Source organism: Desulfospira joergensenii DSM 10085 (assembly GCF_000420085.1).
Taxonomy (GTDB): Bacteria; Desulfobacterota; Desulfobacteria; order Desulfobacterales; family Desulfobacteraceae; genus Desulfospira; species Desulfospira joergensenii.
The window spans coordinates 288,357-403,699 of record NZ_ATUG01000003.1 but is presented as its reverse complement, the minus strand read 5'-3'; the positions used below and the strand labels follow the sequence as shown (position 1 = coordinate 403,699).

Genomic DNA, 115,343 nt, shown 5'->3' with positions numbered 1-115,343 from the left:
GGGCAGAGACGAAACAGACTCGGTCGGCCCGGCCGGTTCCTGCCCGAGACCGGGTGGAAAAGGAAAGAGGAGTTCTTCCGGGATATGCACTCGGGGTGATGTTAAAGGGCTGAACTCAATTTCATCTTGGGTATGAATTCCAGGGAGTTGAATGCCAATATTGGAGCTTAATATGATAAAGAACCGTCAATAATAATTTTTTTATTGTTTATTTTACTAAAAACACATATAGACTGTCTCGGTACCAATATAGCTGAATCGCACTTCAGTTGTATTGAAACGGGTTTTCTGGTAAGATACGAACTCGGTTTTAGCCAAAAAAACATGTTGAAGCTGGATGTGAACGGGTTGGATGGATAAATCTTTAAGACAGGAAAGGACGTGTATATGAGTTTTCAGTCAAAACTTTCCTCGGGAGAATTTGCCGTACTCGCCGAAGTAGACACTCCCAAGGGAATCGATATATCTGATCTGGTAAGCAATGCAAGACATCTCAAGTCAAGGGTGGACGCTGTTGTCATTCCGGACATGGACAACGGTGTCATGCATATGAGTGCGCTGGCAAGCGGTTCCCTGATGCATCAGCAGGGGATCGAACCTCTGATCCACGTTTACGGCAGGGACCGTAACAGGATGGTACTCCAGGGTGACCTTCTCTCGGCCCATGTGCTTGGAATTCACAATCTTCTCGTTGTCAAGGGTGAGGATATGATCAACGGTGATCATCCCGATGCCAAGATTGTCGACGACCTGGACGAAATCGGGATTCTTGAAATGATCCGTTCCCTGAACTCCGGCAAGGATATGGCCGGATTTGATCTTCGAGGGAAACCCGAACTGAAAGCCGGGTATGCTGTGCCGCCCATCGCGGATGAAAATCAGCTCAGCCTGGAAGTCGCCTCCGCAGAAAAGAAAGTTCAGGCAGGGGCCGGGTATATCATCCTGCCGCCCGTATTTGATCTGAACTTTTACTCCCGGATTATCAATGCGTTTAAATCGTTAAATGTACCGGTTATTGCCTCTGTTTTTCTCCTCAAAAACGTGGGCATGGCCCGGTATATTTCCATAAATGACCCCAATTCCCGACTCTCCGAGGATCTGATCCGCAGAATACGAAAGTCAAAGGATCGTGAAGGTGAATGCATCCGCATTGCCGGCGAGATGGCCGGTTCTCTCAAGGAAGTCGCACAGGGAATTAAGATCTCCGCTCTGGGCTGGGAAGACCGCTTGCCGGCCATCCTGGACAGCGCTGGTCTGTAACCCATTAGATTAACCCATTATCCGATTTTTTCCTGTATGGGGCCATGCAGGTGTCGGATACCCATAAATTTATAGGTTAGACATGCAAAAGCTTAACTATTCGGAAGACAAGCCGTCAGCGGATTCCCGCGTGCTTGTAATCGGTGGTGGTGTAGGCGGAATCCGTGCGGCACTCGACCTGGCAGAATCCAGGCGGGATGTCGTACTCATAGATAGATCCTATTCCATCGGGGGACTTATGACCCAGCTGGATCGGACCTTCCCGACCAACAACTGCGATTTGTGTACGGTTTCCCCGTACCTGTCCCAGGGATCAAGGGAAGCCCGCCTGGATTTGAAACCCATGACAAGACTTGACCGCCTGGAGGGGGAGGCCGGGAAATTTACCGCCACCCTGGTCACTGAACCCAGGTACATTGACATAGACAAATGTACGGCCTGCGGGGAATGCGCCAAGAAATTCCCGGACGCGGTCCGTTTTACACCGGGGCTTGACCCCCGGGCTCCCACCTGTATGAGATATCCCCAGGCGACCCCCTTTGCCTATTCCATTGACATGGACAAGGTCGCGGATATAAAGGAAATCCAGAAGGTCTGCAAGGTGGACGCCATACTGGCCGAGGACACGGTCACAGAGACCCGGGTGGAAGTGGCTTCCATTGTGCTCTCCATGGGGGCGGACCTCTTTGATCCCAAAATTCTGGACAATTTCGGCTCCGGCCAGTTCGACAATGTAGTGACCGGTCTCGAGTACGAGAGAATCATGTCGGCTTCAGGACCTTTCCAGGGAAATCTGGTCCGGCGCTCGGACCGCCAGCGTCCCAAACGGGTGGCCTGGATCCAATGTGTGGGCTCCAGGGGGATCAACAAGGCCGATGTTCCCTATTGCTCTGGGGTATGCTGCATGTACGCCCTTAAGGAGGCCATGGTCACCAAGGAAAGATTCGGGGAAGACATTGAGACCACGATCTTTTTCATGGACATGAGAACCCATGGCAAAAATTACGAACAGTACTACAACCGGGCCAGGGATGAGTACAAGGTAAGAATGATCCGGTGCAAACCCCATTCCGTTGTCCAGGATGACGAAACCAAAAATCTTCAGATCACCTATGCCCTTGAGGAAAAAGCCAGCCAGGAGACCGAAGAGTTTGACATGGTCGTTCTGTCAACGGGCTTCAGAATAGGCCAGGAAAGTATTGAACTGGCAGATAAACTGGGTATTGATCTCAATGAACACAAATTCGCTGCCACAGCTCCTTTTAACCCGGCTGTTACCTCAAAACCTGGGATTTACGTCTGCGGCGTTTACGAGAGCCCCAAAGATATCCCTGAAACCATGGTACAGGGCAGTGCGGCCGCCTCCATGGCCGCCACCAATCTGCCTGCTTTTCTCCCGGAAGAAGAGGTTGAAGACCTGTTTCCGCCGGAGAGAAATGTAGCCGATGATGATCCCAAAATCGGGGTCTTTGTCTGTGACTGCGGCTATGAGATCGGCGGCCTGGTCGATGTAAAGAAAATCATAGAATTTGCAGAAACCATTCCGGACGTGGCCGTTGCCAAAGCGGTCGGCTATGGGTGTTCCAGTGAATCCATGGCTGAAATCGAAACCATGATTCAGGAAAACGGATTAAACCGGATCGTCATCGGCGGATGTTCCCCCAGAACCCATGAGACCAAGTTTCAGGACCTGCTCAGAAGAACGGGCCTGAACAAATACCTGGTGGAAATCGTCAATTTAAGGGACCAGAACACCTGGGCCCATATGGGACAGCCAGAGCAGGCCTTTGACAAGGCAATCAAGCTGCTCCAGGTCGGCATCAGCGGGGTGCGGAAAAACCATCCCCTTACCGATCATACCCTGCCCATGAGCCAGAACGCTCTCGTTGTGGGCGGCGGCGTCACCGGTATGACATCAGCCCTTCAGCTGGCGGACCAGGGCATAAAAGTGTATCTGATAGAGCGAGCCCCGGCCCTGGGAGGACTGGCCCAGTCCATCTCAAGAACCATCGAAGGCGAGGATGTGGGTGCATTTGTCCGGGATCTTGTGGAAAAGGTTACGGCCCACGACAATATCCAGGTCCTGACCCGGTCGGTCATCGTTGACCACAGCGGCATGCCCGGACTCTTCAAGACCGGGATCCAGACCGGCCTGCGCATGAACTACATGCAGATCGACCATGGGGTGACCATTCTTGCCACGGGCGCACTGCCCAACCGGCCCCAGGAATACGGCCTGAACCAATACGAGAAAGTGGTCACCCAGCTGGAACTGGATGACATCCTTGAAAATGATCCTGAACAGATCAAAACCATGGATCAGATCGTCATGATCCAGTGCGTGGGATCCAGGGAAGAATCCAATCCCAACTGCTCCAGGATCTGCTGTCAGGCGGCCATGAAAAACGCGCTTCGCTTAAAACAGATCAATCCGGAAATCGAGGTATTTGTCCTGTACAGGGACATTCGAACCTATGGATTCCAGGAAGATTATTACCGGGAAGCCCGGAACCAGGGTGTGAAGTTCATACGCTTCAGCCTGGACAACCGGCCTGTGGTGGAGGAAGAAAACAAAGAGCTCTATGTCCGGGTTCATGATTTTATCCTGGGCTCGGAGATCAAGATCGCCGCAGACCGCGTGGCCCTGAGCACCGGGCTTATTGCCGATGATGAAACCACCGAGGACCTGGCTCTCATGTTCCATCTTCCCCGGACCGAGGACAATTACTTTTTGGAAGACCATGTAAAACTCAGGCCCGTGGACATGTCCCTGAGGGGATTTTTCATTGCCGGTACGGCCCATTCTCCCAAGATCATCCGGGAGTCCATCACCCAGGCCCAGGCCGCAGCAGGACGGGCCCAGACCATGCTGGCCAAAAAGGAGATCAACCTCGGTGCCAGCGTGGCCAAGGTAGACGGAACCAAATGTGCGGCCTGCCTGGTCTGTGTAAGGGCCTGCCCCTTTGGTATTCCCATGATCAACGCAGAAGGCTACTCCCAGATCGATCCTGCCAAGTGCCAGGGATGCGGAGTCTGTGCCGCAGACTGTCCGGCCAAAGCCATTCAGCTCATGGCCTTTGAAGACGACCAGATTTTGGCGAAATTAGACGGTTTATTTGAGAGGTATAATTAATGGAAAATTTTGAACCGGAAATAGTGGCCTTCTGTTGCCACTACTGTGCATATACGGCGGCTGATATGGCCGGCAGCAAAAGGATATCCTATCCGCCCAATGTCAAGATCATCCGGGTGCCCTGCACCGGAAAAGTGGATGCCATCCACATCATGAAGGCCCTTGAAAAAGGAGCCGACGGTGTATACGTGGCCGGCTGCCTGGAAGGGGACTGCCATTTTAAAAACGGCAATATCCGGGCCGCGGCAAGGGTGGAAAACGTCAAGCGCATCCTGGAAGGACTTGGATGGGAACCCGGACGGGTGGAGATGATCAACATGTCCGCCGGCATGGGAGAACGATTTGCCCAGACAGCCTTTGAATTTACCGAAACCATAAAGAAACTGGGTCCCAGCCCCGGCAATCCCTCAAAACTTGCCGTTGGGGCCGCCAGTTAACCCAATACTTTGGAGATAAAAACATGATAACTGCAGAACAAAAACCCATACAGGAAATCACAAAATATATTGAGCCCTGCGGCAAAATCCTTCTCGTGGGATGCAACGAATGTGTCACTGTATGCGCGGCAGGCGGCCGAAAAGAAGTGGGACTTCTGGCATCCGCCCTTCACCTGAACAGTCTCAAACAGGGCAAGACCCTGGAGATCAAGGAAATTACCCTGGAAAGACAATGCGATCCGGAATACGTCGAAGAACTGGCTCCCTATATCGACGGCGCGGACGCGGTTCTGTCCATGGCCTGCGGATGCGGGGTTCAGACCGTTGCAGCACGGTATAAAACCACCCCGGTTTTCCCGGCGGTGAATACCAAGTTCATGGGCGCCTCTGAAAGCCAGGGAATCTGGGCGGAACGCTGCCAGGGCTGCGGTGACTGCATGCTGGGCATTACCGGCGGAATCTGTCCCGTGGCCCGGTGTTCCAAAAGTCTGCTCAACGGCCCCTGCGGCGGTACCTCCAACGGCCAGTGTGAAATCAGCCCGGATGTGGACTGTGCCTGGCGCTTGATCTGGGAACGCTTGGTGGCCCTGGGTATCCAGGACCGGTATGAGGAACTGAATGCAGCAAAAGACTGGCGGCCTGCGGGCGGCGGCGGACCCAGAAAAATCATCAGGGAGGACTTGGTATAATGAAAACAGAAAGCAGATTGGAAAAAGTACTGGCGTCCGGTGCCCTGGCAGTGACCTCTGAAGTCGGTCCTCCCAGGGGATGCAATGTGGAGATCGTCAAAGAAAAAGCCAACATGATCAAGGATTATGTGGACGGGATCAATATTACGGACAATCAGACCGCCATGGTCAGGATGTCCTCCATTGCCGGCGGCGTGATTATCAAACAGATGGGGCTGGATCCCATCATCCAAATGGTGTCCAGGGACAGAAACCGTCTGGCCATGCAGGCCGATATCATCGGAGCCTATTCCCTGGGGATCAACACCATGCTCTGCCTTTCCGGAGACCACCCCAAGTTCGGCGACCATCCCATGGCCAAATCCGTATATGATTTAGATTCCATAAACATGATCAAAATGGTTAAGGACATGAGGGATGAAAGCATGTTCCAGGGCGGGGCCGATATCAAGAATCCCCCCAAGATGTTCATCGGTGCCGCAGCCAATCCTTTTGCCGACCCCTTTGAACTTCGGGTAATGCGTCTGGCCAAAAAAGTTGCCGCAGGTGTTGATTTTATCCAGACGCAGTGTATATTCAACTTGGATAAATTCGAAAAATGGATGGAAGGAGTCTGTGACAGAGGCCTTCATGAAAAGGTCTATATTCTCGCAGGCATCACACCCATGAAATCCCTCGGCATGGCCCGGTATATGAGAAACAAGGTGCCGGGAATGGATGTGCCCGACGAGGTGATCAAGCGCCTGGAAGGGGTGACCAAGGAAAAACAGCCCGAAGAGGGGATTAAAATGGCCATTGAGCAGATGGAACGTCTCAAGGAGTGCAAAGGCGTTGCCGGTTTCCACATCATGGCCATTGAGTGGGAAGAACGGGTACATGAACTGGTAGAAGGGGCAGGGTTATCTCCCCGACCCAAGGTTTAGTTTAGGCAAATGAAGGCATAGACTGGACAACACTAATCAGTCAGGACAATAATAATAAGGAGACCTTAACATGAGCGAAGACAAACTCATTTTAGTCGTAGATGATGATCCGGATCTGGTAGAGGCGGTATCCATGAAGCTGGAAGCAAAATCCTACAAGGTTGCCAAGGCCTATGACGGTGTGGAAGCCATGGACAAGATCAAGGAAGCAAAACCCGATGTGGTTATCCTTGACGTCATGATGCCCCGGAAAAACGGATGGGAGGTCTGCGAAGATATAAAAAATGACAACGCTTTGAAAGATATTGCAGTGGTTCTTCTGACCGCGGTAGCCGATTCCGTGAAAACAACCAGCTATACCCACCACGACGGCAAAACCACCCTGGCTGACGATTATATCCCCAAACCCATCGATCTGGATGAACTCATGGAGATCGTCAACGATCATTGCAGTTGATGGGCTTTTTTATCAATATACCCTGCCGAATCCCATAAAAAAGAAGACAGCGGGAGAGCGCAAGCGCAATCCCGCTATTCTTTTATGGAAATTGACAGGTGAATATTGCCGGAAACCTGTAAGAACATGATCCACATCAACGGCATACGCCTGAGCCGAAAAATGATCCAGGCGAGCCAGGATTATCCGCCGGGAAATCCCGGAAAATCAGAACCGTTCTATAAAAGGCTTTCCCAGGACCGGATCAATATGATCTGCGTGGGAATGCATTTTACTCCCTCCCTGACACGGTTTTCCTGCTGTCTGGAAAAGAAAAATTTCGAAAAACCGGTCCAGGCCCTGCCGGGCAGGGCAGGGGAGTCCTCTTTCCCAAACCCTGAACCGGGCCGGAAAAACAATCCCCTGTCCGAAGTCTGTATGATTTCGATTTATCCCCACCATTCCGATCTTCAGATACTGGCGACCCTGCTTGAAATTTTCGACCGGACCGATATCTATTTCCGCCATATGGTATCTTCCAATTCCATGATCTCCTTTGTCATTGAGACCCAATACCAGGACAGAATTATTTCCCTTTTTCAGGAAGGATTTCTTCTGCCCGAATCCCACACTCCTTTTATGCAGGAACTTGACGAAGACATCAGTCAGTTTTTAAAGAAATATCCGGAAACCCGGGCCACATACGTGGAAGAAAAAATCAAAACATACGGGATCTCTCTTTATCCCGATCTGGAACTCTTTCACCTCTCCCTTGGCCCCGGTAATCTTTCTTTATGCGGCCGGACCCTCAAAACCCTGGAAAAAACAGGTGTGAAATTCTCTTTTTCATCGGCCCTGCTAAAAAAAGAGTCTTTTGAATCAGACCAACCCATTTCCTATGATCTGGCTTTTCTGACATCCCCCCTGGCCGGAGATGATAAGAACCTGTTTTTAAAAGAGATTGAACCTATGAGTACCGGTGAAGCCGTTTCACCTGAAAGGGGGGATCTGATCAGTTTCCACGGCCCCCATTTCGGGGACAGGTACCGCATTCTTGATACGGCCATATCCTGCCTGGACCTGGCGGGCATTCCCGTGCTGCTCATCGGCTGCACCGGGGCCAGTATCAGCATGGTACTCCCTTCCGGCCAGGGAGAAGGGGGGAGACAGGCATTGGGAAAAGGGTTTGAGGCACCATGAACTCTGAAAACAAAAAAGACCGGAGTATGGAAAAAACCGGAACCGGATATGAACCGGATGAAATGGCCTGGCGGCTCCGTATATTTGATGCCCTGTCCTACCCCAGTGTGGTGATTTCAACCCAGAAAAACATCCTGGGCGCCAATAAGAAATTTTTCGAGACCTACGGCCTGACCAAAGAGGATATCCTTGGGAAGCATTGTTTCCAGGTTTTTTTGTACAAAGACACCCCCTGCAATTCCCAGGAGTGTACCCTGGCAAGGGTGATAAAAGATAAAAAAGCCCTGTCCTATACCCTGAAGCATCATTACAAATGGGAGGACCGGGTCTTTTCCCCCATTCTCAACGACCAGGGGGAAGTTGACTTTGTCATCTTCAGCATCCGGGACATTACCCGGACAAAGTCCCTTGAAAATCAACTCATCGGTGTCAAGGAATTCATGACCCAGGTGATTTATTCTTCTGCCAGTGCCATTGTTGCGGCGGACCGCAAGGGAAATATCACTCTGATGAACTCTGTTGCCAAGGAATTGTTCGGGGATTACAACGGAGTAGAGGGCAGCATCCGCCACACGGAACAGCTCTATCCTCCGGGCAAGGCCAAGGAGATCATGAACATGCTCAGGGATGAGAAAATCGGCGGAAAGGGAAAGCTGATCATCCCGAGGACCAACATCGTCAACGCAAACGGAAAAGAACTCCAGGTGGAGATGTCTGCGGCCATAATCTATGACGATAAGGGCAATGAAACGGCAACCATGGCCATTTACAACAGCCTGGAAGATAAGCTTAAAGTAGAAAAAAAACTCAAGGATACCCAGAAGCAGCTTGCCCAGTCTGAAAAAATGGCCTCCCTGGGACAGCTGGCTGCCGGGGTGGCCCATGAGATCAACAATCCCCTGACCGGGGTCCTCTTCTATGCCGGTCTTCTCCTGGAAAGGGAAGATCTTGCCGAGGACGTCCGGGAAGACCTGGGATATATCCTTGAAGACGCCAATCGATGCAAAAACATCGTGAAAAGCCTTCTGGTTTATTCCAGGAGCACGGATTCCAATAAACGGGTGGTTCAGTTCAACGAAGTAATCGAACAGAGTCTTCGGCTGATCCGGGACCAGAAAAAGTTCAGAAATATCAAGATCAAACGCCATCTGGCAGATGAGATGATGCTCATCAATGCAGACACCAGTAAACTCAACCAGGTGATCATCAACCTGGTGATCAATGCGGCAGATGCCATGAAGGGATACGGAAAGATCAGTCTCTACTCCTACAAGAATAAAATTCAAAAAAAGGTATATATGGAGATCAAGGATACCGGAGAGGGGATTCCCAGGGAAAACCTGTCCAAAATTTTTGACCCTTTTTTTACCACAAAAGAGATCGGCAAGAGCACGGGGCTGGGTCTGAGCATCGTCTACGGAATCATCGAGGAACACGGCGGGAGAATCAACGTAAAGAAAACCGGGGCCAAGGGAACCACTTTTATTGTACAGCTTCCCTTATATGTACCCCGGGAGGAACTAGGGCCCTTGTGCAGGCCCGCTGACTGAGCTGAGAAACTTTAATCTGAATGAAACAGCACGGGTAATATTATTTTGGAAAATCAAGCAAACCATACGGACAACGATAGAGCAGAAAACCATTCCACCCCCCCGGCAAAAAAGAGCATGAAAGAGGTGTTTTTCCAGCCGAGGGTACTGGTCATCGATGATGAAGAAAGGATCCAGAAGGCCTGCGAGCGTCTTCTTACCCAGGAAGGATGCCAGGTCGACCTGGCAGACAACGGGATCCAGGGACTGAAAATGATAGAGGAAAAGCATTTTGATATCGTGCTTCTCGACCTGATGATGCCGGGCATATCCGGAATGGAGGTTCTGTCCGACGTCAAATCCCGCCATCCAGACACGGTGATCATCGTTATCACCGGTTACGCCACCCTGGAGCATTCCATTGAAACCATGAAAAAAGGGGCCTTTGATTTTTTATCCAAACCCTTTTCCCCCCAGGAACTCCGGGTGGTCATTGCCAAAGCCATTGAATTTATCGAGACTCTCCAGGATATCGCCAGTGAAAAATCCCGCATGAGGGTGATGATCAATATCCTCAGGGACGGGGTATTGACCACGGATCATCAGAAGCGGATAGCCCTTGCCAATCCGGCCTTTTTAAAGATGCTCGGCTGCCGCAAAAAATCCGTGATCGGAAGCCTGATCAGCGACGTGATCCAGGAACCGGTTATTCTCGAAATGATTGATCAGGCGGTTGGACAGCACCGGGATAAATTTTCCGAAATCACCAATGAACTCTCCATCCCCGGAAAAAAAGGGGGAGAAGATATGGTCATCGGCATCCGGTGTATCCCGTTCAGGGACCGGCTGAACCGTAACCTGGGTGCGGTAACGGTCTGTCACGATATCACCGCCCTGAAACGGATGGATCAGCTCAAATCCGATTTTGTGTCCATGGTGGCCCACGAGATCAAAAGCCCCTTAAATTCCGTTCTCATGCAGCTGAAAGTTGTTCTGGACGGTCTGGCCGGGGATCTGACCGAGAAACAGGAAGAGATTTTGACCCGGAGTTCCGACAAGATCCGTTCCCTTACCGATCTGGCCACTGAATTATTGGACCTGTCCAAGATCGAGTCCGGCCTCATCAACCAGGAAAGGGAAGAACTTTCCGTGGAAGAGATCATTAAAGAACAGGTCCGGTTTTACAGGGAGCAGGCAGATGCCAAATCCATCCGGCTGACCTATATTCCCTCACCCGGGGACGTCTCCATCATGGGCAACCGGACCAATATCGAAGAGGTCCTGTCCAACCTGATCTCCAATGCCATCCGGTATACACCCGGTGAAGGGGAGATCAAGGTCTGGGCCTCGGAAGAGACAGATTCTTCCCTGATCCATGTGGAGGACAACGGGTTCGGCATTCCTTCCGAATCCCTGGACCAGATCTTTGAGCGGTTTTTCCGGGTAAAGAATGAGCAGACAAGGTATATCAACGGTACCGGCCTGGGCCTGGCCATCGTTAAAAGCATTGTTGAATCCCACAACGGCAATATCCATGTGGAATCCAAACTCAATGAAGGAACCCGGTTCACCGTCACCCTTCCCAAAATTCAATATAAAATCTGACTTTTTTTAATAAATCTTCTGTTGAAAAATGTGCAGATAGAGATTATTTTTAAAAGAACCTTTGCAAACCAATTGGTCAAGTATTTACAATCCGACGCTGCAATCGCTCTACCGGAAAGGGTCATAACTTGCGGTTCCGGATTCAGAAGAGCTTTTTTGTTTCTTGCTCAATTTGTTATCTTCCACAAAGGAGGGGATTAATGGCAAAGTGGATGACAATAAAAGACGCGCTGGAGGAGTTTGATCTCCTTGATCTTTTCAATGATATTCTCGAGTCGTATGGTGAAGAAAAGGAGGATCCGGTATTTATAGAATCTGAATTGCGCGATCTTTTGGAGGAACATGAAGAAGAGTACGAATTTGTGCCGGACCCGGATGACGACTACTCTGAAAGCTTTGAACGGAATCTAAAAGAGGCCCTTGTCGTTATCTCAGAGGAAGAGGGACTCAGGGACCAGGATGATTTTTCCGAGGATGCACTGGACGACGTGGACATTGAAGATATCTATGAAAACGGGATAGATGATGAGCGGGTGAAAGACCCAAGAGGGCACGGGGCCGATGCCGATGAATTTGACGAATTCGACGGAGAGGAAGATTTTTATTGATATGACCCTGTTATGCTTAAATGGAGAGAGGTAAAATGGAAATCAAACAATTTAAATATTCCCGGGATAATTTCGGATACCTGGTCTTTTCGGGTCAGGAAGCCCTGGCCATTGATGCCGGGGCTGTGGGTCCCATGAATCAATTTGCCCGGGAAAACCAACTGAAAATAAAATTTGTCACCAATACCCATCTTCACCAGGACCATACCTGCGGCAACCCGGCCATGCTGGAAAAAACAAATGCCCAGTTTCTGGACTGCAAAACACTGAAAGCCGGTCAGGTTATTGAACTGGCCGGCGAATCCGTGGAAGTAATTCCCACCCCCGGACATACCCTTGATTGTATCTCTTTTGCAGCAGGAGATTTTCTTGTGACCGGGGATACCCTGTTCAACGGTACCGTGGGCAATTGTTTTTCAGGAGATCTGGATGCCTTTTTTCATTCCATAAAAAGACTGACCGCCTATCCGGCAAAGACAAAGATCTATTCCGGCCATGACTATGTGGAGGATTCCATGAAATATGCCCGGATCATTGAAAAGGAAAATCCGCATATCGATGCTTATCTAAAGTCCTATGATCCTGAAAAGGTGGTTTCAACCCTGGACGACGAATTCAAGGTCAATCCCTATATCCGGTTTAATGCCCCGGAAATCCAGGATCTGCTCAAGCAAAAAAACCTCCCGTCCTCCACTGAACAGGAACGGTTCAAGGCCATGATGGAAGTCTATTAAAACCAGATCCCTGAAAATTTTTTCTCTATTTCAGACGGGTTCATTTATCTCTATAATTCCATAAAGAAATTTGACACCTGCCTGTTTGTCTTTATGTTTATAGAAAAAGTAAGAAGTACCGGTACGGAAAAGGCTAAGGAAAAACAGATTTATTTTTCAAGGACATGGCCGGACAGACTGATATGCTCGAAAGGAGAAGTTTGCCTCAGATTACCCCCAGGAATCATTCATGCGCCCTAGGCAGGCAGGTTACCGTTGAATACCACGATTGCAACAGAAAAGTCCTATTCAGCCGGGATAAAGTAGAACAGGCCATGCTGACGGCGGCCAGGGAGAGCGGGGCAACCATCATATCCTCTTCTTTTCATGAGTTTACGCCCCAGGGCGTCAGCGGAGTGGTCATCATTGCCGAATCCCATCTCACCGTTCATGCATGGCCGGAACACGATTACGCTGCTGTGGATATCTTCACCTGCGGAGACCACCAGATATTTGACCGGGCCGTGGACTCCCTTACAAAGGCCTTTGAATCCAAACGAGTCATCGTCTCCTCGGACCAGGCCAGGGGAATTCTGGAAACAACGGAACCCGGGAAAGAAAACCCGGTAATGAGGGAAAAGGAATCTGTAAAGGATATTGAAATTCGATTCCTGCAGACCGCCCCCAAGGAGATTCTCATCCGCCTCTACAAGGGAGCTGGATGGTGGGAGGAGGATCCGGCAGATCCGGATTTTTTTCACGACCTGGTAAAGGGCTCAGCCCTTTTTGCCGGTGCCTTTGTGAAGGGCCAAATGGTGGGCATGGGACGGGCCCTTTCCGACCAGACCAGCGATGCCTATATTCAGGATGTTACCGTATTAAAATCTCACAGGGGCAGGGGGATCGGGAAAAAAATAATCCTCTCCCTGATCCGGGGCCTGCAGGACAGGGGCGTGGACTGGATCGGACTGGTTGGCGAACCGGGAACCTTTGAATTTTATGAACCACTGGGGTTCCGGAAACTGGAGGGATACATCCCTCTGAAATTAGACTTGGGCCTATTTGCCCAGAAGGAAGCGTAATATGCATACCAGGTGCAGCAAAATAGCCTGTGATTCAGAACAGACCATTGATTATCCCTTTAGAAAAGGGTTTGATCTCTCAGACAAGGCCTTGATTCAATCCTATGTGGATCAATACTCTCCCATGTCCTGCGAGTATAATTTTTCCAACCTCTTTTCCTGGAACGACACCTATGAGCACCTGTGGTGTCTTTACAAGGACAGGGTTCTTATATTTGATCCAGATCACAACCAGGCATTTATGCCCATGGGAGAAGACCTGGCTCCCGACGAACTGGCTGCCCTGTCCACCTATCTGCTCAGAATGGGACTGAGTCCGGACATCGGCCTGGTCTGCAGGGATTATATCGAATTTTATCCTGAAGTGGATAAGTACTATTCCATCCAGGAAAACAGAGACCATGCCGAGTACATTTACCTGACCCATAAACTATACAGCCTGAAAGGGGAAAAGCTTCATAAAAAAAAGAATCTGATCTCCCAGTTTAAAAAGAGATACCCCGATTATCAGATCCGTCCCATAACTGCCGATAATGTTGATCAGATCGCCCGTTTTGCCCGAACCCTTCTGGACCGTCTGGACCCGCCGTCAACGGAACTTGAAAATGAATACAGGGCCGTTAAAAGGTGTCTGGATCATTTCGAGGAACTCGACATGGAAGGTCTGGTAATATTTGTTCAAGATAAAATCGCCGCCTTCAGCATGTTCAGCCGGCTGAATCCCTTTACCTATGATATCCAATTTGAAAAATCAGACCATGGTTTCAAGGGAGCGGGTCAGGTCATCAACTGGGAAACCGCCAGGTTTTTAAAGGACAAATGCCGGTATATCAACAGAGAACAGGATCTGGGCATACAGGGGCTCCGTCAGGCCAAACTCTCCTATGATCCTGAAGTCCTCTTTATCCCCCATTTTCTGAAATTCAAAGGATCCCGGTAAAGACCGGCGGCATCTTTTCCGCCAAGAGAAAAGTATTTGTTTTCCATAGGGTTTTACCTTCAATTTTAAAATTTTTCTGAGTCTATAATCTTGGAATCTTTTGACCTGATTCAGGATCCTCAATCGGGTTTTACATGGGTTTTAATCTCATTTAATTAAAACTTGTATAATGATAAATTCTTATATATGGTATCCTTATAACTAGGGCCAAACCTGTCGCAAGGCAGGGACGGAAAGCCACGGGTCTTCTATCAGACAGCCGGGTTGCAGTCACTCAGACACCAGAAAGAAAGCAACCGGGTTCCCTGACTCAGGAACCTGGTTTTTCATTCACGAAAATACCATGATTGTTAAATTTATCGGACTCTTGCAATGGGCATTCAAGCCGGTGGAATTTTAGTTGTGGACGACGAACGCCCCATCCTAAATATGATGGAGATGGTATTGGACCGATTCGGCTATACCGTTGATACTGCGGAAAACGGGGAAAAGGCCATGGAAAAGATCAACCGGATCTCCTATGACCTGATCATTACAGACATGAAAATGCCGCGAAAATCCGGCCAGGAAGTACTTGAGTATGTGAAGATCCAGAAAAATCTTAAAACCCCGGTGGTGGGCATGTCCGGTACCCCTTGGCTTCTGGAACATGTCGGGTTTGATGCCGTTCTGGCCAAACCCTTTTTACTGCCGGAACTCAAACACCTCATCGAAGGGATCATTAAACTATGACCCTCAAACGAGGGTGAGCTCTTGCTCTGCCTATCCCCATCGGTTATATTATTAATGCCAAACCCATGATGAATAGATGAAAGTTACAAGTGAATTTTATACTTTAAAACCCTATGCCAACCTTCTTTACGTGAAATCATTTTTATCCTGGGATGAAAGGGTTTCAAAAAGGTTTGCCAGGGATACCTTGGGCATTGTCCAAAAATGTTACCGGGAAAAGCCCTGGGCCGTTCTCCATGATATGGAAGAATGGCAGCTGGGCACACCGGAAATCGAGGAAATCCTCTCCGAACTGCTCAATACTGAACTGACAAATACCCACACCCACCATGCCCTTGCGGTCGGAACCTCCCAGATCAAAAAATGGCAGATAGAAAATATAGTCAAGGATATCAGCCGTTACAAAATTAGACTTTTTAAAACATCGGAAGATGCTGAAAAATGGCTGATTTCCCTGGGCTATGACAGGTCTTCTCCTCAGTTTTAATCCCCCTTCATCGACCTTTTTTGAGATAAAATACCGCAACCGGACGCAAAAGATAGAAAATTTTTTGCCGGGGTTTGTCCGGAATTGACCTTGCCAGAAAAGATTAAATTTGGTAAGAGTACGTGTTTATAATACGCGAATGAAAAATTCAAATCTGGCTGGCTGTTTTAAATCTTTAAAGAGCCGGCCTTAATAGTATTTATAAACAATTTTCCCTTCTGGAGGCTTTTTTATGACCAATATATTACCCGATGACGGACTCTCTTTTGATGATGTCCTTCTGGTGCCGGATTATTCGGCAATCCTTCCCGACGAAGTCAGTACAAAAACCCGTTTGACAAAGGAACTGGAGCTGAATATCCCCATTGTCAGTGCAGCAATGGATACGGTTACCGAGGCTCGTACCGCCATCAGCATGGCCAGGGCAGGGGGGCTGGGATTTATTCACAGAAACCTGAGCATCGAAGAGCAGACCATTGAAGTGGACCGGGTTAAGAAATCAGAATCCGGGATGATCGTTGATCCGGTTACGGTCCGTCCGGATGTATCCATCTCCGAAGTTCTCAATATCATGGCCAAGTACAGGATTTCGGGAATCCCGGTAACCGAGGGCGAAAAACTGGTGGGCATTGTAACCAACCGGGATCTTCGGTTTGAGACTCAATTAGATAAGCCTACCCGGGAGGTCATGACCAGTGAAAACCTGGTGACGGTCCCGGAAAAATGCACTCTTGAAGAGTCCAAGATCATGCTCCACAAACACAGGATCGAGAAACTTCTGGTGGTGGACAAGGAGGGCAAACTCAAGGGGCTGATTACCATCAAAGATATTGAAAAGATCAAAAAATATCCCAATGCCTGCAAAGACAACCTGGGACGCCTTCGGGCCGGGGCCGCCATTGGTGTGGGTTCGGATATGATGGAACGGGTCGAATCTCTTTTGCGGGCCGGGGCGGACGCCCTGGTCATTGACACCTCCCACGGTCATTCCAAGAATGTCATCGATGCGGTGGAAAGGATAAAATCAGCCTTTCCGAATTGCCAGATCATTGCCGGAAACGTAGCCACGGAAAAGGGAGCCAAGGATTTGATCGATGCCGGCAGTGATGCCGTCAAAATCGGGATCGGGCCGGGATCCATCTGCACCACCCGGATCGTGGCCGGAGTCGGTGTCCCCCAGCTGACTGCTGTCCGGAACTGTAAAAAGATATCCCAGGCCACAGGCGTCCCCATCATTGCAGACGGAGGAATCAAGTTCTCAGGAGATATCTCCAAGGCCCTGGGAGCCGGTGCAGATTCCGTCATGCTGGGAAGCCTTCTGGCCGGAACCCGTGAGAGCCCCGGAGAGATCGTGATTTACCAGGGCAGATCCTATAAGGCCTATCGGGGCATGGGATCTGTTGAGGCTATGAAAAAGGGAAGTTCCGACCGGTACTACCAGAAAGACACGGAGGAGAATGAAGAACTGGTTCCCGAAGGTATTGTGGGCCGGATTCCCTACCGGGGAACCATCCGTGAAAACATCACCCAGATGATCGGGGGACTCAAGGCCGGTATGGGATATCTGGGGGCAGCCAATATTGAGGAACTCCATGAGAAGGCCAGGTTTGTGAGAATCAGCGCGGCCGGCCTCAAGGAAAGCCATGTTCATGACGTGGTGATCACCAAGGAGGCACCCAACTACCGGGTCGAAAGCAGTTAAGCGCAGATTATGAACCAATTATCTTCCCCATTTTACCACCTCCACGTCCACACGGAGTTCTCCCTGCTGGACGGTGCCATCCGCCTGGATTCCCTGATCAAAAGGTGCCGGGAATACGGCATGGATGCCGTGTCCATGACCGACCACGGCACCATGTTCGGGGCGGCCGCCTTTTACGAAAAGGCCAGAAAGGAAGGGGTCAAGCCCGTGCTGGGCTGTGAAGTCTATGTGGCCCCCAGGACCCTTAATGACCGGACCCAGATGGACAACAAGGGTCTGAGCCATCTGGTGCTCCTGGCAAAGAACCGGGAAGGGTACGCCAACCTGTGTAAACTGGTCTCCATTGCCCAGCTCAAGGGATTCTACTACAAACCCAGGATCGACCGGGAGCTTTTGGCAGCCCATTCCAAGGGACTCATCGGGCTGTCTGCCTGCCTTAAGGGGGACATTCCCAAGGCCATTATCGCCAATGACACGGAACGGACGGATCAGGCGGCTCAATTCTACCTGGATACCCTTGGGGAAGATAATTTTTTTCTGGAGATCCAGGAAAACGGGATGGAGATCCAGCATAGGGTGAACCAGGGGATTCTGGATCTGAGCCAGAGACTCTCCATCCCCATGGTGGCCACCAATGACTGCCATTACCTGTCCAAGGGAGATCACAAGGCCCACGAGATCCTGCTCTGCATCCAGACCGGAGATACCTTTACCAACCAGAACCGTTTCAAATTCGACTCAGATCAGCTTTATTTTAAATCCGCCCAGGAGATGATTGATTCCCTGGGCCAGTTCCCAGGTGCCATTGAAAACACCCGGGAGGTCATTTCAAGATGTAATGTGGAATTTGATGATAAGACCTATCATTTCCCGCGATATGCCCAGACCCAGGACGAATCCGAGGCCGAGCTCTTCAAGGAAAAGGCCATGGCCGGATTTGAAGAAAAGCTGGCCAGGATAAAGAAGAAAAATCCGGACATCGATGAGAAAGAGTACAGGGACCGGATCGAGTATGAGATAAAAATTATTCTCGATATGGGGTTTCCCGGGTATTTTCTCATCGTGGCCGACTTCATTGCAAAATCCAGAGAAATCGGTGTGCCCGTCGGTCCGGGCAGGGGGTCTGCCGCCGGTTCCATGGTTGCCTATGCCATGGATATCACTGCCCTGGATCCCATTGAACACGGACTGATCTTTGAGCGGTTTCTCAACCCTTCCCGGATATCCATGCCCGATATTGACGTGGATTTCTGCATTGAGGGACGGGACAGGGTATATAAGTATACCATTGAGCGGTACGGGGGACCTGAATACGTCTGCCAGATCATTACCTTTGGAAAGCTTAAGGCCAAGGCCGTAATCCGGGATGTGGGCCGGGCCCTGGGGGTTCTCCTCTCGGAAGTGGACGAGATCGCCAAGATGATCCCGGACAATGCCAAAAACCTGACCAAGGCCATTGAGGAAGTCCCGGCCATCCGGGAAAAATGTGGTGAATCCCCGGAAAAGACCCAGATGCTGGAGATTGCCCTGCTTCTGGAGGGACTGCCCAGGCACGCTTCCACCCACGCCGCCGGCGTAGTGGTGGCAGACAAACCCTTGAACGAATATCTGCCTTTGTTCAGGGGAAAAGAAGGGGAGACCATTACCCAGTTCGACATGAATTACGTGGAAAAACTGGGGCTGGTAAAGTTTGATTTCCTGGGACTTCGGAACCTTACCGTCATCAAGAACTGCATTGAGCTCATTGAGAAACAGGGCAAAGAGGCCCCGGATCTCCTGAATCTGGATTACGAAGACGAAAAGGCTTTTGCGCTTCTTCAGAACGCCGATACCACCGGAGTGTTCCAGCTTGAAAGTTCGGGAATGAAAGACCTGATATCCAGGCTCAAGCCGGCAGCATTCTCCGATATCGTTGCCCTGGTGGCCCTGTACCGGCCCGGCCCCCTTGACTCTGGCATGGCCGATTCCTACGTGGAAAGAAAGCATGGCCGGGAAGAGGTGGTTTATCTCTTTGAGGAATTGGAACCGGTTCTGAATGAGACCTACGGAGTCATCCTCTACCAGGAACAGGTCATGAAGATTGCCGGGGTTCTGGCAAGCTACTCCATGGCCGATGCAGACGGCCTCAGGAAAGCCATGGGAAAGAAAAAGCTGGATCTCATGGAAAAACACCGGAGGCTTTTCCTTGAAGGGGCTGAAAAAAACGGCCACGATCCCCAAAAGGCAGAAGAGCTTTTCAACCTCATGGAGAAATTCGGCGGGTACGGATTTAACAAGTCCCATTCCGCTGCCTATGCCCTCATCGCCTATCAGACCGCTTATCTTAAGGCCAATTTTACTCTGGAGTTTATTGCGGCCCTCATGACCAGTGAGCGGGGCAACTCCGATGCGGTCATGAAGTACATGGATGAGTGCCGGTCCCACGATATCAAAGTCCTGCCCCCGGACGTCAATAAAAGCGATGCCCATTTCACGGTTTCCCAGGGATCTATCCGGTTCGGCCTGGCCGCGGTCAAAGGGATCGGGGAAGCGGCCATTGAGTGTATTGTGGAAGCCAGACAGAAGGAAGGTCCCTTTGAAAGCATCTATGATTTCTGTGAACGGGTCAATGTCTCCAAGGTCAACAAGAAGGTCTTGGAGGCCCTGATCAAATGCGGGGCCTTTGATTCCACCGAAGCCAGGCGAAGTCAGATGATGGCCGTACTGGAAGAAGTATTGGAGCATGGAAACAGGATTCAACGGGAAAAAGCAGACGCCCAGCTCGATCTGTTTGGGGATTCAGACCTGGGCGTGGCCGTTCCGGTCAGCATTCCCAAACTCCCGGATATCGAAGAATGGGAGGACAACCAGCTTCTCGAACTGGAAAAAGAGGCCCTTGGGTTCTACATCACCGGCCATCCCATGGATAAGTACATGGACATTATCCGGAAATTTGCCAGTGTGAACTCTGTCTCCCTCCAGGATAGCCGAGATGAAAAGATGGTCCGCATGGGCGGAACCATGAAGGTATCCAAGCTCCATAAGACCAAAAAAGGGGATATGATGGCCTTCTGCGCCATTGAGGACCAGTACGCCAGCACCGAGGTGGTGGTATTTCCCAAAGTCTACGCCAAAACCCATACCCTGCTGGCAGAAGAGGCCATCGTTATCCTGGAAGCCGAAGTTCAGAAAACCGAAAACATGGTCAAGCTGCTGGCCGAAAAAATCGTTCCAGTGGAACTGGCAGACCAGGAGTGGACCAGCCGGGTCTTGATCCGTTTGGACGCGGCCCGGGACGAATCCAATGCCCTGGAAAAACTCAAACCCATCATTGAAAGATATCCGGGAGAGTGTTCCTCCTGTCTGAAAATTCATACAGATGAAGACCAGCCTCCGGTACTGGTGCAACTCTCGGAGGAGTATATGACCCGGTCCGAGCCCTCTTTTTTCAGGGAAGTGGAAGAGCTTCTGGGCGAAGGAAGCATTGAAAGCCTCTGTGCACCGGTCCAGGAAAAAATAAAGAAGAAAAAACCCTGGATGAGAAAAAACTGAAAATCAGTCGAAATCGTCCAGGTTCAGGTCATCCAGGTCGGACAAATCCATGTCCTTGAGAAGGTCGTCATCCTCGGGAATATCCTCTTCTATGATCAGGGGCTTTTTTCCCTTGGGATCTTCCGGCAATGAGAGCTCTTCGGAATTTTCAGTGGGAGAGAATCGTTCGACCAGGACCATACAGGTCATGTAGACCACGAATCCCAGTCCGGCTGTGTTCAGAATGAGAAGAATCGTACCAATAATTTTTTTTGCTGCCATGGATCCGCCCCTAACCAGTTTAAGTTTGACCTGTGATCGTTTTTAAGTTTATATATACCCCATTGTGGGTTAAAAATGCAAACAAACGGATGAAACGGCGAAACGCCAATTCAAAAGAAAAGAATAAAGGAACTTCATGAGCTGGTTTGGAAAAATGATCGGCGGAACCATCGGGTTTGCCCTGGGCGGTCCCATTGGGGCTGTGGCAGGAGCGGCCTTCGGCCATACCTTTGTAGACAAAAAAGAGGATGAATACCTGGCCTCCATTCCCGGGGGCGGCCGGAGAACCTCCCTTTCTTCCAATGAAGAGGCTCAGCTTGTCTTTTTCACGGCAGCCTTTTCCATGCTTGCCAAGGTGTGCAAGGCAGACGGGGCAGTAACCCCAAAGGAGATTCAGGCCGTGGAGACCTTCATGAGACAGGATCTTCAGCTGGATCCGGAAAGCCAGGAAACGGCCAAGAACATATTCAGGCAGGCGGTAAATTCTCCGGAACCCTTTGACGCCTTTGCCCGCCAGTTCTATTCGGTTTTCAGCTCCCAGCCCAACATTATTGAACTCATGCTGGATGTATTGTTCAGGGTGTCTGCGGCGGACGGAAACATATCCCCCCAGGAAGATGCCATGATTCAGGCGGCCTTCAGGATCTTTAACTATGCGGATTCAGATGCCCGGCGGTTCCGGTCAAAATACGTGAAAAAGACCAACCAGGACTACGCCGCCCTGAAGATCGATGAATCCGCATCCGATGAAGAGGTCAAAAAACAGTACAGGACCCTGGCAAACGAGTATCATCCGGACAAGATCGAGGCCAAGGGACTGCCTGAGGAGTTCATCAAATTTGCCAATGACAAATTTGTGGAAATCCAAGAAGCCTATGAGAGAATCCGGAAGGAACGCGGATTCTAAAGCAGGCCCTTTTCCCCGGCAATTTTCATGTAGGTGTCCACAATGGTCTGGGGAGGTTCCCACCTTTCCGTATCTTCCCTGTCCCTGAGGGCCACAGCATCAAACTCGCAGACGGTCACGCACAGACCGCACCCGATACACCTGTCGCTGTCCACGGCGGCCGAGACATCGATGGAGATCGCATCCATGGGACAGATATCCTCGCAGGCAGAGCATGCCGTACAATTGTCCGGATCTACCTGGGCCTGGAAATTGGTGTTTACAATTTTGGCCGGGGCTTCGGTCTTTTTGATATTGCTTAGGATCTGGCAGCAGCAGTCGCAGCAGAGGCAGATATTGATGGGATCCTTGGTATTGGAGGGTTGGGGCACCAGGCCCTGTTTGACCCCTTTGTGGAGGATTTCCAGGGCCTCCTCCTGGGAAATGGTTCTGCCGATGCCCCGGCTTTCATAAAGATAGGCCCCGCCGCCGAAAATCAGACAGGCCTCCTCCATCTTGCCGCAGTCCTTGCCTACCATCTTATGTTCCCTTCTGCAGATGCAGGGGGCCACCAGGATTTTGGACTGGGTCCGGATCAGGTTCCCCACCCGCTCATGGTCCATGACGTTGAGTTCCGTGTTGATGGATTTTTCCACCGGGATCACTCTCAGCTGCTGGGTTTTCTGTTTTTCAATATCCTTCATGAGATAGGGAACATACTCGTTGAAATCATCCACAAGTTCCCGGGTCAGGCGGTTCACCTGATACTCCCAGATTCCCACCACAAACTGGGCCAGCATATACAGATCATTGCCGCCCCGGCTCATATGAATGATCAGCCCCTTTTCCCCCATCTCCTTGAGCATGGGTTCGATAAGGTCTATATCTTTACCGGCCCGGTCCGCAATGGATGCGGCAGGTTCCGGCATCATGATCAGGGAGAGGTCGAGTTCAGCCTCCTGGGGGGTGAAGAGCCGTTTCAGGATTCTGAGTTCCACACCGGATTCGGTTTCGGGAAACCCGCCGGGGGTATTGTCCAGATGACGTGCCAGTCTTTTGTATACATCTTCCATAATCAGATCTCTCCCAGGAAATAGAGTACTAGGGGGTTATTCTTCCAAACAGGTTAAACTCTTTATCACATCGTTCAAGAACAAGATCAACCATTTTCCCCTTAAGAGCTTGATTTTTATCTGCCAGGGCCGGATCAAGAGATACGGTGAGGTAATTGGAAGTCACCGCCTTGAGCCGCCCGGACTGCCTGTCCTCTTTGTGCTGAACCAGTCCCTTGAGACGCCTTCCCATATTGTCCCGGATAAAGGCCTCTCTCTTTTTTCTGTCCAGGGCCCGCATGAGCCGGCACCGTTCTTTGATCACCTCGGGATCCACCGGATTTTCAAAATCATAGGCAGGCGTGCCCTTTCTGGGAGAAAAGGGAAAGATGTGGAGATAGGATATGGGCAGGTCCTTGATAAGGCGAAAGGTGTTTGTAAATTGTTCATCGGTTTCAGAGGGAAACCCGATGAGGATGTCTGCTCCGATGCCGGCAAAGGGCAGTTTGGAATGAATCCTGCGGATCACCCGGCTGAAGTGGCCGGAGGTATAGGGCCGCTTCATCTTTTTTAAAATATCGTCATCCCCGGACTGGAGGGGAATATGAAAATGATCACAGAGAACCCGGCCGTCTCCGGCGCAGTCAATGAGCCTGTCATCCATCTCCATGGGTTCAATGGAGCTGAGCCGGACTCTTTCAACGGGCCTGAGCCGGTCAATTTTCTCAACCAGATCGGAAAGGGAAATCCCGGGGCGTAAGTCCCGGCCGTACATGCCCGTGTGGATTCCGGTGAGGATAACCTCCCTGAACCCGGCATCACCAAGCAGTTCCAGATGGCGGAACACCTCCTGCTCCGGCATGCTCACGGAGGATCCCCGGGCATAGGGAACAATACAATAGGTACAAAAGGCATTGCATCCGTCCTGGATCTTCAGGTAGGCCCGGGTCATACTGCCCTGGACCACCTCGGGAAAGGAGATAAATTGATTGGCCGGTGTGTGGTCGACCGGTTTAAAGGCCAGAGTGGAATCCTCTTTTTCCGGGTCTGACTTCCGGATCAGGTCCGAGGCAAGATCCGGAATCCCGGTCTTGTCCCGGTGACAGACCACCTGGTGAACCCCCTCGATTTTGTGGACCAGATCCGGATCGGTCTGGGCATGACATCCCGTGACAATGATGCGGGTTTCGGGATTTTCCCGGATGATTCTCCGGATGGCCTGGCGGGACTGCATTCCGGCCCTGGACGTGACTGCACAGGTATTGATAATGCAGAGGTCCGCCGGCTGATCCTTATTCGTCCGGACCCAGCCCTTTTTAACCAGACAGGAGGCAATGCCGTCGGATTCATACTGGTTGACCTTGCATCCCAGGGTTTCAATATAGAATTTTTTCATTGGATAATCCCGCTTCCCAGGATCTGTTCTCCTTCATAAAATACGGCGGCCTGTCCCGGAGTGATTGCCCCCTGGGGTTCATCAAAAATCACCCTGCCTGAAACAGCCCCCCCCTGACTTTTTCCATGGATCTTGAGCCGGGAAAGGCACTCCCTATGGGCATACCGGATTTTTGTCTTGAGGACAAACTCTTTTCCGGGCACTAGGGGCTCCATGGGATGCCAAAGGATGTCGGTAACCTCCATCTCTTTCTGGGTAAGATCCTTTTTATAGCAGACATGGAGGGTATTGGTTGCCGGATCAATCCGTTTCACATAAAAAGGTTCCGGTCCGGGGCAGTTGATTCCCCGTCTCTGGCCGATGGTAAAGGTATGGAGACCGTTGTGAGTGCCGATCACCCGTCCGCTTTTCTCTTTAATCTCCCCCGGCACCGGTTCGATTCCGGTCTTGCGTAAAATAAATTGGGAAAAATTGTCTTCCTGGATAAAACAGATATCCTGGCTCTCCTCTTTGTTCACGGGCTCAAGATCGTTTTCCAGGGCGATCTGCCGGACTTCGAGTTTGGTAAATTCCGCCAGGGGAAAGAGGATGTTCTCCAATTGGCCGGCACTGAGCCTGGCCAGAAAATAAGATTGATCTTTGTTCCTGTCCGCCCCTTTTTCCAGCCGGGGCCGGACGATTCCTTTATCTGGAAAGGAAACCGGGTTGACCACCCGGGCATAGTGACCCGTGGCCATAAGGTCGGCGCCAAGCTTCCTGGCTTCGGCGGCAAGGGCTCCAAATTTGATTCTTTCATTGCATATCAGACAGGGATTGGGGGTCTGTCCCCTAAGATAGGTGGAGATGAAATAGTCGACCACCTCCTGTTCAAACACTTTCTTGAGATCCACCCGGATGATCTTGAAATCCAATTGCTTTTCCAGCCGGGAAAGGTCAAGGGATTCCTTTTCATACCCAATGGAAAAATGGATGCCGAACAGATCTTTGAACTTTTTTTTTATGAGGAAACCAGATACCAGGGAATCAATGCCGCCGCTCAATGCCACGGCCACTACAGGGGATTTCATCAAGAAACTTCTTCCCCGGTTTTACTGAACAATCCCATGGCCCGGGTGGGGCAGGTGAGAATGCAGAGCTCACAGACCGAACATTTTTTCTTATCAAAGATCACCTCCATTTCCGGCCTTTGGATATAAAGAGCCTCGGTGGGACAGACCGCCGTACATGCCCCGCAATGGGTGCAGATCTCTTCGTCTTTAAAGATCTGATGTTCCGGATGGGATATACTGACCCCATGGGTCTTGAGAAATTCCACCCCTTTTTTAAAATCCGCCTTTGCAGGGGAGGAGATTTCCAGGACCATGAATCCTTCCCTTTTATTGGAAATATCCGCCCTGAGAATATTGAACATGAGGTCATACTTCTTGGTCAGCTGGCAGACCAGGGCCTTCTGGGCCACCTCGGACGGGAAATTTAAGATAACGATTTTTGAGTACAATGTTTATCCTCCAAAGCCCCTTTACAGGCTCTCCTGAAAATCTCTTTGACAAAAAAAAGGCTTATTCAGTACAATGATCCCAACGAATAGGATCAAGACCAATGCCCCCTATATATATAATAAACCGGTCGAATTCACAATCTTCTTTTAAGGACCCGGACCATGAACCCTGTTGTTTTTGAGCTGTCCAGTTACACCCTTAAGGCCCTTTCCGGTTTTTCAAAGGCCCGGATCCGGATTGAGGGGAAGGAAAACATTCCCGACGGTTCCGTGATCTTCTGTGCCAATCATTTTACCCGGATTGAAACCATATTTCTCCCCTTTCACATCCACTCGATTACCCAGAAAGATGTCTGGTCCCTGGCAGCCAAGGACCTGTTTGAGCTGCCTTTACTGGAAGCCCTCATGACCCGGTTCGGTGCGGTTTCCACAGGGGACCCCCACCGGGATGATTTAATCCTGAAGACCCTCTTGCCCGGGGATGGGCAGTGGATTATCTTTCCCGAGGGGATGCTGGTCAAAAACAAGAAACTGATTAAAAAGAACCAATTTTATCTCAAAGACGATATCCATGTTTCCCGCCCCCATACCGGACCCGCTGTCGCCGCCCTGAGGTGCGAGTTTTTCCGGGAACGGCTGCGCCGTCTCCAGGCCATGAAGGTTTCCGAATTTGAACGTCTGGCCAAACAACTCAATATTACTGATATGGACAGGGTATTGAAGGGATCAACCTATATCGTTCCCGTGAACATTACCTATTATCCGGCACGGCCCAGGGAAAACATCCTGGCTTCCCTGGCCGGATTGCTCATGAAGACACCCTCCAAGAGAGTAATGGACGAAATCATGACCGAAGGGGGAGTTCTTTTTGCCGGGGTCGATATCACCATCCGCTTCGGTCCCCCCATCACCATGACCCCTTATTTACGTCATTTTTACCTTGAAAGCATGCTTTCCGCCAGGAGACGGATTCACTTTTCCAGGGACATCCATGCCCGGCAGCTGCTCAGAAGGCTCTCCCTGGGTATCATGGAAAATTATATGTCCTCGGTATACTCCATGATCACCCTGAACCATGACCATGTGATGGCCTGCATTCTCAAACATCTTCCATACCGGGAAAACGGGTTTGACGTCTACGAGTTCAAGGCCAAGGTCTATTATGCCATTGCAGGGCTCCGGCAAAAAAAAGTCTGCCATTTTTCGGATCACTTGAACCTTAACCAGATCCATCTTCTCACCGATGACCGGTTTAAAAAAATATCCGAGTTCCTTGACCTGGCCCTGGCAACAGGCGTGATTCAAAAAGACGGGATTCGAATGATCAAGAACCAGGCCCGGTTTTTCCAGGCTTCCAATTTCCATTCCATCCGGTCGGAAAATCCCATCCTGGTCATGGCCAATGAGGTGGAACCGGTGGGGGAGGTGGAAGATTTCCTGAAAACAATCGCCAGAAAGTCCGGCCCGGAAATCATGGAGGCCGTGGGCCATGGGATAAGGGCAAAAATCCAGGAGGATTTTACCCGGGATTATGCAGATCACTTCATGGAAGGGGAGTCCAAAAAAAAGAGAATCGGAAGGCCCCTGTTTATGGATATGCGGGAAGACCGGGCAGGGGGGCAACCGGACGGTCATGGAAAAGAAAGACCCGGAATTCTGCTCATCCACGGCTATATGGCCGCTCCCGAGGAAATGAAGCAGTTTGCCCAGTTCCTCCATGAAAACGGATTTACCGTATTTGCTCCCCGGCTCAGGGGCCACGGCACATCTCCGGAAGACCTGGCCCGCACCACCTATGAACAATGGATGGAATCTGCAGAAGAGGCCTATGTGGCCCTTCGCCACACCTGCACCCAGACCTTTATCGGCGGATTCTCGACCGGAGCGGGACTTGCCCTTGAGCTGGCTACCCGGGTGGAGGATTTTCAGGCGGTTTTTGCCGTGGCCCCGCCCATGCGCCTCAACGACCTGGGAGCCTATTTCGTACCTGCCATTGACACCTGGAACTCCATGATCCGGAAAATGAAACTTGGGGCCATTGCCAAGGAATTTATCAGCAACAACCCTGAAAACCCGCGGATCAACTACAAAAGAAATCCCATTGCCGGGATCCGCCAGCTTGAAAAACTTATGGTTCAGCTGGAGCCCAAGCTGAAAACCCTGGAAAAACCGGTCCTGGTTGCCCAGTCCAGAAAGGATCCGGTGGTCTCCACACGGGGAACAGGCAAATTGTTCCAACTCATCGGATCTCCTTTCAAGGAGTACTATTTATTTGATTATGACCGCCACGGCATCCTCAACGGAAAGGATTCAAACCGGGTGTTTCAGGCCATTTTGAATTTTATCCGGGAATGGGCATAAAAAAGGCAGAGAAACCGGGTTTTCCCGAATTTCTCTGCCTGAAGGGTCTTCTTGGGTCAAGGAGCTGGCCCGAGGTGCTCCTCTTTTATATTAATTATCCATTCTCAACCATCATGGTGGCCGGATTCAGAAGATGCTTGACATTGGCCCTGTCTCCGTCCTTGAGAACAAGGGCTTCGATTTTATTGTCAACCGGGTTCAGGAACATCGCCTTATCAAAAAGTTCATTGTGAACGGCCAGCTGAATGGGAAATCCGTCTTTATTGAGGGCCTCTTCCCGGTGGCTCTGCATGGCAAACCAGATGGAAATGGAAAACTCTTTGTTCAGGTCACTCAGGGACTCCAGTATGGCTGAATTGTCCTGGTCGAAATTCAAGCCGTCCAGAACCATGATGGAAGGAAACTCCATGTCCGCCTTTTTAAAACTTTTCAGATAATCCTTGATCTTGTCGGTATCAAAGGTGGTTTCGGTATAGCTGATGCCCACCTTGCAGGGATTGATGTCATCCCAGAGCCGTTTGGCCTTCTGGGGATCCACATATCCGATGCTGTCCACAAGATTGGTATATCCTTCTTCATATCTCAGGTTGATTTTTTCTATGGAGTCATCCAGGCTGACATGAAGAATTTTTTGATCCTTTAAGAGCTGGGTGAGGGCAACCTGAACCAGAAAACTTGTTTTCCCAACGCCCGCCCTGGACAGGACCGCACCGAACCGGGCATTCGTGATATTCTCACTGCCAATGGTTTTTTCCACCGGACTTCTGAGAATGAGGTCTTTTTTTAGCATGTTTCCTCTCTTTGGATAATTATTTTTTTTCTGCTTTTTCTTCTTGTTTCTTTTTTACAATGTCCTCGGCAACGGACTGGGGAACCTGCTTGTAAGTGGAGAATTCCATTGTGAACTGGGCCTTGCCCTGGGTAGCGGAGCGCAGGATGGTTGAAAATCCGAACATCTCCGACAGGGGAACCTGGGATTCGACCACGGACATAACCCCTTCTTCCTGGGACCCCTGGATGATACCCCTTCTCTGGTTGATCAATCCCATGCAGGCCCCCTGAAATTCATTGGGGGTTTCAATGACCACCTTCATGATGGGCTCTTTGATGACCGGTCGGGCCTTGGCATAGGCCTCCAGAAAGGCTCCCCTGGCTGCCGCCTGAAACGCCATTTCCGAAGAGTCCACGGCGTGGTATGCACCGTCTTCAAGGGTAACCTTGATACCGGTAACCGGAAACTCAAGTTTAGGGCCTTTTTCAAGACAGGCGACAAACCCTTTTTCACAGGCCGGTATATACTGGGTGGGAATCCTTCCTCCGGTGACTTTGTTGACAAATTCGAATTCTTCTTCGCAGGGCTCAAGAAAACCGGATACCCTTCCGAACTGGCCGGCACCGCCGGTCTGTTTCTTGTGGGTATAGTTGTAAAGGGCCTTCTGGGTAATGGTCTCCCGATAGGCCACCCGGGGCTGACCGGTTTCCACCTCTGCGCCGTACTCCCGTTTCATCCGCTCCACATAGACTTCAAGGTGGAGTTCCCCCATCCCCTGGATAATGGTATCCCCGGTTTCATGATCCACATAGGTTTTAAAAGTGGGATCTTCCTTGGTGAACCGGTTCAGGGCCTTGGACATATTGATCTGGGCCTTGTTGTCCTTGGGCACGATGGAAAGGGAAATTACCGGGTCCATGACATGCATGGCCAGCATGGAGTAATTGATCTGGGGCGAAACAAAGGTGTCGCCTGAGGCACAGTCAATGCCGAACATGGCGCCGATATGGCCGGCCGGAATGGAGTCTACATCTTCCATCTGGGAGGAGTGCATGCGGATCAGGCGCCCTGCCTTGACCTTTTTCCCGTCCCTGGAATTGATCAGGGTATCTCCCTTGTTGATGCAACCCTGATAGACCCGGATATAGGTGAGCTGTCCGTACTGGCCGTCCTCCAGTTTAAACGCCAGGGCAACCGTGGGCTTGTCAAACACACTTTCAAGGATGACGCTTTCTTCGTTGTTGTCCAGGTCAATGGCTTCATTTTCAATATCCAGGGGAGAGGGCAGGTAATGCAAAACAGCATTGAGCAGGGGCTGGACCGCCTTGTTTTTATAGGCGGACCCCAGAAAGACAGGGGTCATTTCCCTGGAAATGGTCCCGGTTCGAACAGCGGAGCGGATCAAGTCTTCGGAAAGTTCCTTCTCTTCAAGAATGGCGTCGGTCAGTTCTTCGGAAAACAGGGAAACCGCGTCCACCATTTCTTCCCTTGCAGTCTCGGCCTCTTCGAGCATCTCTTCGGGGATCTCTTTTTCAACCATCTTCTCCCCGTTTTCGCCCTCAAAATAATAGGCCTTCATGGTCACCAGATCCACCACACCCTCGTGCTTGTCTTCAAGTCCGATGGGAAGCTGCATCATCACTGAGTTATGCCCCAGTTTATCCCGAAGCTGGGTGCTGACCTTGACCGGGTTGGCGCCGGACCGGTCGCATTTATTGATAAAGGCAATACAGGGGACCTTGTATCTTTTCATCTGCTGGTCCACGGTAATGGACTGGGACTGGACCCCGGATACCGAACAGAGGATCAGGACAACCCCGTCAAGGACCCTGAGGGAGCGTTCCACCTCAACGGTGAAATCCACATGGCCCGGGGTGTCGATGATATTGATTCCATGGTTGCTCCACTCACAATGGGTGGCGGCGGAGGCAATGGTGATGCCCCTTTCCTTTTCAAGTTCCATGGAGTCCATCACTGCACCGGCTCCGTCTTTTCCCCTGACCTCATGGATCTGGTGAATCCTGTCCGTGTAGAACAGAACTCTTTCGGTCAGAGTGGTTTTTCCGGAATCGATATGGGCGCTGATCCCTATGTTTCTTACCCTTTCTAAATCTCTGATCATTTTTGCATCATCCTCGTGAATAAAAATGTAAACTTATCTGCAACAATAAAACGGCAAAAATTGCCAAAGGCATTGCTTTATATTAAATTTGCTAAATTATGATTACGATTTTATTAAAATTGAATCCAGGTTAAACTTAGCTTATGAAACACGAACGTATACACCATGAAACATAATTTGTCAATATTTTATTCGAAATGTTGATTTTTATTGAATTTGCCTTCCATATCTACTAACTTTATGAGTTCGTAAAACTTATCTGGAGCATACGCTTGAAAAAACATCTCATATGGGCCGTTTTTCTGCTGTTTATCGCGGTGCATCCCCCTGCCGGATTCGTCCATGCCCGGGAAGAGGCCGGGAAGGCATCCGCTCCGGACCTGTCTGAAAAAGAGTGGTTTGACAGGGGAGTTCTTTTTTTAAAACAGGAAAAATATCCGGAAGCGGTCAAGGCCTTTACCTCTTTAATTGAAATTTCCCCCAGGGCAGCCGATGCCTATAAGAACCGGGGGGTGGCCTATATGAAGCAGAACCTTTACGACCTGGCTATTCAGGATTTCCTGAAGACCATTGAAATTCAACCGGATTTAAAAGGGCTCTACTCCAACCTGGGGGTGGCCTGGTACTATCAAAAAGAGTACCGCAAGGCCATTGAAAATTATGATAAGGAAATCCAGCAGGCCCCCAACTCCTATTTTACCTATTTCAACCGGGCCATCTGCTGGGCCGAGCTCAAGGAAAACCAAAAAAGCCTGAACGACATCAAAAGAACCCTGGAGATCATGCCGGATCTTTATCCGGCTCTCTGTCTCAAGGGGGACCTTTTAGCGAAGATGAACCAGCCGGTTCAGGCAAAGGAAATCTATGAAAAGGCAATATCCCTTCATCCGGACCAGACCTATGCCAGAAACAAGCTGGCCGAATTAAAATTTGATTCCACCCTGGAAAACATCGTCACTACAAACGGGTCCGAAAATAAGAAGACCGGAACCGGTCCCCGGGACAGGGACGGAACAAGCAAGGGCAAGGCAAACGACGGGATAGATCCGTCCACCGGGAAAAAAAAGGTGTATGAACTCCAGGTCGGAGCCTTCAGGATCCTGGAAAATGCCCGGGACATGCAGAACGAGCTGGGCCGGTCCGGGATACCCAGCCGGCTCATGACCATTGCTCCCGAGGGCGCCAGAAAATGGTATTTTGTCAGGACCGGAAATTATCCGTCCTACGCAAAAGCCAGGGAGGCGGAAACAGAATTTGAGAAAAAGACCGGAAGGGATGTAATAGTAAAGCTTTCCACACGCTGGTAAATCCCCCCCCAATACCCAATTCCGGGTTTTGGCGGTTAACGCCTCTATTATGACGGGAGCATCAAAAGATGGATATCTATAACCTAGTCAGTTTTTCCGGCATCTTTATCCTTCTCTTTATCCTCTGGGCCGTTTCAAGATTCGTTTTTGGGAACACCACCCCTCTGAACTGGCAGGTGGTGGTCTGGGGACTGGCTATCCAACTCAGCTTTGCCGCCTTTCTCTTTCTGGTGCCGGCCGGGGTGACCCTGTTCCAGGGGGTCAACGATTTTGCGGTAAAGATTCTTGAGACCGCATCCCACGGAACCCTCTTTGTCTTCGGCCCCCTTGCCCTCCCTCCCGGAGAAAAGGGATCTCTAGGGTTTATTCTGGCCTTTCAGGGGTTCCCCACCATTATCTTTTTTTCAGCCCTGGTGGCGGTCCTTTACTATTATCCGGTTCTGCCCTTTGTGATCCGGTTGTTTGCCAGGCTGTTCACCCGGCTGATGAAGGTGTCCGGTGCCGAGGCCCTTTGTACGGCAGGCAATATATTTGTGGGGGTGGAATCGGCCCTGGTTGTGAAGCCCCATCTGGAGAAGATGACCCGGTCGGAACTGGGCACGGTTCTCACCGCAGGAATGTCCACGGTGGCCTCCAATGTTCTGGCCCTTTATGTATTCACCCTCCGCCAGGAGTTCCCCTCCATAGCCGGCCACCTGATTTCGGCTTCTTTTCTTTCCGCTCCTGCAGCCCTTGTGACGGCCAAGATCCTGATGCCGGAGACCGGGATTCCCGCCACCCTGGGAAAAAACGTGGACATCCACTATGAAAAAGAGGCCAATCTTTTTGAGGCCGTTATCAACGGGGCCTCTACCGGTCTCAAGGTAATTTTCAGCATCGTGGCCCTTTTGATCGCCGTACTGGGACTGGTGGCCCTTGCAGATCTCTTCCTGGGAATGATCGGAGATGTCCTGGGTCAGTGGACCGGAGCAGAAATAAACCTCTCTCTCAAGCAGATCCTGGGAGCCCTCTTTTATCCCCTGACCCTGATCATCGGGGTTCCTTTTGAGGATGCCGGCATCATATCCGGGATCATCGGAGAAAGAATCGTCTTGACGGAAGTGGCCTCCTATAAAGATCTGGCCCTGGTCCTGGCCGAAAACCGGCTGATTCACCCCCGGTCGGCCGTGGTTACGGCCTATGCTCTCTGCGGCTTTGCCCACGTGGCCTCCATGGCTATTTTTGTGGGCGGGGTGTCGGCCCTGACGCCGAAACGAACCACGGACATCTCCAGCGTGGCTGTCAAAGCCCTGATCGCCGCCACCTTTTCCTGTCTGCTCACCGCATGTGTGGCCGGCGCCTTTTTCAATGAAACCAGTCTCCTGCTTGGAAAATTATAAAAAAGATGACCCCCAAAAACATGGACAACCATATCCTGGAGTTTGAAAAACATCTGGAACAGGGGATCCGGGATATCAACCTTGATCTTACGGATCACCAGATTTCCCTGATCTCGGCCCACGCCCGGGAGCTGACCCTCTGGAATAAAAAAATCAACCTCACGGCCATCACCGGTCCCCTGGACATGGCTGAAAAACATTTTATTGACGCCCTTGCAATTTACCGGTTTTTGGGTCCCGGAAAGAGGATACTGGACATGGGGACAGGCGGGGGATTTCCCGGGATTCCCCTGAAAATTCTCTGTCCGGCCCTGGAATTTTCCCTGGTGGATGCCTCCCGGAAAAAAATCAACTTTCTCAGGCATACGATCCGGACCCTGGGTCTTGAAAAAATCCAGGCCCTTCATTCCAGGGCGGAAGATCTTCACCATGATCCGGAACATGCAGGGAAGTACGATATGGTGATTTCAAGGGGATTTGCCCATCTTGAAAAATTTGTCGGTCTGGCCCGGCCTTTTCTCAGGCCCGGGGGCATCATTTACGCCATGAAGGGCAGTCAGGCCCTGGACGAGATCACCCCGGATCTTGAAAACCGGTTTATCATCCGGACAGACGCCTACCGGCTGCCCTTACAACAATCAGAGCGGGTTCTGGTCCGGCTCGGCCCCAAGGACCTCCCGGATGGCCTTTGAATAATCGGACATGGATACCGGTTTTAACAGATATCTAGCGATTCCCAGCTCTTCTGCCCGATGTTTGTCCATCCGGTTGCTGTGCCCCGAGCAGATGATAATGGGGAGATCTTTCCGGATTTCCAGCAGGGCCGCGGCCAGTTGGTCTCCGGTCATCCTCGGCATGGTCATATCGCTGATCACCAGATCAAATTCTTCCGGCCGGGATCTGAACTCTTCCAGGGCTTCAAGGGGGTTGATGCGGGTTTCCACATCATATCCCAGATGTTCCAGGGTTTTTCTGGCCATATTGAGGATCATCTGTTCATCATCAATGAATAGAATTTTTTCTTTGCCCCGGTGAACCCCGGTTTCAGGAACCGGTTCAGGTTCGGGTAAAAGATCGGTCATGGGCAGAAGGATCTTAAAAAGAGTTCCCTGGTTCATCCGGCTTTCCACCCGGATGAGGCCCTTGTGATTCTTGATAATCCCGTGGACCACCGCAAGACCCATGCCCGACCCTTTTCCAAGCTCCTTGGTCGTAAAATAGGGATCAAATATCTTTTCCAGAAACTCTTCCCGAATTCCCGGACCGGTATCAGATACCGTGATTTTAAAATAGGGTCCGGGTGGAGGGGAGGATTCAAAACCGGGCAGGGACCTTTCTATCCGGGTTACCAAAGCCTTGACCTCCAGCCGCCCCCCGGTCTCTTCCATGGCCTGGGCCGAATTGATGCACAGATTCATCATTACCTGATTGATCTGAACCTCATCGGCCAGGATGACGGTTTCCTTTTCCGGAAGCACTGCCTTTATTTCGATGTTGCTGGGAATGGTGGACCGAAGGAATTTAAGGGATCCCCGGAGCAGTTTAACCGCATGGACCGGCTTGAAAGCCTGGTCGTTCTTGCTGCTGAAATTAAGCAATTGTTTTACAATATCGGCGGCCCTGAGACCGGCTTCCTTGACCTGATTGAGATTCTTCTCAACCCTTCCGGGGTTTCCAAGATCGGTCAGGGCCAGCTCCGTATTTCCCAGGATCATATAGAGAAGATTGTTGAAATCATGGGCAATCCCGCCGGCAAGGGTTCCAATGGATTCCATTTTCCTGGCCTGGTAAAGTTCCTTTTCCGCCTGCTTGCGCTCCCGGACTTCGGATTCGAGTTTCTTTTGAATTTCCATCATCTGGCGCCGCTCCCGGAGCAGATCCCGGGTCAGATTTTCCTGTTCCTCTATCAAGAGGAAGAGTCCCTTTACCAGGGCGGAAACCGACACCGCGGCAATGGCATTCAAGACAATGAAGTTGACCCCTGCGGCGATCATGATCTGGGAAGATTTAAAAAAGGGAAAACCGGCTCCCAGCTTCCCGGTGGAGACGAAAAAACCCGTAACAGACAAAAAAAGGGCATTCATCAGAATAGCAACCAGAGCGGCCCGGTTTCCCATGAGCACACCGGCAAGAACGGCAAATGCAAAGAGCCAGGCCGGTCCGCCGCTCAAAGGCCCCACCGTCAGAACAACGCTTATGCCGATGAGGTAGAAGGTCAGGAGGGTGACGGTTGATCGGATCTCAAAGGAGATCCCCCGGACAAACAAAAAGGCAAGACAGATCATCAGTCCCGACAGGTCAACTGCGGCCAGGCCCCAGGCATTTTCCTTTACAATCATGACACCTGCGGCCACCAGAGCAAAAAAGCCCAGAAAAAGACCTGCGATGAGAACCGAGGAAAGGATAAAGGCCCGCCACCGGATCAGGCTGTTCTGTTCCAGTGAATGGGGCCAGAGCATTCTTTCCATGATGGATTTCTGAAATCTGCGAAACCGGGTCAGGGACGGATTTTTATGTTCGGGTTCGGTCATTCTGTCCGGGATTGATCTCCAAGAGACAAGGGTTTATGGGGAATGGATAGCACAACCTTGAAAAAAAGGACAGCTTTATATTCCTTGACTTTCAGCCGGTTTGGAAATAAAAAGGAGAGTTCAATATTGACCTTAAGTTTATGCCCGATTCGGAGGAAAAATGGAATATAAGAAAACGCTCAACCTGCCTTCTACCCAGTTTGCCATGAAGGCCAACCTGCCCCAGCGAGAACCCCAGATGCTCAAGGACTGGGAGCAAAAAAAGATCTATGAAAAACTGAGGGAACAATCCAAGGACAAACCTTCTTTCATCCTCCATGACGGTCCTCCCTATGCCAACGGACATCTTCACATCGGTCATGCCATCAACAAGATATTAAAGGACATCATCATCCGGTCCCGGCAGATGGCCGGATTCAATGCCCCCTATGTTCCCGGCTGGGACTGCCACGGCCTGCCCATCGAACATAACGTGGACAAGAAACTGGGCAGCAAAAAGAAAGAGATGACTCCGGTCCAGGTCCGCCGGGAATGCAGGACCTATGCCTCCAAATTTGTGGATATTCAGAGGGAGGAATTCAAGCGGTTCGGTGTGGCCGGGGAGTGGGATGAGCCCTACCTGACCATGAACTACCCCTATGAAGCCCGGATCGCCAAGGAATGCGGGGAATTTGCCCTGTCCGGGGACATGTTCCTGGGCAAAAAACCCATATACTGGTGCTGTTCCTGCCAGACCGCACTGGCAGAGGCTGAAATCGAATACCACGATCACACCTCCCCATCCATCTATGTGAAGTTTCCTTTGAAAGACGATATCAGCGGGCTGATCCCGGGGCTTGGGACCCAGGAGATCTCCATGGTCATCTGGACCACCACCCCCTGGACCCTTCCGGCCAACCTGGGGGTATGTCTTCATCCTGACTTTACCTATGCCGCCGTTACAACCCAGAGCCACGGCGTCCTCATCCTTGCCAGGGATCTGGTGAAACAGGTCATGGAAACCCTGGGCCTGGACGACTATTCCGTGCTCGGGGAAATCAGGGCAGGGGACCTGGAGAACAAAAGGTGCAGCCATCCCTTTTACGACCGGGATTCTTTGATCATCCTCGGGAACCACGTCACCCTGGATGCCGGAACCGGCTGCGTTCATACGGCCCCGGGCCACGGTGCCGACGACCATATTGTGGGCAAACGTTACGGCCTGGACTGTTATTCACCGATTGAGGACAACGGAACCTTTTCAAAGGATGTGGAACTCTTTGGCGGCCAGTTCATCTTCAAGGCCAACAAGGAGATCAACCAGCATCTTGACAGCCTGGGAAGACTGCTGAAAAACGAAAACCTGTCCCACTCCTATCCCCACTGCTGGCGGTGTAAAAACCCGGTCATCTACAGGGCCACTCCCCAGTGGTTTATCTCCATGGACAAGCTGGGGCTGCGCAAAAACAGCCTGGAACAGATCAACAACGTGAAATGGATTCCGTCCTGGGGAAGGGAAAGGATCTATTCCATGATTGAGAACCGGCCGGACTGGTGTCTTTCCCGCCAGCGGTCCTGGGGGGTTCCCATCCCGGTTTTCCACTGCAATGACTGTAAAGAGGTCTATGTTACCCGGGAGTCTGTGGACCGGGTTCACCAGCTCTTTACCGAACACTCTTCTGATATCTGGTTTGAAAAGGATGCGGCCTTTCTCATGCCCGAGGGGGCCAAATGCAAATCCTGCGGATCCACCGGGTTTTCCAAGGACCACAACATCCTGGATGTCTGGTTTGACTCCGGAACCAGCCATGCTGCGGTTTTGGAAGAAAGACCCGGGCTTTCAAGACCGGCCGATCTCTATCTCGAAGGCAGCGACCAGCACAGGGGATGGTTCCACTCCTCCTTGCTCACATCCGTGGGAAGAACCGGGAAGGCGCCATATAAATCCGTTCTGACCCACGGGTTTACCGTGGACGAGCAAGGCAAGAAAATGTCCAAATCCGTTGGCAACGTGGTCCTGCCCGAAAAGGTTATCAAACAATACGGTGCCGATGTGTTGAGGCTTTGGGTGGCATCTGCCGACTACAAGGGCGACATTAGCGTGTCGGACAACATCATCAAACAGCTTTCCGACGCCTACCGCAGGATCAGAAACACCTGCCGGTTTATGCTGGGCAATTTCTATGATTTTGATTTAAAAGCCAATGGCCGGCCTCTATCTTCCATGTCCGAATTGGACCGCTTCATCCTGCACCGGCTCTACAAGGTGGTGAAAAGATCCTGCAAGGCCTACGACGAATATGAATTCCACACCATTTACCACAGCCTTCACAATTTCTGCGTGGTGGACCTGTCCGCCTTTTACCTGGATATCATCAAGGACAGGCTCTATACCTCTCCCCCGGATGATCCTGCAAGAAGGGATGCCCAGACGGCCATGGCCCTGATTCTGGACGCCCTGGTCAAACTCATGGCCCCCATCCTCCCTTTTACGGCCGATGAAATCTATCAGCACATGCCGGGATCGGATAAAAAAGAGAGTATCCACCTGGAAGAGATGGTCCAAGCCGATGAAGCCTGGAAAGACGACGAACTGGCCGAAAAATGGGAGGCGGTCATCAGCCTCAGAACCGAGGTGAGCCGGGCCCTGGAAGAGGCCAGGAAAGCCAAGCTTATCGGTCATCCCCTGGATGCGGCCCTTGAGATCAAACTGCCGGATTCCCAGCTGAAAACCCAGGTTGAGGCCCTGCCCGAGGCCCTGAACGATATCTTTATCGTATCCAGTGTCTGCCTGGTCGACTCAACGGATTCGGCAGCATACCAGGGCAGGGAGATCCCGGGCCTTGAGATCGGGGTCAAAAAGGCCGAAGGAGAAAAATGCGAACGCTGCTGGCGGTTTGACCAGACCATTGGAGATGATCCGAACCATCCAACTGCCTGTGAGAGATGTGCAACTGCCCTGAAAAAAATAATCTGATATGATTTTGGATTCAGGCAGAAAAGAGTTCATCCGGCTGGTCCTGGTCAGCGGGGGGGTAGTCCTGGCCGATCAGGTTACCAAGGCATTGATCAGTCTTTACCTGCCCCTCAACGCCCAGGTGGTGGTCATTGAAAATTTTTTCAATATCAGCCATGTCCTGAATCCCGGAGGGGCCTTTGGTTTTTTTGCCGACCAGCCCCTCTGGATCCGGAAGATCGTTTTTTTATTTTTGTCCTCCCTGGTTGCATTGTCGGTGCTATGGTTCTATAAAAGGACGGCAAAGGCCCTTGTTTTTTTATCCTACGGCCTGGCCCTGATTTTCGGGGGAGCCCTGGGGAACCTCATTGACCGGTTCAGGTACGGAAAAGTGGTCGATTTCCTTGATTTTTACATCGGCACGGCCCATTGGCCGGCCTTTAATGTGGCAGACTCCGCCATCAGCATTGGCATGGTGATCCTAGTCTACCATGTGGTATTGAACAAGATACCGGAGTTCTAAACAAGATGCATCCCATTCTCATCCAAATCAGCGGATTCAAACTCTACACCTATGGTCTCTTTGTGGCCCTGGGATTCATGGCCGCCCTATGGTTTTCCAAGAAAAACGGAAAATTCTACGGGGTTTCCGGCGAGGATATCAGCGACATCTTTTTTATTATCCTGATATCCGCTGTAATCGGGGCCAGGCTTCTATATGTTCTCATTGATTATCCGGCCTTTCTCGCCCATCCCCTGGAAATTTTTAAAATCTGGAACGGTGGACTGGTCTTTTTCGGGGGATTCATCGGAGCGGTGGGGGCAACGGCCGTGGCCCTCAGGATCAAGGGACTGCCAGTATGGAAAACCGCAGACATCATCGCTCCTGGAATTGCCCTGGGCCATTCCATCGGCCGGATCGGCTGCCTTTTTGCCGGCTGCTGCTACGGGAAGCAATGCGAGCTTCCCTTTGCCATCCGGTTCACCAATCCCCAGGGCCTGGCCCCTCTTAATCTTCCCCTCCATCCCACCCAGGTGTACATGATGCTGTCCAATTTTTTTCTGTTTCTGATTCTGGTCGGGCTCCAGAAACACAAGAAATTCCACGGAATGATCTTCCTGGTCTACATCATGATCTATTCCGCTTTCCGATCCGTGATCGAAACCTTTCGGGGAGACTATCGGGGAGAGTTTTTATTAGATTTTTTATCCATGTCCCAGGGAATCGGCCTGATCGTCTCCTGTGTGGCCCTGGCCTTTATCATCAAATTATACAGATCAGCCAATGACCCTGATTAAACATCATCAGGTGGATAAGACCCTCTCCGGAATGGACAGGGCGTCCTGTCCCAAGATAATTCTGATCTGCGGCGAAGCCTTTCTCAGCTCCAAGGTCTATCAGGGCCTGACCCGTTTTCTGCTCGAGGAGGGCCAGAGGGAATTCGGCCTTGAAGCCCTGGATGGGCCGACCACCCCAATGGGTGACATTATCGAACAGGCCACCACCTTTTCCTTTTTATCGGGTCCCAAGGTAATCGCCGTAAAAAACGCCCCCCTTTTTTCCCCTGCCGGGGAAGCCGGCGGGATCTCCTATGGGGAAAAAGATCTGGAGCGATTGTCCGGCCTGATCCAGGAGGGGCTGCCTGAGAATCATTTTCTGGTTCTCCTGGCCCAGGGAATGGACCGGAGAAAAAAAATATTCAAAAGCATTGAAAAACTCGGACTGGTCGTGGACTGCAGCGTTCCCCAGGGCGCCAGAAAAGCCGATCTGGATGAACAGGCAGCCGTGCTCGGCTCCATTACCGAACAGGTGATGTTCAAGGCCGGCAAGACATTGGATCAGAACGCCTTCCGGGCTTTGACGGATTTGACCGGATTTAACCTGGAACTTTTTGCCGGAAATCTGGATAAACTGGTCTCCTATACCGGCGCCACCCCCCGGATTACCCTTGGAGACGTTGAAAAGCTTATTAAACGGGATAAAAAAGACCCTATTTTTCTCTTTACCAATGCGGTCCTGGACCGGAATCTTACCCAATCCCTTTTTTTTCTTTCCTCTCTGTTCAAGGACCGGTTCCATCCCCTCCAGATCTTGAAATCCATGGAAAATCAGATTCGAAAACTCCTGATGATCAAGTCTTTCACCATGGATCCCAAGATGCAGGGCATGAATCCAAGGCAGATCAACTTTAATTCGTTCAAGACCCGGGTCATGCCGGCGGTGATTCAAAGAGACGAGGAGATCCGCCAGAAACTGACCCAGAATGCCTCTGTTTTTGAGCCCTTGGACAGGGAGGATCAGGAGAAGAAAAAAAAGGGCAAAAAAAACACGCCTTCCACTGATCTTTTTCTTGCGCCCAATCCTAAAAATTTATACCCTGTGTTCCAAATCTTCCAGAAATCGGAAAATTTCACTTTGGAAGAATTAAAAAATGGTTTGATCGACCTGGCAGACCTGGATCATCAATTCAAGACATCGGCTTCGGAGGAGAGGGCAGGCGTGGAAAATTTTATCATCAATCTATGTAAAAGATCCGCCCCAGGGAGGGGATAAGCATGCTGAGGAAAACCAAAATCGTAGCCACCGTGTCCAACCTTAACTGCTCCGTTGATTTTATCCGGGGGCTCTATACGGCCGGCATGAACGTGGTCCGGCTTAACACCGCCCACATGAGCCATGAAGATGCCCTGAAGGTGATTGATAATACCCGGGCCGTGTCCGATAAGATCGGCATCCTGCTCGACACCAAAGGACCTGAAATCCGGACCTGCGACGCGGAAAAACCCCTGGCGGTAAAACATGGAGATTATATCCGGATCAAGGGTGCCCCCGATGAAATATCCAGGGACGACGTCATCTGCGTCTCCTACGAACATTTTGTCAATGATATTCCCATCGGCAGTTCCGTGCTCATTGACGACGGATACATCGCCCTTGCGGTCATGAAAAAAGACAGGGATTATCTGATCTGCCACGTGGAAAACGACGGAGTGATCCAGGCCAGGAAAAGTATCAACATCCCTTCGGTCCATGTCCGGCTACCGGCCCTGAGCGAAAAGGACAGGGGCTTTATCCGGTTTGCTGCGGACAATGCCCTGGATTTCATTGCCCATTCCTTTGTCCGGAACAAACATGATGTCATCGCGGTCCAGGATATTCTGGACCAAAAAAAATCCGCTATAAAAATCATCGCTAAAATTGAAAACTCCCAGGGCGTGGATAACCTGGATGAGATCCTGGACCATGCCTACGGGGTGATGGTGGCCAGGGGAGACCTGGCCGTTGAAATTCCCACGGAAAAAATCCCCTTGATTCAGAAAAGCATTGTGGCCACCTGCATTGAACGGCGCAGACCCGTGATTGTGGCCACCCAGATGCTTCACTCCATGATCGAGTCCCCCAGGCCCACCCGGGCCGAGGTCTCTGATGTGGCCAATGCCTGCCTGGATCATACCGACGCCCTCATGCTATCCGGCGAGACCGCCTCGGGAAAATATCCGGAAGTGGCCGTGCGGACCATGGCCAAAATCGCCCAGGAGGTGGAAAACAAACTGAGCAGTTTCATTGATGTCCCCTATAGCCTGGAAAACAAAATCACGGCCTATCTGGCCAAGGCGGCAGTCAAGGCGGCCCTTCGCCTCAACACCCAGGGAATTGTGGCCGATTCCCTGACCGGAAAATCGATCCTGGCCCTGGCCGCCTACCGGGGGGACAACCCCATCTATGCCCAGGTATATGATATAAAGGTCATGCGTCAGCTATCCCTTTCATTCGGGGTCTATGCTGATTACATCCCCCTTGACGCGGATACGGAACAGGCATTGCAGGATGCCATCTGCCGCCTGGTGGAGGAAAAAAAGATGAAGGAAGACACCCTGATCATCGTTGTGGCCGGCAGTTTCGGCCCCAAGCAGGGGGCATCCTATATTGAAGTATCAACGGCAGGTAATTTTAAAAATAAATGCAAGTGATTCCGGCGCAACGTCTTCCCGGGCCCTGCATGAGATGATAACCCATAATTGGAGAAAGAAAATGAAACGAACCCTCCTTATTGCGTCTTACTTTGCTTTCATCCTGATGATCGGAAATCCCCTTGTCTTTGCCGCAGAAGAAACCTTTCTTTTGCCTGCCGGAACCATGACCCTGGTTCCACCGCCCGGCTACAGCCCGAAGAAGTCATGGGTCGTCTTTCCCCATTCCTTTCATTTTAAATTTTCATGCAAGAGATGCCACCATGAATGGGAACCGGTGGAGGAGGTGAAGTCCTGCTCTTCTTCCGGGTGTCATGAAGAGTTCTGGCCCGGTGCTCCCTCTGCCCGGCCCTGGGAAGAAAAAAAGAGTTTTTCCATGACCGGTGCCTATCACAAGGCCTGCCGGGACTGTCACAGGGAAGAGTTGAAAAAACTGGATAAAAAACAGGCTGCCGGTTTTACCGGTCCCATTGCCTGCGACGGATGCCATAAGGAGCCCCAAGAGCCCTATACCGATTCAATGACCCCTTTTCCCGTGCCCCTGGGAACCTTTACCCTGGAAGCCCCGGGCGATGTATACGCCAAACGCTCCTCTGTCGAGTTTCCCCATGAGACCCATTTCAGCTTTGGCTGCGGAGCCTGCCACCACAAATGGGACGGAGAGAGCCAGGTGCAAAACTGCACCACATCCGGCTGCCATGATCAGGTAGAACCCGATTCCGGATCCCGCAGCATCAACGATCCGAGAAATCAGCGGTATTATCTGTCTGCCTATCACAAGGCCTGCCTCTACTGTCACAGGGATCTGAAAAAGAAAAGAGAATCCCTTGAAATGGCCGGTGTCACAGATGAAGATAAACTTCCGGCATTCGGACCCGTGACCTGTTCCGGGTGTCATCAATAGGGCAGGGGTATTGGATATTGGACCGGTTCTGTTTTTTGACCCCGGCCTAAACAGCAGGTTCATTTGAAGGAACAGGCACCTGAAACTTTTCGGCTGGATACCCGCCCCATGAACTCATCTTTTTTTGAGCCCTTTTCCATGGGCGCATTAAAATCATTCAGCAGCCAGGGGCCTGTTGATGGGATCAGTCCATGTTCTCTTCCCGGCCCAAACTGAATGCCGTGACCATCCTGGTCGCCGGAGCCGCCATGATCAGCTTTTCAGGGGTCTGGGTAAAACTTGCCCATGTCTCCCCGACGGCTTCGGCCTTTTACCGGGTCTTTTTCGGCTGCCTTTTTCTGCTCCCCGGGGTCCTCATTCAAAGGGAATCTTTTGCCAAACCCTTTAAAAAATATCTCATGGCCGCACTCTCCAGTGTTTTCTTTGCCATGGATCTGTTTTGCTGGCATAAGAGCATCCTTTTCATCGGACCGGGGCTGGCCACCATTTTGGGCAACTTCCAGGTGTTCGGCCTGACCCTGGTGGGAATTTTGTTTTTCAGGGAAAAACTGCGCCTTGTATTTATTTTTTCCCTGCCCCTGGCCATGCTGGGGCTTTACCTGATCATCGGTGTCAACTGGGACACACTGGGACCGGAATCCCGCATTGGCATCCTCTATGGATTTGCCACCGCAGCCTGTTACATCGGGTATTTGCTGACCTTAAAACAGCTCCAGTCCGATGCCAAAAACCAATCCCGGTTCTTTTACATGATGCTGGTCTCCCTGTTCAGCAGTCTCTTTTTGGGGGGAATCCTGGCTGCCGGGGGGGACTCCTTTGCCATACCGGACATCCAGTCCCTTTTTTCCCTGTTTGCCCTGGGCCTTTTCAGCCAGTGTATCGGATGGGTCATGATCGCCAATGCCATGCCCCATGTCCGGACCTCCCGAACCGGGTTAATCCTTCTGCTCCAACCGCTGCTGGCCTTTGTCTGGGATGTGCTCTTTTTTGCCCGGCCCACCGGCATGACCAACTGGATCGGAGTGCTCCTGACCCTGTCGGCCATTTATATGGGAATGGCGGGGAAGGGGGATAAGGCCATACCAGCAGATTGAGAACGGATTTACCCGGTCATGTTGATCCATAGAAATGGGACCCAGGCTTGAAGCTCAACTGAAAAACCTGAACGTATTGCGTCCGTCTTCCTTTGCATCATACAGGGCAACATCGGCATTGATCATGATTTTTTTGATGTTGTCACCATGCTCTCCCAATATAGCAATGCCGATACTGCAGGACATATTGAGCTGAATACCATCCAGGACAATGGGTTCAGATACGGCACTCAATATCCGGTTTGCCAGTTCACTGATGGCCTCAAGACTATGCATATCTTTAAAGGCAACCATGAATTCATCTCCGCCGAACCGGAAAACCATATCTTCTTTGCGGATACATTGTTTCATTGTATTGGAGGCCTGGATCAACAATTTGTCGCCTATACGATGCCCATAGGTGTCATTTATCGTCTTGAAATTATCCAGATCGATAAACATGATGCCCGCAAGGAAATTCTCATCCTGCTTGTTCTCAATAATCGACTCTAGTTTTGATTCACCGAACCTGCGATTGGGCAATCCGGTGAGCGTATCATGGTGGGCAAGATATTCCATATCATCGCTGATCTCTTTGAGTTCTTCATGGGAAGCGACCAGTTTTTTTGTCATGATTTGGATGCTTTTTGACAACTCGCCAATCTCGCTATTTGAATTCAGATCCAGTTCAATATCGTGCTGTCCTTGACTGATCAATGCCGCCATATCCCGTAACCGGTTGATCGGTGCAGTAATCGATTTGGATATCAGCAGACCGATAATGCCGGTGATAATGAGCAGGAAGACGACACTGATCATGATGCTCTTTTTCAGACGGACAATGGGCATGAAGATATCGGATGCAACGGTAGAAACACTTAATATCCAGCCGTTGGAAAGCTTGGAGAATCCCATGATCTTCTTATTATTCTGAAAAACATATTCAATCACATCTGATTTGTTTTTTGTCATGGACGCTATGACTTCATTCAAAGCTTCATTTTTGATATCAGGTATATATGTTCCTGTTTCAAGGGAGGGGTGAAGAAGAATGGTTAAGTCCGTGTTGATCAGGAAAGAATACCCTGATTCATATAGCTTCATATCTTCAATTTCTTTTTCCATATCTTCAAAGGCTATATCGATACCTGCCACTCCGATCAATAGCCCTTCATTGAAGATGGCCCTTGTATAGGATATCATTTTCACATCAATGGTGGCATCAACATATGGAGGGATCCAGACCCCCTTTTTTTTGCGGATGGGCTCGTAATACCATGCCATATCTTTATTGGCCGGGAAAAAGGTTGAGATGTCTTCGGGTTCCTGGTAAATGAAATCCCCCTTTCCGTTGTTAATAAACCAGGACTCAAAAACCTGACCTGTGAGTTCAGGATTAATGACAACGTAAATTCCCTGAATGCCGGGACTTTTATCACCTATCCTTTTGAGCAGGCCATTCATTTTTTTCATATACCCGGATCGATACCCATGATCGGCTGCAAATTGATTTGAATCAAATGATGAGGCAACAAAGGATTCGAGTGTATCAACAGATCCCTCTATTTTTTTCAGTCTGGCACTGAATTCGTTGGCATAATTGCTGGATACATAGTGGAATTTATCATATGCCTCCTGGCGGAGGATTTTGGATGCCTGCATCACGCTGAGATAGCCGATTGAAACGGCAACAATAACCGAGCAGGATATAATTGCCATAAGAATTTTCGTAATGATCTTATTCATAGCCCCATCCGCTATTCACAGAAATGATCAAACCCATTCGATTGTATTGCGATAAAAAGAATTTTTCTTCCTTGAAAAATACCAAAATCCCATGAAACAATCAACTGAATAGGGGAGCCGATCTACAAATCTAAACCAAGGAGCTATACGGATTTTTTGGCGGGTATCCGGTAGGGTTTGTTACCTGGGCCCAGACTGTTCAGGAGAATTGCTCCCGATACAATGCTTCCCCCGATGATGGTCAGCATACTGGGGACCTCATGGATGCCGAAGACGGGCAGATAGACCCAGACGACTCCGCCGACCACCTCAATCAGGGAGATCAGGTTCAGTTCGGCCGCCGGAAAATGCTTGGACCCAAAGGAAAAGAGAATCAGGCCCACACCGACCAGGGAGCCGTGGATCATGCTCAGGGCTATGTTCCGGACCGGCATCAGTACGGAGCCGCTCTGGGTATGGATGATACCGGCGGTTAAGATCGCACAGAGAATGCCGGCAAGGGCAATGCCGGCAAACTGGGGGACCTCTTTTCTGAACCGCAGGGAGACGGAAAAAACGGAAAAACCGAATGCCGAGCCAAGCCCGGTAAGGGTTCCCAGAACATTGCCGGTTCCCAGTCCTTCCACCACCATCACGGAAATCCCGATCAGGGCAATGGTCATGGCCACCCAGGTCATCAGGCGGAGCCTTTCCCCGAGGATGAATATGCCCAGAAATGCTCCGATAAAAGGAATGGTTGAATAGAGGAAAAGAGTATTGGCCGCCGTTGTCAGGGTAATGGACCAGATAAAACCGATAAAGGCCCCCACAAGGCCGAAAGCTCCGACAAATCCGGGAATCCCCATTTTTCTGAAATTCCTGTAAAAGCCGGATCCGTCTCTGACCATCAGATAAGCGCATAGGATCAGGGCAATGGTCAGCCCCCTGAAAAACAGATACTGCCAGCGGTAGATCTGGGGTTCGGTCATGTAGCGGATGGTCAGGGCCCCGAACGACCATAATGTACCGGCCCCCAGAACCATGCAAAGGGCCTTGGAACGAGCTGAATGTATCATCTTATCTATATTTGAACCTTTTCTGATAAGCCGTTGTCCGGGTAGTATCGCTCAAAGCGATCTGTGGAGATAATCATTCCCGGTCCGGAAATGCAAGGGGAAACTTTATCTATTCCTGTTTTTTTATCTTTCCTAGAATCGGAACATGGGATTTCCATTCGGATCTTATCATCCGGAAACAATATACTTCTGTTGCGGTAAATTAAAAAATGTTACTCTTTACCCTCATACCAATTCACAGGGGAGGACATATGCCTTCTAAGAAGGTCTACAGGGATTTCTACCATGCCGTACTTCAGGAGATTCCAAAAAAACAATTGATTACGGATCTGTTTTTGCGATCCGTCATTGGAACCGATGCCGGATTTTATTGCCTGGTGCCTGAAATGGTTATTGATGTGGAAAATGAGCGTCAAGTCCGGGTGGTGCTCAGGGAGGCCGGTAAACGAAACCTTGCCATCACCTTCAGGGCGGCCGGTACCAGCCTTTCCGGCCAGTCCATCTCCGATTCCATCCTGGTCCGGCTGGGCCCGGAATGGAATGGGTATTCCATTTTTGACCAGGCCCGGTTTATCCGGCTTCAGCCCGGGATCATCGGAGGATGGGCCAACCGATATCTGCTTCCCTTTAATAAGAAGATCGGCCCGGATCCCGCTTCCATTGATACGGCTAAAATCGGGGGGATCCTGGCCAATAACGCCAGCGGAATGTGCTGCGGGGTGGCCCAGAACTCCTACCAGACTTTGGAAAGCATCCGGCTGATCCTGGCCGACGCCACCCGGGTGGATACCGGTGACACCGGGAGCGTGGCAAAATTCAGAAGATCCCATGCCGCTCTTCTGGACCGGCTGGCCGGCCTTCGGCAAAGGGTTCTGGAGGATGAGGCACTGGCGGCAAGGATCCGGCACAAGTTCAAGATCAAAAACACTACTGGTTACAGCCTTAACGCCCTTGTGGATTATGAGGATCCGGTTGATATCATGGCCCACCTCATGATCGGTTCCGAAGGCACATTGGCATTTATTGCCGATGTGGTGCTCAAAACCGTGACCGAGCATCCCCACAAGGCTTCGGCCCTGATCCTCTTTGAAAACATAGGCGATGCCTGCCGGGCGATTCCCGTTCTCCGGAACCTTGAGGTATCGGCGGCGGAGATCATGGACCGGGCCAGCCTGGCATCGGTGGAGAACAAGGAGGGCATGCCCCGGGAAATCAGAGGGGTAGGGCCTGAAGTAACGGCCCTTCTGGTGGAAACCCGGGCCAACACCCCCAAAGCCCTGGCCGGCCAGATTGAAGAGATCACCCGGAGTCTGGCCGGATTTACCACCCTCCATCCCATTTCCTTTACCTCGGATCCCAAAGAATTTAAAATCCTGTGGGCCGTACGCAAGGGGCTGTTCCCGGCAGTGGGCGCCGTACGGGAGACCGGCACCACTGTGATCATCGAGGATGTGGCATTTCCCACGGCCCATCTGGCCGATGCCGCCCTGGACCTCCAGGCCCTGTTTAAAAAATATCAATACCACGAGGCCATTATTTTCGGCCATGCCTTTGAAGGGAATCTCCACTTTGTTTTTACCCAGGATTTTTCCGAACCCATTGAGGTGAACCGGTACAAGAATCTCATGGACGAGGTGGTGGAAATGGTGGTGTCCCGGTATGGCGGTTCTCTCAAGGCAGAACACGGCACCGGGAGAAATATGGCCCCTTTTGTTGAAAAGGAATGGGGGGCCCGGGCCTTTGGGCTCATGAAGGAAATCAAGGAGATCTTTGATCCTCAAAATCTGCTCAATCCAGGAGTGATTTTTAATCCCGACCCGGAGGTTCATCTCAAGAACCTCAAATCCATGCCTCCGGCCCATGAGATTGCGGATAAATGTATTGAGTGCGGGTTCTGCGAACCGGTCTGTCCTTCCCGGAACTTAAGTTTTTCCCCCCGGCAGCGCATTGCCGGACGGCGGGAGATCAGCCGGCAGATGGCGGATGAAAAGGGATGGCTCAAGGCGAGAAACCTGGCCCGGGCCTATCTTTATCCCGGCATGGATACCTGTGCGGCGGACAGCCTCTGTGCGGAACGCTGCCCCGTGTCCATTGATACGGGCAAAATGGTCAAAGAACTGCGAAGGGAGGCAAAGGGAGCCCTTGCCAATGCCCTGGCAAAAAAAACCGGTGAAAACTTCGCCCCGGTCGCCAAAACAGTTTCCATGGGGCTTAATGCGGCAGACAGGGTTCATGCCCTGGCCGGTACCCGGCTCATGGAAAAAGGGGCAGCCGGTGCACGGAAACTCAGCAACAAACGTCTGCCCCTGTGGAACCGGCACATGCCCACGGGTGGAGGAAAAATCCCAAGGACAAAAGAAGAAACAGCCCCTGCCGATATGGTGGTCTATTTTCCCAGCTGCGCATCAAGGATGATGGGCGGTCCCTCCCGGGAAAATAAAGAACAGCTTCCCCTGATGGAGGCAACCTTTTCCCTGCTCAAAAAAGGAGGGTATGGGGTGGTCTTTCCGGAAGATTTAGACAAGCTTTGCTGCGGCCAGGCTTTTGAAAGCAAGGGATTCATCGACCAGGCCGACACCAAGGCCCGGGAATTGTCCGAAGCCCTGCTGGCAGTTACGGATCAGGGGCAACTGCCCGTGCTCTGCGACACCAGTCCCTGCCTCTACCGGATGAAGAAGACCCTGGATCCCCGGTTGAAGCTGTTCGAACCCATTGAATTCGTCCTGGAATATCTCATTGACCGGCTGGAATTCACCCAGAAAGATACCCGAATCGCCATCCACCCCACCTGCAGTACCCGGAAAATGGGGCTTGAGATCAAACTCAAGGAGCTGGCGGAAAAATGCGCCACCCAGGTGGTCTGGCCCGAGGATATCCATTGCTGCGGATTTGCCGGCGACCGGGGATTCAATTTTCCCGAACTCAATGAATCTGCCCTGGCCGGACTGGATGAACATGTCTGCACCTGCGAAGCCGGCTATTCCACCTCGGTGACCTGTGAAGTGGGCCTTTCCCTCCACGGGAAGATCCCTTATTCCTCCATTCTCTACCTCGTGGATGAGGTGACCCGGCCCGGACGGGATAATCCGGTTTAACGGATCATGACCCGACTCCTCGGCCTGTTCTGGTAAAAATCCCGGATGATCACCCAGACGGCCAGGATGTTTCAATGGATTCAATAATAGGTCAGATCAGAGGCGGTAGCCCATTCTTTGAGCAGGACCGGCGTACTGCAGAATACAGAAGGTTTCAGCTTCCACTGGGTATCGAGTGTCCTGCCGTTCATCATCACGGAGACATGGGCATCAATGGATACTACAATGACAACAATATTTTCGTTCTCGGCCGTGAACCGGAGCGCGGAGTTGAACCGGGCTCCCCGGGCCCTGTGTTCCCCGGGAATGTAATGGCCGTGCAGGAGACAGGCAAAGCCACGGAGTTTGAGGTCGGTCCCGATGTGAAGGGCACCGTCCACCCTGGAAAGGGATTTGGCAAGGTCAAGGCCTTGTTTTTGCCTGAGATCAAGGGGATGCTGAAGCGAATGGCAGGAGATGAATATCGGGGCCGGGTTCAGATCCACGACAAGGGTGCAGCCATGCCGGTGGGTTGCCGCATCGTGAACGATTCCGGTAATGACCTTAAATAAGGCACTGGCCTCCTCCGGATCCATGGCCGAATCCAGCAGGACTTCTTCCACCTGAACCAGCTTTGGCCTGCGGTTGGTGGACTTGAAGCTGCCGTCTGAAAATGAACAGACCGGGTCCGCGTTTAGGCTTAAGAAACCATATTGTCCATTGAAATCTGCGGTAATGGAGAATCCAGGGACCTCATCTCCGATAATACCGATAATGGTTTCCTCGTCAGCCACCAGTTTTCGATCCGAATTTTCAACGGATTGCAGCAGCTTCCGGATATGTTTTACATTGTCCAGAACCGGCCGTTCCGTTTCGGGAAATTCCGCCAGAAACTTAAGGTTTGAAAGGGATCTCTTTTCGACAAAAAGGAGCTTGCCCTTGGGCCAGGCGCCTTCTTCCGGTGTCCAGGAAATTTTAAGCACAGCCTCGAGAATCGGATAGACCCGGATCCGTGTATCCCATCCGAGCAGCACATTCATCTCATCCACCAGAAAATCCCTGACCGCGTGGGTGGCATATTCTTTCAGGAAACCGCCGGAGATACCCGTGTAAAGTTCTTCTTCATTGGCAATATCGTGGGAAAGCCGCCAGACGGCCTGCTCCAGCCACCGTTCCGTTGGGCCGATGGTGCACATATCCGGGTGGTGCTCGGTAAACCACATCTGATAGGAGACCGTGCCGGACCGCCCGCCGCAGGAGATGAGTCCTGCCAGTTCCAGATTTTTTTCCGGAAGCAGGTTGCTGAATTTTTTTTTGTCATACCTGAGGAAACATTTTTTCTGCCAGTCATCCTTGTCCAGGAACAGCTCCTTGAATTTGGGTTCATGTCCGGCCAGGAGGTTCTGTGGATCATAGACAACCATGGGGTCTCCGGGCTTCACAGCATAGATGACGGCTACCCGGCTGGGGCCTGAAAAACGGTTCAGCCCCTCCCGAAGGCCTTCAGCGGTTTCCATGATGCATTTTCGAATAAAGAGCTTTTCATCCATGGGCAGGTTCTCCGTTGCTATATTATATCTCTATATCCGTTCTGCGGTAAAGTTTCAATGCGGACAGAATCCCCAAAACAAAAAAAACCGGGCCAGGCAAAGGTTGTAACCTATATTTCAAACTGTTAAAAAAAGAAATCACTTTGAAAAATACAGGGATACCATGTTTATAAAACGTCCTTTCTGGAGATTGATATTCAAACCATTGTCGGTTGATGCCGACAATATTGAGGCCAGCGATAACCTGAGAAAGCAGATTATGATCTATGCGCTTTCCCTTCTGGGAATTGCGTTTCTTATGATCATGAGTGTCCGGCTGTTTTCCGAAAAATCATATTTTTATTCTTACCTGAATATAGGCTTTGCCTTTTTTCTGATACTTCTTTTTTTTCTTGCCAGAACCGGTAAAAATTTACAGATGTATAGTGTTATAAGTATTTTGTTTCTCCAACTTTTTCTCATGTTTTTATTCCATAGCGGGGCCAGCCAACAGATGGCTTTTATTTGGTATTATCTTTTTCCCATGGCGGCACTTTTCCTCCTTGGCATAAGATTGGGAAGCATTCTTTCATTGGCCATGATTGGACTGTCAGCACTGCTGAATGCCGGTTCCGATTTTATACCGGGTATTGTTCCCTTTTCGTCGCCAAAATTTTTCCGTATTTTCTTGAGTTATATCGGTGTATTTCTTTTTGCCCTTGCTTTTGAAAAAACAAGACAATCGATCCAGGAAAAACTAAAAGAAATGATGGAAAAGCTAAATGAGCTTGCCATCCGGGATACACTGACCGGGCTGTACAACCGCCGGTATATGGATGAGGTCATCTTCCGGGTTGTGAATCAGTGCAGCCGCTCAGGATTGGCCATGGCGTTTATTATGGCCGACCTGGATTTCTTTAAAAAATATAATGACACCTATGGTCATCAGGGTGGAGATAAACTGCTTGAAACTTTTTCAACTCTGCTTGTTTCACTTGTCCGGCGGCAAACCGATTTTGTATTTCGGTACGGCGGCGAAGAGTTCGCCATTATTCTTCCAGCGACCTCTCCTGAAATGGCGGAGCATCTGGCTCAAAAAATAGTTGTGGAAACATTTAATCTCCCTTTTTCCCATTCCCAGAATCCTTTTGGAAAAGTCACGGTTTCAGTGGGTCAGGTTTATGTCGAATCTCCCGGGAAAATGGACTTTCAGGAGCTGATACGGCAGGCGGATATGGCTCTTTATAAGGCGAAAGAATCCGGCAGGAATCGGTATGTAAGTAAACGTTTACCCGTTCTTTTGAAATAATTCCTTGGCCTTGTAGGAACTTCGGACAAAGGGTCCGGCAGCCACCTGGGAAAAGCCGATTTCCCGGGCCGTCTTTTCCAGTTCGGCAAACTCTTCCGGGGAATAGAACTTTTCAACATTAAGGTGGGCCTTGGAGGGCTGGAGGTACTGGCCGATGGTAAGGAGGTCGCACCCGTGATCGTGAAGATCTGTAAAAGTCCGTACAAGCTGATCCCGGGTCTCTCCCAGACCCACCATGATCCCTGACTTTGCAGGCATATCCGGGGCGATATCCTTTACCTTCCTGAGAAGATCCAGGGACCGCCGGTAAAGGGCCTGGGGCCTGACCCGGTCATAAAGATCCGCCACGGTTTCGATGTTGTGGTTGATGACGTCGGGTTTGGCTTTAATCACGGTTTTAAGGGCCTCTGTATCTCCCTGGAAATCCGGGATCAGGACTTCCACCTGGATATCCGGTCCGGCCTCTTTGACCGCCCCTATGACCCGGGCAAAATGGGATGCCCCGCCGTCGGGCAGGTCGTCCCGGGTAACCGAGGTAATCACCACATAGTTGAGCTTGAGGTCAAGAACGGCCCGGGCCAGCTTTTGGGGTTCTTCCGGATCCACGGGCTGGGGAGGGCGGGACCCCACGTTGCAGAACCGGCAGTTCCGGGTGCATTGGGAACCCAGGATCATGAAGGTGGAGGTGTTCTTGGAAAAACATTCAAACATGTTGGGGCAGGAGGCTTCCTGGCAGACCGTATGAAGACCTGCCTCTGAAAGGAGCCGGGTCACCCGCTGGTAATCCCCGCCCTTGGGCAGGCTCTTTTTCAGCCACCGGGGTTTGGCCTGGCGGGGCAGGGCTTTACAGGGGCCGGTGCAGGTTTTGGCATCAGTTTTCATGTTCTTCCTCAGCGATGGCATAGTCAAAGATATCGCTAAAATGTTGGATAAATAAGGATTTTACCCGGTCCATGGAAAACGAAACGCTCGGCTGAACACCTTCCACTTCCTTTTCAATGGAGGTCATGGACATATCGGCCAGTCCGCAGGGATTGATCCAGGAAAAGGGGGTCAGGTCCGGGTTGAGGTTCAGGGCCAGGCCATGGATGGAAACTCCCTTTTGAATGGAGATGCCCACGCTTCCGATTTTCTTGTTTCCCACCCAGAGTCCGTGGTTTCTTTCGTTCCGGTCCGCAGGGACCCCAAAATCCGAAGCGGTCCGCTTCATGATTTCTTCCAGGCCTGCCACAAAGTCGGCCACCCCGATTCTGGCCCGTTCCAAATGGATCACGGGGTAGAGAACCGCCTGGCCCGGGCCGTGATAGGTGATGTTGCCCCCCCGGCCGGTCTGGACAATGGGAATTCCCTTTGATTCCAGAAAGGATTCAGACACGGTGAGATTTTCCCGTCCCCCCCGTTTGCCCAGGGTGTATACGCTTGGATGCTGGACGAAAAAGACCCGGTCCGGCAGGGCCGGGTCTTTGATCATTTCATCCCTTGTGGAGCCTTGGAGAATAAGGACATCGGCATAGTCAGCCAGACCCAGATCCGTGAAGATGCAGGAGCGGTTCCGTGACTGCAGATCCGATTCTAGAAAATCCTGGTCCTTTCTGACTGCCTCTGCCTTCATCTGTCTATCCCCTCAGGCAGGGTTTCCTGGCGGCACCGACCTCGTCCAGCCGGGTGACCTTGGTCTTTACCGGAGCCTTGTGCATACTCTCCGGATCCTGCCTGGCTTCGGCGGCAATGGCCTTGACCGCATCAATGAACTGGTCGATATCCTCCTTGGACTCGGTCTCCGTGGGTTCCACCATAAAGGCCCCGTCCACCACCAGGGGAAAGTAGACCGTGGGCGGATGGAATCCGTAATCCAGGAGTCTTTTGGCCATGTCCATGGTGGTGATATGGTATTCCTGCTGATTTGCATCGTTGAACACACATTCGTGCATACAGGGCCGGTCATAGGGCAGATTCAGGGTATCCTTCAGGCTTTCCTTGATGTAGTTGGCATTGAGAACCGCATACTGGGAAGCCTGTTTCAGCCCTTCTCCTCCCATGGAGAGAATATAGGCATAGGCTTTGACCATGACCCCGAAATGACCGTAAAAGGTGTGCATCCGGCCGATGGAATCCGGGCAGTCCGTAACGAATTTATAGGTGTCCAGTTCCTTTTCCACCCTGGGTACGGGCAGAAAGGGGATCAGATCCTTTCTCACCGCCACGGGCCCGGAACCGGGGCCCCCGCCGCCGTGGGGGGTGGAAAAAGTCTTGTGCAGGTTGAGATGGAGCACGTCTATCCCTAAATCCCCGGGTTTGACAATCCCCATGATGGCGTTCATGTTGGCCCCGTCACCATATACCAGACCTCCCTTGGCATGGACGATCTCACAGACCTCTTTTATATTTTCCTCAAAAAGGCCCAGGGTGTTGGGATTGGTGATCATGATGCCGGCGGTGTCCTCGTCCATGACCTCGGCGACGATGGCCGGATCCAGGATGCCTTTGGGCCCGGATTTGATGTTGATGGATTCATATCCGCAGAGGGAGGCCGAGGCCGGGTTGGTGCCGTGGGCCGTGTCCGGGATGATGATCTTGGATCTCTGCCTGCCCTGTTTGGCATGATAGGCATGGATGATGAGCATGCCGGTAAGTTCACCGTGGGCACCGGCAGCCGGCTGAACCGTAACCGCCGGGAATCCGGTGATTTCGGCCAGATACTGCTCCAGATCATACATGAGCCTGAGGGCACCCTGGGAGAATTCTTCCCCGGCCAGGGGATGGGCCCCGGCAAATCCCTGGCGGGCGGCCTGGACCTCGTTGGTCTTGGGGTTGTACTTCATGGTGCAGGATCCCAGGGGATACATCCCCGAATCCACACCAAAGTTCCACTGGGAGAGCCGGGTGAAATGACGGACCACATCCAGTTCGGAGAGCTGGGGCAGGTCCGGGGCGTCCCCGGTGAGTTCAGGTCCCAGGGGACTTCTGTCCACGTCCATTTTGGGCAGGGAGACGGCACACCGGCCTTCCCGGCTCTTGTCCCAGAGCTGGGGTTCATTAAAGATCAGACCGCTTGTTCCTGGCTGCTTGTTCATCATGCCACCTCCTTTACCAGATCATCGATATCCTGCTTGGATGCCTTTTCCGTGGCGCAGAAGAGGAAATGGCCTTTTAGATCAGGATAACAGGGTTCAAGGTCAAGTCCTGCGAATGTGCAGGAGTTCTGAACCAATTGTGCTCTTTTCTGCTTGAAATCATCCGGTACCTTGAGAACGAATTCGTTGAAAAAAGGCCCGTTGAACACGGATTTAAACCCAGCCTTTTCCAGTCCGGCTTTCAGATATACGGCCTTGTCATGATTCTGCTGGGCAATTTCCCGGATCCCGATCTTGCCCACTGTGGCAAGAAAGATACAGGCGGTCATGGCATTGAGTCCGTTGTTGGAGCAGATATTGGAAGAGGCTTTTTCCCTCCGGATATGCTGTTCCCGGGTGGCCAGGGTGAGGACGTATCCGTCATCTCCGTTGGCATCCTTGGTCTTGCCGATGAATCGTCCCGGCAAATTCCGCATCATTTTGCTGGTGCCGGCCAGAAGCCCCAGGCCGGGTCCGCCAAAGGTCTTGGCAATGCCCAAACTCTGACCTTCCCCGGCAACCAGGTCCGCCCCAAAGGCTCCGGGATTCTTGAGAAGGCCGTAGGCCATGGCTTCGGTAAAGGAGGTGATGAACAGGATCTTCTTGGCATCCGCCGCCTTTCTAAAGGCCCCGAGATCTTCGATATTGCCCAGGAAGTTGGGAGACTGGACCGCCACACCGGCAATGCCTTCCATGGCTTCAAGGGCGGCCAGGTCGGTCAGACCCTCCCGGGTGCGGGGAATCTCCACCATCTCATATCCGGCCGGTTGGATATAGGTCTCCACGATCTGACGATGGCTGGGATGGACCAGGGAAGATACGGCGATCTTATTGGCTTTTTTGTTCTTCCGGAGGGCGATCAGGGCGCATTCGGCCAGAGCCGTTCCGCAGTCGTAATGGGAGGCCGTGGCTATGTCCATTCCTAAAAGTTCGGTGATCATGGTCTGAAATTCGTAGATCCCCTGGAGGGTGCCCTGGCTGACCTCGGGCTGATAGGGGGTATAGGCTGTGGAAAACTCGGATCTTGAAATCAGATAGGGCACAATGGCCGGGATAAAATGGTCATAACTGCCTGCGCCCATGAAGCATTTATAATCCCTGCAGGCGATATTGGCAGAGGCCAGATTTTCCATGTGGGCGTTCAGATCCCACTCGCTCATTGCTTCGGGAAGGTTGAGTCCCTCCCTAGTTTTGAGTTCATCGGGTATGATATTAAATAAATCATCCAGCCCGGCCTGGCCGGTCTTGGCCAGCATGGTCCGGATATCCTCTTGGGTATGTGGCAGATAACGCATGGCATTTATCCTTTCAGCATGTCAAGGTAGGGACCCTTATCCATCAGACCGTCCAGTTCCGAGGGATCTTCGGGTTTTACCTTGATGATCCAGCCGCCTTTATAGCAGTCATTGTTTACCAGTTCCGGGGCATCTTCCAGGTCTTCGTTGATCTCCACGATCTCTCCGGAAATGGGGATATACATTTCTGATACCGCCTTTACCGATTCAACACTGCCGAATTCATCCCCCTTGGAAAAGGAGTCTCCCACCTCGGGCAGTTCCACAAATACGATCTCCCCGAGCTGATCCTGGGCATAATCGTTGATTCCCACGGTCACAAGGTCGTTTTCCAGTTTTGCCCATTCATGATCTTCGGTGTATTTTACATCTTCAGGTAAATTAAGTTGGTCCATTTCTTTCATGACAGCCTCCTTTTTTTCTTAAATTTTAAATAAAGGTTTCCAGTTTCTTTCTTGCGGTCCTGTCCGGTCTTATGTCTGTGACAACGGCTGCTTCAATGCTCCGCTTTCCCTGTTCGAGAATAAGTCTGGTACCGGGTTCAAGTTGTTTTTCGACCATGACAAAGCCGCAGCTGATGCCTTTGATCTTTATATCTTCCGGAAGATCCGGGGTGTTGATACTGACAATCCGGCCGTCCATCCGGCCGATGCCCATGTCCGTGGCACAGGTGAGTACATGGCCCAGGTCGATTTTGTCGCCGTCCTTTCCGGCTTCAAAGACCCGGGTCTCTTCTCCGGCGGCCACTTTTTTCAGGCTGTCCCCGGCAAAGGGGTATATATAGGATGAATAGCCCGGTTCCTGGAGGGCGTCCGCCCCGATAAAGTCCTTGGTAAAGGATTTATGGTCATCGGCCCAGGGCAGGGCAAAATCCCAGGGGTGGTTGATGAACTTCCAATGGCCGATGTCCTGATGGGACAGGGGCAGGCAGGCACCGGCCCTCAGGGAGTCCCTGGCCCCCAGGCCGCAGGCGGTGATGCCGAAATCTTTACCGGCCTCCAGGATCCCGGTCCAGAGAGCGGTAATGGCCTCCGGAGCCAGGAAAATCTCAAAGCCGAACTCGCCGGTATATCCGGACCGGGAAAGAAGAACAGGGGTGTTGTCGGAAAGCTTCACCTCGGATGCCCCCGGGCCGTCGGATTCAAAATGGCCCTTGAATGAAAAATAGGGCATCTTGGTGAATACGGTTTTCGGATTTTGAATGAGTTTGGCCAGGATCCGGGCGGAGTTTTTTCCCTGGATATCCATCTTGGCCACACGACCGGACAGATCCTCAACCATGGCGTCCCGGCCGGACTTCTCTTCCTTAAGATGGGCGGCTATGGCACCCCCCATTCCGGCGTTTACGCAGACCATGAACTGGGTATCTGAAAACTTGTAGACAATGGCGTCGTCAATGCAGTGGGCCTTGGTGTCCAGGAAGGCCCCGTACACACAGCGTCCCTGAACCAGGGAACTCAAGTCCCGGGTAAAACAGAAGTTGAGAAGATCAAATGCCTCCTTTCCCTCCACGCGGATACAGGCCATGTGACTGGTATCGAATATGCCGGCGGATCTGAGTACGGAGAGATGCTCATTCTTTACCCCGGTATCATACCAGAGGGGCATGTCATATCCCCCGAAATCGGCCATATTGGCATTGGCGTTTCTATGCCATTGGTTTAAAGGTGTGGTTTGTAAAGCGGTGTTCATGGCAGTGCCCTTTGCATTGCAGGTTAAAAGATATAGGGAACTTTCAGATTATAGGACTTGTAAACAACAAAGGTTTCAACGGAGCTGACCCCTTCGACCTTGGCAATCTCTTCGGTATAGAACTCCAGAAGGCCGAATTTCTTTTTAAAGAGGACCAGGACCATGAGATCGTACCGGCCGGTCACCACGCTGACGGAGATGACTCCCCGCAGATTGCTGATCTCCTGCCCCTTGTCCACCAGGTTCATTTCAGACAGTTTAATGCCCACAATGACCACCCGGTGTCCGGGCAGCATGGCCGGGTCCACCAGTCCGCAGATCTCCAGAACTCCCTCTTGCTGAAGCCGGTTAACCCTGGCCCGGACCGTGTTTTCCGTGATGCCCAGTTTATCGGCAATTCGCTTAAAAGATTTCTTGCCCTGCTTCAATTCCCTGATGATGTCTATGTTGATCTCGTCAATTTTCATTTTGCCCCGTTTCCCACCTAAAGAATTATGAAAAATACAATTGTGATCAAATCACTTGAAAATTACGATACGATGATGATAAAGTCAATTATTATTTGGAAAAATTCATGAAAAAATCAATTTTATTTGAAAAAACTTATGAAAAGCCTGTATAGTGAAAATTGGATTCGTCAAAATTGAACCGGTTTGGCTGAACATTATCGCAATAAAAGAGGAGAGGGCGTCATGGCTGTAAAAATTGTCATCATCGGAGGGGGACCCGGAGGATATGTGGCGGCATTGAAAGCCGCCGACCTGGGCGGGGAAGTGGTATTGGTTGAAAAGGAAAACTTAGGCGGGACCTGCCTCAACTGGGGATGCATTCCCTCCAAGATCATGAAGAATTCCGCAGAACTCCTGGAAAACTGCCATAAGGCATCCAAAATGGGCATATCCATAGAGGGAAAGGTCTCCCCTGACATTGCTGCCCTCATGGATCATAAAGACAAGATCCTTTCTTCCCAGAGAAAGGGAATTGAATCCCTGCTCAGCTCCCGGGGGATCCGGGTGGAAAGGGGATTTGCCCGGATAAAATCCAGGGGCATTGTCCAGGTGGCCTCCGAGGACGGTACGGATAGAGAATTAGATTATGACCGCCTGATCCTGGCCGTGGGCACAAAACCCATGAACGTTGCGGATTTCCCCTTTGACCATGCAAAGATCCTCTCTTCCAATGATATTCTCTGCCTGGATAAAATCCCTGAATCCCTGACCATTGTGGGGGGAGGGGTGATCGGATGTGAATTTGCCTTTATCTTTTCCGCCCTGGGCACTGAGGTTACGGTGGTGGAGGCCATGTCCAGACCCCTGCCGCTCCCTTCCGTGGACAAGGATATCTCCAAGCTGCTGGGCCGGGAAATGAAAAAAAACAAGATCAAGCTGATCTGCGATACCGTGGTGACGGCGGCCGACACCGCAGGGCAGGGGGTCAGGATCTCCCTTTCCAAGAGTCCGTTTACGGACAATCCCAAGGCCAAGGATCCAAAGAGCCCTGAGATCGAATCGGATCTCATGGCAGTCTGCATCGGGAGGACCCCCCTGTCTTCGGACCTGGGTCTTGAAAACATCGGCCTGGAAACCGACAGGGGCGGCTGGATTCCGGTCAATGACTCCATGGAAACCCCTGTGGAAAACGTCTATGCCATCGGCGACATCCTGGGTCCCTCACGGGTCATGCTGGCCCATGTGGCCTCCCACGAAGGGATTGTGGCGGCGGAATCCGCCATGGGAGGCAGCGGTTCCATGGATTATAAGGCCGTACCCGGCGCTATCTTTACCATGCCCGAGATCGGCACCGTGGGCCTGAGTGAGGAAGAGGCCGTTAAAAAAAGAATTTCCATTGAAACCGCAAGCGTCAACTTCCGGGTCCTGGGAAAAGCCCAGGCAATCGACGAAATTGCCGGCCAGGCCAAGATGATCGTGGAAAAGGATACCGGCAGGATCCTGGGAGTCCATCTCATGGGCGCCCATGCCACAGATCTCATTGCCGAAGCCACCCTGGCCGTGGAAAAGGGAATCACCGCCCAAGAACTGGCCCATACCATCCATGCCCATCCCACTCTGGGGGAGATCATGGGTGAGGTGGCTTCCAAGGCGGCTGGTTTTCCCATTCACGGGTAAGATAATAAAGAATTACTTACCGGAATTTTTATAATGCATTTCCGACCGGATAGGGGGCAGGGCAGACGCCTAAACCTATCCGGAAGTCCTCTCCGGATAGGAGGTGAACTTCTGCTCCTCACCTCCTATCTGGTCTCCCTCCCTGGAAGAATGATTTTTTAAAACTTTTATCTGGATTTTGAAAAATTTCTGTGAAATCAGGATTATAGAATAATTGAGTCGTGATCATGTGTGAGAATGATTGAAAATCTCTCACAAAATAACAACATCAATTATTCTGAAAGGTACCATTCTATAAACTTAAATTTTCGTCTTCCAATCCAGGCACAACATACAGCGGTTGGCCGGTTTCAGAAAAAGACAGGACTAATAGACAAAGTCACCGCTTTCCTGTGAGGCTATAAGGCCGCACAGGAAGCCCGGTTCCTCTCAAGCTATGGATTCTCTTTCAATTTGCAGGTAGCACAACGACTTGAAACGAATCTTTATATAAGATACTTCCAGGATTTTCTGATAATAATTCATTAACCACAATCCCATGCTTCTGTAAAAGCTCGGCAACCGCTTTTGAGTTTGATAAAAAATCAGACTTCGAAAACACAAACCAACTTTTTGAACGGAACTTTATATCATTGGGAACTGGTAAGTCAAAGCATGATGGATTTGGCAAATTTTTATTAAACCAGTCCGCCGTATTTTCATACCAAATTTTCTCTTTTTTAGACATTCTGTTCATTCGTTTTAGGTCACCCATCGCAGCGAATATTCCTTTCTTATATTGAGTTCCCTGAAAACAAATATTAGTTTCAAACCGGATATACATATTTTTGACTTAACGTGTGCTTCACGCGCGGCTGCTTTTTGCCGTCGCTGTGAAAGCACTGGTTATGGTTAATTTAAATTTATTATCACCCAGCTTTTGAAACTAACCTATGAAAATCCTATTTACTAATTGGTTCTATATGGATAGCTATGTCATATCCCAAACTGGCACGGATAATATCTGAGAAAGTTCAGTAGCATCTTTAACTATAGTTTTCTTTTCAGGGTGTCCAAACACATTTATTCTCTTTTTGTTCTTAAGTACTAAGTTCAGTTCATATATAATTGAGTCTTCAGGCTCTCTTCCTATCTCCGATATAATTTGTATGGCGTGTATTTCATCAAAAGAGACTTTCTCTGTATACAAAAATCCTTTTGAGTAGAGCCTTTTGTCTGTGTTAAATACGATTGGCCTCAATGAATAGCACAAGCCTAAAAGTCCCATAAAAAAAAATACATAACCAAAAAGATGCCCCCAAACTTTGCTTGATGATAACAACTTCGGCAGGAAGTGGATATAATTTTGAATCGTACTAATCGGATACAAAACAATAGTATCTATCGTTGGGCGTAGCAAAGAAAACTCCCACATTACATATCCACCCATGATGATAAGCCCCATGTGAAAAAGCACGGCCGTTATAGATGGGATAAAAAAGATGCTATTATTTTTAGTTTTCAGGAGCTTGCGGTTTAGAAAGCCGCAATGGACCTGAGTTATTGAGTCCCACTCAATCTCTTTAGCTAAGGGATCATTAAAAGATTCAATCTTATCAGCAAACGCCTTTTGATTTCGTTCGCTTATACCTTTTAACAACAATAATAGCTTCTTAAACATAATCACCATAACAATATGAAGTGTGATTCTGGATATCCTGAAAATTTGAATGTTATCCAACCAATTCAGACAGGCTGGTCAAAAATCGATAATCAAGATTATTGGAGATTAACCATCCCCTACCGAAAAAATCAACAGTCAATTTAATATAGTATTAACCTCCCTCACGAGGATGAAGTCAGAAAATCAGGATAATAATGTATTAAGCGGAGTTTCAACCTTGTTAAGTGATTGTTTATAGATCCTCTGGTTGCTTTAGCTTTCTATAGAGAATAGTAACAGACCGAATATAAAGGACAATCAAAACGACACCAACAAATATGATTCCCTTTATATCCACTAAATGGTCAAAAATAATTTCTGATAATTTGGTACTTAAATAAAATCCGAAAATGAAAAGTGCAGGTAAAACTAAAAACGAAATTATTTTAAATCGGTTTCTTTTTTGCGGTGGTAAATCTTCTAAAAACATTTTTTACACTTCACAAGTGATTCTAAAATTATAAGTCAATTTAATTGGAGATTAACCATCCCCGGTTCAAAAAATCAACAGTCAATTTAATATATTATAAAGCTCACTGTTGAAAAAAGCTTTTTATGAAATTTTGCAATTCTGAGGACAGTATACTTATTTCAATAATGTCACGGATGAAATAGGTATACTGTCCCCAGAATACCACAGCGGCGCGAAAAACATCCGTGTTAATGCACTTGTTCGCTTTTTTTCTGCTTTATATACTCACCGACAATATCATCTGCCAATTTAAATGGAGTTGCAGGTAATGTTGTATTCAAAACAAGCCCCATAGTAAATGAATTTCCAAATAAATTAGGATAATGTTTAGCATATGTTGTGTAGCCGGGGCCACCGCCTCCATGACCATAGGCTTCCCCTAATGGTTCATTTCTACCATGCATAAGCCCCAACCCGTATGCTGGAATTGTCGGCGGTGGGGCTGGGGCGGGAACATCTATGGTTTCTTTCATTAGTTTTAGAGACCTTTCGGAAATAATTGTGCCTGAGAATAGGGCTTGATAAAAACGGGTAATATCTCCAACAGTTGAAATCAAGCATCCCGTCGCTATCCAGCCTGGATGATACTTTGTACGAAAATCGCCTAAAATGTGTGGATCATTTCCTCTTAACAGATTGCATTCATAGTCCGGTCTTAAAAATGGTCTCGTATCGTTTAGATTAGCCGGCTTTATAATAAATTCTGTGACAAAAGAATAATATTCAATGCCAGATAACAATTCAATCAATTCCTTAAGCAGGCCATATCCAGGGTTTGAGTAAGCCCAGCCTGTTCCAGCATCAAAAAGTGGGGTATTTTTCAATCCATACGCCATTAGTTTCTCGTAACTCCATGGTTTGTCTGGATTCAAATATACTGCATCCTCATACTCTTTTGATCCGTAGTCGGGTAATCCACTGCTATGGTTTAGTAAGTGACGAATTGTGATATTTGGAGGTATTTTCAAATCAGGAAAGAAAGATATAAATGTTCTGTTCAGAAAATCTCCCTTTTGTTCACACAATAATAGGATCGCTGTAGCAGTGAATGTTTTCGTTATGCTGTAAATGTAGAATTGCTTGTTATGTTCCTCTGTTGAAATAGAACCAGAAGAGTAAGTATAAATTTTTCCGCAGTCGTTGAGTGCGCACAGAATTCCTGAACAATTGAATTCAGCAAGTCCGCTTTTCAAAACTGTAGTAAGGTCTAATGTTCTTTTAGATTCTGTCATCTTTTTAGGACAGTTTCTGAAACCAGTCGGCATAGCGTGGATCTCCCAATGCCATGACGTTTTCCATGAGCCGGCAAATTTTTTCAGTGACCGGTCCCGGGGCCTTCAGGTCCCGGTCTTCGAACTGTCTTATGGGCAGAACCTTGATCCCGGTATGGCAGGTAAACATCTCATCGGCTTCGTACACATCTTGCTTTTGCAGCGGAATTTCCCGGACGATGAGACCGTTGTCTTGGGCCACACGGACGATGCTGTCCCGGGTAATGCTGGCCAGGATTCTGCCAAGCGGCGGTGTTTTCAATATCCCGTCCTTGACCATGAACACCGATTCAATAGCCCCTTCTGCCAGAAATCCGTCAGTTCCCAGGGTCAGGCCCAGGTCATATCCCCGGGTGATGGCATCCTTTTTGATCAGATAGGAGTTGAGGTAATTGGCACAGGCCTTGGCCTGGACCGGGACGGTTTCCGGGTGCAATTTCCGCCATTGGGAAAAACAGGCGGAAATGGCTGCATCCTTGTCCAGGCCGAGCTCTTCCGATGCGGGGATGGTAAAGACCGCCACATCCAGTTTGGATTCCAGAATCAGGTTGATGACGGCCTCCTCTCCCCAGAACGCAACAATTTTGACGATGCCCCGGCCGCACTTGTTCCTATCGACCAGACCGGCGACAGCAGCGGCAATCTCTTCACTTGAAAATTTCAATTCCATTCCCAGAAGATCCGCTGTCCTTTCCAGACGCCTCAGATGGGCGTCCATCCGGAAACCAAAAGTTTGGCCGTCACGGGTATGGGTTCCGAACACTTCAAATATGGCCGACCCCCTGGACAGACCATGGGACAAGATGGGAACCTGGGCGTTCTCCCAGGGGATAAATTCATCGTTCATCCAGACAACGGGCTTTGAGTTCATTATTGTTTCTCCTATCGGCATGATGCCGTGAATCAGGTTATCAGTTCCCTAAAAAAAGGGTTGGCAGAAAAAGTGAAATTTCAGGGATGAATGTCACCAGCAGCAGGACGGGCAGGCTACCCAGCAACAGGAAAGGCACACAGTCTCCGACAAAATCCGATACAGGCACACCGGATACCCTTGAGGCTGTGAACAGGTTGGTTGCCACCGGTGGCGTCATCTGGCCGCTTCCCTGGTTGATGGCCATGATGGCGGCCATCTGGAAGGGATGGATGTCCAGGCTCATGAAAAGGGGATACAACAGAGGGGCGGCAATGAGCATGGCGCTGATATCGTCCATGATCATACCCATGATGATCATGAAAACATTAATCAGCAGCAAAAGGGCGATCCGGTTTTCCGTCAGGTCCAGAAGGCCGTCGGCAATGGCCTGGGGAAGACGCTCATAGGTGAAAATACGGGACATGACAATGATAAAGGCAATGATGAACACGATGGCCCCTTCAATGCTGGCAGTTTCTTCCGCTGCATTTTTAAAGGCTTGCCAGGACAGGCTCCGGGTGGCGGAGCCCACGACAACGGCATAGACCACGGCCACGCATCCGGCCTCCGTGGGGGTGAAGATCCCGCCGTAGATTCCGCCCAGGACGATGACCGGCATGAGCAGGGCCAAAGAGGATTTCCGGGAAGCCGCAGCCATGTTTCTGAGCCAGTCAGCCGCATTGGTTTTTTCCAGCATGCGAATTTCAGGATGGCGCCGGCAGTAAAAGTAATTGATGATTGAATAGGCCAGGATGATCAGTATCCCGGGACCGGCCGCGGCCAGGAAACACCCGGCCACGGAGGTATTGGTAACCATCCCGAAAAGGATCATTGGAATACTGGGCGGGATCAGCTGTCCCAGGATGCCTGAACAGGCCACAAGGGCTGTGGCATATTCGCGCTTATACCCGTACTTTTCCATCTGGGGCAATATGGTGATCCCGATGGTGGCCACGGCCGAGGAAGAAGACCCTGATATGGCCCCGAACAAAGCGGATGAGACAATGGTGACAATCCCAAGTCCCCCCCGGAACCGTCCCACAACGGAATTGGCGAAAAATACGATCCTCGCGGACAGGCCCCCCGCCGTCATAACTCCGCCGGCAAAGATAAAAAAGGGAATGGCCATCAGAACAAAGGAGTTGAGACCTGAAAATATGGCCGGGACGGCAAAACCGGGATTCATCTCAAGAAAGAAGATCATGCCAAGACAGCCGACGCCAAAACAGGCGAACAAAGGAAAGCCGGCCAGAAGCATGATAATGGTCAGGCCGATGAGCAGCAGTAATGTTGTCATGGGGTGGTTTCCCTGAATGTTTTAAAAGCGGTCCGGGTCTGGCGGACCAGGTGCAAAAAGGTGTGCAGGCTCATCAGCAGGCCTGTAACCAGAAAACAGGCATGGACCACGATCATGGGAACTCCCAGAACAATGGAGTTCATTTCTTTTTTAAGGGAATACAAGGCATAGTCCAGGGACCATTTGACAAAAACGCATAAAAACAGGAAGGTGACAAGCTTGGATAGCACGTTGAACAAGGCGATCCCCCGGGGGGTTCTGGCAAAACCGGCCATGCGGATGTGATTGTCTTCACGTGTACTGACCACAGCACCGATAAAAATGGACCAGATCATGATGAACCTGGCGGCTTCCTCCATTGCCGGCGATGACCATTTAAAAATCAGCCGGGCCACAACCTGAATAAAGACTATGGCCGTCATGGCCACAATGGTAACTATTCTGGCATTGTTTTCAATAAATTTTACGGCAGCATACAGACAGGAAAATACACTTTTCATAGGTCACCTTTGGCTCCGGGCTTTCCCCAAAAAAAATTTGGGGGAAAGCCCGGAGAAGATGGGGAGGCTTTATTTTTGGATATTCATCCGGATCTGGTCCATGGCTTTTTTGCCGATGATCTCTTCAAACTTGTCCCAGCTTTTGATGCCGTATTCTTTCCATTGGGCCCGCTGTTCGTCGGTCAGGTGAATCACCTGAATACCGCTGTCCTCCATTTTTTTAAAGTATTCTTTTTCCACAGATTCAGCCTGGCCGTTTCCCCAGGCAAGTGCCTCGGTAGCCGCATCCTGGATTGCTTTCTGAACGGCAGGAGACTGCTTGTCCCAAAGCTCCTTGTTGATCATGAGCACAACGGGTTCAAACAGCAGGTTGACATCGGTATAGAATTTGGTGACATCCCTCAAATGCTCATAGGTGATAAGGGGAGCGTTGTCCTGGGCATGGACAACACCGGTCTGCAGAGAGGTGAAAAGTTCTGAAAAGGCAATGTCAACGGTCTGGGCCCCCATTTCCTGAAAAAACAACCGGTCTGCCGGATTCCATGTGCGCACCTTGATGCCGAATTTCCGGATGTCTGACGGAAGCACCACAGGTCCCTTGGTGCTGGCAAATCCGTCCAACCCCATGAAAAATACCCCCAGAGGCTGAACCCCCAGTTCGTTGAAAATGGGTTTGAGCAGGTTGAACATCCAGCCCTCCGAGCTCCAGACTTTGCGGCCCTGGTCCCAGTTTTCGGCCAGAAAAACCGTGTAGCCCACCTGGAGGCGCTTATCAAACTCCGGGCTCAGCGGCAGAAGACCGCTTTCCTGGACTCCCCGGACCACATTATCGAACATATCCCGGTAAGGTCCCAGTTGTTCCGATGGAAACGCGTCAATGACGATTTCCCCATTTGTTTTTTCCTTTACCAGGCGAACCCATTTCTCAAGGGTCCGGTGCTCCAGGGTATCCGGATTGGCCACACCCCCTGTTTTCCAGTTCCGGGCAGACCCGGTAGCAGGTAAGGATAAGAGAATGAACAAAACAGACACAAGGGCAGTAAAAACGGATTTTTTGGATTTCATGGATTCCTCCGGTTAAAAGTTAGAAGTTCCAACACCAGGCTACCCCAGGATATCGGTATGCCACCGCCGGCAGTCCATGCCTGAAGTCAGCTGAAACTATGTCGCTTCATGGGGTGTGATAGTTACCATCGTATTTTTTTAAAGTCAATTCAAACCGGCATAAAATTGGCTCTACCTGAATTCGTCTAATCCGCAGGTTTAACTCGGGCAATCGATTTGGCCGCGGCTTCCTATTGGCCCGGGTTTTCCTCTTTCAGCACCTTCTCCAAGTATACGACGCCGGGAAGCGGATTCTCATAGTAGGGATCTGTCCTCCTGAAGCCGAGGGTTTCGTAAAGATGCATGGCTTCTTTGAGCCGTTCAAGGGTATCTAACCGCATAAGAGAGTAGCCGAGTTCCCGTGCAATCACGATCATTTCTTGGGCCAGTTTTTTCCCTAAACCGGTCCCCCGGGCCCCGGGCCTGACAAATAGACGCTTCATCTCGCAGACATCATGGCCCAGGCTTCGAACCGCCACACATCCGACAGCTCTGTCATCGTCAAAAGCGAGGAGAAGGTCGCCGCCTGGAGGTGAGTATTTTCCGGGTAAACCGGCAAGCTCCTCTTCAAAACTTTGAAAACAGAGATCCTCATCCAGGAATGCCTCGTACTCCCGGAAAAGCCTGCGGATTTCTTCGATTTCCGGTTTTGTTTCTGCCTTCTTGATTTTCATTTTTCTCCGTCCAAAACAATTTTCATTATCAGCGTAGGAATGTAACGGAATCAGCGTCAAAGTGAAAAGGATTTTATACATCTTTTTTTAAAAACATTCCATTGAAACTAATTTCGCTATTTGTTGACAAGATTCTTTCAGGCCCTTAATCTGATTTTAGAAACCACAACCGATCCGGGCAGAAAACTTTAACCGTATGGATCCGGAATAAAAGAGAGAATCCATGTCACAAAACAAAGAATCTGTTTTACTGGAGGTCAGTGAATCCATTGCCGTCATAACCCTGAACCGGCCGGAGCGCCACAATGCCATTAACCAGGCCCTGCTCATCCAATTGTATGAGGCCGTTGAAAACGCAGGGTCCCGGGAGGATGTCGGGGTGATCATTCTAACAGGAAAGGGAAAGTCCTTTTGTGCCGGAGTTGATCTGGAAGCAGTGCATACGGAAAAATTATTTGATATCCAGGGAGAGGGCAGGGAACTGCCGGAAATTTTCCTTTCCTGCGGCAAGCCCATTATCGGAGCGGTAAACGGCCATGCCATCACCGGGGGGCTGGAAATGGCTCTTTGCTGCGATTTTCTCATTGCATCGAGCCGGGCGGTTTTTATTGACAGCCATGCCAAACTGGGGATCCATCCGGGATGGGGAGTCAGTCAATTGCTCCAGCAGGCCGTGGGCAGGCGCAGGGCCAAGCAGATGTCCTTTACCGGGCAGCCGGTTTCAGCACTCCAGGCTCTTGAATGGGGGCTGGTCAATGAAGTGGTTCCCGGGGAAATCCTGATGACCCGGGTCCGGGAGATTGCCGGGCATATCTGCTCCATGGACCGGGACATGCTCGGGAAAATCAAATCCCTGGTGGAATCCGGAGACCGGATGAGCCTTGCAGAGGGGCTTTCCCGGGAGCGGAAGGGATTCATCTCCTTTCTGGAAGATCCCGGAAAAAGAGATGCGAGTCCGTTTAAACGAGGAACCGGCAAAGCCTGACCCGGCCCTGGAACCGGAAGCAAGAGGTCTGAATTTTATTTTTCCTTTGCTTAGGTCCTCCCGGTTATTGCCACCCTCCGCCCTATTGCCTGATCTTCAATAAAAACCGGAACTGGCATGCTTCATGCTGCCTCTTTTAAAAATAGAGTATCTGCAATCATTTTTAAGGGAGGAGCATGAAACCCAATCCGTGTGAGACCTGCGGGGCCTGCTGCGCCATGTATCCGGTATCCTTTCCCGAAGAGGAGATCACCGAGAACAGCGGTCTTGTCCCTTCCGATCTGACCCTGAGTCAAAAGCTTTCCCAGAGAATCATGAAAGGAACCCAGACAGCCAATCCCCGCTGCATTGCCCTTCAAGGATGCATCGGTACCCGGGTCCGGTGCAGTATCTATCTGGACAGGCCCTCTGCCTGCAGGAATTTTATCAGATCCTGGGAGGCGGGCACAGGCAACTACCTGTGCGACAGGGCAAGATCAATATACGGACTCCAGCCTTTTTCCCTGTATTGATCTTTGATTTCCCCATGAGAATCATCCTATTTCTGGTTCACTATTTGCAACCCTCATAAAGTCATGGAAACCAGGGAAAAATATATCCAGGGGATCATCATTCCCGTGGAATGGGACAATGACGGGCTGGTTCTCAGAACCGGTATCACCACATTTGATGAAGATCTTCTTGTCATTACAGACAATGATTTCGGAAGAATTCTGAATCAGCGGTTAAGGGAAACCGTGACTCTTCTGGGCAGGGTATCTGTCCATGGGGGCGTAAAACAGGTGGATGTCCTTCAGATCCTTGCCGGATAATTTCAAGTTCCGGCCAAACACAAAAAGTCAACCGCCTCTTTCCTGCAGATTCTGCCGGAAACAGCGCCGTTCAATGATCTTATTGACACTCCTTCGGCTTGCTGGTAATACTTCCTTACAATTTGTCCGGATTCTCATGAGTTACGCCAGACATTGAACAATGCTTTTTTGGGGAATGAATTTGAAAGATATTCTGGTCCTAACCCGCCGCCCAGAAGATTTCATTGGCATATCAAAGATACTGGAAAAATCCATTGCCGTAAAACATGCGCCGGATTTCCCGACCGCCAAGGCCCTTCACGGTAAATCCCCCTTTGACATGATCATCGCCGACATCACCCTTCTGGAAGAGATTCAGGAGTCGGAAGGATTCAGTTTTTCAGACCATCCCTTTGTCAGAACCAATTCTTTTGTTCAGATCGTGGTCCTGTGCAGCCGGGAGAATCAGGAGGCTGGCCTCAGGGCGGTTAAGGAAGGAGCTTCAGGATATCTTCATTATCCGGTCATTAAAAAGGAAGTCCAGATGCTGGTCTCGTCTGCGAGCCAGACCCTTTCCCGGGATTTTGAACTTGACTATCTCAGGGATGTCTTCTGGAAAACAGAGTGGCTGGATATCATCCAGTCCAAAAATCCCAGGATGAAAAAGATCTATGCGGATATCCGGTCGGTTGCCCCCACCATAGCCACTGTTCTGCTCCTGGGAGATACGGGTACGGGAAAGGGGATGATGGCCAGACTGATCCACTGGCACAGCCAGCGGTGCGAAAAGCCGTTTATCGAAGTTCATTGCGGGGCCATTCCCAACACCCTCATCGAAAGCGAACTCTTTGGCCATGAAAAAGGGGCGTTCACCGGAGCGGACCGAAAAAAACCGGGGAAATTCGAAATGGCCCGGGGAGGGACTATTTTCCTGGACGAAATCGGAACCATCACCCAGGCGGCTCAGATAAAACTGCTCCAGGTACTGCAGGACGGGATCTACAGCCGAATCGGCGGACAGTCCACCCTGCAGTCGGATGTCAGGATCATTGCGGCCACCAATTCGGATCTGGCTTGCCAGGTGGAAAAGGGTGAGTTCAGGAAGGACCTTTATTACCGGCTCAATGTTTTCCCCATAGAGATCCCCCCCCTCAACGAAAGGCTGGAAGATCTTCCCTATTTGATCGAAATTTTCCTTAAAAACCTGAATATCAAATACGGCAAAGGGATCAAAGGACTTGACTCGAATATCCTTGAAGGATTCAAAAAATACGACTGGCCCGGCAATATCCGGGAATTGGAGAATATCCTGGAACGGGCCTATATCCTGGAGAACTCATCCAGGATCATGCCCAGGAACCTTCCCCTGGAGACCCTGCCGGGAATTAAACCGGGAATAACGGATCACCCCCCGGCCACCTCCCTGGCCCGGGCCAGGCAGAATGCCGTCAATTTATTTGAATTCTCCTATCTTACCGCTCTGCTGGAGCAGACAAAAGGCAGAATCGATCCTGCGGCCAGGATCGCTGAAATCACTCCCAGGCAGCTGAGCCGCCTTTTGAAGAGACACGGGCTGGATAAAAAGAATTTTAAACCGAAAAAGGACATTTGATGTCCAGGATCAAAAGGCCAAACTTATATTTTCCGACATTTAATGTCTGTTTTTCTGCTTTCCACTAGAATTCGAAATCCGGGTCTATTCTGTTCTTCCTTTTCAGCCGTCCCTCTTTTTTGTTCTTTTTATAGAATTCTTTTTTATCCTCGTGATTGAGCTCTTCATCATGGTAATCCCTGAATCTGCGCACTTTACTTTTTCCAATTTTGCTGAAATCGGCATACTCGGAATCGTATTTACCCATTTTCCTTCCCCTTAGATATTTCCTCTTTGTACAATCCGCACCTTGGCGGGTCTGTTTACCGGACATTCTGCATTCTGCATTTTTTATACCATGAATATGCCGGGTTTAGGCATGGGCATGCATCTTGCTAAGTTTTTGTCAATCTGCTGGGTGAAAAGCAGTCACACGAATTGGAGGCCGGAAAAATGGAATTTGTATCTATTGATCTTTTGGGAAGCGGATCTTTGAATCGAGATCAGGTTGAGCATTTCAGGACTATGTTACTCAAGAGGCTCGATGAGCTGTTATATTCCGCCACCCATGAGATGATTGAATTAAGATCCCGGAACGGCGGGGAAATTGAGTATCTTGACCGGGCCAGCAATGAAGCCGATCAGACCATGAGGCTGAGAATCCGATCCAGGGAAAGTCTGTTGATTAAAAAAATACGCAAAGCCCTGGAGAGAATTGAAAACAACTCCTATGGAATCTGTGAATCCTGCGAAGAGGATATCTCTTTAGAACGGCTTGAGGCAAGGCCGGTGACCACCAAATGCATCCATTGCAAGGAAGAGGAAGAAAGAAAGGAACTCTACTATCAGATTGGCCGGCCCCATGAACCCAGGGTAAGCAGACGGGAGTAAACCCCAGCGCTTCACATAACATTTGCAGCGTTGAGGTAAAGGATCCGGGGACCATTATGATTCCTGCCGCAATCGGACAAAAAGGATTGTAATTCCAAATCATGCAGGTGTATAACCCTGTTTTCAAGATCTTTTTTCGGAGACCAAATTTTGAAAACAGGGACTTTTAAACTTCAGATGGTCGTATTTGCGCTGGTCTCCGCATCTTTTACCAATATCTATATTACCCAGCCCATTCTGCCCGTGCTCCAGGAGGAGTTCAGCGTATCCCCGGTCCAGGTGTCCATGACCGTCTCCCTGGTCATCCTGGGAATCGTACTCTCCAATCTTTTTTTCGGTTTTCTGGCCGATAAGATCGCCATCCAGCCGATTATTCTCATCGGCGGCATATGCGTAGCCTCAGGAGGCCTGGTTGCTGCATGGACCCATGATTTCAGGGCTCTGGTCATGGCCCGGATGTTCCAGGGACTCTTTATCCCGGCCCTGACCACCAGTCTGGCCGCCTGGCTGGCCAAAACCCTTCCCCGGGAACGGCTGACCATTATCATGGGATCTTATGTTTCCGCCACCGTGCTGGGAGGTTTGGGGGGAAGGCTGCTGGGCGGCTGGATTCATCCGCCCCTTCACTGGCGGTACGCTTTTGTGTCTGCCTCGGGCCTGATCCTTTTGGCCACCTTTGCAGCCCTAGTCGTCCTGCCCCGGTCCGGGACGGGGAAAAAGCCTCTTTCCGGACAGGAACCCGGTTTCATTGATCTATTATTGCGAAGGGATCTTCTTCCGCTATATGCCTGCGGTGCCGGAAGCCTGCTGATCTTTTCGCCAGTGTTTAATTTTTTGCCCTACCGGCTGGCAGGAGATCCTTTTCATTTTTCCACGGAACTGATCACCCTGATCTATTTTGTCTATATTCTGGGAATCTTCCTGGGCCCCCTGGCCGGCAGGATCAGCAATTCATTGGGAGGGGGGCAGACCCTGATCGTAGGAACCCTTGTTTTGGGAGGATCTTTGACATTGCTTCTGGTCCCTTGGGTTCCGGCGGTTATCCTGGGATTGCTGGGGGTCTGTGCCGGATTCTTTACCATCCATTCCGTTGCCGTGGGACTGCTCAATCAAAAATTATCCGGCAGCCAAGGAAAGGCCAATGCCCTTTACGTCCTGTTCTACTATTGCGGGGGATGGCTGGGAATCACCGGGGCCGGATACGGATTCCAGGAATTCGGGTGGAACGGGGTGGTGGGTTTTGTCATCTGTTTTCTGGCCGTTCCCCTGGTCACCGGAATCATGGAAAAAAGGGGATAGCTCCGGCCTCTTTCTTTTTTTTTATTTTACCCGGAACCCATTATCCCCCTCCCAATTTCCTTTCATATCGATCGCCCGACCATTTTGAGGTTGACTTTTTATGGTTTACAAAATATGAAAACAATAGTTCAGGTGCTGAAAAGCTTAATAGGGAATCCGGTTAAAATCCGGAACGGGCCCGCCGCTGTAGTTGGGAACGAACGCTGCATCCAGCCACTGTCAATGCTTATATTGGTGGGAAGGCGCAGCCACTAGGTTGATCCAAAAGTCAGAAGACCTGCCTGAAAATGAACTATCCCTTGAGGCACAGGGACGTTCTTGATCCTGGACAAAGAAAAGGGAAGCTCCGGATCGATTTTACATCGATCCGGAGCTTTTGTATTTTAGGCCACAATCTTTTAAACACGGGGAATCTCTGTAGTGAGACCACAAAAAAGCCAAGGAATCAAAAACCTTTTTTTAATTGCGATCGCGGCCTTTTGCCTGGTCCTTCCCCAGAGCAGGGCCTGGGGATTTGAAATAACCGACTCCCTTGGAAACCGCCTGAGTATCGAGCACCAGCCCCAACGCCTGGTCTCCTTGGTTCCCACGGCCACGGAAATCCTCTTTGAACTCGGGGCAGAAGAATCTGTCCTGGGATTGACCTTCCATGACGCCACCCTTCGGGGAGCCGACGGAAAAACCGTGGTGGGCGGATTTTTTCAGCCATCCATTGAAAAAATAAAAGCCCTGAACCCGGATATGATCATCCTCTCTTCTCTTCATCAAGAAGTGAAGGAAACATTCAAAGATTCCCCATGCAAACTCTTTGTCTATGGAACAAAAAGTATAGAGCACTCCTATGAAAACATCCTGACCCTGGGACGGATATTTCAAAAAGAGGAGGCCGCCCAGACCCTTGTCCAAAAGAACCGGGCCCAGATTGAGCATATCGGGAAAAAGCTTGCCAAGGCGGTTCCGGGCAAGAGAAAACGGGTGATCCGCCTCATGGGAAGGGACCAGATCATGACCCCGGGGAATGAGTCCTTTCAGAATGAGTTGATCCGGCTGGCAGGGGGGATTCCCCCTGATTTCGGCAAACCGGGCAGTGTGGTTCCGGTGACCAGAGAAGAGTGGACCAGGTTCAACCCCCAGGTGATCTACGGATGCGGGGGAGATGAAAAGGCGGCAGATCTGTTCTTCTCACAGGAGGGGTGGAAGGACGTGGAGGCTGTAAAAAAGGGACGGATCTATTATTTCCCCTGTGAACTCACCTGCCGGGCCGCCTCCCACACCGGTTATTTTATCTCCTGGCTCTCTTCAATGATCTACACCCGGGAGTTTGCCGCCCCGGAAAATGAAATTCTTCCCACTCAAATCAACTTTTCTGGAAACATAAACATTGATCTGGATTACGTTAAATCCGCAAAGGTGAATCGATCCTTTATCCTTGATTTTGAAAACAAAACCTTGATGATCGATTTTAAAACTCCCCAGACCATTGTCTCCAGTCTGGAAGGAGAGCGGTCCGGCATCCTGACCGTGGGAAATCATTATTCCCCGCCCCCCACCTGGGGACCGGGTCATTTTCAGGGGATTGAATCCATTCGTTCCGGGATTCTCAAGGCCAATAAAAAGAAGAAATCAAGCACTGCTTTCCTGATCACCGGCGCAGACATGGACAATCTGAGCCTCAAGGAAAAGAGGTTTAAGGAGATGAAAGTGGTGGTGGCGGCCACCGCCGGGGTCATGTCCAATGCGGTCCGGATGTCAAAGGATATTGGGAAACACTATGAACCCGGCACCATCAATATCATCGTCCTGACCAATATGAAGCTCTCCCGGCGGGCCATGACCCGGGGGATCATCTCCGCCACAGAGGCCAAGACCGCCGCACTGGAGGATCTGGATATCCGGAGCACCTATACCCCTCTGGAGAACCGGGCCACCGGCACAGGAACGGACAATATCCTCATGGTCCAGGGGGAAGGGGAGACCATAGAAAATGCAGGAGGCCATTCCAAAATGGGGGAACTCATTGCAAGGGCCGTGTACGATGCGGTCCGGGAAGCCATACTGAATCAGAACAAAATCACGGCCCGGCGTCATGTTTTCCAACGCCTCAAGGAAAGAAAGCTTTCCATCCACAGCCTGGCATCCAATGTCACCTGTGAATGCATGAACATCCAGTCCATTGAAAAAAGCTCTTTATCCGGGGAAGTGGAGCATCTCCTGCTGGAGCCCCGGTATAGCGCTTTTATTGAATCGGCCTTTGTTCTGAGTGACCAATACGAAAAAGGTCTGATCCGGGACCTTAGCCTTTATGAGGAGTATTGCCTTGTGGTGGCCTCCCAAATCGCCGGGAGACCGGTTGAATTGATCGAAGACCTGGTCACGGCGGAGGATATCCCCAGGGTGATGCGAACATCTTTGAACGCCGTTTTTACGGGAGTATTGGAGAGACTGCGCCATGAATAGACTAAAATTTTTTTTGATTGCGGCCGTATCAATAGGTCTGTTTTTCACCATGGACCGGCCTGCCACGGCCGGACAATCCCTGCCCCAAAGGGTGATCTCCCTTTCTCCCATTATTACGGAAACCATTTACCTTGTTGGCGCCCAGGACCGCCTGATTGCCGATACCAATTATTGCAATTCCCCGCCCGAAGCCCAATTAAAGGAGAAAATCGGGTCGGTTACGCGGATGAACGTGGAAAAGATCATCCGGTTAAGACCCGATTTGGTCATTGCCAGCGCCCTGACCAGTGAAAAGCAGCTGATGATTTTAGAAAGCCAGTCCATTCCGATATTCAAATCGGAAAATCCCAAAACCTTTAAACAGATGTGTGAAATGACCCTGAATATCGGGGAAAGGCTCGGCCATGGAAACCAGGCCCGGGAAATCGTTGAAAAGGCTGAAAAAGAGGCCGGCCGGATCCTGGAGCTGACCCGGGACCTGAAAAAGCCCAGGGTCTTCATGCAGATCGGTTTAAAACCCCTTCATTCTGCAAACAAGGAGATGTTCATCAATGAATATATCCGGTACACCGGGGGAAGAAATATCGCAGAGAATGAGTCCTCCGGCATCTACTCCAGGGAAAAGGTCCTGGCGGAAAATCCCCAGATCATTCTCATTGCCACCATGGGCTCCTCCAAAAAGGCAGGAGAACTCGAAAAACAGCGGTGGATGGCATTCAAGGCCATGGAAGCCGTTCAGAGCCGCCGGGTCTATGTCCTGGACCCGGAACTGATCTGCAGCCCCACACCCATGACCTTTGTGAACGGGCTGAAAGTTATTCTGCCCCTGGTTCACCCCCATCTTACCGATTCCACTGCCATTCGCTTACATCCTGTCCAGGGGGAGGCTGTTCTTGATTCATCAAAAATTTAGGAAATGGGGACTGATCACAGGGGGGCTGCTGATTCTTCTGGCGGCAACCGCGCTTCTTGCCCTTTGCACGGGCAGCGCCGGAATTGAAATCCAAAAGATCCCGGATATTCTTTTCAACCAAAAGAGATCGGCCGAGTACAGCATACTCATGGACATCCGCTTTCCCAGGATCCTGCTGGGCATGGCCGTGGGCGGTTCCTTAAGCCTTGCCGGAACCCTGCTCCAGGGCATGTTCAGGAATCCCCTGGTGGAGCCCTATACCCTGGGAATTTCCGGGGGAGCCTCCCTGGGGGTCTGCCTCAACATTTTGTTCCAGTTTCACGCGATCCTGGGCATCATTGCCTTTCCTTTGTCCGGTTTTATCGGGGCCAGCCTGGTGATCTTTCTGGTTTACGGGCTGAACCGCGGAAACCGGTCGGTCCGTTCCAACCGGATGCTGCTCACCGGGGTGATGATCTCCTATGTGGCCTCTTCCCTGGTCATGCTGCTCATGGCATTGTCCCACAGCGATGATCTCCAGAGCATTGTCCTCTGGATCATGGGGTCCCTGGACGAACCCAACACCACCCTGATCCGGACCGCCTGCATCGGAGCCCTGGCCGGCTTGTTCATCTCCTATTTTTTCTGCATGGACTTGAATGCACTTCTCCTGGGGGACGAGGAAGCGGCAAGCCTCGGGATCAATACCGCCCGGACCAAGAAATTCTTATTTATTACGGCCTCTTTTTTAACGGGCCTGAGCGTGGCCGTGGCAGGGATCATCATGTTTGTGGGGCTCATTGTTCCCCACTTTGTCCGTATGATGACCGGGCCGGATCACAGGATTCTTCTGATTGCCTCCTTTCTGGCCGGAGCGGCCTTTCTGACCCTGTCCGATGTCATTGCCCGGGTCATCATCTCTCCCCTGGAACTGCCCGTGGGGGTCATTACCGGAATCATCGGGGGCGTCATGTTTATCTGGGCTCTTTCCAGGAAAAAGGTGAGCCTGTGAAGCCCGTACTTGAGGTTGAAAACCTAAATTTCAAATACCCGGGGAAACCTGTGTTAAATGATATCTCTTTTCAGGTTTTTCCGGGTGAATTCCTGGCGGTTATCGGTCCCAACGGATGCGGGAAAACCACTTTGATTAAAAATATCCTGAAAAATATCATGCCCGCCGCCGGCCGGATCCGGATCCTGGGACAGGATATTGCCCTGTTGAAGGGCAAGGGGTTTGCCAGGAAGGTGGCTGCCGTCCTCCAGACCATCGACCCCTGTTCCATGACGGTCAGGGAGTATGTCATGCTGGGACGGCTGCCCTTTTTCGGGAAGTACCAGTTCTTTGAAACCCAATCAGATGCAGATATCGCCCAGCGCTATATGGAGCTGACAGGGGTGGCCGGACTGGCCCATGCCAGGGTGAATGAAATCAGCGGAGGTGAACGTCAGCTTGCCGCCATTGCAAGGGCGCTTGCCCAGGAGCCTTCTCTTCTGGTAATGGACGAACCCACCTCCCATCTGGACATTACCCACCAGGTCAGAATTCTGGATCTGATGAACCGCTTGAGAAAAGAACTCAAACTGACGGTTCTCATGGTTCTCCATGATCTCAACCTGGCGTCGGAATATTCGGACCGGCTGGTGCTTCTGGACAAGAGCACGGGCACTATTTTCAATACCGGCACCCCGGCATCCGTTCTGACCGAAGAAGCCATCAAAGCGGTTTACCGGACCCGGGTCAAGGTTTCCCCCAATCCCATCACCCAAAAACCCTGGATCTTTCTTGTGAGCAATCTCCAGGAGAGTGAAAATAAAAACCCCATAACCCCTTTGACCATGAAAGAGAACAGGATCAATGAAATGTAAAAACAGCATCCTCAAAAAATCGGTATGGATTCTGCCGGTTCTATGGGCCGGTTTCCTGGTCTTTCCCTGGACCGGAACCGGCCGGGCAAACACGGCCCAAAACATAAAAAAACCGGTGGAAGAGTCTGTGTCCATCCGCCAGAAAACCCAGAAAAAAAGAGACAAATGGGAACAGGAGCGGACGGAACTCACCCTTTTGTTTGAGCAGCTCCAGGAGGAGAATGGGGCCCTAGAAAAGGAAAACCAGCGATTGATGGATCTGAAACAGAGCCAGGCCTCCTTGAATCAGACCCTGAAGGAGCAAAAAAAAGAGGCCCTGAAAATTCAAAGGGAACTCATGCCCTTTCTGGAGGAGGTGTATGAAAAGCTTGAAATCCTGATATCCGGGGATGCTCCCTTCCTGAAAGAAGAACGGACAGGCCGGCTGGCCCGCCTGAAAAAAGTCATGGACGATCCTGAAAATACCATGGCCTCAAAATACAGGAAAGTGATGGAGGCCCTTTTTATCGAAGCCGAATACGGGACCACCATTGAAGTATACCAGGATAAAATCTCCCTGGCCGGGGAGGAAATCCTGGGCAATATCTTTCGCCTGGGACGGGTCTCCCTTTTCTTTTTATCTCTGGACCAGAACTCTGCCGCTTATTTTAACGTAGCCCATGGCTTATGGCAGAAATTGCCGGAGAACCATCTCATGGCGGTCCGATCTGCCGTTGAAATCGGTAAAAAAAGAAGATCCGTGGAACTTCTGGCCCTTCCCCTGGGAAGGCTGGCACCCGGGGAGGGATCCGGAAATGAATAAGGCCTTGATGAGAATGACGAGAATGATGAAAGAAATTTATCCCCTGGTTCTGGTCCTGTTTTTTTTCTGGTCTATCCTTCCGGGGACGGCAATAGGGGCTGACGGACGGCTGGAACATAAACTCCTAGAAGAACAGCAGCAGGAGCTGATCCAAAAGGCCTCAAAGGAAAAACAGGAAGCAGCAAAAGAGGCGGCGGCCCAGGCCGCGGTCATTAAAAAAGATAAAAATGAGCTGCAAAGGGCCATTGCCCGGCTCAAACAAGAGAACCAGGCCCTTAGGGTTCAGAACCAGGGCCTGGAATCCGACATCGGCAACCTTAAAAAAGTAACGGAAAAACTCCGGGAAGACCTGGTTGAGGTCAGCGGAGAGAACCGGGAGTTTGAAGGGACGGTCAGGGGATATGCCAAGGATCTTAAGGCTCTGCTGCTCCAGAGCCTGCAAAGCGGACTTCACCCCGACCGCCATGCCGTGCTTGAACCCCTGATTCTCCAGCAGAAAACGCCCTCCATGGAAGATGTGAGAAAAGCCGCAGACCTTCTGTTCCAGGAGATCCTGTTGTCCGGAGAGGTCCGGATCACCCAGGGGCAGATCGTGGACAGGAACGGAAAGGAACAGCAGGCTCAACTTCTGCTCCTGGGCAATTTTACGGGCATCTATTCCCTGGGCAGTGAAGTTGGATTTCTCCTGTACTCGGATCAGAGCCAGAGGTATTTTGCCCTTTCCAAGCTCCCCTCGGCCCGGATTGCCAAAAATATTTCATCCTATATAGCCGGGCAGGGCGATGCCGTTTATATGGATATCTCAAAGGGGGGAGCCATCCGCCAGATGACCCATCAGCTGAGCCTGGCCGAGCAGATTCCCAAAGGCGGGGTCATTGTATGGCCGATTCTGCTGATCCTGATCCTGGCCGTTCTCATCTTTATCGAGCGCCTGATCTTCTTTTTCCGGAAGACCACCAATGACGGAAAACTCATGCTCAGGATTAAATCCATGATGATTCAAGACGACTGGGAAGGGTGCCGGACATTTCTGGAGTCCAAACGCACCCGCCTGATCCCAAAAGTTCTTTTGACGGCCCTGGCCCTGAAAGACAAAACCCGGCCGGAAATCGAAAACGCCCTCCAGGAAGCGATATTAAGTGAAATTCCAGCCATTGAAAGGTTTTTGTCCACCCTGGGGATGCTGGCGGCCATTGCACCGCTTCTGGGGCTTTTGGGGACCGTCACGGGTATGATCAATACCTTTCATGCCATTACCTATTTTGGAACCGGTGATCCCAGGATGATGTCCGGAGGGATTTCCGAGGCCCTGGTTACAACCATGCTCGGCCTTTCCGCGGCCATTCCCATTATGCTGGGCCATACCCTTTTAAGCCGGAAGGTGGAAACCCAGATAATGAAAATGGAGGAGAAATCCGTGGCATTTGTCAATCTGGTCTTTAAAACATCCGTGGAAAACCACTAGAGTACAGGCCATGATCCGGGAACTTTTATTTTCCATAGACAACTACATCCGCTCCGGGGGGATCGTCATGTTTCCTCTTTTGAGCATTTCCCTTGTCATGTGGGTTTTGATTTTCAACCGCATGCTTTTCTTACGGCGCCTCAATATCACCAATATATCCAGGGACAAAGCCGGGGAATATGTAAAAAACAACCAGCTACCCCCGGATAAGTATAAGGGGGTCAGCTCCGCTCTGGTCAGGGAATTTTTGCTGATCCGGAGCCGTGACCCGGAACTGGACCGGTTTATTCTGGATGAAACCGTTGTCCGTCTGATATCTTCCCTGGACTCTTATCTGGGTTTTATCAAAGTCCTGGCCGGGGTGGCCCCGATCCTCGGCCTGCTGGGTACGGTGACCGGCATGATGGAAACCTTTGAGGTCATCACCCTTTTCGGCACCGGCAATGCAAAGGCCATGGCAGGGGGAATATCCATTGCCCTGATTACCACCCAGACCGGGCTCATGGTCTCCATCCCCGGCCTTTACATGAGCGGTTTTTTAACCAAAAGAGCCAATAACCTCAAATACAGGGTTGCTGCAACCGGGATTTATTTGCAGCAGTTTTTATAGGAAAGGAATCTCTATGCTCAATATTTCAGCTGCCCGACGGGCCAATACAAAAAATCTGGAATTGAACATTGCCCCGCTCATTGACATGGTCTTTATCCTATTGATTTTTTTCCTGGTCACCACCAGCTTTATAAAAGAGACCGGGGTGGATATCAGCCGGCCCACGGCCACCACGGCCATCAGCAAGACCCAGACAACGATTCTCATCGGAATCACAAAGGACAGCACCATTCATATTGACCGGCGCCAGGTGGATATCCGGGCGGTCAGGGCCAATGTGGAGAGGGCCCTGGCTGAAAATCCCGAGGGCAGCGTGGTGATTGTCGCAGACAAACAAAGCATGACCGGCCTGGTCATCAATGTGATGGATGCCTGTAAACTGGCCGGTGCCGAGAACGTTTCCATTGCCGCCAGCCCGGGTTCGAAGAACTAGTATGGCTTCCCGGATCCGATCCCTTGGGGGCTGGAGTCTTGCCCTGGCCGCCTCGGCCCTGCTCAATATCTGTTTATTTGCATTGATGCCGGGATTGATCCAGGGAGTACCCGACCTGAACAAATCCCTGGAAGATTACAAACAGATCCAGGTGATCCGGGTCAAAAGAGAAGACCCTCCACCGGTTAAAAAGAAAACCCCGCCCAAAAATGAGGCTGTCCGGCCCAGAACCGCTGCCAGATCCAAAACCCCTCCGCCCAAACAGCGCCCCATGAACCTTAAGCCGAGGCTAGCCTTTAAAATCAACACCAGACTGCCGGCAACCCCCATGGATCTGAACCTGCCGGCCATTGAAAATTTTTCCATGGGCGGGCCGGTTCTCAAAGACCTATATGACATCAACGAACTCGACTCTCCCCTGACCCCACTGGTAAAGATTCCACCCCTTTATCCCATGCGGGCCAAGCGAAGGATGATCGAGGGATTTGTCACCATTGAATTCCGGGTGACAAAATCCGGGAGGGTGGAACAGGTGAAGATCCTGAAATCCGAGCCAAAGGGGATGTTTGAAAAAAGTGTGATGGACTGTGTCTCCAGGTGGAAATTCAAGCCCGGAACCGTTGAAGGAATTCCCGTGGCTGCCAGGGCCCATACCACCATCCGTTTTGAGCTGGAAGAATGATGAAATTCTTTTTTTTCATACTGGCCTGCCTTTTATCTGTCCCCGCAACCGGGGCGGCAGAGGATTCCCTTCCCCTGGCTGCGGCCATCTGTGTCAACAAGGCCCAGCATTTGTACCAGACCGGAGAAATTCAAAAGGGAATAGATCTGCTGGAATCCTTCAGGGACAAGGGGAAGGGGCTGGAACCGGAAGCTGTCCGGGAAAAAGGGTATACCCACTATTATGTCCTTTTTCTTCTGGGCAATTTTTATCTGACCCTGGACCAGGACAGTATTGAAGGCAAAAAAGATCCGGCCGTGCCTGATCCTCTCCGGAGAGCTTCTGAATGCTACCGGGATTCAGTTGCCCGGAATCCATCCTTTTCCCCGGCCTGGCTCAATCTGGCCAAGTGCCGGTATGAAATGGAAGAATACGGCCAGGCAGGTATCGCTTTTGAACAGGGATACAATACATCTGAACCCCCCAAGCCCATTTATCTCTATTACGCTGCCGTCTGCCATTTCCAGGCCAATGCAGCCCAAAAGGCCCTGGATATCTTTTCCCGCCTGATCCAAACCCATCCCCAGGCAGTACCCCTTGCCTGGAAAGAGGTCCTGGTCAATATCCTCTTTTCCCTGGACCGGTTTAAACAGGCTCTGCCCGTGATTGAGGAGCTTGCCCGGCAGACCGATATCAAAAAAAGAAAAAAATGGCAGGAGATCCTGCTTCATCAGTATCTTTCCCTGGGCATGGCCCAAAAAGCGCTGGCCTATGCCGAGTTTCTCACAAAAACAGATCTCCTGGAGCCCAAGTGGTGGAAGGCCCTGTGCCATATTCATCTCAATTCCAACCGCATCAAACAAGGGCTGACCGCCCTGATCATATACGGGTATCTGACCCCCATGACCCCGGAAGAACAACTGCTGGCCGCTGATCTCTATCTTTCCCTGGATGTACCCGGCCAGGCCTGTAAGATCTATGAAAATGCCCTGGATAAAAACCGGAAACCCGAACTGATCCTGAAGGCGGGCCAGGCATCCCTCATGGCCCATGATCCGGAAAGGGCTCTTGCCTGGATCGAAAAGGGACTGTCTTTAGGATCCGATGACCGCCTTTTGAAATTAAAGGCCAGGATCATGTACACCCGGGAAGAGTATGCCAGGGCCGCAGAGATCTATGAAAAAATCCTGGCAAAAAAACCGGTCAAAGGCAAAAACCATTCAAGTACCCAGGATTCTGCCCTGGGGGAGACCTGGCTCATGCTGGGGTACTCTGCCATGAACTGCGGACAATACCCCCAGGCCAGAAACGCCTTTGAACATGCCCTGGGATATAAGAAGTACAAGAAACAGGCCCGTTCAGCCCTGAGCCGGGTCAAGACCCGCAAAAAGAATCCCGTGAAAAAGGAAAAATAAAATGCTGGAAAGCCATGGGAAAATTCCCATCATATTAACGGCCTTTGGCACCACGGCCAAGGCCTTTGCCACCTATGAAAAAATGGACCGGGTATTTGAGTCGGCCTTTCCCGGGCATGAAATTCACTGGGCCTACTCCTCCAGAATGGTTAAACATGCCATGAAGAAAAAAAAAGAGCTTGGTCTAAAAGATCCCCTTGAAATGGCCCGGATCCTGGCTGATCAGGGCCATGAATGGGTGGTGATGCAGTCCCTTCACCTGGTCTGCGGACATGAGTTTGACCGCCTGGTGGGGGAACGGAATCATGTCAATATCCGGTCTTCCGTGGGACTGCCCCTTCTGACCTCTCCCCTGGATCACGACAAAACCGCGGCTGCCCTGGCTCCTTTGTTTCCCCGGGAGAATGACCGGGCTATTGTCCTGGTCGGCCATGGAACGGATCATCCGGCCTGGACCGCATATCCGGCTCTGGAGTCTGTCCTGAGATCCCACTACGGCAACCACGTCTTTGTGGGGGTCGTGGAAAAATTTCCAGGACTGGACCATACCCTTGACCGGATAAAATCAGCCGGGTTTTCCAAGGCCTGCCTGATCCCTTTGATGCTGGTGGCAGGGGTTCACTTTAAGGAAGATCTTACCCATGAGGAAGATTCCTGGCAAAAGACCTTTGAACGAAACGATATCCGGGTGAAGGTAGTGGACCAGGGCATCGGTGATCTGGAGGGCGTGGCAAAGATCTTCTGCGATCATATTGCCGATGCCCTGGATGTGATCCCCGTATAGATTTCTTCAGTCCGCCAGAAGCGATCCCAGGGCTACGGTAAACTGGGGTTCCCGGGTGACTTTGATATCGCACAAAAGTGCATCCTCCAGGCTCTGTATCAATCCCAGGTTTTTGGCAGGTCCGCCGTCCACGTAGACCTCTTCCTCCAGAAGGCCGTTTCCGGCAAGATTGGCGATCCGTTTGGCCACTGCATTGTTGATGCCTTTAATGATGGAGCGTTTATCAATGCCCTTTGCCAGAAGGGAGACAATCTCGCTCTCGGCAAATACGGCACAGGTGGAGTTGATACTGACGGCTTCAACGGTTTCAGGTGCACTGAAATCTTCCAGAGGGGTATCGAGTATGGTGGCGGCAATTTCAAAAAAGCGTCCGGTTCCGGCAGCGCATTTGTCGTTCATCCGAAAATCAAGGACCTGTCCCCGGTCTGAAAGCCGGATGATTTTTACGTCCTGGCCGCCGATATTGATCAGGGTGCGGCATCGGCCCCGGGTCAGGGAATGGATCCCTGCGGCATTGGCGGAGATTTCGTCTATGACCTGGGTCTTGGATTCAATTAGATTGCGGCCGTATCCGGTGACACTGACCTTTTCAATGTCGCTTTTGTGGGCAGAGCAGGCCAAGAGCCCTTGTTCTACAAGCCCATTGACCAGTGAAGCCTGGCCGGGTTTTGTAGGTACAACGGTTTTCCAGAGAATTTTACCCGGTGCTCCCGGTTCCAGAAAAACAATTTTTATGCCGGTGCTGCCGACATCAATCCCGATTTTCATATACAACTCCCAATGCATGCCTCCTGATTGACAATTTTCAGGGGCCGTTCATAAACTGAGGGTCCGGCTGAATGCCTCCAGCCGGGTCACAATATTCTGTTCATCCTCCCTGACATAATCGGTTTCGATTTTCAAAAACCGGATCCCCTTTGCCTTGAGCTGCAGTTCAAGGATTCCCGACTCAATGTCAAAAGGGTGGCAGCCCTTGAGAACGTGAAATATAATTCCCTTGATTCGGCTCTGCTCCAGGGTATGGACCAGGCTGTTGAATCGCCTCTGATTATCTGCAAAGGTCGGACAGATGCAGGCCTTGTGATTTCGTTCGGCAAGGGCCCTTAAAAGGGCGTATTCCGACCTGTCCTCCCAGGTTAGGGCACCGGGGATGCTTCTTTCCATGGAACAAAGGTCATCGGCCACCACGGCCATGCCTGCTTTTTCAATCAGGAACAGCAGCTTGTAATTGGGAAAAAGAATCGGGCTGCCGGTTAAAAATACAGGCGTCTTTGGAGGGGCAGGTTCCTTCAGATCAAGCATGTACTCCTTTACACAGGCCGTCCATTGATCCACGTCCATATAGGCCAGAGCATTGGCCATGAGGGCAAAAGAAAGGCCGGGCAGGGACTGGGCCCGCCTCAATTCAATCAAACGGCAGAAAACCTCGTAGGCCCCGGCATAGGAACATATTGCCTCATAAATATCGCCTGGCTTGATTTTCCGACCGGTCACGGTTTCCAGCCAGGCTTTCAGCCCATATACCTGGTTCAGCCACCGCCTGGAAGCGGATTCGGTTTCCCTTAGATGGGGAAGCTCCAGATAATGGATATCTGCTCTCTCATTCAGGCCGGCCAGTTCTTTAAATTTTACCACCCAGTCGCAGGTCGTGGGGATCACGCATCTGGTAGGAGAAGTCTTGCTTTCCAATTGGAGCAGTCCCAGGACCGATTTGATCATGGGGCAGGTGAGGGCGGGCAGATGAAGAGGAGCCGCCTCCAGGGCTGCGTGTGACCCGCATGCAAGTTTGAAGGGCCGCACCCCTGCTGCACGAAAAAGCTCCAGGGGTGCCTGGACACAGAGGGTATATACGCTCTTTTGGGACAGGGCTGTGGTAAATTCCTCCGGAAAAAGGGTTTGTTCAAGGATCTTCAGAAAAGGGGCCAGCCCAGGGGCATAATCATCCCTATTTTTGATGGAATCGATTACATCCCTGCATTCACCGGACATCCGGTTCCGGGTTTTCTGGAGAAGCCTTTTCTGGCGGGGACTTAACTCAGATTTATCAGAAATCATTTTAAGCTCCATTTTCCGGCCAGGTAGTGTTTTGAGGAGGAGAATAATTTAAAACCCAACCATTTATAGGTCAGAACCCCGTTCCCCGGACAGGATTCGACGCAGGCCATGCATCCCAGACAGTCCTGGGTAAGAACATCCTTTTTGTTTTTCTCAAAAAAGACATCCTCTATATCCATGGGGCACATGCGCTGGCAGTTTCCGCATCCGGAACAGGCCTCGATTTTTTTTTCAAACCGGACCGGGCTTATTTTTTTCAACAGATGCATCAGAGCCAGCATGGGGCAGAAGAGGCAGAAAAACCGTTCCTTGAAGAAGATCCCCACGAGAAATCCGGCAGTGAGCAGCATGGAAACCAGGGTAAAAGAGAGGGTGACGGTATTGGTAAAGTCAATGTGGAAATGATCCGGATTGCCGGCAAAAAGGGGCAGAATCGGCTTTGCCGGGCAGATCCGGCAAAAGGGAAGTCCCCAGTCCGGATGGAGTTTGAAATTGGCAATGGCCATGGGGATAAGGATGAGCAGTGCCAGGAGAACATATTTTACAGGTTTGAGATTCTGCCGGATTTTTTGGGTCATGATCATTTCACGGATTTTAAGCTTTTTCCTGATCCATGAGATCCAGTCCTGGAACAGGCAGAAGGGGCAGAGCCAGGAGCACCAGAGTTTTGAAAGGGGAATGAAAAAGAGCAGAAAAAGGACAAAGGGCCAGAGAATATGGATGAAAGCCCCGGAAAAGATCAGGTCGAAACCGGTTTGAAACCCCACATGACTGCGCTGGAGCGCCATTAGATAGCAGTGGCCGGCACAGCCGGATACAAAGGGGCAGGAAAAACAGGGCAGGGAGTTGCCCAGGTCAATGCCCAGCCTTCCCCCGTACATGAAAAAGAGAAAACCGATGTGCTGGGAAAAAATTCTTAACCGCTCCACCATGGGGTTCTCCTTTTCCTTAGAATCACTCCTGTAACCAGGAGGATCCCTGCGCCAAAAGCCAGCCAGCCGGCGAAATGATTGTTATAGGCAAACCGGGACCGGTGGAGTTCAAGGGAATAGGTCAGGACGTAGTCTCCGGACCCATTGGATATCCGGGTAAAGATCAGATCCTGGCGTGTGGCCCCTTGACCCTGTTTCCGCAATCGCTCATCATGGGGGGGGATATATTTGAAATCATTTGAGGATGATAATATAAGCCTGTGTAGATTCTTGTTTTCAAGAACATTCAAACCGGCAGAGCTCAAATCAAAATTTAAATGTGCCCTAGGGTCAAATAAGGATTCGATTGTAAAGAAGAATGAATGGCCTGTCTGTTTCCAATAATGATCTTTTGAGGGCCTCAAATGGATAAAGGGCAGGGGGATCACTTGATTCACCTTTAAAGGATCTGCCGGCTGACGGTCCGGGATGATCTTTGACGATCCGAACAAGATCAGATCAGTGGCTGCGGTCAGTATCCGGGTTTGGCTTTTTGCAATTGAAAAAAGATGGATCCGGGTAAAATCCCGGGCAAAGAGTGTGAACTTCCGGTTTTTCAGAGGAATTTTATAGATGTCCTTATTCCGGCTGTCCCGGGAAAAGACCTGGATGTCTTCAATGTTCCTGTCGGTACAGACCATTTCAAATGCCTGGGAAACCGAACCGTTTTTTTCTTTTTTCATCCCAAGAAAGCGAAAGTATAAGAGATCCGGTTCCCCTGGCAGAGCAACAGGGCCGGCCCAGGCAGGTGCCGGTGGGAAAAACCATGTCAGTATCAGAAGGAAAAGCCAAATTGATTTCATATTTACTTGATAAAATATCCTGCCACCCGCCATATCCCGTCAGGTTCCATTACAAGGGTCAGGGTTTCAACGGCGCTTTTTTTATTTTTGAATTCGGCCAGAAATTGCAGGATCAGATATTGGCCGTCGGCCATGCCCGGCATTGATTTGGTGAATTGATCGTGAAACAGGTTCCTTTGGATGAGGCTTCCCAGGGGAGTTCTCACGGAGGCTGCCGTCTTGGCCCATTGTTCATGGGGTATGGCGGACTGAAACACCTTGGCGCTGGTCTGCCAGGCTTCATCATATTTCCGGGCATCGATCAATCCCAGCCAGACCCCGGCCCTGGCAATGCCTTCCTGGTTTTCAGCCTGTGCATGGTCTTTGGTTTCCCGGGCAACGCTCAACCCGGTAAGGCTTCCTAGGAAAAGGATTGCAACTGCCAGAATGTGAATGATCTTCATGATGTGAATTTCTCCTGATTTAAAATTTTCTTTTTCCGGCTCCCAGGGCGGTGAGCCCCATGATGGCCAGGATAAAAATAACGGCCATCCATTCAATCCCCGAGGAAGTCATCTGGGTGACATCCTCTTTTTTATCCATTTTTTCCATTTTATACCCCTCCACCATGTTTTCGTCTGTTTTATCCTTTCCAGGATCAGCCTGGGCTGATTTTTCCGGAGCAGGAGCCAACAGCTTTTGGATCAGATCCTTCTGGTCCCGGACCTGCTCGTCCAGTGACTTTTTGGCCGCCTGCTCCACGGCCAGCCTGAATTTTTCGACCAGATCCGGGCTCAGCACACCCGGAATGGATATGATGGAGACCACCATCTGGTTGAGAAGGGGATTGTTGCAGGTATGATCACAGCAGGCCACTCCTTTGTCAATTACACTTTTCGCATATTCGGCTGCCATGGTTTCCAGAACTTTCCGGTCCGGTTTCCAATACCCTTTTCGATGGGTCTCAAGCATCCGCCCGGTAATGGACTGGAAAGCCCAGGGCGAGGCTTGGTTAAAAAATTGTTTCAGTTCAAGACCGTATTTATCTTTGACATAGACCTCGTAAGTCTGCTGCCATTTTGCCCCATCCACCTTTTCCGGTGTGGTCATGTTCCATCCCCACAAATATTCAACAAAGTCGGACATGGCTTTGGCGCCGGCATAATCTTCGGCCTTCATGCCCTGTATCCATTTTGGATTGAGGTACCGGGTCCGCATTTCCCGGCCCAGGGCCTTGCCCAGGTCTTCCACCTCAACCCGGCCTTTGTTCTGCTGCCGGGTGATCAGGGTTTCCGGTGTTTTCCCCGATTCCTTTCGAACGGCCATGGAAAGCCCGCCCAGGTACTGGAACATGTCGTCATTATCCATGAGGCCGTAAACATTGGATGACCGGGAATGAACCGTGACATCCACCCGGGACAGGTTTTCCTTGAACGACCGGCCGGCCTGGAGCCCCCAACGCTTTTGACTGAATCCGAAACCCGTCCGGTTTTCAAACACATCCACCACCTGATCGGGATTATCCCATTTGGATGATCCCCCGGCCATTTCCGAGACCCCGTTTCCATAGGCGCCGGGGGGCTCTGAAAAGATCCTGAACCGGGACATTTCTTCAGCTTTTTCCGGATCCATTCCCTGGTTTATCAGGCGGGTTTTCATCTCCCGGTTATGCCGGGCAATGAGATTTTCCACATCGGTCTGCCGGGCGGCCAGGTCAATGGCCTTGTCAAGATAGATCATTTTTTCCGGAAAAAGATCCCGGTAAAGACCCGAGGTATTGATCATTACGTCGATCCTCGGCCGGTTCAGTTCCCCTGACGGAATGAGCTCCAGGCCAAGAACCCTTCCGGTTTTAGACCACCTGGGCCTTGTCCCGATCAGATAGAGGATGGTGGATTCATTCACGCCTTCGTTGCGCAGGGTTTCCGTTGCCCAGAGAATTACGGCCACCTTTTGGGGATAGCCGTTCTGTTTTTTAATATGGTTGGCAATGATTTCCCGGGCGGCTTTTTTCCCCAGTTCCCAGGCCGCCTTACTGGGCAGCTTCCCCGGGTTCAGCCCGTAAAAGTTCCTTCCCGTGGGCAGGGCTTCCGGATTTCTCACGGGATCATTGCCCGGACCGGGGGGGACAAACCGCCCGTCAAGCCCCCGGATCAGACTGTTGATTTCCCGGATCCCGGATTGGGCAAGATCTTCCGATAGACGGGCAGGGTCGATTTCCGGATTCCACTTTTGGATGGAGGTCTCCATTTCCGCCGTTTCCTCCGGACCCGGAGACCTGCCGAATGTATGCATGCCAAAGGGAATCATCTCCGCCTTGATTTCTTCCAGGTAATGGCCCAGCAGATGGACGGTGTCTTCGTGGTCATGGTCCCCTGTCGGTTCTGGATCGCCTGCTAAATCACGGGAGTCTGGCTCTTGTTTATCATGGGAATAACCCGGCTTCCCGGCAATGGATTCCGATTTCAGATCCTCCAGAATACCGGTTGTTCCGGCAAGTTCCAGCAGCTCTTTTCTCTTTTCTTCCGCCGTGATGCTGCCCCGGGATTCAGCCCTTTCGATATCATTGACCAGTTCGGCCATGCGGCTGTACTCTTCATGAAGGTCCGAAGATCTCAGGGTCGGAGTCAAATGAGAGATCATGACTCCCCGGCCCCGCCGTTTGGCCATGATACCTTCCCCCACGTCGTCCACGATATAGGGGTAAAGATTGGGAATGTCTGTGATCAGCACTTCCGGGGGGCAGGAAGGGGAGAGTCCCGACTGTTTTCCCGGGGTCCATTCATAGGTGGAATGGGTACCCAGGTGGATCATGGCATCTGCCTTGAATTCCTTTTGAAGCCACAGGTATACGGCCAGGTACTGGTGGTGGGGATAAAGGGTGGTATCATGGTAGAGCTTCATGGGGTCATCCCCCCATCCCCTGGCCGGTTCGGGCAGAAGAACCATATTCCCGATTTTAACCGCCGGAATAATGAAATCCCTGCCGGACTTCATTATTCCGGATTCTTCCGGCTCCCCCCATTGATCCCTGACCTTTTCCTTAAAATCTCCAGGAAGGGCTTCAAACCAATCTTTATACCGTTCAATGGGCAGGCGGATTCCCCGGCCCGATGAGATGAGTTTGTCCAGTTCGCCCGGGGCCCAGGATCCGATGTTCCGGGCAGATTTCAGAATCATATCCTTGATATCGGTCTCTGAAAGGGGGGAGCCGGCCTGGTATCCTTTTTTTCTGAGAGCGGTCAAGATCTCTTCAATGCTCCTGAATACGTTCAGATAGGATGCCCCGATATTCTGCTTGCCCTGGTGGTGGTTGTAAAAAACAAGGGCGATCCGTTTTTGATCATTGGGCATTTTCTGCAACCGGTTCCAGTTTTTGAGCCTTGGAATGATCCGGTCCATGTTTTCCACCACAGGGCGGTTCAGAAAATAGTTCCTGCCGGTTTCCGGATCCCTGATTTTTTCCTTGGCGGCAAGGACCGTGGGTTCCACAAGTCCGGACAGTTCAGGAGCGGCCAGGGACCAGGATACGGTCAGATTATCTATCCCCACAGGACTTTTACGCCACTCTTCATGGGATTTCTTGTAAAGGGAGACCGCATTGAAGATGGGGACATCCAGTTTTTTCAAAGCCGCCCCCAATTCCGGAGTCAGGGCATTGTAAAATTTAAAGGAAAAGGCCAGGACCATATCCACCCTGGCTTTTCCCTGCGGGTCCAATAGAAAGGACTGGACGATTCTCTGGTCCCTGCCGTAACAGGGCATGACTAAAAACCCATGGGATTCCAGACTTTGAATGATATAGTCCACGGGTTTTTTCTGGCCCTGGGTCAAAAAGGAGGAAAAAAACAAAAAACCGATTTTGGGCTTTTCCGGGTCAAAGGACGGTCTTTTTTTCTGCCAGGCCCAGAAATCATCGGCATCTGTAAAAATTTTACCGGTATCCGGGTGGTATAGCCCCAGATCCGGCCGTTTGACCACAGGGGCAAAGGACATGGTTTTATCCATGTGCCGGTGAATCACCAGCCTGAGCATATTTTCTATATTTTCAACGGAGAGATACCGGTAATAGACAGATACGTCCGGATCAAACCGGAATCCTTTTTTTTTAAGGGACTCATCATCCAGGGAGCCGCGAAGGGTATAGATAATTTTTGATTCAATACCGCTCTGTTGTGAAAGAAAAGACTCCAGTTCCCGTCCCATGATATCAATGACCAAAAGGGAAGATTCATCGATGATTGCAGCCATTGCATCCGGCTGCCGGGTCACATCGTCCGCAGTGATCACCTGGATGTCCAGGGGAAGATCAAGGTGATTGACCGCCTGGGTGGCAATATAGGAGTTATGATCCAATACCATGAAAACCAGGTCGGCCCCGAAAACAGCCCCGGGAAATAAAAGAATAAAAAGCAGAGAGAAATATAATTTCATTGAATTAATCCGGAATATAGATCATGGAACCGTTTTCCAGTTTATAGGCAGTGCCCAGTCTCTGGCCCCGGCCTTTGGCTGTCTCCTTTGTCATTTTCATGGCATCGATCTTTTTGCCCTTTTTTTCGATGATTTCAATCTGACCGTCGGATGATTTCTTAACCAGGGTGAATTCCGAGGTCTGGGACAAGAGATCTTCCAGATGATAGGCCCCGAAAAGTGCAATCAAAAGACCTACAATAAAGACCAGGCCCAGGTCAAAAAGATTGGCCACCCCTGCCATGGGGTCGTTGTCGGAAAATCCGGTCCCCCTTTTCTGTCTGGATCTCAGGTAAATCATGGCTGGTCTCTCCCGGCCAGAAGTTCGGCGGCCAGTTCCATGTTCTTAATGTCCTGTTCCACCCATCTGCGCTGGACGGTAAAATAAAAATAAGCCAGAAGTCCCAGGGCCATGCCCACCACAGTGGTGGTAAAGGCCACCACAAGGTCCTGGCTCAACCGGCTCAGGTCCCCCTGGCCCAGGGAGGCCAGCCCGGTCCCCATGGGAATGAGGGTACCGATGAGGCCCAGCCCCGGTCCGATGCGGATCATCATTTTGAGCATGTCCAATGATTTCCACATTCTGTGCTCGGTATCCCTGAGGAGGTTGACGATCAAAACCTGATCATCGGAACCATTCAGGGTTTCAAGAATTTTCACAACCCGGACCACGCAAAGGGGCAGATGATTCCGGTAGGAACCGGAGATGATTTTTTCCGGCAGCTTATCCGGCAGGGTCTTTATCCGGCGCCGTTCCAGCCAGGTCCTGAAAAAGGTGCCCGAGTATACGAGCATCCAGACAAAAAGACAGGAAAGGATGAGAAGTACGGGTAAAAACAGGGAGGAGGCAATCAGATAGATAAAGGTCTTTAACAGGGCAATAATCTGCATTTAATTTTTCCGTTTAAATGGGTTAAAAAAGCCCCAGGACAGTGCAGCAGTGCAAAGAAGAATTACAATTGCCTTGACCGGGGTATAGTGAAAATCCGTTTCCGCCCTTGAAATCCTGTATACCTTGTCCAGATCGGAAAACTGGGGCACCAGGATCACAGAGAGTAAAAAATAAACGGCAATGGCCACCATTATCGTGCCCAGACGATGCTCGGTAAAATGATTGTTTTTCATCAGGCAGGAACCGATAAGGGCAACGGCCAGGCTCAACAGGAGAAACCCGGCATAGAGGATTGGGAAGACCAGGATCTGTCCCGGATAAAGGGCCGTGACAAAACCGCAGGACAGGAGGATCACGGAAAAACAGACCGGGCAGGGGATCAGCAGGGCGATCCAGATCCGGGTGGTTTGCAGATTTTCCGGATTCTGCTTGAGCAGGGCCAGTCCCCAGAACAGCAAAAGGCCGGCGAAAACAAAATGCAGAGTCATTCCGCTTTTAAAAAATTCCTGGACCAGATCCAGCCGGGCCATGAAATCCACATGGAGCAGGATCACTCCGGCCATGGAAAAAACCAGTCCGTAGCCGGCCATAAAAGAGACCAGGATCATGAATTTCAGGCTTTTTCCTTTGGAGCGCATAAAGGCATAGGACAGCCCGGTTCCGCTCTTGACTGCAAAGGCGGCCGTGGACATACACAGCCCGATTATCAATGATTTCAGTTCCATACGACTCCCGTAAAATTGTGAAATGAACCATCAAAAATTAATGCTCAAACCGCATTCCAATTTTATTCCGTCATCCGGATATCCGTAATGGGAGGAATAATCTTTGTCAAAGAGGTTATGGATATTGGCAAATACAAGGGCTTTTTTTTCAAACAGGGTAACCGGATGGCTGATTTTGACATCCGTGGCCAGATAAGGATCGATCCTTTCTGCTTCAGTATTGAGATTGTCCGAATATTGTTTGGTATATCCCCGGGTGGTCCATTCCAGGCGGGTCCCTGTTTTAAATTTTGTCTTGAAAATCAGTTTAAGGGTATGCTCCGGCGCATAGCTCAACTCCTTATCATTGTCTCTGTTTTTCGTATCCTGCCAGATATAACCTGCATCGATACTTGTATTTTCACCCAGGGCAAATTTGACCAGGGTCTCGATCCCCTGCTTGTAAGCCCTGTCCACATTGACAGGTTCACTGACCTGGTTGCTGTCCCGCTGGTACTTGATCAGATCCCAGGTGTCCGTACGAAACAGGGACAGGGACAGACTATGCTTTTCATGGAACCTGTGTTCCAATCCGGTTGTCAGGGAGACGATTTTTTCCTTGTCCAGATCCGGATTCCCCCTGACCTGGTCCACAGCTCCGTGACTGGGCTGGTAGAGCTGTCCAAAAGAGGGAACATGTTCGGAATATCCGGCACTGGCTTTTAAAACCGTATCTTTGGAGGCGGCATAGCTTACTCCGGCATGACCGGCCGGAGAAAAATAAAAGTCATTGGTATATTCCGCCCTCGCACCGATGGTATAGACCATGGGCTGGGTTCTGATATTGGTTTCCGTATGAACCGACATACGGGTTCTGTCATGTTCACCGGTCAGGGTGTGGTCCACATTGATGTGTTCAGCCAGCCCGCCGATTTTCAATTCTTTTTTTTCAGACTCGTCCGTAAGAAAAAAATCCGTTCCCAGGCCTGCAGATACCGTGTCCAGAATGGATTGAGAACCATTGTTGGCTGTATCATCCAGTCTTTTGAAATCTCCCCAGGTTTTGAAGGTATAATCCAGGGAATCAACAAAACCATCATATTTCAGGTCAAGACTGGCCTTTTCATATCTCTGCCTGGCATTGGGCGTCAGATTATACTCCGGTCCGGATACCCCGTGGTCGGATACAAAGGCCTTTCCGTTGATCTGAAGGTGACGGCCTTCCTCTTTTTTGTCATAACCGACGCTCATATGACCCTGCTCTTTCTGACTATTGTCCCGGCGCCCGTCCTTATGGGAATACCCCCCGGAGACCAGAATCTGACTTTTATTTGCATCGAACCGGCCGGTGGCACTTCCGGAAACCAGCCCGTAGGAACCGGCCGACAACCGGACTTTCCCGGAGGAAGCCTGTCTGACCCGGATATTTTTTCCTTTGGTTTCAATATAAATGGCTCCTGCCGCACTGCCCGGCCCCAGCCAGACCGGAACCGGGGGTTTGAACACCGTGATTTTTTTTATGATATCAATGGGGATACTGCTCAAGTCTACCCCACCGTATTGCATGGTTGAGGCGGGCCGACCGTCTATAAGCACCAGAACCGAACCCGAACCGCCTCCCCCCCGGATGGAAATCCGGGTTCCCAGGCCCCCTGAATTCTGTTTTACATCCACTCCGGCCATTGACCCGAGGACCTCATGGACCTGTAGAAAATTTCTGGTTTCTATCTCTTTTGCATCCATACTGACGATCTGGGAGGGGTTTTGTTCAATGAACGTATCAATTTTCTCTGCAATGACGGTGATCTCGCCCAAATCCTGGGCAGTCCCTTGAACCTGCTGGGCAGGAGCCGTCACCGGCATAATCAAAAACAGGAAAAATAAAAACAATGGGGATAGATACTGGATGGTTCCTTGGGGAGCCTCTCTCTTTTTAATCATTTCATCTCTCCTGTTTGAATTTTCAGCAATTCATCAAAATCAACTCGGTCGTAAAACTTTTTTTTCCGGGTTTCTGCCGTGTCCAGCTCAAGGGAGCAGATGCCGGGTTTTTGAATCCAATCTGTTTTTAAATCGCCGTGAACGTCTTTCATGTGGGCAATGAGTCCTGAAGATAAAGAACTTGCCGCAACAGCGATATTGTCTATGGTCCGGACAGAGCAGGTCAGCATATCGGTTTCGCTCAGCCTGTCTTCGGACAGCAAAACCATGTCGCATCCGAGTTTGGCGAGAACAACACCCAGTTCCGGGTGGCTAAAGGCCTCCATGGGCACCAGGGCCAGGACGGCCGGCCCAAAGTGGCAAAGCCTGAAGGGGAAAGGGTCTGTGCCGTCAGGCTTAAAAAAAGGCTGGGGACCGTCGGCAGTCACCAGAAGCGGCGGATTCAAAGTTTCATCCCCTGAAAAGGAGAGGGCAAAGGCGGCATTGTGTGTTTTTGCAAGGCTCACAAGATGATTTGTGTCAAGCAGGCCGGGCCGTGCCCTGGGCAGTACCCAGAGACCCGGACGGCTTTGCTTTTGATTTTTGGTCCATTTTTCAATGGCCTTGATATCCATCTGCCCGTTTTCTGGGACAATGACGTTGACATAAAACTTTCCAGTTTTCGGCAGCTTGTAATATTGAGTCAAGTTTTCGGTCCAGGGATCCAGATAAATCTGGCGGTAGAGACCGATGTCGCGCAAAACCATCCTTTTTATTCGATTTGCATGGTCGATCCGGCCATTGTTGTTTAAGGGAATATCGGCGATCAGCAGAGAGGATTCTTTGGAACTCATCTTTTTCATCACGGTTCCGTCAGAAGCGATTACGGCGGAAACCGCCTTTGTACAGTCCATGACCCTGTCTTTTCCGGTCCGGTTGCAGGCTGCCAGGTAAATTCCGTTTTCCGCGGCCCGTGTCCTCCAGACATCCAGGGGGTTGAGTCTGCCCGTTGGCGGCCAGTTGGCCGGGACCCACAGAAGATCGGTTCCCCGAAGTGCAAGGGTCCTGGGAATCAGCCCAAAATAACTGTCGGCACAGATGGCCACACCGATCCTGCCCCAGGGAGTGTCAAAAGTCCCGTTTTGAAGCGGATTTCCTGACCGCGCCCACCGCTTTTCACTGTATATTTTCCGGTACCTGCAGATCATGCGTCCCTGGGGGGAGAAGACTAAAGCACAATTATAATAGCTTTGGGTTTCCGGGTCCTTTTCCGGGAAGGTGATGCCGATGAAAATGTTCAGTTCCTTTGCAAGGTCTGCCATTTCCCGGACAGCCTTGTCTGTTGGCTCCCGTGTAAAGGGTAACACGTCCTGTCTGGAGGAAAAGGAGTATCCGGAAAGGGCAAGCTCAGTATTTAAAATTATTTTGGCTCCCTGCCGGGCAGCCTTGCGGTGAAGTTCTTTCAATGCGGCAAGATTTTTATCCGGCTGTTTGTAGGCCACGCTGAAATGAACCAGGGCGATTTTCAAACTGGTGGAAGGCTGCGAGCCCGAAACGGCATCCAATATAAAGATACCCGTAAAAAGGAAAAACACGATGGCTGTCAGCCGGATTTTTTTACTCTTCATTGGGGATTCCTGCTTTCTTCATTTTCAGAAGGGATATAGATCACCCGTCCGTCCTTGAGCTGGTAGGCCGTACCTAGCATCAATCCTTCCTCTCCTCCCACGGTCCGGTCCGTGACCTTTTTTACCTTGACCTCTTTTCCTTTCTTGGTGATGATCTGCCACTGGTCTTTGACCTTTTTCATGACAGTGATTTCACTTTCAGGATTAAGAAAGTCCAGGACCTGGAAAGTGGCCATCAAGGACAGGAAAAGCGCCACAATGAAAACCAGTGCCACGTCAAACAGATTGGCTACACCGGAGAGCGGATCTTCATTATCCGGTCTCTTTATCAGATCCGGCCGGGTTCGGAGGATATACTTCATGCCGCCTTCACCTGGTTTATTTTTTGATTTGCGCTTTCGGCAAGGGCTTCGGTGATCAGGTTGATCCGGCGCATGTCCTCGAACATCCACTGCTCTTTTACCACGCTGAAAAAATGAGCGCAGATCCCTAAGGCAAGGCCCACCACAGTTGTGGTAAAGGCCAGGATCAGGCTGGAGGACAACTGGGCCATATTCCCCTGGGTCAGTCCGGCAAGTCCCGTACCCATGGGTATCAGGGTTCCCATCAGCCCGAGGCTCGGGCCGATCCGGATAATCATCCGGATCTTGTCCACTTCCTTTTGCAGGCCAGCCGTTTTTTCCTGGTTGAGATCTTCGATCCGTTCAGCCGTGAACCTGCCCTGATGATTTGCAAGGTGTGCCAGACCCTGGGAATAAACAACGATATGCATGGGCAGACTTTTCTGCATTTCAACCGGTACTGCCCCCAGTTCATGAATCTGCTCCATGGCGTCCGATACTTTTTGATCTCCTGAAAATCTTCTCCTTTTTACCCATTCAGCGGCAAACCCGCCTGCATATACCATCATCCAGACGGATAAGAAGATCAAAAGGAGCACCACCGGGTAGAGCAGTGCAGTGGAAATGGTGTATAAAACGGTTTGAAACAACGGGAACAAATTCATTTTTTATTCTCCTTGAAAAAATAAATCCTTGCAAATCCAAATCCCGAAAGTGCAAGGGATACACCGGCCAGGATCAGTATGGGAAGAAGTTCGATATTTGTGACCGGATTGTTGGAAGCGGCCATGGCAAAAGCCGGTTTCAGTTTCGGATAGATCGGAGCAATGAGTACGGTCATAAAGAAGTAAAGGGCAATCAGCACCATGGCAGCGCCCAGAAGCGAGTTATCAATTCCTTTTTTTCTCCTGAAAAGAAAAAGAGACATAAGGGTTGCCGCAACAATCCCGAAAAAAAACAAGAACAGGGCAAGGGTCGTGGCAAGAGGTGTCAGGCTGGACAGGGATAGGGCAAGCGTCAGGTTCAGCAGGATCACCGTTGCGCAGACCGGGCAGGGCAGGACCAGGAAAAGACCGGCCCTGAAACTTGTGGTCACCTTGCCCTTTACAGGTTTCATCAGCAGGCTTGCCCCCCAGGTTATCAGCCCCAGGGCCACAGCCAGGTGGACCAGCATTCCATATTGAATCAAACCGGTCAGCTGATCCAGGTAGTCCAGAAGGTTGAGCCGAGTGACAACCGCGTGGAGGGCGAAAAACAACACCAGATAGGACACAAGGGTGCCGGCCGAAAAAAGCCATGAGGAAAGCCTTGAGCAATCCTTGTTGAAGATCCGTGAACCCACCCCCATGCCCGTTTTGATGCCGAAAGACAAAAACGCAAGGACAACGCCGCTCATCCAGAGTTCCCTGAACATCAGAATCTCCTCTTTTTCCAACCAAAGGAGATCAGGCCCAGGAAAATCACCGCAATCACCATGACCATCCAGGAGGCACCCGAAGAGGTCATCTTGGTTTCTTCGGCCTTTTCTTCCACCATCTCGTATCCCTTTATTTTTTCAGGGGCATCTTCGGCCTGGACCGCTTCCTCCTGCCTGTTTTTTTGTGAGGCGTCTTTCAGCGCCTCTCTCATCCTTTCGTGGTCGCCCTCATGTTCCTCCTGGGTCCTTCCCACAGCCTTAGCAATGGTCATCTGGAACTGCTCCAGTTCCTGGGGTGTAAGCAGGCCGTAAAGGGAGATGATGTTGGCCACAAATTTCTGGAGCATGGGGTTGTTGCAGGTATGTTCGCAGCAGGCTACCCCTTTTTCGATCACGTTGAGGGCATAGGTTTTGGCCAGATCCTTTTTGATCTCTTCCGGGGCCTTCCAGTATTCCTTTCGGTCCGCCTCCAGCATCCTTGCAGCCAGGGACTGGAGAGCCCAGGGGTTGTGCCTGTCAAAGAACTCTTTTAATTCAAGGCCGTACTTGTCTTTTATATAGACCTCGTAGATCTGTTCCCATTTGGCCCCGTCCACGGCAAAGGGGGTGACCACCTGCCATCCCCACAGGTGTTCGGCGAACCGGTTCATTTCCCTTGCACCGGCATAATTTTCCTTTTTCATGCCTTCAATCCACTTGGGATTGAGATAGCGCGCCCGAAGTTCCCGGCCAATGGCCTTTTCAATATCTTCGACAAAGGCGGCATCCGGATCTGCCTGGTTGGACAGGACTACGTCCGGGTAGTTGCCGGATACGCGCTTGACGGCAAGGGCAAGCCCTCCCAGTTCGGAAAAGACCCCGTCAGTATCCAGGCTTTTGAAAATATTGCTGGACCGGGTGTGCATGGTCATATCCACGTCCTCCAGGTTCTTTTTATACGCCGACTTCAACGGTTTTCCCCAGATATCCTTGCCATAGGCAAAGGAAACATAATTGATGAACACGTCTGCAATTTCTTCATCATTTTCCCATGTGCCAGAAGCCGGGATCAGGTCTTCGATGGTGTTTCCGTAACTGCCCGGCTCGTTGGAAAACACCCTTAGCTGCTTGAGTCGATCCGCCTGTTTTTCACCGTACCCTTTTTCGACCAGATAGGCTTTTATCTTTTCGTTGTGTGACGCTATAAAATTTTCAACGTCCTTGAGCTGCCCGGCCTGTTGCACGGCTTCGTCCAGCAGAAGGATCAGATTGGGAAAATTGTCCCTGAAAAGCCCGGACACCTGCATGTGAACGTCAATCCGGGGCCGTCCCAGGACCTTTCCCGGAATGGTTTCAATCCCCAGCACCTTGCCGTTCTTGTCCCAGACCGGTTTCATTCCCATGAGATGCAGGGCTGTGGCCACCTGGGTACCTTCGTTTCTCTGAAGTTCAATGCTCCAGAAAACCAGGGCGATTTTTTCGGGGAATTTCCCGTGTTCTTTTTTATATTTGTCAATGAGTTGATCGGCCTGCTCTTTTCCTAGAAGCCAGGCATCCATGGACGGCACCTTGGCCGGATTAAATCCGTAAAAATTGTTTCCCGTGGGGATGGCCTGGGGGTTTCTGATGGGGTCATTGGCCTCGGATGCCGGCACATACCCACCGGACAGGCCGTTGATCAGGTGATCAATCTCTCTTGAACAAAGGCTTAAATCCTTTTTGACGTCCAAAAGCGTGAGAATCTCATTGCGCTCCACTAAAAGATCTGCAAAATCATTCAAGGCCTCTCCTTCAGGGGATATTCCAAAGGTATGAAGCCCGTAAGGCAGTTTGGCCTCTCCGATCTCCAGCAGGAAATGCTCCACCTTTTCCAAGGCGTTTTCATCAAATTGGGTCAGATTCAAGTCTTTGAGAAGACCCAATTTTTCAACCATGACCCGGATGCGTTCAAACTTTTTGGCTGCAAGCTCCGGGTTTATGGTGTTTGTCTGATTATAACCGGACATCAGATCTGACAGTTCACTGTATTCTTCATAAACACCGGCCTTTTTCATGGCCGGGATCAGGTAGTCGATGATAACAGCCCTTCCCCTGCGCTTGGCCTGGGTGCCTTCCCCGATATTGTCCATGACATAAGGGTAGAGGTTGGGCAGGTCCTGGATCAGTACTTCGGGAGAGCAGGAGCGGCCCAGGCCCGCCTGCTTGCCCGGCAGCCACTCATGGGAACCATGGGTCCCCAGGGAAATGAGGGCATCGGCCCTGAACTCATGGGTAAGCCACAGGTAAAAGGCAGAATACTGATGATGGGGCCAGAGCTTTGTGGAATGATACAGCTTAGTGGGCTCGTCATGCCATCCCCTTGAAGGCTGCGGGGCCAGGATCACGTTGCCGAGGCGTACACAGGGGATGATAATCTCACCATTTTTTACCATCACCTTTGACTTTTCTGCAGGTCCCCAGTCGGTTTCGACTTCTTTCCGGTATTGCGGATCCAGACCGGCCAACCATTTTTTATACTGTTCCACGGGCAGCCGGATCACCTGGCCTTTGCTGATCATTTCCTCAAGCTCTCCCGAGGCCCAGGATCCGATATTCCGGCCCGTGGAAAGGATCAGTTCCTGGATGTCCTTTTCAGACGGAAGGGGGCCTTTGATATGGTATCCCTCGTCAGAAAGCCGCTTCAAGATTTTTTCAATGCTTGAAAACAGGTTCAGGTATGTGGCGCCGATGTTCTGTTTTCCAGGCGTGTGGTTCCAGAACATGATCACGATCTTTTTGTCCCTGTTGGGCGTAGACATAAGCTTCAGCCAGGCCTTAGACCGGTTTACAAAAAAATCAATATTTTCTTCGACCGCCTCATAGGTATAGAGTGTTTTCTTGGTTTTTTGATCCACATGGGCGATCTTTCCTCCAAGGAGCGAAGGCTCGATCAAACCGAAAAATTCGGGATTGCTCATGGCATAGCTCACTTCCATGGGACCCAGGCCTTGGACATCGGTGCGCCATTGGGGCACGGTAAGAAAATGAACCCGAAGCGGATTGAGTAAGGGAACGTTGAGTTTTTCCATGAGCGCCCGTGTATGGTCCACATTGGCCGGAGCAAATTTGAACGCCAGGGAGGCCACCAGATCCACCCGGGATTTTTTTGCTCTGTCATCATAAAAAAAGGCTTCAACCGCTTTTGATGCAGGGTAGGAAAAGACAGGCAGCACGTTCATGCCGGCGTTTTCCAGTTTTTCCACCAGTTTGATGACCACGTCTCCGGCTTCCCCTGGGTATACATAGATACTCATCTCCGGGATCCCTATCCAGAATCCGTCCTCTTTAAAAATTCCCATTTTTTTATACCAGGTCAGATACGCATCGAAATCTTCAAAGATCCGGTCGCTTTTCGGGTGAAAAATTCCGGTTGTCGGTACGATCTGGGGTGCATCGGCCGTTGTGTTCAGCTTGAACTCGCGTCGGGCTATAAACCGGATCAGGCTGGCCAGATTTTTCTGGGTCAACGGCCGGGCATATTGTTTGACGGCTTTATCTGCGATAATCCGATCCGGGTTATTGTCCACCGTGGAAAGACCAAATACCTTTGTCTTCTTAAAATCGACATTGGACAGCACGTACTCCAGAAGGCTTCTGTGCATGTCATCCAGGATGATCACCTTGGACCTGGAAATGATCTTGGCATCAACGGCTTTTTGTTCAAGATCCTCTTCTGTAAAAAAGTAGAGATCCAGATCAGCCGCAGCCGGGTCCAGCCTGACCTGGGCAAAGGCGCGGCTGATTTTGTAGGAATAGGAGGATCCGCCCAGCATGGTAAGAGTCTGTCCGGCCTGGGCCGCCGGGATAAACATTCCTGCGGCAAGAAGGCTGGCCAAACACAGAAAAATAATTTTTTTCACAATTGAAGGCTGCCTGTTGCATAGGTTGGATGGTTCCATTATCAGTTTCCTTTCATGGCTTCGATCCCGGCAATCAAAGCTCCCATGGCTTTTGCCACAGTGGGTTGAATCCTTTTGCCCGTGCATGGGGAAGGCAGAATCACCCTGCCGCAGATGCGTGCCGTCGCCTGGGAGCAGGTGTCATCCCAGAATTCATCGGTTTTGATCAGGTTTTTGTCACGTGCATCTGAAACAGCCAGGGCTGATTCCATAAAAGCTGCGTAATAGGGCATGGACAAAAGGGATTCGAGTTCTGAAACCAATTGTCGTTTTTCCATGGAAAACTCAAACCGGTCGACAAGGGCCTCCAAGCTTAACCGCCGGTCGGAAAGCCTCTGGAAGATGTCCCGGCCCGTCCTTATGCCGTTTTGTTTTAAAATGGCCCCGGTTACAGCCTCATGAACCGCCCGGGCTGTAAGTTCGGCCAGTTTGCTGTGGCCGCCTGCAAGTTTTACCAAGAGGCCTTTCCCCTGGATCACCAGGATATTGTCGGTGCCGGTGCCGGTGGCCCGGTTCTGCCAGGGAGTGTAGCTGCTCCTGATATCAAGATCGGTCAATGCAGCGGTTTTGGCCTCGGTTACCGTGATCAGAGAACGGGCCATGGCCTGGCCAGATAGACGGCGGTTGGTTCCTAAAATGATGTTGATGGTTCCGTGGGGGAAATAATATCCTTTGTCTTTTGACATGCGCATGGCATTGCCTTTAACCCCGGCAGTGGCAAAAACTGTGACCGAAAGATCCTTGAACTGTTTTTCCACCACACACAGATTTTCCATGTCCGCCCCGGTCATGAGGGTAGCGAATTTCCCGGCGGCAAATCCAAGGTTTCTTTCCAGGGTTGTCAGAACCTTTCCCACACCGTTTCTCATGTGCCCCAGGCTGGCGGCCATGGGGATAAAAGAGTTGCCGCATCCATCCACATTCTCACGCATCCCCTGGAACGTTGACAGAACATTCAATGGTTCGGTAAACCGGATCACAAGGGATTTGTATTCCGAATCGGCCAGGCGATGGATTACTACTTTTGCGGCATCAACATAGTCCAGGCTGACCTCCACCGGCTCTTGAGAAAGCAGGAAATCTTCTGTAACCGCCTTTCCCGGGTCCGCAAAAATGTCGGGATAAAGCACGGCAGACAGCCATTGGACAAAATCTCCGGTACGGGTGGAAACCCTGCAGGTCATCTCACAGGGAAACATGTGAATCCTGCCCTTTTTTACCGCATCCACATTTTTAAAGGCTTCGGTTTTGAGCAGGCTACGGACCTTGTCGGCATTGTCGCTGCAGCCGTATATGACTTGGGGATTGAATTCTTGCCAGGCCTTTGGATCAACACTTACGGCAAACCCTTTTTTCCCCCATAGGGGAACAATTCCACCGGCTGCCGCTATCATTTCATTTTGAAAGGAATCATCCCCCGGACTGCTTAAAACATTGCCAGCCATGACCCGGACCACCCGTATTTTTTCCAGGTCTTTTTCCCGGGCAAGCCGTTGTTTCACCATGGACAGCTGGGTCTTTATGCGAGCAAGGATTTCAGCGGCTTTTGCCTCGCATTCAAAAAGCCGGCCCAGATCCAGCATCTGGTCAAAGGCCTGGCCCATGGTATCTTCATGCATGGTCAGTACGGGCAGGTTTTTGCCCAATAAAGCCGAAACCTTCTTTGCCCGGCCGGCAGGGCAGATCACAAGATCCGGGTCAAGGACGGCAATGGCATCGAGGTCGGGGTTGAAATAGCTTCCCAGGTTCTTTTTTTTCAAGGCCGGATGGGATATGAGATCCTGCCTCGTCAAGGCTAGGATCCGGTCTTTCCGGCCGAAGTCGACCAGCATCTGGGTGATATATGGTGCAAGGCAGACCACCCGGGCCGGTGTCCGGGAAAAGACATGCACTTTTCCGGATGCATCCGTAACTTCTATTGAACCTTTTTGTGAGACCCGGGCATCATGGCCGTTGCACAAAACAGGCATAAAACAGGCTATGAAGAAAACCAGGATGGTTGTTTTTTTCATTTTAAACCGTATGGTTGTCATTCTGAATGCAGGCCGTCAATGGGCCTGCATTCAGAATTGTTCTCAGGTTAATAGGTGTACTTTACACCTAGATAAAAAGTTCTGCCCGGAGATGGATACCCCTGAACCAGAGCATAGTCCTCATCAAACAGGTTGACGATTTCTCCTTTCAGCGCGACTTCACCATATTTTTCAAAAGAAAACAGCCGTTTTGAGATTGACCAGTCCGCCACATCGACAGGGTTCAATTGAGTGCCGTCACTCATATCCTGCTCTCCGTAATGGGTAAAATTCAGGCGGCTGCTCAACCCGATCTCCCGGTTACTGACGCTCAACCCGTAAGAGGCACTCCAGTCAGGAGTCTGTGTAAGATTTTCCCCTGTGGAATCGTCTGTGTATTCGTCAAAAATGGTAAAAGAGCCGTAAGGTTCAACTTTGAAAGCCCAATTAAACCGATCTGAGATGTTGTACTTGATACTGCCCTCAAAGCCTGAAATAGTTGCCCCTTCGATATTTTTATACTGGGTGACCCCGCCACCTATGGACTCATAGGAGATCTTGTCTTTAAACTCGGTGTAAAAATAAGTCAGGCTGGCACTCAGACTGTTTTCCGCATAGTCAATCCCGATTTCGTAGGTTCTGCTGTTTTCAGGGTCCAGATCTTCGTTTCCGGACCAGATTCCCCAGCCAAAAGCACTGTAATCCGTATAGGAAAACAATTGGTCGGCCGTAGGCATACGAAACGCATCCGCAATATTGCCCCGGATACTCAGGCTCTCGGAAAATTTATAGACCGTTCCAAAGCTCCAAGAAAGGTTGCTTTCGTTCTTGGTCTTGCCGCTTGTACTTTCAATTTCATATTTGTCATACCGCCCGCCCAGGGACAGGATCAGCCGTTCCTCCATCAGGCGAGTTTTGGTGAGAATAAAAAAAGCCGGGTTGTCAAAAGTGTTTTCCTTTCCCGGACCATTGGAGGACTCAATTCCATAATCAACCCAGTCCAGTCCGCCGGTCACATCAATCAGATCCCATCTGGCAGTGATCTGGGCTTGAAGGCCCTGATTTTTGGTGTCTCGGGTGTAGTTTTTACTTGGGCTGCTGGGATAGGTTATATAATACTCATCCTTGCCGGAAAAATAACGCAATTTCCATAGCAGAAAATCGTCCTGGGTCTGACCGTCATAGTAAATGTCAAAGGACTCCAGGGCATGGTCCACATAGTCTTCCGTATTAACGGACTCAAGCTTGCCTGGGCTTCCGATCTGATTGCCATCATGACTGGAAAAAGAAAAACCGATCCGGTTTTTCGGCGAAAAAGTGATTCCTGCGTCAAAATCGATATTTTCCTTTGAATCATACCCGGTATTATCGTATTTTATGCCGTCTCCGGTCTTAAAATCACCTTTGGACGATTTCGATGCACTCACGGAATAATCAAACCAATTCACCCCGCCGGCAAAATCCATAGCCCCTTCTGCATAATCCCAGCTACCCATGGTGGCTTCCACGGATGCGGTGAATCCTTCCCAGCCCTTTTGGGTGATAATATTAATTACCCCGCCCATGGCTGCTGCACCGTACTGGACAGATCCCGGCCCCCGGATGATTTCAATGCGCTCCACATTGTTCATGGTGATTTTGGCAATGTTACCGGTACCGGCCCTGCGGCCGTTGATCAGAATAAGCACATTGCTTGCTAGATCGTTTCCATGGGTATCGGTACTGAGCCCGCGAATCCCCACGGAAATGGTGGAGTTGGGATATTCGTTGATGTAAAAGCCCTCCTTGAGCAGCAAGTCACTTAAATCCTGGATGGAGGACTGTTCAATATCTTCTGAGGTATAAACCGTGATATTGGTGGTGACGTCCTGCTTTTTTTCTTCAATCCTGCCGGAAGTGACAACGGTTTCTTCCAACTGGTTTACGGACTGATCCTGGGATGATGAGTCAGCCCATCCGGAAAGAGGCAGCAGTAAAATAAGTAAAATTAACATGGTGAAACCAGGCTTTTTCATTTTTTCTCCTTTTATCGGAAAGAGCAGTCTCCCATGATCGGGCGATTCCAATCACTCTTCCACGCAGTCCTGTTGTCCGGGATGATTAAATAAAAAACCCCGGACCATTTTAATGATCTGGGGTGCCCTGGTTTTCCTCAGATGTGCGCCTTCCCTATTCCACGGGGAACGGCAGTATCAGACCCATTCAGGCAGGTTTTCTGACTTTCGGTTCATCCTAGTAGCCGCGCCTTCCCAGCATTTGCCAGTGGCTGTGTTGCGGCGTTCGTCCCGATTACAGCGGCGGGCCCGTCCCTGAATTACACAGGGTTCCCTATTATGCCTTTGGATAGGCACCTGAATCTGCTCTTGGTTATTTAAAAATTAAAACAAGATGTCAAGTACTTTTTTGCTATATACTTGAGAAAAAACCCTATAGTTCAAGATATGAACCGGATAAAATCAGCCGGTTTTTCCAAGATCTGACTGATGACCCTGATGCTGGTAGCAAGGGGTCACTCTAAGGTAGTGAATCAGGGCATCGGTGATATGGAGGGCGTGGCAAAAATCTTCTGTGACCATATCGCCGATGCCCTGGATGTGATCCCTTTATAATTAATTTAACCCAGTGAAACCCTGATCCTGGGGCCAGGGTTTTTAATCGATGAATCAATCCCGGTTAAGGCAACAAATATCCCGGCCGGAAAGACCAGGATATTTTCATCCGCCTAAAAAGAATACTTCATTGAGGCAAAAAAAGATCGTCCGGCACCACGATATGGAGACAAGGTACCCACCCCTGATGAATCATAAAAAGTTTGGACGTAGGTATCATAATTTTCATCCAGCAGATTGTTCACCTGGCAGGAGAAGGTCCAATTGTCACTCAAACGCTGGTTTGCCTTAATGTCAATGGTATAGTAAGATGACAGGGTTTGTGCCGGAGTGCTGTCTGTATCCAAAGTGTAAATTGCCGGTCTTTTACTTGTGTAGCGATATACTGCGGTAATATCCAAACCGCAATCAAACCATCTCGTCACAGCTGCTTTGAAAAAATCGTCCGGTGTATACCGGGCCTGCCTTTTGGCACCTCCCTCTTTCTCTTCAGTTGCGTCCGTTTTTGTATAGCTTAGTGAAAGGTCGGTATTGTAAAAAGGTCCAAATTTAAGACCTGCTTCAATGCCGGACGCTTCGTATTTTGATAAATTTTCAGGTGTATAAAAATAACTTGCATCAGGGACCCATTCAATTTTATCGTCTATATCCCACTTAAAATAAGTAAGACTGGCAAAAATTTTATTATCCAACAGACTCTGTTCAATGCCGATATCGGAATGCATTCCTGTTTCCGGTTTCAAGCCTGAATTTCCCTGGGTTCCCGAACCCCAACCCCAGTCTTCATAGGGCCAGAACAGGTCATTGGGTGTGGGAGCTTTAAAATGTTTTCCAGTATTAAATTTTATTACCGTAGAATCTGTTGGATTCAAGACAAGTCCAAAACGGGGCAGAGTTTCCGATCCGAATACGGAATGATCCTCCTGGCGGATTCCCAATGTTCCCTTCAGATATTTTATGGGCCTGTAGTGAAGTTCTGCATACAATCCTGTGGAATGAAGGCTGTTTTTACCTGTCAAGGTGGATGCGACATTCCCGTACCCGTCCAATGTTTCACTTTGGCTTTCCCAATCATACTCCTTATACTGAAATCCTACCAACAATGTACCGTTGTCCAAGGGATGGATGTCCAGATTGCCTTCCATCCCAATTACTTCATTGGTTACAATGCTGTGGGATCCGGGCAGGTTTCCCGGAGAAAATGAATCATAATAACGCGAAATATTATCACTTTCCATATCTGTAAAATCAGCCTGAAGATTTATCCCGATCCACTCTAACGGATCCGCCTCGATTTTAAAGATCAGATGTGTATCCTGCTCTTCGGCACGGCTCAGTAGGTTTGCAGACTCACTGTTATAAAAAGGAATCCCGTTGACTGAAAAAGATGGTGTGCCATCCGGAGGTACCGGTCCGGGATTTCCGTTTTCCTTGTCAACTATGTCTCCGTAAAGGCTGATTTGAAAATCGTTTTCATTTTTATAGATACATTTAAAGGAACCGTTTTTTTGTTCCGCATCTGCATTGTCCCGGAACCCGTCCGTTCCAAATAAATCGGCGGTGATGTAATATCCGAAATGATCATTTAAAAACAACCCGTTTTCAGCACTGACCTGGTAGGTGTCTTCCGTGCCGTATCCCGCACTGACCGCAAGATCCGTCTGCCCTTCCTTTGGGCTTTTGGTGATAATATTGACAATTCCGCCCATGGCCCCGGATCCGTATAAGACAGAGCCTGATCCTTTAACTACTTCGATACGTTCGATATTGGTGATGGAGAGTTTGCCGATATTGGAGGTTCCAAGTGATGGCGAGTTCACAGTAAGGCCGTTAATAAGAACCTGTGTTCCATCTCCTCCCATTCCCCGGATATGGAGCTCCTGGCCCGCACCTCCAAAATCTCCCCGGGTTCTCCAGTCAATCCCCAATTCACCTCCTATCAGGTCTCCTATTCCCTGGGCAGGGGAATCCTCAAGATCCAGATCATCTATCACCAAAGTGCTATTGGATATATCCTTTCTTGATTCTTCGGTTTTGGTGGCACTGACAATGACTTCGTCCATTTCAACTATACTGCGGTTTGATTCTTCGGAATAGCTCATGCCCGGATGCAGCAATACAACAGCAATACAAAAACGGAGTAGATTTTTAATCATGTCTTTCTCCCCTTATTGTCCGGGAGAATGAAAAACCCCGGACCATTTGTTGAAGAATGATCTGGGGTGCCCTGTTTTCCTCAGATATGCGCCTTCCCTAGTCCACGTGGGACGGCAGTATCAGACCGCTTCAGGCAGGTTTTCTGACTTTCGGTTCATCCTAGTAACCGCGCCTTCCCAGCTTTTACGCCAGTGGCTTTGTTGCGGCGTTCGTCCCGATTACAGCGGCGGGCCCATCCCTGAATTCCACAGGGTTCCCTATTATGCCTTTCGGCACCTGAATCTGATATTTGTTATTTAAAAATCAAAACAGGATGTCAAGCTATTTTTACTATACCCCAGGACTTTTTTGCTATAATTCAGGATTTCTTTGCTGGAATCCCGGTATTTAGGTTAGGCTCCCAGATAGGCCTTTTTGACCTGGGGATCGTCCAATAGCTGTTCGGCCGGACCTTCCAGGACCAGGGAGCCGTTTTCGATCACATACCCCCTCTGGGCGAATTTCAAGGCAAGTCTTGCGTTCTGCTCCACCAGGAGGATGGTGGTTCCCTGTTTGTTGATCTCCTTAAGGGCCTTGAACATGTCGAGCATGAGCAAGGGGGCAAGCCCCATGGAAGGTTCGTCCAGAAGCATGATCTTGTGGCCGGACATATAGGCCCGGCCCACGGCCAGCATCTGCTGCTCTCCACCGGACAGGGTCCCGGCCAGCTGGTCTTTTCTTTCCTCCAGCCGTGTAAAGAGGTCAAATACCCATTTTTTGTCTTTTTCGATCTGGCCCCTGTCCTTTCTGGCAAAGCAGGCCAGGTCCAGATTCTCCGTGACCGTCAGGTTGCCGAAGATCCGTCTTCCTTCGGGTACATGGGAGATGCCGAGCTTGGAAACCACCTTATCGGCACTGTATTTGAGGATATTTTCATTGTTGAACTCAAGCACGGATCCGGATTCTGAAGGCACCATCCTGGAAATGGCCCGTAACGTGGTGCTTTTCCCGGCCCCGTTGGCGCCGATGATGGTCAGGATTTCACCCTGGTCAACGGTGAAGCTGATCCCGTGCAGGGCCTTGATATTGCCGTAGGATACTTTTAAATTTTCGACTTTAAGCTGCATCAGGTCAGGTCCTCCTTTCCGAGATAGGCTTCAATCACTTCCGGGTTGTTCTGGATTTCTTCCGGCGGTCCCTCGGCAATGACCTCCCCGAACACCAGGGTCTGAATATGCTGGCACAGATCCATGACAAATTTCATGCGGTGTTCAATAAGGAAAATGGCGACCTTAAAGTCCTGGTGGACCTGTTGGATAATTTTGATCATCCGGACCAGTTCGTCCGGGGTCATGCCGGCCGTGGGCTCATCCAGGAAAAGGATCTTGGGTTTGGTGGCCATGGCCCGGGCCATCTCCACCCGTCTCTGGGCCCCGTAGGGCAGGTTGGTCACCAGCTGGTCGGCATGCTGCTTGATGTCGAAAAGTTCCAGGAGCCGGAATGCGTTTTCTTCCACCTGGGCTTCCTGGCGGCGGCAGGCCCGGGTGTTGAAAAAAGAGCCGAACAGACCGTAGGAAAGCTGGGAATAGTGGGCCATTTTAATATGGTCCAGCACGCTCATGTGGCGCCAGAGGGCAAGGTTCTGAAAGGTCCGGCCAAGGCCTTTGGCTGCAATTTCATTGGTTTCAAGGCCTTTGATGTTCTTACCCTCCAGGGAGATCTCCCCTTCGGTGGGGGTATAGACCCCGGTGATTAAATTAAAAATCGTGGTCTTCCCGGCCCCGTTGGGTCCGATGAGGCCGGTAATCTGCCGGGGTGCGATGTCAAGGTTATAGTTGTGGACAGCGCGCAACCCTCCGAAATAATGGGTCATCTTATCTACTTTCAGCAATGTCGACATCTTATACTCCTTGTTCGCGTTTGTTTTTGGCCCGGAGAAGTTTTCCGGCATCAATCTCCTTGAAAGAGATCAGGCCGTAGGGTCTGAAGATCATGACAAAGATAAGAATCAAGGGGATGATGATCCACTTGAACAATTCCAGGGGGCGCAGGGCCTCTCCCAGAACGTTGATGCTCACGGCGCCAACAATGGATCCCACAATGGAGTTGAGTCCCCCGAAATAGACCATGGCCAGGATCTCGGCCAGACGGTTGATGCTGAACATGCCCGGGTTGATATAGGCCAGGACATGGGCGAATAGTCCGCCTGCGACTCC

Annotated in this window: 98 protein-coding genes and 4 riboswitches (2 of these 102 cut by a window edge); of the genes, 50 read left to right on the top strand and 48 right to left on the bottom strand. The window is 50.6% G+C overall.

Annotated features, from left to right (window positions below; translation table 11 throughout):
* The 18 genes from F608_RS0126025 to dnaE all read left to right on the top strand — a co-directional run.
* Positions 1–113, top strand: partial view of a hypothetical protein gene (locus F608_RS0126025; RefSeq protein WP_022668683.1) — the 3' end only. It extends 187 nt beyond the left edge of the window; the window shows 113 of its 300 coding nt (coding positions 188–300); its start codon lies off the left edge, out of view; its stop codon occupies positions 111–113.
* A 274-nt stretch (positions 114–387) separates the two neighbouring features.
* A complete protein-coding gene (locus F608_RS0126020) occupies positions 388–1,260 on the top strand; it encodes a methylenetetrahydrofolate reductase (protein ID WP_022668682.1) in 873 nt (290 codons plus the stop codon).
* A gap of 130 nt (positions 1,261–1,390) precedes the next feature.
* Positions 1,391–4,393, top strand: coding sequence for an FAD-dependent oxidoreductase (locus tag F608_RS0126015; protein ID WP_244154343.1), 3,003 nt, complete (start codon positions 1,391–1,393; stop codon positions 4,391–4,393).
* A complete protein-coding gene (locus tag F608_RS0126010; protein ID WP_022668680.1) occupies positions 4,393–4,830 on the top strand; it encodes a hydrogenase iron-sulfur subunit in 438 nt (145 codons plus the stop codon). The genes F608_RS0126015 and F608_RS0126010 overlap by 1 nt, the downstream gene beginning before the upstream one ends.
* A 23-nt stretch (positions 4,831–4,853) precedes the next feature.
* Entirely contained in the window at positions 4,854–5,519 is a 666-nt protein-coding gene (locus F608_RS0126005; RefSeq protein WP_022668679.1) for a methylenetetrahydrofolate reductase C-terminal domain-containing protein, read from the top strand.
* Complete coding sequence (locus F608_RS0126000; RefSeq protein WP_022668678.1) at positions 5,519–6,442, top strand: methylenetetrahydrofolate reductase; 924 nt, start codon at positions 5,519–5,521, stop codon at positions 6,440–6,442. The genes F608_RS0126005 and F608_RS0126000 overlap by 1 nt, the downstream gene beginning before the upstream one ends.
* A gap of 70 nt (positions 6,443–6,512) precedes the next feature.
* Complete coding sequence (locus F608_RS0125995) at positions 6,513–6,899, top strand: response regulator transcription factor (RefSeq protein ID WP_022668677.1); 387 nt, start codon at positions 6,513–6,515, stop codon at positions 6,897–6,899.
* A gap of 105 nt (positions 6,900–7,004) precedes the next feature.
* Positions 7,005–8,078 carry a hypothetical protein gene (locus F608_RS0125990; protein ID WP_153307606.1) on the top strand — a complete coding sequence of 358 codons (1,074 nt, stop codon included), beginning with the start codon at positions 7,005–7,007 and terminating at the stop codon, positions 8,076–8,078.
* Positions 8,075–9,628: a PAS domain-containing sensor histidine kinase gene (locus tag F608_RS0125985; RefSeq protein WP_022668675.1), complete on the top strand. Its 1,554-nt coding sequence runs from the start codon at positions 8,075–8,077 to the stop codon at positions 9,626–9,628. Before F608_RS0125990 ends, F608_RS0125985 begins: the two co-directional genes overlap by 4 nt.
* A gap of 45 nt (positions 9,629–9,673) precedes the next feature.
* Positions 9,674–11,212, top strand: coding sequence for an ATP-binding response regulator (locus F608_RS33455; RefSeq protein WP_022668674.1), 1,539 nt, complete (start codon positions 9,674–9,676; stop codon positions 11,210–11,212).
* A 200-nt stretch (positions 11,213–11,412) separates the two neighbouring features.
* Positions 11,413–11,820 (top strand): hypothetical protein, encoded by a 408-nt coding sequence (locus tag F608_RS33450; RefSeq protein WP_022668673.1) that lies wholly within the window; start codon positions 11,413–11,415, stop codon positions 11,818–11,820.
* A gap of 35 nt (positions 11,821–11,855) precedes the next feature.
* Positions 11,856–12,554, top strand: a complete 699-nt coding sequence (locus tag F608_RS0125970; protein ID WP_022668672.1) for a hydroxyacylglutathione hydrolase family protein — start codon at positions 11,856–11,858, stop codon at positions 12,552–12,554.
* 200 nt (positions 12,555–12,754) lie between these two features.
* A complete protein-coding gene (gene speD / locus F608_RS37020; RefSeq protein ID WP_244154342.1) occupies positions 12,755–13,615 on the top strand; it encodes an adenosylmethionine decarboxylase in 861 nt (286 codons plus the stop codon).
* Between the two features lies 1 nt (position 13,616).
* Positions 13,617–14,555 carry a DUF2156 domain-containing protein gene (locus F608_RS33440; RefSeq protein ID WP_022668671.1) on the top strand — a complete coding sequence of 313 codons (939 nt, stop codon included), beginning with the start codon at positions 13,617–13,619 and terminating at the stop codon, positions 14,553–14,555.
* Positions 14,556–14,751: 196 nt separating this feature from the next.
* Positions 14,752–14,827, top strand: a riboswitch (cyclic di-GMP riboswitch).
* A gap of 100 nt (positions 14,828–14,927) precedes the next feature.
* A complete protein-coding gene (locus F608_RS0125950; RefSeq protein WP_022668670.1) occupies positions 14,928–15,287 on the top strand; it encodes a response regulator in 360 nt (119 codons plus the stop codon).
* A gap of 76 nt (positions 15,288–15,363) precedes the next feature.
* Positions 15,364–15,774: a hypothetical protein gene (locus tag F608_RS0125945; RefSeq protein WP_022668669.1), complete on the top strand. Its 411-nt coding sequence runs from the start codon at positions 15,364–15,366 to the stop codon at positions 15,772–15,774.
* A gap of 232 nt (positions 15,775–16,006) precedes the next feature.
* Positions 16,007–17,476: an IMP dehydrogenase gene (gene guaB, locus F608_RS0125940; RefSeq protein WP_022668667.1), complete on the top strand. Its 1,470-nt coding sequence runs from the start codon at positions 16,007–16,009 to the stop codon at positions 17,474–17,476.
* Positions 17,477–17,485: 9 nt separating this feature from the next.
* The gene (gene dnaE / locus F608_RS0125935) at positions 17,486–21,007 is read left to right on the top strand and encodes a DNA polymerase III subunit alpha (RefSeq protein WP_022668666.1); all 3,522 of its coding nucleotides are present in this window, start codon (positions 17,486–17,488) and stop codon (positions 21,005–21,007) included.
* 3 nt (positions 21,008–21,010) lie between these two features.
* Here the strand turns inward: dnaE and F608_RS0125930 are convergent, their stop codons facing one another.
* Positions 21,011–21,268 (bottom strand): hypothetical protein, encoded by a 258-nt coding sequence (locus F608_RS0125930; RefSeq protein ID WP_022668665.1) that lies wholly within the window; start codon positions 21,266–21,268, stop codon positions 21,011–21,013.
* Positions 21,269–21,404: 136 nt separating this feature from the next.
* Between F608_RS0125930 and djlA the strand changes: the two genes are divergently transcribed.
* Complete coding sequence (gene djlA / locus F608_RS0125925) at positions 21,405–22,175, top strand: co-chaperone DjlA (RefSeq protein ID WP_022668664.1); 771 nt, start codon at positions 21,405–21,407, stop codon at positions 22,173–22,175.
* Here the strand turns inward: djlA and F608_RS0125920 are convergent.
* From F608_RS0125920 to F608_RS0125905, 4 genes are read right to left on the bottom strand one after another with little or no spacing between them, the layout of a single operon-like run.
* Positions 22,172–23,227 carry a DUF362 domain-containing protein gene (locus F608_RS0125920; RefSeq protein WP_022668663.1) on the bottom strand — a complete coding sequence of 352 codons (1,056 nt, stop codon included), beginning with the start codon at positions 23,225–23,227 and terminating at the stop codon, positions 22,172–22,174. The genes djlA and F608_RS0125920 overlap by 4 nt on opposite strands.
* 28 nt (positions 23,228–23,255) lie before the next feature.
* Positions 23,256–24,602: a tRNA (N(6)-L-threonylcarbamoyladenosine(37)-C(2))-methylthiotransferase MtaB gene (gene mtaB / locus F608_RS0125915; protein WP_022668662.1), complete on the bottom strand. Its 1,347-nt coding sequence runs from the start codon at positions 24,600–24,602 to the stop codon at positions 23,256–23,258.
* Positions 24,599–25,669, bottom strand: coding sequence for a tRNA 2-thiouridine(34) synthase MnmA (gene mnmA / locus F608_RS0125910; protein ID WP_022668661.1), 1,071 nt, complete (start codon positions 25,667–25,669; stop codon positions 24,599–24,601). Before mnmA ends, mtaB begins: the two co-directional genes overlap by 4 nt.
* Positions 25,669–26,100 (bottom strand): NIL domain-containing protein, encoded by a 432-nt coding sequence (locus F608_RS0125905; protein WP_022668660.1) that lies wholly within the window; start codon positions 26,098–26,100, stop codon positions 25,669–25,671. The genes mnmA and F608_RS0125905 overlap by 1 nt, the downstream gene beginning before the upstream one ends.
* A 162-nt stretch (positions 26,101–26,262) precedes the next feature.
* Between F608_RS0125905 and F608_RS0125900 the strand changes: the two genes are divergently transcribed.
* On the top strand, positions 26,263–28,461 hold the full coding sequence (locus F608_RS0125900; RefSeq protein ID WP_022668659.1) for an alpha/beta fold hydrolase: 2,199 nt from the start codon (positions 26,263–26,265) through the stop codon (positions 28,459–28,461).
* A gap of 94 nt (positions 28,462–28,555) precedes the next feature.
* Here F608_RS0125900 and F608_RS0125895 read toward each other — a convergent pair whose 3' ends face one another.
* Both F608_RS0125895 and fusA read right to left on the bottom strand, forming a co-directional pair.
* Positions 28,556–29,251, bottom strand: coding sequence for a hypothetical protein (locus tag F608_RS0125895; RefSeq protein ID WP_022668658.1), 696 nt, complete (start codon positions 29,249–29,251; stop codon positions 28,556–28,558).
* A gap of 19 nt (positions 29,252–29,270) precedes the next feature.
* Positions 29,271–31,355: an elongation factor G gene (gene fusA, locus F608_RS0125890; RefSeq protein ID WP_022668657.1), complete on the bottom strand. Its 2,085-nt coding sequence runs from the start codon at positions 31,353–31,355 to the stop codon at positions 29,271–29,273.
* A gap of 272 nt (positions 31,356–31,627) precedes the next feature.
* Here fusA and F608_RS0125885 point away from each other — a divergent pair, with 272 nt between their 5' ends.
* The 3 genes from F608_RS0125885 (at position 31,628) to rsmG (ending at position 34,733) form a co-directional block, all read left to right on the top strand.
* Positions 31,628–32,662, top strand: coding sequence for an SPOR domain-containing protein (locus tag F608_RS0125885; RefSeq protein ID WP_022668656.1), 1,035 nt, complete (start codon positions 31,628–31,630; stop codon positions 32,660–32,662).
* Between the two features lie 68 nt (positions 32,663–32,730).
* On the top strand, positions 32,731–34,041 hold the full coding sequence (locus F608_RS0125880) for a NupC/NupG family nucleoside CNT transporter (protein ID WP_022668655.1): 1,311 nt from the start codon (positions 32,731–32,733) through the stop codon (positions 34,039–34,041).
* Positions 34,042–34,046: 5 nt separating this feature from the next.
* On the top strand, positions 34,047–34,733 hold the full coding sequence (gene rsmG / locus F608_RS33435) for a 16S rRNA (guanine(527)-N(7))-methyltransferase RsmG (protein WP_022668654.1): 687 nt from the start codon (positions 34,047–34,049) through the stop codon (positions 34,731–34,733).
* On the opposite strand, the gene F608_RS33430 is transcribed toward rsmG, so the two are convergent.
* Positions 34,680–36,572 (bottom strand): response regulator, encoded by a 1,893-nt coding sequence (locus tag F608_RS33430; RefSeq protein WP_022668653.1) that lies wholly within the window; start codon positions 36,570–36,572, stop codon positions 34,680–34,682. The two genes, rsmG and F608_RS33430, sit on opposite strands and share 54 nt — an antisense overlap.
* A 160-nt stretch (positions 36,573–36,732) precedes the next feature.
* Here F608_RS33430 and ileS point away from each other — a divergent pair, with 160 nt between their 5' ends.
* The 7 genes from ileS to F608_RS0125835 all read left to right on the top strand — a co-directional run bounded on the left by ileS (position 36,733) and on the right by F608_RS0125835 (position 45,477).
* Positions 36,733–39,528, top strand: a complete 2,796-nt coding sequence (gene ileS / locus F608_RS0125865) for an isoleucine--tRNA ligase (protein ID WP_022668652.1) — start codon at positions 36,733–36,735, stop codon at positions 39,526–39,528.
* Position 39,529: 1 nt separating this feature from the next.
* Positions 39,530–40,030 carry a signal peptidase II gene (gene lspA / locus F608_RS0125860; protein ID WP_022668651.1) on the top strand — a complete coding sequence of 167 codons (501 nt, stop codon included), beginning with the start codon at positions 39,530–39,532 and terminating at the stop codon, positions 40,028–40,030.
* Positions 40,031–40,035: 5 nt separating this feature from the next.
* The gene (lgt, locus tag F608_RS0125855; protein ID WP_022668650.1) at positions 40,036–40,806 is read left to right on the top strand and encodes a prolipoprotein diacylglyceryl transferase; all 771 of its coding nucleotides are present in this window, start codon (positions 40,036–40,038) and stop codon (positions 40,804–40,806) included.
* On the top strand, positions 40,793–42,061 hold the full coding sequence (holA, locus tag F608_RS0125850; protein WP_022668649.1) for a DNA polymerase III subunit delta: 1,269 nt from the start codon (positions 40,793–40,795) through the stop codon (positions 42,059–42,061). The genes lgt and holA overlap by 14 nt, the downstream gene beginning before the upstream one ends.
* 2 nt (positions 42,062–42,063) lie before the next feature.
* Positions 42,064–43,479: a pyruvate kinase gene (pyk, locus tag F608_RS0125845; RefSeq protein WP_022668648.1), complete on the top strand. Its 1,416-nt coding sequence runs from the start codon at positions 42,064–42,066 to the stop codon at positions 43,477–43,479.
* Between the two features lie 61 nt (positions 43,480–43,540).
* Positions 43,541–44,383, top strand: a complete 843-nt coding sequence (locus F608_RS0125840; protein WP_022668647.1) for a cytochrome c3 family protein — start codon at positions 43,541–43,543, stop codon at positions 44,381–44,383.
* A gap of 191 nt (positions 44,384–44,574) precedes the next feature.
* Complete coding sequence (locus F608_RS0125835; RefSeq protein WP_022668646.1) at positions 44,575–45,477, top strand: DMT family transporter; 903 nt, start codon at positions 44,575–44,577, stop codon at positions 45,475–45,477.
* Positions 45,478–45,531: 54 nt separating this feature from the next.
* On the opposite strand, the gene F608_RS0125830 is transcribed toward F608_RS0125835, so the two are convergent.
* On the bottom strand, positions 45,532–47,202 hold the full coding sequence (locus tag F608_RS0125830) for a diguanylate cyclase domain-containing protein (protein WP_022668645.1): 1,671 nt from the start codon (positions 47,200–47,202) through the stop codon (positions 45,532–45,534).
* A gap of 143 nt (positions 47,203–47,345) precedes the next feature.
* Positions 47,346–48,257: a DMT family transporter gene (locus F608_RS33425; protein ID WP_022668644.1), complete on the bottom strand. Its 912-nt coding sequence runs from the start codon at positions 48,255–48,257 to the stop codon at positions 47,346–47,348.
* A gap of 251 nt (positions 48,258–48,508) precedes the next feature.
* Between F608_RS33425 and F608_RS0125820 the strand changes: the two genes are divergently transcribed.
* Positions 48,509–51,352, top strand: a complete 2,844-nt coding sequence (locus tag F608_RS0125820; RefSeq protein ID WP_022668643.1) for an FAD-binding and (Fe-S)-binding domain-containing protein — start codon at positions 48,509–48,511, stop codon at positions 51,350–51,352.
* 80 nt (positions 51,353–51,432) lie between these two features.
* On the opposite strand, the gene F608_RS0125815 is transcribed toward F608_RS0125820, so the two are convergent.
* On the bottom strand, positions 51,433–52,881 hold the full coding sequence (locus F608_RS0125815) for a DNA integrity scanning protein DisA nucleotide-binding domain protein (protein WP_022668642.1): 1,449 nt from the start codon (positions 52,879–52,881) through the stop codon (positions 51,433–51,435).
* 163 nt (positions 52,882–53,044) lie between these two features.
* Between F608_RS0125815 and F608_RS35370 the strand changes: the two genes are divergently transcribed.
* The gene (locus F608_RS35370) at positions 53,045–54,169 is read left to right on the top strand and encodes a GGDEF domain-containing protein (RefSeq protein ID WP_084681284.1); all 1,125 of its coding nucleotides are present in this window, start codon (positions 53,045–53,047) and stop codon (positions 54,167–54,169) included.
* On the opposite strand, the gene lipA is transcribed toward F608_RS35370, so the two are convergent.
* Genes lipA through F608_RS0125775 form a run of 7 tightly spaced genes read right to left on the bottom strand, consistent with a single transcriptional unit; the run spans position 54,149 to position 60,736 of the window.
* A complete protein-coding gene (gene lipA / locus F608_RS0125805; RefSeq protein ID WP_022668639.1) occupies positions 54,149–55,051 on the bottom strand; it encodes a lipoyl synthase in 903 nt (300 codons plus the stop codon). The genes F608_RS35370 and lipA overlap by 21 nt on opposite strands.
* A complete protein-coding gene (gene lipB, locus F608_RS0125800) occupies positions 55,041–55,781 on the bottom strand; it encodes a lipoyl(octanoyl) transferase LipB (protein WP_022668638.1) in 741 nt (246 codons plus the stop codon). The genes lipA and lipB overlap by 11 nt, the downstream gene beginning before the upstream one ends.
* A gap of 4 nt (positions 55,782–55,785) precedes the next feature.
* Positions 55,786–57,243, bottom strand: coding sequence for an aminomethyl-transferring glycine dehydrogenase subunit GcvPB (gene gcvPB, locus F608_RS0125795; protein ID WP_027363128.1), 1,458 nt, complete (start codon positions 57,241–57,243; stop codon positions 55,786–55,788).
* On the bottom strand, positions 57,243–58,577 hold the full coding sequence (gene gcvPA, locus F608_RS0125790; protein WP_022668636.1) for an aminomethyl-transferring glycine dehydrogenase subunit GcvPA: 1,335 nt from the start codon (positions 58,575–58,577) through the stop codon (positions 57,243–57,245). Before gcvPA ends, gcvPB begins: the two co-directional genes overlap by 1 nt.
* Before the next feature lie 5 nt (positions 58,578–58,582).
* On the bottom strand, positions 58,583–58,981 hold the full coding sequence (gcvH, locus tag F608_RS0125785) for a glycine cleavage system protein GcvH (protein ID WP_022668635.1): 399 nt from the start codon (positions 58,979–58,981) through the stop codon (positions 58,583–58,585).
* A gap of 25 nt (positions 58,982–59,006) precedes the next feature.
* Complete coding sequence (locus F608_RS0125780; RefSeq protein ID WP_022668634.1) at positions 59,007–60,269, bottom strand: aminomethyl transferase family protein; 1,263 nt, start codon at positions 60,267–60,269, stop codon at positions 59,007–59,009.
* Positions 60,270–60,292: 23 nt separating this feature from the next.
* On the bottom strand, positions 60,293–60,736 hold the full coding sequence (locus F608_RS0125775) for an Lrp/AsnC family transcriptional regulator (protein ID WP_022668633.1): 444 nt from the start codon (positions 60,734–60,736) through the stop codon (positions 60,293–60,295).
* A 225-nt stretch (positions 60,737–60,961) separates the two neighbouring features.
* Here F608_RS0125775 and lpdA point away from each other — a divergent pair, with 225 nt between their 5' ends.
* Complete coding sequence (lpdA, locus tag F608_RS0125770; RefSeq protein ID WP_022668632.1) at positions 60,962–62,395, top strand: dihydrolipoyl dehydrogenase; 1,434 nt, start codon at positions 60,962–60,964, stop codon at positions 62,393–62,395.
* 448 nt (positions 62,396–62,843) lie between these two features.
* Here the strand turns inward: lpdA and F608_RS0125765 are convergent, their stop codons facing one another.
* The 8 genes from F608_RS0125765 to F608_RS33415 form a co-directional block, all read right to left on the bottom strand.
* Positions 62,844–63,149 carry a hypothetical protein gene (locus F608_RS0125765; protein WP_022668631.1) on the bottom strand — a complete coding sequence of 102 codons (306 nt, stop codon included), beginning with the start codon at positions 63,147–63,149 and terminating at the stop codon, positions 62,844–62,846.
* Between the two features lie 216 nt (positions 63,150–63,365).
* Positions 63,366–64,055: a hypothetical protein gene (locus F608_RS0125760; protein ID WP_153307605.1), complete on the bottom strand. Its 690-nt coding sequence runs from the start codon at positions 64,053–64,055 to the stop codon at positions 63,366–63,368.
* A gap of 702 nt (positions 64,056–64,757) precedes the next feature.
* Complete coding sequence (locus F608_RS0125755) at positions 64,758–65,834, bottom strand: serine hydrolase domain-containing protein (protein WP_022668629.1); 1,077 nt, start codon at positions 65,832–65,834, stop codon at positions 64,758–64,760.
* A complete protein-coding gene (locus tag F608_RS0125750) occupies positions 65,806–66,711 on the bottom strand; it encodes an aminotransferase class IV (RefSeq protein ID WP_022668628.1) in 906 nt (301 codons plus the stop codon). Before F608_RS0125750 ends, F608_RS0125755 begins: the two co-directional genes overlap by 29 nt.
* A gap of 40 nt (positions 66,712–66,751) precedes the next feature.
* Entirely contained in the window at positions 66,752–68,050 is a 1,299-nt protein-coding gene (locus F608_RS0125745; protein ID WP_022668627.1) for a TRAP transporter large permease, read from the bottom strand.
* A complete protein-coding gene (locus F608_RS0125740) occupies positions 68,047–68,550 on the bottom strand; it encodes a TRAP transporter small permease (protein ID WP_022668626.1) in 504 nt (167 codons plus the stop codon). The genes F608_RS0125745 and F608_RS0125740 overlap by 4 nt, the downstream gene beginning before the upstream one ends.
* Before the next feature lie 69 nt (positions 68,551–68,619).
* Complete coding sequence (locus F608_RS0125735; protein ID WP_022668625.1) at positions 68,620–69,615, bottom strand: TRAP transporter substrate-binding protein; 996 nt, start codon at positions 69,613–69,615, stop codon at positions 68,620–68,622.
* A 230-nt stretch (positions 69,616–69,845) separates the two neighbouring features.
* The gene (locus tag F608_RS33415; protein ID WP_022668624.1) at positions 69,846–70,328 is read right to left on the bottom strand and encodes a GNAT family N-acetyltransferase; all 483 of its coding nucleotides are present in this window, start codon (positions 70,326–70,328) and stop codon (positions 69,846–69,848) included.
* A gap of 223 nt (positions 70,329–70,551) precedes the next feature.
* Between F608_RS33415 and F608_RS33410 the strand changes: the two genes are divergently transcribed.
* From F608_RS33410 to F608_RS0125710, 4 genes are all read left to right on the top strand, one after another.
* On the top strand, positions 70,552–71,313 hold the full coding sequence (locus F608_RS33410; protein WP_022668623.1) for an enoyl-CoA hydratase: 762 nt from the start codon (positions 70,552–70,554) through the stop codon (positions 71,311–71,313).
* Positions 71,314–71,489: 176 nt separating this feature from the next.
* Positions 71,490–71,825, top strand: a complete 336-nt coding sequence (locus tag F608_RS33405) for a YkgJ family cysteine cluster protein (protein WP_022668622.1) — start codon at positions 71,490–71,492, stop codon at positions 71,823–71,825.
* A 63-nt stretch (positions 71,826–71,888) separates the two neighbouring features.
* Complete coding sequence (locus F608_RS0125715) at positions 71,889–72,125, top strand: hypothetical protein (RefSeq protein ID WP_022668621.1); 237 nt, start codon at positions 71,889–71,891, stop codon at positions 72,123–72,125.
* A gap of 175 nt (positions 72,126–72,300) precedes the next feature.
* Positions 72,301–73,716: a sigma-54 interaction domain-containing protein gene (locus tag F608_RS0125710; protein WP_167332206.1), complete on the top strand. Its 1,416-nt coding sequence runs from the start codon at positions 72,301–72,303 to the stop codon at positions 73,714–73,716.
* 64 nt (positions 73,717–73,780) lie between these two features.
* Here the strand turns inward: F608_RS0125710 and F608_RS0125705 are convergent, their stop codons facing one another.
* Positions 73,781–73,963, bottom strand: coding sequence for a hypothetical protein (locus tag F608_RS0125705; RefSeq protein WP_022668619.1), 183 nt, complete (start codon positions 73,961–73,963; stop codon positions 73,781–73,783).
* 185 nt (positions 73,964–74,148) lie between these two features.
* On the opposite strand from F608_RS0125705, the gene F608_RS33400 reads away from it, so the two are divergent.
* From F608_RS33400 to F608_RS0125640, 13 genes are all read left to right on the top strand, one after another.
* Entirely contained in the window at positions 74,149–74,586 is a 438-nt protein-coding gene (locus F608_RS33400; RefSeq protein ID WP_244154341.1) for a TraR/DksA family transcriptional regulator, read from the top strand.
* A 150-nt stretch (positions 74,587–74,736) separates the two neighbouring features.
* The gene (locus tag F608_RS0125695) at positions 74,737–75,885 is read left to right on the top strand and encodes an MFS transporter (protein ID WP_022668617.1); all 1,149 of its coding nucleotides are present in this window, start codon (positions 74,737–74,739) and stop codon (positions 75,883–75,885) included.
* Positions 75,886–75,998: 113 nt separating this feature from the next.
* Positions 75,999–76,184: riboswitch (cobalamin riboswitch) on the top strand.
* Positions 76,185–76,305: 121 nt separating this feature from the next.
* Complete coding sequence (locus F608_RS33395; protein WP_022668616.1) at positions 76,306–78,342, top strand: adenosylcobinamide amidohydrolase; 2,037 nt, start codon at positions 76,306–76,308, stop codon at positions 78,340–78,342.
* Positions 78,335–79,255 carry an ABC transporter substrate-binding protein gene (locus F608_RS33390; protein ID WP_022668615.1) on the top strand — a complete coding sequence of 307 codons (921 nt, stop codon included), beginning with the start codon at positions 78,335–78,337 and terminating at the stop codon, positions 79,253–79,255. Before F608_RS33395 ends, F608_RS33390 begins: the two co-directional genes overlap by 8 nt.
* On the top strand, positions 79,236–80,246 hold the full coding sequence (locus tag F608_RS0125680) for a FecCD family ABC transporter permease (protein WP_022668614.1): 1,011 nt from the start codon (positions 79,236–79,238) through the stop codon (positions 80,244–80,246). The genes F608_RS33390 and F608_RS0125680 overlap by 20 nt, the downstream gene beginning before the upstream one ends.
* A 50-nt stretch (positions 80,247–80,296) precedes the next feature.
* Complete coding sequence (locus tag F608_RS0125675) at positions 80,297–81,100, top strand: ABC transporter ATP-binding protein (protein ID WP_244154340.1); 804 nt, start codon at positions 80,297–80,299, stop codon at positions 81,098–81,100.
* Positions 81,090–81,902, top strand: coding sequence for a DUF3450 domain-containing protein (locus F608_RS33385; protein ID WP_022668612.1), 813 nt, complete (start codon positions 81,090–81,092; stop codon positions 81,900–81,902). The genes F608_RS0125675 and F608_RS33385 overlap by 11 nt, the downstream gene beginning before the upstream one ends.
* 22 nt (positions 81,903–81,924) lie before the next feature.
* A complete protein-coding gene (locus tag F608_RS0125665; protein WP_022668611.1) occupies positions 81,925–83,367 on the top strand; it encodes a MotA/TolQ/ExbB proton channel family protein in 1,443 nt (480 codons plus the stop codon).
* Positions 83,327–83,977, top strand: coding sequence for a MotA/TolQ/ExbB proton channel family protein (locus F608_RS0125660; protein WP_341833818.1), 651 nt, complete (start codon positions 83,327–83,329; stop codon positions 83,975–83,977). Before F608_RS0125665 ends, F608_RS0125660 begins: the two co-directional genes overlap by 41 nt.
* Before the next feature lie 13 nt (positions 83,978–83,990).
* Positions 83,991–84,410 carry an ExbD/TolR family protein gene (locus tag F608_RS0125655; protein ID WP_022668609.1) on the top strand — a complete coding sequence of 140 codons (420 nt, stop codon included), beginning with the start codon at positions 83,991–83,993 and terminating at the stop codon, positions 84,408–84,410.
* A gap of 1 nt (position 84,411) precedes the next feature.
* Positions 84,412–85,092, top strand: a complete 681-nt coding sequence (locus F608_RS35365; RefSeq protein ID WP_022668608.1) for an energy transducer TonB — start codon at positions 84,412–84,414, stop codon at positions 85,090–85,092.
* A complete protein-coding gene (locus F608_RS0125645; protein WP_022668607.1) occupies positions 85,092–86,486 on the top strand; it encodes a tetratricopeptide repeat protein in 1,395 nt (464 codons plus the stop codon). The genes F608_RS35365 and F608_RS0125645 overlap by 1 nt, the downstream gene beginning before the upstream one ends.
* A 1-nt stretch (position 86,487) precedes the next feature.
* Positions 86,488–87,270, top strand: a complete 783-nt coding sequence (locus F608_RS0125640) for a sirohydrochlorin cobaltochelatase (protein ID WP_022668606.1) — start codon at positions 86,488–86,490, stop codon at positions 87,268–87,270.
* A gap of 6 nt (positions 87,271–87,276) precedes the next feature.
* Here the strand turns inward: F608_RS0125640 and F608_RS0125635 are convergent, their stop codons facing one another.
* The 21 genes from F608_RS0125635 to F608_RS0125530 form a co-directional block, all read right to left on the bottom strand.
* On the bottom strand, positions 87,277–88,038 hold the full coding sequence (locus tag F608_RS0125635; RefSeq protein ID WP_022668605.1) for an acyl-CoA dehydratase activase: 762 nt from the start codon (positions 88,036–88,038) through the stop codon (positions 87,277–87,279).
* A gap of 48 nt (positions 88,039–88,086) precedes the next feature.
* Complete coding sequence (locus tag F608_RS0125630) at positions 88,087–89,325, bottom strand: 2-hydroxyacyl-CoA dehydratase subunit D (protein ID WP_022668604.1); 1,239 nt, start codon at positions 89,323–89,325, stop codon at positions 88,087–88,089.
* Positions 89,322–90,257: a 4Fe-4S binding protein gene (locus F608_RS33375; protein WP_022668603.1), complete on the bottom strand. Its 936-nt coding sequence runs from the start codon at positions 90,255–90,257 to the stop codon at positions 89,322–89,324. The genes F608_RS0125630 and F608_RS33375 overlap by 4 nt, the downstream gene beginning before the upstream one ends.
* Entirely contained in the window at positions 90,242–90,979 is a 738-nt protein-coding gene (locus F608_RS0125620; protein ID WP_022668602.1) for a hypothetical protein, read from the bottom strand. The genes F608_RS33375 and F608_RS0125620 overlap by 16 nt, the downstream gene beginning before the upstream one ends.
* A 122-nt stretch (positions 90,980–91,101) precedes the next feature.
* Positions 91,102–91,542: a DUF4019 domain-containing protein gene (locus F608_RS0125615; RefSeq protein WP_022668601.1), complete on the bottom strand. Its 441-nt coding sequence runs from the start codon at positions 91,540–91,542 to the stop codon at positions 91,102–91,104.
* 19 nt (positions 91,543–91,561) lie between these two features.
* Positions 91,562–95,512 carry a cobaltochelatase subunit CobN gene (locus F608_RS0125610; protein WP_022668600.1) on the bottom strand — a complete coding sequence of 1,317 codons (3,951 nt, stop codon included), beginning with the start codon at positions 95,510–95,512 and terminating at the stop codon, positions 91,562–91,564.
* A gap of 4 nt (positions 95,513–95,516) precedes the next feature.
* Positions 95,517–95,852, bottom strand: a complete 336-nt coding sequence (locus F608_RS0125605; protein WP_022668599.1) for a DUF2149 domain-containing protein — start codon at positions 95,850–95,852, stop codon at positions 95,517–95,519.
* Positions 95,849–96,442 carry a MotA/TolQ/ExbB proton channel family protein gene (locus F608_RS0125600; RefSeq protein ID WP_022668598.1) on the bottom strand — a complete coding sequence of 198 codons (594 nt, stop codon included), beginning with the start codon at positions 96,440–96,442 and terminating at the stop codon, positions 95,849–95,851. Before F608_RS0125600 ends, F608_RS0125605 begins: the two co-directional genes overlap by 4 nt.
* The gene (locus F608_RS0125595) at positions 96,443–97,168 is read right to left on the bottom strand and encodes a DUF2162 family putative transporter (RefSeq protein ID WP_022668597.1); all 726 of its coding nucleotides are present in this window, start codon (positions 97,166–97,168) and stop codon (positions 96,443–96,445) included.
* Positions 97,169–97,198: 30 nt separating this feature from the next.
* Positions 97,199–99,088: a TonB-dependent receptor plug domain-containing protein gene (locus F608_RS0125590; RefSeq protein ID WP_022668596.1), complete on the bottom strand. Its 1,890-nt coding sequence runs from the start codon at positions 99,086–99,088 to the stop codon at positions 97,199–97,201.
* Complete coding sequence (locus tag F608_RS35360; RefSeq protein ID WP_022668595.1) at positions 99,085–100,695, bottom strand: carbon-nitrogen hydrolase family protein; 1,611 nt, start codon at positions 100,693–100,695, stop codon at positions 99,085–99,087. The genes F608_RS0125590 and F608_RS35360 overlap by 4 nt, the downstream gene beginning before the upstream one ends.
* Positions 100,692–101,057, bottom strand: a complete 366-nt coding sequence (locus F608_RS0125580; protein WP_022668594.1) for a DUF2149 domain-containing protein — start codon at positions 101,055–101,057, stop codon at positions 100,692–100,694. The genes F608_RS35360 and F608_RS0125580 overlap by 4 nt, the downstream gene beginning before the upstream one ends.
* Positions 101,054–101,701 carry a MotA/TolQ/ExbB proton channel family protein gene (locus tag F608_RS0125575; RefSeq protein ID WP_022668593.1) on the bottom strand — a complete coding sequence of 216 codons (648 nt, stop codon included), beginning with the start codon at positions 101,699–101,701 and terminating at the stop codon, positions 101,054–101,056. The genes F608_RS0125580 and F608_RS0125575 overlap by 4 nt, the downstream gene beginning before the upstream one ends.
* Positions 101,698–102,450: a DUF2162 family putative transporter gene (locus tag F608_RS0125570; protein WP_022668592.1), complete on the bottom strand. Its 753-nt coding sequence runs from the start codon at positions 102,448–102,450 to the stop codon at positions 101,698–101,700. Before F608_RS0125570 ends, F608_RS0125575 begins: the two co-directional genes overlap by 4 nt.
* Positions 102,450–106,331 carry a cobaltochelatase subunit CobN gene (locus F608_RS0125565; RefSeq protein WP_244154339.1) on the bottom strand — a complete coding sequence of 1,294 codons (3,882 nt, stop codon included), beginning with the start codon at positions 106,329–106,331 and terminating at the stop codon, positions 102,450–102,452. Before F608_RS0125565 ends, F608_RS0125570 begins: the two co-directional genes overlap by 1 nt.
* A 41-nt stretch (positions 106,332–106,372) precedes the next feature.
* Positions 106,373–108,382: an adenosylcobinamide amidohydrolase gene (locus tag F608_RS35355; protein WP_022668590.1), complete on the bottom strand. Its 2,010-nt coding sequence runs from the start codon at positions 108,380–108,382 to the stop codon at positions 106,373–106,375.
* A 68-nt stretch (positions 108,383–108,450) separates the two neighbouring features.
* Entirely contained in the window at positions 108,451–110,397 is a 1,947-nt protein-coding gene (locus tag F608_RS33360) for a TonB-dependent receptor plug domain-containing protein (protein WP_022668589.1), read from the bottom strand.
* 173 nt (positions 110,398–110,570) lie between these two features.
* Positions 110,571–110,752, bottom strand: a riboswitch (cobalamin riboswitch).
* Between the two features lie 352 nt (positions 110,753–111,104).
* On the bottom strand, positions 111,105–113,054 hold the full coding sequence (locus F608_RS0125545; protein WP_244154360.1) for a TonB-dependent receptor plug domain-containing protein: 1,950 nt from the start codon (positions 113,052–113,054) through the stop codon (positions 111,105–111,107).
* Positions 113,055–113,263: 209 nt separating this feature from the next.
* A riboswitch (cobalamin riboswitch) is annotated at positions 113,264–113,443 on the bottom strand.
* A gap of 97 nt (positions 113,444–113,540) precedes the next feature.
* Positions 113,541–114,254 (bottom strand): ABC transporter ATP-binding protein, encoded by a 714-nt coding sequence (locus F608_RS0125540; protein ID WP_022668586.1) that lies wholly within the window; start codon positions 114,252–114,254, stop codon positions 113,541–113,543.
* Positions 114,254–115,027 carry an ABC transporter ATP-binding protein gene (locus F608_RS0125535; RefSeq protein WP_022668585.1) on the bottom strand — a complete coding sequence of 258 codons (774 nt, stop codon included), beginning with the start codon at positions 115,025–115,027 and terminating at the stop codon, positions 114,254–114,256. The genes F608_RS0125540 and F608_RS0125535 overlap by 1 nt, the downstream gene beginning before the upstream one ends.
* 1 nt (position 115,028) lies before the next feature.
* A protein-coding gene (locus F608_RS0125530) for a branched-chain amino acid ABC transporter permease (RefSeq protein ID WP_022668583.1) crosses the window boundary here: on the bottom strand, positions 115,029–115,343 show its 3' portion. It continues 960 nt past the right edge of the window; 315 of the gene's 1,275 nt are visible here — the last part of the coding sequence; the start codon falls outside the window, past its right edge; the stop codon is at positions 115,029–115,031.

Excerpts from the sequence above, each read along its gene's own strand:
- F608_RS0126020 (WP_022668682.1), top strand. The coding sequence starts at position 388 with ATGAGTTTTCAGTCAAAACTTTCCTCGGGAGAATTTGCCGTACTCGCC.
- F608_RS0126010 (WP_022668680.1), top strand. The coding sequence starts at position 4,393 with ATGGAAAATTTTGAACCGGAAATAGTGGCCTTCTGTTGCCACTACTGT.
- F608_RS0126005 (WP_022668679.1), top strand. The coding sequence starts at position 4,854 with ATGATAACTGCAGAACAAAAACCCATACAGGAAATCACAAAATATATT.
- F608_RS0126000 (WP_022668678.1), top strand. The coding sequence starts at position 5,519 with ATGAAAACAGAAAGCAGATTGGAAAAAGTACTGGCGTCCGGTGCCCTG.
- F608_RS0125995 (WP_022668677.1), top strand. The coding sequence starts at position 6,513 with ATGAGCGAAGACAAACTCATTTTAGTCGTAGATGATGATCCGGATCTG.
- F608_RS0125985 (WP_022668675.1), top strand. The coding sequence starts at position 8,075 with ATGAACTCTGAAAACAAAAAAGACCGGAGTATGGAAAAAACCGGAACC.
- F608_RS33450 (WP_022668673.1), top strand. The coding sequence starts at position 11,413 with ATGGCAAAGTGGATGACAATAAAAGACGCGCTGGAGGAGTTTGATCTC.
- F608_RS0125970 (WP_022668672.1), top strand. The coding sequence starts at position 11,856 with ATGGAAATCAAACAATTTAAATATTCCCGGGATAATTTCGGATACCTG.
- F608_RS33440 (WP_022668671.1), top strand. The coding sequence starts at position 13,617 with ATGCATACCAGGTGCAGCAAAATAGCCTGTGATTCAGAACAGACCATT.
- F608_RS0125950 (WP_022668670.1), top strand. The coding sequence starts at position 14,928 with ATGGGCATTCAAGCCGGTGGAATTTTAGTTGTGGACGACGAACGCCCC.
- F608_RS0125945 (WP_022668669.1), top strand. The coding sequence starts at position 15,364 with ATGAAAGTTACAAGTGAATTTTATACTTTAAAACCCTATGCCAACCTT.
- guaB (WP_022668667.1), top strand. The coding sequence starts at position 16,007 with ATGACCAATATATTACCCGATGACGGACTCTCTTTTGATGATGTCCTT.
- dnaE (WP_022668666.1), top strand. The coding sequence starts at position 17,486 with ATGAACCAATTATCTTCCCCATTTTACCACCTCCACGTCCACACGGAG.
- F608_RS0125930 (WP_022668665.1), bottom strand. The coding sequence starts at position 21,268 with ATGGCAGCAAAAAAAATTATTGGTACGATTCTTCTCATTCTGAACACA.
- djlA (WP_022668664.1), top strand. The coding sequence starts at position 21,405 with ATGAGCTGGTTTGGAAAAATGATCGGCGGAACCATCGGGTTTGCCCTG.
- F608_RS0125920 (WP_022668663.1), bottom strand. The coding sequence starts at position 23,227 with ATGGAAGATGTATACAAAAGACTGGCACGTCATCTGGACAATACCCCC.
- mtaB (WP_022668662.1), bottom strand. The coding sequence starts at position 24,602 with ATGAAAAAATTCTATATTGAAACCCTGGGATGCAAGGTCAACCAGTAT.
- mnmA (WP_022668661.1), bottom strand. The coding sequence starts at position 25,669 with ATGAAATCCCCTGTAGTGGCCGTGGCATTGAGCGGCGGCATTGATTCC.
- F608_RS0125900 (WP_022668659.1), top strand. The coding sequence starts at position 26,263 with ATGAACCCTGTTGTTTTTGAGCTGTCCAGTTACACCCTTAAGGCCCTT.
- F608_RS0125895 (WP_022668658.1), bottom strand. The coding sequence starts at position 29,251 with ATGCTAAAAAAAGACCTCATTCTCAGAAGTCCGGTGGAAAAAACCATT.
- fusA (WP_022668657.1), bottom strand. The coding sequence starts at position 31,355 with ATGATCAGAGATTTAGAAAGGGTAAGAAACATAGGGATCAGCGCCCAT.
- F608_RS0125880 (WP_022668655.1), top strand. The coding sequence starts at position 32,731 with ATGGATATCTATAACCTAGTCAGTTTTTCCGGCATCTTTATCCTTCTC.
- rsmG (WP_022668654.1), top strand. The coding sequence starts at position 34,047 with ATGACCCCCAAAAACATGGACAACCATATCCTGGAGTTTGAAAAACAT.
- F608_RS33430 (WP_022668653.1), bottom strand. The coding sequence starts at position 36,572 with ATGACCGAACCCGAACATAAAAATCCGTCCCTGACCCGGTTTCGCAGA.
- ileS (WP_022668652.1), top strand. The coding sequence starts at position 36,733 with ATGGAATATAAGAAAACGCTCAACCTGCCTTCTACCCAGTTTGCCATG.
- lspA (WP_022668651.1), top strand. The coding sequence starts at position 39,530 with ATGATTTTGGATTCAGGCAGAAAAGAGTTCATCCGGCTGGTCCTGGTC.
- lgt (WP_022668650.1), top strand. The coding sequence starts at position 40,036 with ATGCATCCCATTCTCATCCAAATCAGCGGATTCAAACTCTACACCTAT.
- holA (WP_022668649.1), top strand. The coding sequence starts at position 40,793 with ATGACCCTGATTAAACATCATCAGGTGGATAAGACCCTCTCCGGAATG.
- pyk (WP_022668648.1), top strand. The coding sequence starts at position 42,064 with ATGCTGAGGAAAACCAAAATCGTAGCCACCGTGTCCAACCTTAACTGC.
- F608_RS0125840 (WP_022668647.1), top strand. The coding sequence starts at position 43,541 with ATGAAACGAACCCTCCTTATTGCGTCTTACTTTGCTTTCATCCTGATG.
- F608_RS0125835 (WP_022668646.1), top strand. The coding sequence starts at position 44,575 with ATGTTCTCTTCCCGGCCCAAACTGAATGCCGTGACCATCCTGGTCGCC.
- F608_RS0125830 (WP_022668645.1), bottom strand. The coding sequence starts at position 47,202 with ATGAATAAGATCATTACGAAAATTCTTATGGCAATTATATCCTGCTCG.
- F608_RS33425 (WP_022668644.1), bottom strand. The coding sequence starts at position 48,257 with ATGATACATTCAGCTCGTTCCAAGGCCCTTTGCATGGTTCTGGGGGCC.
- F608_RS0125820 (WP_022668643.1), top strand. The coding sequence starts at position 48,509 with ATGCCTTCTAAGAAGGTCTACAGGGATTTCTACCATGCCGTACTTCAG.
- F608_RS0125815 (WP_022668642.1), bottom strand. The coding sequence starts at position 52,881 with ATGGATGAAAAGCTCTTTATTCGAAAATGCATCATGGAAACCGCTGAA.
- F608_RS35370 (WP_084681284.1), top strand. The coding sequence starts at position 53,045 with ATGTTTATAAAACGTCCTTTCTGGAGATTGATATTCAAACCATTGTCG.
- lipA (WP_022668639.1), bottom strand. The coding sequence starts at position 55,051 with ATGAAAACTGATGCCAAAACCTGCACCGGCCCCTGTAAAGCCCTGCCC.
- lipB (WP_022668638.1), bottom strand. The coding sequence starts at position 55,781 with ATGAAGGCAGAGGCAGTCAGAAAGGACCAGGATTTTCTAGAATCGGAT.
- gcvPB (WP_027363128.1), bottom strand. The coding sequence starts at position 57,243 with ATGAACAAGCAGCCAGGAACAAGCGGTCTGATCTTTAATGAACCCCAG.
- gcvPA (WP_022668636.1), bottom strand. The coding sequence starts at position 58,577 with ATGCGTTATCTGCCACATACCCAAGAGGATATCCGGACCATGCTGGCC.
- gcvH (WP_022668635.1), bottom strand. The coding sequence starts at position 58,981 with ATGAAAGAAATGGACCAACTTAATTTACCTGAAGATGTAAAATACACC.
- F608_RS0125780 (WP_022668634.1), bottom strand. The coding sequence starts at position 60,269 with ATGAACACCGCTTTACAAACCACACCTTTAAACCAATGGCATAGAAAC.
- F608_RS0125775 (WP_022668633.1), bottom strand. The coding sequence starts at position 60,736 with ATGAAAATTGACGAGATCAACATAGACATCATCAGGGAATTGAAGCAG.
- lpdA (WP_022668632.1), top strand. The coding sequence starts at position 60,962 with ATGGCTGTAAAAATTGTCATCATCGGAGGGGGACCCGGAGGATATGTG.
- F608_RS0125765 (WP_022668631.1), bottom strand. The coding sequence starts at position 63,149 with ATGGGTGACCTAAAACGAATGAACAGAATGTCTAAAAAAGAGAAAATT.
- F608_RS0125760 (WP_153307605.1), bottom strand. The coding sequence starts at position 64,055 with ATGTTTAAGAAGCTATTATTGTTGTTAAAAGGTATAAGCGAACGAAAT.
- F608_RS0125755 (WP_022668629.1), bottom strand. The coding sequence starts at position 65,834 with ATGCCGACTGGTTTCAGAAACTGTCCTAAAAAGATGACAGAATCTAAA.
- F608_RS0125750 (WP_022668628.1), bottom strand. The coding sequence starts at position 66,711 with ATGAACTCAAAGCCCGTTGTCTGGATGAACGATGAATTTATCCCCTGG.
- F608_RS0125745 (WP_022668627.1), bottom strand. The coding sequence starts at position 68,050 with ATGACAACATTACTGCTGCTCATCGGCCTGACCATTATCATGCTTCTG.
- F608_RS0125740 (WP_022668626.1), bottom strand. The coding sequence starts at position 68,550 with ATGAAAAGTGTATTTTCCTGTCTGTATGCTGCCGTAAAATTTATTGAA.
- F608_RS0125735 (WP_022668625.1), bottom strand. The coding sequence starts at position 69,615 with ATGAAATCCAAAAAATCCGTTTTTACTGCCCTTGTGTCTGTTTTGTTC.
- F608_RS33415 (WP_022668624.1), bottom strand. The coding sequence starts at position 70,328 with ATGAAAATCAAGAAGGCAGAAACAAAACCGGAAATCGAAGAAATCCGC.
- F608_RS33410 (WP_022668623.1), top strand. The coding sequence starts at position 70,552 with ATGTCACAAAACAAAGAATCTGTTTTACTGGAGGTCAGTGAATCCATT.
- F608_RS33405 (WP_022668622.1), top strand. The coding sequence starts at position 71,490 with ATGAAACCCAATCCGTGTGAGACCTGCGGGGCCTGCTGCGCCATGTAT.
- F608_RS0125715 (WP_022668621.1), top strand. The coding sequence starts at position 71,889 with ATGGAAACCAGGGAAAAATATATCCAGGGGATCATCATTCCCGTGGAA.
- F608_RS0125710 (WP_167332206.1), top strand. The coding sequence starts at position 72,301 with ATGAATTTGAAAGATATTCTGGTCCTAACCCGCCGCCCAGAAGATTTC.
- F608_RS0125705 (WP_022668619.1), bottom strand. The coding sequence starts at position 73,963 with ATGGGTAAATACGATTCCGAGTATGCCGATTTCAGCAAAATTGGAAAA.
- F608_RS33400 (WP_244154341.1), top strand. The coding sequence starts at position 74,149 with ATGGAATTTGTATCTATTGATCTTTTGGGAAGCGGATCTTTGAATCGA.
- F608_RS33390 (WP_022668615.1), top strand. The coding sequence starts at position 78,335 with ATGAATAGACTAAAATTTTTTTTGATTGCGGCCGTATCAATAGGTCTG.
- F608_RS33385 (WP_022668612.1), top strand. The coding sequence starts at position 81,090 with ATGAAATGTAAAAACAGCATCCTCAAAAAATCGGTATGGATTCTGCCG.
- F608_RS0125665 (WP_022668611.1), top strand. The coding sequence starts at position 81,925 with ATGATGAAAGAAATTTATCCCCTGGTTCTGGTCCTGTTTTTTTTCTGG.
- F608_RS0125655 (WP_022668609.1), top strand. The coding sequence starts at position 83,991 with ATGCTCAATATTTCAGCTGCCCGACGGGCCAATACAAAAAATCTGGAA.
- F608_RS35365 (WP_022668608.1), top strand. The coding sequence starts at position 84,412 with ATGGCTTCCCGGATCCGATCCCTTGGGGGCTGGAGTCTTGCCCTGGCC.
- F608_RS0125645 (WP_022668607.1), top strand. The coding sequence starts at position 85,092 with ATGAAATTCTTTTTTTTCATACTGGCCTGCCTTTTATCTGTCCCCGCA.
- F608_RS0125640 (WP_022668606.1), top strand. The coding sequence starts at position 86,488 with ATGCTGGAAAGCCATGGGAAAATTCCCATCATATTAACGGCCTTTGGC.
- F608_RS0125635 (WP_022668605.1), bottom strand. The coding sequence starts at position 88,038 with ATGAAAATCGGGATTGATGTCGGCAGCACCGGCATAAAAATTGTTTTT.
- F608_RS0125630 (WP_022668604.1), bottom strand. The coding sequence starts at position 89,325 with ATGATTTCTGATAAATCTGAGTTAAGTCCCCGCCAGAAAAGGCTTCTC.
- F608_RS33375 (WP_022668603.1), bottom strand. The coding sequence starts at position 90,257 with ATGGTGGAGCGGTTAAGAATTTTTTCCCAGCACATCGGTTTTCTCTTT.
- F608_RS0125620 (WP_022668602.1), bottom strand. The coding sequence starts at position 90,979 with ATGAAAAAAGAAAAAAACGGTTCGGTTTCCCAGGCATTTGAAATGGTC.
- F608_RS0125615 (WP_022668601.1), bottom strand. The coding sequence starts at position 91,542 with ATGAAGATCATTCACATTCTGGCAGTTGCAATCCTTTTCCTAGGAAGC.
- F608_RS0125610 (WP_022668600.1), bottom strand. The coding sequence starts at position 95,512 with ATGAAATTATATTTCTCTCTGCTTTTTATTCTTTTATTTCCCGGGGCT.
- F608_RS0125605 (WP_022668599.1), bottom strand. The coding sequence starts at position 95,852 with ATGATTTACCTGAGATCCAGACAGAAAAGGGGGACCGGATTTTCCGAC.
- F608_RS0125600 (WP_022668598.1), bottom strand. The coding sequence starts at position 96,442 with ATGCAGATTATTGCCCTGTTAAAGACCTTTATCTATCTGATTGCCTCC.
- F608_RS0125595 (WP_022668597.1), bottom strand. The coding sequence starts at position 97,168 with ATGGAACTGAAATCATTGATAATCGGGCTGTGTATGTCCACGGCCGCC.
- F608_RS0125590 (WP_022668596.1), bottom strand. The coding sequence starts at position 99,088 with ATGATTAAAAAGAGAGAGGCTCCCCAAGGAACCATCCAGTATCTATCC.
- F608_RS35360 (WP_022668595.1), bottom strand. The coding sequence starts at position 100,695 with ATGAAGAGTAAAAAAATCCGGCTGACAGCCATCGTGTTTTTCCTTTTT.
- F608_RS0125580 (WP_022668594.1), bottom strand. The coding sequence starts at position 101,057 with ATGAAGTATATCCTCCGAACCCGGCCGGATCTGATAAAGAGACCGGAT.
- F608_RS0125575 (WP_022668593.1), bottom strand. The coding sequence starts at position 101,701 with ATGAATTTGTTCCCGTTGTTTCAAACCGTTTTATACACCATTTCCACT.
- F608_RS0125570 (WP_022668592.1), bottom strand. The coding sequence starts at position 102,450 with ATGTTCAGGGAACTCTGGATGAGCGGCGTTGTCCTTGCGTTTTTGTCT.
- F608_RS35355 (WP_022668590.1), bottom strand. The coding sequence starts at position 108,382 with ATGAAAAAAACAACCATCCTGGTTTTCTTCATAGCCTGTTTTATGCCT.
- F608_RS33360 (WP_022668589.1), bottom strand. The coding sequence starts at position 110,397 with ATGAAAAAGCCTGGTTTCACCATGTTAATTTTACTTATTTTACTGCTG.
- F608_RS0125545 (WP_244154360.1), bottom strand. The coding sequence starts at position 113,054 with ATGGACGAAGTCATTGTCAGTGCCACCAAAACCGAAGAATCAAGAAAG.
- F608_RS0125540 (WP_022668586.1), bottom strand. The coding sequence starts at position 114,254 with ATGCAGCTTAAAGTCGAAAATTTAAAAGTATCCTACGGCAATATCAAG.
- F608_RS0125535 (WP_022668585.1), bottom strand. The coding sequence starts at position 115,027 with ATGTCGACATTGCTGAAAGTAGATAAGATGACCCATTATTTCGGAGGG.